The 113344-nt window shown below is 45.6% G+C and carries 116 protein-coding genes, 4 tRNA genes, 1 other RNA gene and 4 pseudogenes (2 of these 125 running past the window's edge); 57 read left to right on the forward strand and 68 right to left on the reverse strand.

The annotated features are described in order from the left end of the window. The 6 genes in view from napA to CGRAC_RS07055 are tightly spaced (at most 9 nt apart) and all read left to right on the forward strand, a layout consistent with a single transcriptional unit that may run on beyond the window. Nucleotides 1-2647, forward strand: the 3' portion of a protein-coding gene (gene napA, locus CGRAC_RS07030) for a nitrate reductase catalytic subunit NapA (RefSeq protein WP_005869227.1). Its footprint begins 137 nt before the window's first position; only the last 2647 of its 2784 coding nucleotides appear in the window; its start codon lies beyond the left edge, outside the window; its stop codon occupies nt 2645-2647. Nucleotides 2648-2650: 3 nt separating this feature from the next. Further along, nucleotides 2651-3409, forward strand: a complete 759-nt coding sequence (gene napG, locus CGRAC_RS07035; RefSeq protein WP_005869230.1) for a ferredoxin-type protein NapG — start codon at nt 2651-2653, stop codon at nt 3407-3409. Further along, nucleotides 3406-4215 carry a quinol dehydrogenase ferredoxin subunit NapH gene (gene napH / locus CGRAC_RS07040; protein ID WP_005869232.1) on the forward strand — a complete coding sequence of 270 codons (810 nt, stop codon included), beginning with the start codon at nt 3406-3408 and terminating at the stop codon, nt 4213-4215. The genes napG and napH overlap by 4 nt, the downstream gene beginning before the upstream one ends. Further along, on the forward strand, nt 4212-4745 hold the full coding sequence (locus tag CGRAC_RS07045) for a nitrate reductase cytochrome c-type subunit (protein WP_005869234.1): 534 nt from the start codon (nt 4212-4214) through the stop codon (nt 4743-4745). The genes napH and CGRAC_RS07045 overlap by 4 nt, the downstream gene beginning before the upstream one ends. 9 nt (nt 4746-4754) lie before the next feature. After that, nucleotides 4755-5942 (forward strand): WD40 repeat domain-containing protein, encoded by a 1188-nt coding sequence (locus CGRAC_RS07050; protein WP_005869235.1) that lies wholly within the window; start codon nt 4755-4757, stop codon nt 5940-5942. Beyond that, complete coding sequence (locus CGRAC_RS07055) at nt 5939-6274, forward strand: chaperone NapD (RefSeq protein ID WP_005869237.1); 336 nt, start codon at nt 5939-5941, stop codon at nt 6272-6274. Before CGRAC_RS07050 ends, CGRAC_RS07055 begins: the two co-directional genes overlap by 4 nt. Before the next feature lie 834 nt (nt 6275-7108). Here the strand turns inward: CGRAC_RS07055 and CGRAC_RS07065 are convergent. Then, nucleotides 7109-8512: an AI-2E family transporter gene (locus tag CGRAC_RS07065; RefSeq protein ID WP_005869243.1), complete on the reverse strand. Its 1404-nt coding sequence runs from the start codon at nt 8510-8512 to the stop codon at nt 7109-7111. A gap of 195 nt (nt 8513-8707) precedes the next feature. Between CGRAC_RS07065 and CGRAC_RS07070 the strand changes: the two genes are divergently transcribed. Beyond that, nucleotides 8708-9151, forward strand: coding sequence for a dihydrofolate reductase family protein (locus tag CGRAC_RS07070; RefSeq protein ID WP_005869245.1), 444 nt, complete (start codon nt 8708-8710; stop codon nt 9149-9151). Between the two features lie 313 nt (nt 9152-9464). Here the strand turns inward: CGRAC_RS07070 and ruvB are convergent, their stop codons facing one another. Together ruvB and CGRAC_RS07085 are read right to left on the reverse strand one after the other, a co-directional pair. After that, nucleotides 9465-10481: a Holliday junction branch migration DNA helicase RuvB gene (gene ruvB / locus CGRAC_RS07075; protein WP_005869246.1), complete on the reverse strand. Its 1017-nt coding sequence runs from the start codon at nt 10479-10481 to the stop codon at nt 9465-9467. A gap of 915 nt (nt 10482-11396) precedes the next feature. Next, a complete protein-coding gene (locus tag CGRAC_RS07085) occupies nt 11397-12074 on the reverse strand; it encodes a hypothetical protein (protein ID WP_005869253.1) in 678 nt (225 codons plus the stop codon). A 46-nt stretch (nt 12075-12120) separates the two neighbouring features. Here CGRAC_RS07085 and CGRAC_RS11945 point away from each other — a divergent pair, with 46 nt between their 5' ends. After that, complete coding sequence (locus CGRAC_RS11945; protein WP_005869256.1) at nt 12121-12285, forward strand: hypothetical protein; 165 nt, start codon at nt 12121-12123, stop codon at nt 12283-12285. A gap of 204 nt (nt 12286-12489) precedes the next feature. Here the strand turns inward: CGRAC_RS11945 and panB are convergent, their stop codons facing one another. Next, entirely contained in the window at nt 12490-13287 is a 798-nt protein-coding gene (gene panB, locus CGRAC_RS07090) for a 3-methyl-2-oxobutanoate hydroxymethyltransferase (protein WP_005869258.1), read from the reverse strand. A 98-nt stretch (nt 13288-13385) separates the two neighbouring features. Between panB and ssrA the strand changes: the two genes are divergently transcribed. The 7 genes and pseudogenes from ssrA to CGRAC_RS07120 all read left to right on the forward strand — a co-directional run bounded on the left by ssrA (nt 13386) and on the right by CGRAC_RS07120 (nt 16743). Then, nucleotides 13386-13747: a transfer-messenger RNA gene (ssrA, locus tag CGRAC_RS11340) on the forward strand. Nucleotides 13748-13976: 229 nt separating this feature from the next. Next, complete coding sequence (gene imm40, locus CGRAC_RS07095; protein WP_005869260.1) at nt 13977-14321, forward strand: Imm40 family immunity protein; 345 nt, start codon at nt 13977-13979, stop codon at nt 14319-14321. A gap of 196 nt (nt 14322-14517) precedes the next feature. After that, nucleotides 14518-14919 (forward strand): hypothetical protein, encoded by a 402-nt coding sequence (locus CGRAC_RS07100; protein ID WP_005869261.1) that lies wholly within the window; start codon nt 14518-14520, stop codon nt 14917-14919. Between the two features lie 28 nt (nt 14920-14947). Then, a pseudogene (locus CGRAC_RS07105) lies at nt 14948-15230 on the forward strand (DUF3969 family protein). A 491-nt stretch (nt 15231-15721) separates the two neighbouring features. Then, complete coding sequence (locus CGRAC_RS07110; protein ID WP_005869264.1) at nt 15722-16096, forward strand: hypothetical protein; 375 nt, start codon at nt 15722-15724, stop codon at nt 16094-16096. Continuing rightward, complete coding sequence (locus CGRAC_RS11950) at nt 16097-16471, forward strand: hypothetical protein (protein ID WP_143297841.1); 375 nt, start codon at nt 16097-16099, stop codon at nt 16469-16471. It begins immediately after the preceding gene. Then, nucleotides 16471-16743: a MerR family transcriptional regulator gene (locus CGRAC_RS07120; RefSeq protein ID WP_040303179.1), complete on the forward strand. Its 273-nt coding sequence runs from the start codon at nt 16471-16473 to the stop codon at nt 16741-16743. Before CGRAC_RS11950 ends, CGRAC_RS07120 begins: the two co-directional genes overlap by 1 nt. 208 nt (nt 16744-16951) lie before the next feature. Here CGRAC_RS07120 and CGRAC_RS07125 read toward each other — a convergent pair whose 3' ends face one another. Both CGRAC_RS07125 and CGRAC_RS07130 read right to left on the reverse strand, forming a co-directional pair. Further along, complete coding sequence (locus tag CGRAC_RS07125; protein WP_005869267.1) at nt 16952-17572, reverse strand: restriction endonuclease; 621 nt, start codon at nt 17570-17572, stop codon at nt 16952-16954. Continuing rightward, nucleotides 17572-17826, reverse strand: coding sequence for a helix-turn-helix domain-containing protein (locus CGRAC_RS07130; RefSeq protein WP_005869268.1), 255 nt, complete (start codon nt 17824-17826; stop codon nt 17572-17574). Before CGRAC_RS07130 ends, CGRAC_RS07125 begins: the two co-directional genes overlap by 1 nt. A gap of 162 nt (nt 17827-17988) precedes the next feature. Here CGRAC_RS07130 and CGRAC_RS07135 point away from each other — a divergent pair, with 162 nt between their 5' ends. From CGRAC_RS07135 to CGRAC_RS07175, 10 genes are all read left to right on the forward strand, one after another. Next, the gene (locus CGRAC_RS07135) at nt 17989-18516 is read left to right on the forward strand and encodes a hypothetical protein (protein WP_143297840.1); all 528 of its coding nucleotides are present in this window, start codon (nt 17989-17991) and stop codon (nt 18514-18516) included. Nucleotides 18517-18594: 78 nt separating this feature from the next. Then, nucleotides 18595-18834: a hypothetical protein gene (locus tag CGRAC_RS07140; RefSeq protein WP_005869272.1), complete on the forward strand. Its 240-nt coding sequence runs from the start codon at nt 18595-18597 to the stop codon at nt 18832-18834. A 49-nt stretch (nt 18835-18883) separates the two neighbouring features. Beyond that, nucleotides 18884-19012, forward strand: coding sequence for a hypothetical protein (locus tag CGRAC_RS12760; RefSeq protein WP_005869273.1), 129 nt, complete (start codon nt 18884-18886; stop codon nt 19010-19012). 395 nt (nt 19013-19407) lie between these two features. Further along, nucleotides 19408-20772, forward strand: coding sequence for a hypothetical protein (locus tag CGRAC_RS07145; protein ID WP_005869275.1), 1365 nt, complete (start codon nt 19408-19410; stop codon nt 20770-20772). A 9-nt stretch (nt 20773-20781) separates the two neighbouring features. Then, nucleotides 20782-21210 (forward strand): hypothetical protein, encoded by a 429-nt coding sequence (locus CGRAC_RS07150; RefSeq protein ID WP_005869276.1) that lies wholly within the window; start codon nt 20782-20784, stop codon nt 21208-21210. A 9-nt stretch (nt 21211-21219) separates the two neighbouring features. Continuing rightward, entirely contained in the window at nt 21220-22326 is a 1107-nt protein-coding gene (locus CGRAC_RS07155; protein WP_005869277.1) for a zonular occludens toxin domain-containing protein, read from the forward strand. After that, the gene (locus CGRAC_RS07160; RefSeq protein WP_005869279.1) at nt 22286-23455 is read left to right on the forward strand and encodes a type II secretion system protein GspD; all 1170 of its coding nucleotides are present in this window, start codon (nt 22286-22288) and stop codon (nt 23453-23455) included. Before CGRAC_RS07155 ends, CGRAC_RS07160 begins: the two co-directional genes overlap by 41 nt. Before the next feature lie 143 nt (nt 23456-23598). Continuing rightward, the gene (locus tag CGRAC_RS07165) at nt 23599-24474 is read left to right on the forward strand and encodes a nucleoside-diphosphate kinase (RefSeq protein WP_005869281.1); all 876 of its coding nucleotides are present in this window, start codon (nt 23599-23601) and stop codon (nt 24472-24474) included. 24 nt (nt 24475-24498) lie between these two features. Next, entirely contained in the window at nt 24499-24951 is a 453-nt protein-coding gene (locus CGRAC_RS07170) for a hypothetical protein (protein WP_005869283.1), read from the forward strand. 11 nt (nt 24952-24962) lie between these two features. Further along, nucleotides 24963-25838, forward strand: coding sequence for a tyrosine-type recombinase/integrase (locus CGRAC_RS07175; protein ID WP_005869284.1), 876 nt, complete (start codon nt 24963-24965; stop codon nt 25836-25838). A gap of 42 nt (nt 25839-25880) precedes the next feature. On the opposite strand, the gene CGRAC_RS07180 is transcribed toward CGRAC_RS07175, so the two are convergent. From CGRAC_RS07180 to CGRAC_RS07205, 7 genes and pseudogenes are all read right to left on the reverse strand, one after another. Further along, nucleotides 25881-25955, reverse strand: a tRNA-Met gene (locus CGRAC_RS07180). Between the two features lie 40 nt (nt 25956-25995). After that, a tRNA-Gln gene (locus CGRAC_RS07185) sits at nt 25996-26070 on the reverse strand. 275 nt (nt 26071-26345) lie between these two features. Beyond that, the gene (locus CGRAC_RS07190) at nt 26346-26792 is read right to left on the reverse strand and encodes a type II secretion system protein (RefSeq protein WP_040303182.1); all 447 of its coding nucleotides are present in this window, start codon (nt 26790-26792) and stop codon (nt 26346-26348) included. A gap of 273 nt (nt 26793-27065) precedes the next feature. Next, nucleotides 27066-27284: pseudogene (locus CGRAC_RS11955) on the reverse strand (carbon-nitrogen hydrolase); the annotation flags it as partial. Between the two features lie 371 nt (nt 27285-27655). After that, nucleotides 27656-28316, reverse strand: a pseudogene (locus CGRAC_RS11960) (nitrilase-related carbon-nitrogen hydrolase); the annotation flags it as partial. Nucleotides 28317-28336: 20 nt separating this feature from the next. Further along, nucleotides 28337-29329 carry an agmatine deiminase family protein gene (locus CGRAC_RS07200; protein WP_005869287.1) on the reverse strand — a complete coding sequence of 331 codons (993 nt, stop codon included), beginning with the start codon at nt 29327-29329 and terminating at the stop codon, nt 28337-28339. 53 nt (nt 29330-29382) lie between these two features. Next, nucleotides 29383-29459 (reverse strand) — tRNA-Arg (locus CGRAC_RS07205). Nucleotides 29460-29848: 389 nt separating this feature from the next. Between CGRAC_RS07205 and CGRAC_RS07210 the strand changes: the two genes are divergently transcribed. Together CGRAC_RS07210 and CGRAC_RS07215 are read left to right on the forward strand one after the other, a co-directional pair. Further along, nucleotides 29849-30472, forward strand: a complete 624-nt coding sequence (locus CGRAC_RS07210) for a hypothetical protein (RefSeq protein WP_005869290.1) — start codon at nt 29849-29851, stop codon at nt 30470-30472. Nucleotides 30473-30631: 159 nt separating this feature from the next. Further along, nucleotides 30632-30874: a hypothetical protein gene (locus CGRAC_RS07215; protein ID WP_040303185.1), complete on the forward strand. Its 243-nt coding sequence runs from the start codon at nt 30632-30634 to the stop codon at nt 30872-30874. A 606-nt stretch (nt 30875-31480) separates the two neighbouring features. Here CGRAC_RS07215 and CGRAC_RS11965 read toward each other — a convergent pair. From CGRAC_RS11965 to CGRAC_RS07370, 33 genes are all read right to left on the reverse strand, one after another. Beyond that, nucleotides 31481-31732: a hypothetical protein gene (locus CGRAC_RS11965; protein WP_143297839.1), complete on the reverse strand. Its 252-nt coding sequence runs from the start codon at nt 31730-31732 to the stop codon at nt 31481-31483. Nucleotides 31733-32121: 389 nt separating this feature from the next. Further along, on the reverse strand, nt 32122-33189 hold the full coding sequence (msrB, locus tag CGRAC_RS07220; protein ID WP_005873192.1) for a peptide-methionine (R)-S-oxide reductase MsrB: 1068 nt from the start codon (nt 33187-33189) through the stop codon (nt 32122-32124). A 1583-nt stretch (nt 33190-34772) separates the two neighbouring features. Further along, on the reverse strand, nt 34773-36311 hold the full coding sequence (gene purH / locus CGRAC_RS07225; RefSeq protein ID WP_005873198.1) for a bifunctional phosphoribosylaminoimidazolecarboxamide formyltransferase/IMP cyclohydrolase: 1539 nt from the start codon (nt 36309-36311) through the stop codon (nt 34773-34775). After that, nucleotides 36308-36772 (reverse strand): hypothetical protein, encoded by a 465-nt coding sequence (locus CGRAC_RS07230; protein ID WP_005873199.1) that lies wholly within the window; start codon nt 36770-36772, stop codon nt 36308-36310. The genes purH and CGRAC_RS07230 overlap by 4 nt, the downstream gene beginning before the upstream one ends. Further along, the gene (locus CGRAC_RS07235; protein WP_005873200.1) at nt 36769-37551 is read right to left on the reverse strand and encodes a cold-shock protein; all 783 of its coding nucleotides are present in this window, start codon (nt 37549-37551) and stop codon (nt 36769-36771) included. The genes CGRAC_RS07230 and CGRAC_RS07235 overlap by 4 nt, the downstream gene beginning before the upstream one ends. A 16-nt stretch (nt 37552-37567) precedes the next feature. Then, nucleotides 37568-38158 (reverse strand): hypothetical protein, encoded by a 591-nt coding sequence (locus CGRAC_RS07240; RefSeq protein ID WP_143297838.1) that lies wholly within the window; start codon nt 38156-38158, stop codon nt 37568-37570. A gap of 491 nt (nt 38159-38649) precedes the next feature. After that, nucleotides 38650-39681: an SDH family Clp fold serine proteinase gene (locus tag CGRAC_RS07245; RefSeq protein WP_005873202.1), complete on the reverse strand. Its 1032-nt coding sequence runs from the start codon at nt 39679-39681 to the stop codon at nt 38650-38652. Nucleotides 39682-39707: 26 nt separating this feature from the next. Further along, nucleotides 39708-40331 carry a hypothetical protein gene (locus tag CGRAC_RS07250; protein ID WP_005873203.1) on the reverse strand — a complete coding sequence of 208 codons (624 nt, stop codon included), beginning with the start codon at nt 40329-40331 and terminating at the stop codon, nt 39708-39710. Between the two features lie 14 nt (nt 40332-40345). After that, nucleotides 40346-40963 (reverse strand): hypothetical protein, encoded by a 618-nt coding sequence (locus tag CGRAC_RS07255; protein WP_005873204.1) that lies wholly within the window; start codon nt 40961-40963, stop codon nt 40346-40348. Between the two features lie 16 nt (nt 40964-40979). Further along, nucleotides 40980-41621 carry a hypothetical protein gene (locus CGRAC_RS07260; RefSeq protein ID WP_005873205.1) on the reverse strand — a complete coding sequence of 214 codons (642 nt, stop codon included), beginning with the start codon at nt 41619-41621 and terminating at the stop codon, nt 40980-40982. A 108-nt stretch (nt 41622-41729) separates the two neighbouring features. Beyond that, the gene (locus CGRAC_RS12530) at nt 41730-42710 is read right to left on the reverse strand and encodes a molecular chaperone DjiA (RefSeq protein ID WP_005873206.1); all 981 of its coding nucleotides are present in this window, start codon (nt 42708-42710) and stop codon (nt 41730-41732) included. Between the two features lie 3 nt (nt 42711-42713). Beyond that, nucleotides 42714-44909 (reverse strand): phosphoribosylformylglycinamidine synthase subunit PurL, encoded by a 2196-nt coding sequence (gene purL / locus CGRAC_RS07270; RefSeq protein ID WP_005873207.1) that lies wholly within the window; start codon nt 44907-44909, stop codon nt 42714-42716. Nucleotides 44910-44973: 64 nt separating this feature from the next. Next, entirely contained in the window at nt 44974-45729 is a 756-nt protein-coding gene (locus tag CGRAC_RS07275; protein WP_005873208.1) for a glycosyltransferase family 2 protein, read from the reverse strand. Continuing rightward, nucleotides 45726-46517, reverse strand: a complete 792-nt coding sequence (locus CGRAC_RS07280; protein ID WP_005873209.1) for a polysaccharide deacetylase family protein — start codon at nt 46515-46517, stop codon at nt 45726-45728. Before CGRAC_RS07280 ends, CGRAC_RS07275 begins: the two co-directional genes overlap by 4 nt. Beyond that, the gene (locus CGRAC_RS07285; RefSeq protein ID WP_005873210.1) at nt 46514-47758 is read right to left on the reverse strand and encodes an O-antigen ligase family protein; all 1245 of its coding nucleotides are present in this window, start codon (nt 47756-47758) and stop codon (nt 46514-46516) included. Before CGRAC_RS07285 ends, CGRAC_RS07280 begins: the two co-directional genes overlap by 4 nt. 315 nt (nt 47759-48073) lie before the next feature. Beyond that, complete coding sequence (locus CGRAC_RS07290) at nt 48074-48307, reverse strand: hypothetical protein (RefSeq protein ID WP_005873211.1); 234 nt, start codon at nt 48305-48307, stop codon at nt 48074-48076. Between the two features lie 118 nt (nt 48308-48425). Beyond that, on the reverse strand, nt 48426-49658 hold the full coding sequence (locus CGRAC_RS07295) for a glycosyltransferase (RefSeq protein ID WP_005873212.1): 1233 nt from the start codon (nt 49656-49658) through the stop codon (nt 48426-48428). Next, entirely contained in the window at nt 49655-50476 is an 822-nt protein-coding gene (locus tag CGRAC_RS07300) for a polysaccharide deacetylase family protein (RefSeq protein WP_005873213.1), read from the reverse strand. Before CGRAC_RS07300 ends, CGRAC_RS07295 begins: the two co-directional genes overlap by 4 nt. Then, nucleotides 50473-50655: a hypothetical protein gene (locus CGRAC_RS07305; protein ID WP_005873214.1), complete on the reverse strand. Its 183-nt coding sequence runs from the start codon at nt 50653-50655 to the stop codon at nt 50473-50475. Before CGRAC_RS07305 ends, CGRAC_RS07300 begins: the two co-directional genes overlap by 4 nt. Further along, nucleotides 50652-51728, reverse strand: a complete 1077-nt coding sequence (locus CGRAC_RS07310; protein ID WP_005873215.1) for a glycosyltransferase — start codon at nt 51726-51728, stop codon at nt 50652-50654. Before CGRAC_RS07310 ends, CGRAC_RS07305 begins: the two co-directional genes overlap by 4 nt. Beyond that, nucleotides 51725-53164, reverse strand: coding sequence for an ELM1/GtrOC1 family putative glycosyltransferase (locus tag CGRAC_RS07315; RefSeq protein WP_005873216.1), 1440 nt, complete (start codon nt 53162-53164; stop codon nt 51725-51727). The genes CGRAC_RS07310 and CGRAC_RS07315 overlap by 4 nt, the downstream gene beginning before the upstream one ends. Further along, entirely contained in the window at nt 53149-54030 is an 882-nt protein-coding gene (locus tag CGRAC_RS07320) for a lysophospholipid acyltransferase family protein (RefSeq protein WP_005873217.1), read from the reverse strand. Before CGRAC_RS07320 ends, CGRAC_RS07315 begins: the two co-directional genes overlap by 16 nt. Before the next feature lie 59 nt (nt 54031-54089). Next, complete coding sequence (mnmE, locus tag CGRAC_RS07325) at nt 54090-55838, reverse strand: tRNA uridine-5-carboxymethylaminomethyl(34) synthesis GTPase MnmE (protein WP_005873218.1); 1749 nt, start codon at nt 55836-55838, stop codon at nt 54090-54092. A gap of 2 nt (nt 55839-55840) precedes the next feature. Beyond that, nucleotides 55841-56596, reverse strand: coding sequence for a Jag N-terminal domain-containing protein (locus CGRAC_RS07330; protein ID WP_005873219.1), 756 nt, complete (start codon nt 56594-56596; stop codon nt 55841-55843). Further along, a complete protein-coding gene (gene yidC / locus CGRAC_RS07335) occupies nt 56593-58236 on the reverse strand; it encodes a membrane protein insertase YidC (protein ID WP_005873220.1) in 1644 nt (547 codons plus the stop codon). Before yidC ends, CGRAC_RS07330 begins: the two co-directional genes overlap by 4 nt. Then, a complete protein-coding gene (gene yidD, locus CGRAC_RS07340; RefSeq protein ID WP_005873221.1) occupies nt 58236-58574 on the reverse strand; it encodes a membrane protein insertion efficiency factor YidD in 339 nt (112 codons plus the stop codon). The genes yidC and yidD overlap by 1 nt, the downstream gene beginning before the upstream one ends. Then, the gene (gene rnpA / locus CGRAC_RS07345) at nt 58571-58906 is read right to left on the reverse strand and encodes a ribonuclease P protein component (RefSeq protein ID WP_040304477.1); all 336 of its coding nucleotides are present in this window, start codon (nt 58904-58906) and stop codon (nt 58571-58573) included. The genes yidD and rnpA overlap by 4 nt, the downstream gene beginning before the upstream one ends. Continuing rightward, a complete protein-coding gene (gene rpmH / locus CGRAC_RS11565; RefSeq protein WP_005873223.1) occupies nt 58894-59028 on the reverse strand; it encodes a 50S ribosomal protein L34 in 135 nt (44 codons plus the stop codon). The genes rnpA and rpmH overlap by 13 nt, the downstream gene beginning before the upstream one ends. A gap of 75 nt (nt 59029-59103) precedes the next feature. After that, a complete protein-coding gene (locus CGRAC_RS07350; protein ID WP_005873224.1) occupies nt 59104-59457 on the reverse strand; it encodes a hypothetical protein in 354 nt (117 codons plus the stop codon). 1 nt (nt 59458) lies between these two features. Then, nucleotides 59459-60817, reverse strand: coding sequence for an efflux transporter outer membrane subunit (locus CGRAC_RS07355; protein ID WP_005873225.1), 1359 nt, complete (start codon nt 60815-60817; stop codon nt 59459-59461). A gap of 13 nt (nt 60818-60830) precedes the next feature. After that, nucleotides 60831-62759 (reverse strand): MacB family efflux pump subunit, encoded by a 1929-nt coding sequence (locus CGRAC_RS07360; RefSeq protein ID WP_005873226.1) that lies wholly within the window; start codon nt 62757-62759, stop codon nt 60831-60833. 21 nt (nt 62760-62780) lie between these two features. Next, a complete protein-coding gene (locus CGRAC_RS07365) occupies nt 62781-63962 on the reverse strand; it encodes an efflux RND transporter periplasmic adaptor subunit (protein WP_005873227.1) in 1182 nt (393 codons plus the stop codon). Nucleotides 63963-64026: 64 nt separating this feature from the next. Further along, nucleotides 64027-64896: an EamA family transporter gene (locus CGRAC_RS07370; RefSeq protein ID WP_005873228.1), complete on the reverse strand. Its 870-nt coding sequence runs from the start codon at nt 64894-64896 to the stop codon at nt 64027-64029. A 151-nt stretch (nt 64897-65047) separates the two neighbouring features. Here CGRAC_RS07370 and glmU point away from each other — a divergent pair, with 151 nt between their 5' ends. The 19 genes from glmU to CGRAC_RS07475 all read left to right on the forward strand — a co-directional run bounded on the left by glmU (nt 65048) and on the right by CGRAC_RS07475 (nt 85207). Then, on the forward strand, nt 65048-66349 hold the full coding sequence (gene glmU / locus CGRAC_RS07375) for a bifunctional UDP-N-acetylglucosamine diphosphorylase/glucosamine-1-phosphate N-acetyltransferase GlmU (protein ID WP_005873230.1): 1302 nt from the start codon (nt 65048-65050) through the stop codon (nt 66347-66349). Next, nucleotides 66342-67523, forward strand: a complete 1182-nt coding sequence (gene coaBC / locus CGRAC_RS07380; RefSeq protein ID WP_005873231.1) for a bifunctional phosphopantothenoylcysteine decarboxylase/phosphopantothenate--cysteine ligase CoaBC — start codon at nt 66342-66344, stop codon at nt 67521-67523. The genes glmU and coaBC overlap by 8 nt, the downstream gene beginning before the upstream one ends. A 3-nt stretch (nt 67524-67526) precedes the next feature. Then, entirely contained in the window at nt 67527-68204 is a 678-nt protein-coding gene (uppS, locus tag CGRAC_RS07385) for a polyprenyl diphosphate synthase (protein WP_005873232.1), read from the forward strand. Between the two features lie 229 nt (nt 68205-68433). After that, nucleotides 68434-68859, forward strand: coding sequence for a hypothetical protein (locus CGRAC_RS07390; protein ID WP_005873233.1), 426 nt, complete (start codon nt 68434-68436; stop codon nt 68857-68859). Between the two features lie 65 nt (nt 68860-68924). Continuing rightward, complete coding sequence (locus CGRAC_RS07395) at nt 68925-69680, forward strand: prepilin peptidase (RefSeq protein WP_005873234.1); 756 nt, start codon at nt 68925-68927, stop codon at nt 69678-69680. Beyond that, entirely contained in the window at nt 69673-70704 is a 1032-nt protein-coding gene (locus CGRAC_RS07400; RefSeq protein ID WP_005873236.1) for an LptF/LptG family permease, read from the forward strand. Before CGRAC_RS07395 ends, CGRAC_RS07400 begins: the two co-directional genes overlap by 8 nt. A gap of 691 nt (nt 70705-71395) precedes the next feature. Beyond that, complete coding sequence (truA, locus tag CGRAC_RS12855) at nt 71396-72079, forward strand: tRNA pseudouridine(38-40) synthase TruA (RefSeq protein WP_050346372.1); 684 nt, start codon at nt 71396-71398, stop codon at nt 72077-72079. Nucleotides 72080-72312: 233 nt separating this feature from the next. Next, entirely contained in the window at nt 72313-73254 is a 942-nt protein-coding gene (locus tag CGRAC_RS07410; RefSeq protein WP_005873238.1) for a TAXI family TRAP transporter solute-binding subunit, read from the forward strand. An 8-nt stretch (nt 73255-73262) separates the two neighbouring features. Continuing rightward, nucleotides 73263-75344: a TRAP transporter permease gene (locus tag CGRAC_RS07415; protein WP_005873239.1), complete on the forward strand. Its 2082-nt coding sequence runs from the start codon at nt 73263-73265 to the stop codon at nt 75342-75344. A 672-nt stretch (nt 75345-76016) separates the two neighbouring features. After that, nucleotides 76017-78140, forward strand: a complete 2124-nt coding sequence (locus tag CGRAC_RS11570; RefSeq protein ID WP_005873241.1) for a TonB-dependent receptor domain-containing protein — start codon at nt 76017-76019, stop codon at nt 78138-78140. Next, nucleotides 78134-79036, forward strand: coding sequence for an alpha/beta hydrolase (locus CGRAC_RS07435; RefSeq protein WP_005873242.1), 903 nt, complete (start codon nt 78134-78136; stop codon nt 79034-79036). The genes CGRAC_RS11570 and CGRAC_RS07435 overlap by 7 nt, the downstream gene beginning before the upstream one ends. 169 nt (nt 79037-79205) lie before the next feature. Further along, nucleotides 79206-79454, forward strand: a complete 249-nt coding sequence (locus tag CGRAC_RS07440) for a hypothetical protein (RefSeq protein WP_005873243.1) — start codon at nt 79206-79208, stop codon at nt 79452-79454. A gap of 203 nt (nt 79455-79657) precedes the next feature. Beyond that, entirely contained in the window at nt 79658-80116 is a 459-nt protein-coding gene (locus CGRAC_RS07445) for a CidA/LrgA family protein (protein ID WP_081451750.1), read from the forward strand. Beyond that, nucleotides 80113-80805 carry an LrgB family protein gene (locus tag CGRAC_RS07450; protein ID WP_005873245.1) on the forward strand — a complete coding sequence of 231 codons (693 nt, stop codon included), beginning with the start codon at nt 80113-80115 and terminating at the stop codon, nt 80803-80805. The genes CGRAC_RS07445 and CGRAC_RS07450 overlap by 4 nt, the downstream gene beginning before the upstream one ends. A gap of 9 nt (nt 80806-80814) precedes the next feature. Continuing rightward, nucleotides 80815-81381: a cytidylate kinase-like family protein gene (locus CGRAC_RS07455; protein ID WP_005873246.1), complete on the forward strand. Its 567-nt coding sequence runs from the start codon at nt 80815-80817 to the stop codon at nt 81379-81381. Nucleotides 81382-81642: 261 nt separating this feature from the next. Beyond that, the gene (locus tag CGRAC_RS07460) at nt 81643-83034 is read left to right on the forward strand and encodes a hypothetical protein (RefSeq protein ID WP_005873247.1); all 1392 of its coding nucleotides are present in this window, start codon (nt 81643-81645) and stop codon (nt 83032-83034) included. Nucleotides 83035-83118: 84 nt separating this feature from the next. Beyond that, a complete protein-coding gene (locus CGRAC_RS07465) occupies nt 83119-84177 on the forward strand; it encodes a hypothetical protein (protein ID WP_005873248.1) in 1059 nt (352 codons plus the stop codon). Nucleotides 84178-84564: 387 nt separating this feature from the next. Continuing rightward, entirely contained in the window at nt 84565-84849 is a 285-nt protein-coding gene (locus CGRAC_RS07470; protein ID WP_005873250.1) for a hypothetical protein, read from the forward strand. Beyond that, nucleotides 84842-85207 carry a hypothetical protein gene (locus CGRAC_RS07475; protein WP_005873251.1) on the forward strand — a complete coding sequence of 122 codons (366 nt, stop codon included), beginning with the start codon at nt 84842-84844 and terminating at the stop codon, nt 85205-85207. Before CGRAC_RS07470 ends, CGRAC_RS07475 begins: the two co-directional genes overlap by 8 nt. Nucleotides 85208-85397: 190 nt before the next feature. Here CGRAC_RS07475 and folP read toward each other — a convergent pair whose 3' ends face one another. Genes folP through CGRAC_RS07500 form a run of 5 tightly spaced genes read right to left on the reverse strand, consistent with a single transcriptional unit; the run spans nt 85398 to nt 89362 of the window. Continuing rightward, on the reverse strand, nt 85398-86540 hold the full coding sequence (gene folP / locus CGRAC_RS07480) for a dihydropteroate synthase (RefSeq protein WP_005873252.1): 1143 nt from the start codon (nt 86538-86540) through the stop codon (nt 85398-85400). Continuing rightward, nucleotides 86537-87157, reverse strand: coding sequence for a DNA polymerase III subunit delta' (locus tag CGRAC_RS07485; RefSeq protein ID WP_005873253.1), 621 nt, complete (start codon nt 87155-87157; stop codon nt 86537-86539). Before CGRAC_RS07485 ends, folP begins: the two co-directional genes overlap by 4 nt. Beyond that, nucleotides 87154-87687, reverse strand: coding sequence for a HobA family DNA replication regulator (locus tag CGRAC_RS07490; RefSeq protein ID WP_005873254.1), 534 nt, complete (start codon nt 87685-87687; stop codon nt 87154-87156). Before CGRAC_RS07490 ends, CGRAC_RS07485 begins: the two co-directional genes overlap by 4 nt. Beyond that, nucleotides 87687-88892, reverse strand: a complete 1206-nt coding sequence (locus CGRAC_RS07495) for an aspartate kinase (RefSeq protein ID WP_005873255.1) — start codon at nt 88890-88892, stop codon at nt 87687-87689. Before CGRAC_RS07495 ends, CGRAC_RS07490 begins: the two co-directional genes overlap by 1 nt. Further along, nucleotides 88892-89362: an RNA pyrophosphohydrolase gene (locus CGRAC_RS07500; RefSeq protein WP_005873256.1), complete on the reverse strand. Its 471-nt coding sequence runs from the start codon at nt 89360-89362 to the stop codon at nt 88892-88894. The genes CGRAC_RS07495 and CGRAC_RS07500 overlap by 1 nt, the downstream gene beginning before the upstream one ends. 136 nt (nt 89363-89498) lie before the next feature. Between CGRAC_RS07500 and hemW the strand changes: the two genes are divergently transcribed. From hemW to CGRAC_RS07530, 6 genes and pseudogenes are all read left to right on the forward strand, one after another. Further along, the gene (gene hemW / locus CGRAC_RS07505) at nt 89499-90572 is read left to right on the forward strand and encodes a radical SAM family heme chaperone HemW (RefSeq protein WP_005873257.1); all 1074 of its coding nucleotides are present in this window, start codon (nt 89499-89501) and stop codon (nt 90570-90572) included. Nucleotides 90573-90629: 57 nt separating this feature from the next. After that, nucleotides 90630-91049: pseudogene (tatB, locus tag CGRAC_RS12940) on the forward strand (Sec-independent protein translocase protein TatB); the annotation flags it as partial. A 318-nt stretch (nt 91050-91367) separates the two neighbouring features. Further along, nucleotides 91368-92123 (forward strand): twin-arginine translocase subunit TatC, encoded by a 756-nt coding sequence (gene tatC, locus CGRAC_RS07515; RefSeq protein ID WP_005873259.1) that lies wholly within the window; start codon nt 91368-91370, stop codon nt 92121-92123. Nucleotide 92124: 1 nt separating this feature from the next. After that, the gene (queA, locus tag CGRAC_RS07520) at nt 92125-93144 is read left to right on the forward strand and encodes a tRNA preQ1(34) S-adenosylmethionine ribosyltransferase-isomerase QueA (protein WP_005873260.1); all 1020 of its coding nucleotides are present in this window, start codon (nt 92125-92127) and stop codon (nt 93142-93144) included. Continuing rightward, complete coding sequence (locus tag CGRAC_RS07525) at nt 93141-94178, forward strand: hypothetical protein (RefSeq protein WP_005873261.1); 1038 nt, start codon at nt 93141-93143, stop codon at nt 94176-94178. The genes queA and CGRAC_RS07525 overlap by 4 nt, the downstream gene beginning before the upstream one ends. A gap of 39 nt (nt 94179-94217) precedes the next feature. Then, entirely contained in the window at nt 94218-94670 is a 453-nt protein-coding gene (locus tag CGRAC_RS07530) for a hypothetical protein (RefSeq protein ID WP_005873262.1), read from the forward strand. A 329-nt stretch (nt 94671-94999) separates the two neighbouring features. Here CGRAC_RS07530 and CGRAC_RS07535 read toward each other — a convergent pair whose 3' ends face one another. From CGRAC_RS07535 to CGRAC_RS07570, 8 genes are all read right to left on the reverse strand, one after another. Beyond that, nucleotides 95000-95494 carry a hypothetical protein gene (locus tag CGRAC_RS07535; protein ID WP_005873264.1) on the reverse strand — a complete coding sequence of 165 codons (495 nt, stop codon included), beginning with the start codon at nt 95492-95494 and terminating at the stop codon, nt 95000-95002. A 98-nt stretch (nt 95495-95592) separates the two neighbouring features. Continuing rightward, a complete protein-coding gene (locus CGRAC_RS07540) occupies nt 95593-95889 on the reverse strand; it encodes a hypothetical protein (protein WP_040304482.1) in 297 nt (98 codons plus the stop codon). A 118-nt stretch (nt 95890-96007) separates the two neighbouring features. Beyond that, the gene (gene rpsR / locus CGRAC_RS07545; protein WP_005873265.1) at nt 96008-96268 is read right to left on the reverse strand and encodes a 30S ribosomal protein S18; all 261 of its coding nucleotides are present in this window, start codon (nt 96266-96268) and stop codon (nt 96008-96010) included. Nucleotides 96269-96281: 13 nt separating this feature from the next. Further along, complete coding sequence (locus CGRAC_RS07550; RefSeq protein ID WP_005873266.1) at nt 96282-96875, reverse strand: single-stranded DNA-binding protein; 594 nt, start codon at nt 96873-96875, stop codon at nt 96282-96284. 10 nt (nt 96876-96885) lie between these two features. Next, nucleotides 96886-97299 carry a 30S ribosomal protein S6 gene (gene rpsF, locus CGRAC_RS07555; RefSeq protein WP_005873267.1) on the reverse strand — a complete coding sequence of 138 codons (414 nt, stop codon included), beginning with the start codon at nt 97297-97299 and terminating at the stop codon, nt 96886-96888. An 84-nt stretch (nt 97300-97383) separates the two neighbouring features. Continuing rightward, a complete protein-coding gene (locus tag CGRAC_RS07560; RefSeq protein WP_005873268.1) occupies nt 97384-98388 on the reverse strand; it encodes a DNA polymerase III subunit delta in 1005 nt (334 codons plus the stop codon). Beyond that, nucleotides 98388-100310: an RNB domain-containing ribonuclease gene (locus tag CGRAC_RS07565; RefSeq protein ID WP_005873269.1), complete on the reverse strand. Its 1923-nt coding sequence runs from the start codon at nt 100308-100310 to the stop codon at nt 98388-98390. Before CGRAC_RS07565 ends, CGRAC_RS07560 begins: the two co-directional genes overlap by 1 nt. Then, nucleotides 100307-101569: a hypothetical protein gene (locus tag CGRAC_RS07570; protein ID WP_005873270.1), complete on the reverse strand. Its 1263-nt coding sequence runs from the start codon at nt 101567-101569 to the stop codon at nt 100307-100309. The genes CGRAC_RS07565 and CGRAC_RS07570 overlap by 4 nt, the downstream gene beginning before the upstream one ends. Before the next feature lie 467 nt (nt 101570-102036). Between CGRAC_RS07570 and CGRAC_RS07575 the strand changes: the two genes are divergently transcribed. The 5 genes from CGRAC_RS07575 to CGRAC_RS11975 all read left to right on the forward strand — a co-directional run bounded on the left by CGRAC_RS07575 (nt 102037) and on the right by CGRAC_RS11975 (nt 105746). Beyond that, nucleotides 102037-103161 (forward strand): hypothetical protein, encoded by a 1125-nt coding sequence (locus CGRAC_RS07575; RefSeq protein WP_005873272.1) that lies wholly within the window; start codon nt 102037-102039, stop codon nt 103159-103161. Nucleotides 103162-103443: 282 nt separating this feature from the next. Beyond that, a complete protein-coding gene (locus CGRAC_RS07580; RefSeq protein WP_005873273.1) occupies nt 103444-104403 on the forward strand; it encodes a hypothetical protein in 960 nt (319 codons plus the stop codon). Then, the gene (locus CGRAC_RS07585) at nt 104390-104665 is read left to right on the forward strand and encodes an FHA domain-containing protein (protein WP_005873274.1); all 276 of its coding nucleotides are present in this window, start codon (nt 104390-104392) and stop codon (nt 104663-104665) included. Before CGRAC_RS07580 ends, CGRAC_RS07585 begins: the two co-directional genes overlap by 14 nt. Before the next feature lie 251 nt (nt 104666-104916). Beyond that, on the forward strand, nt 104917-105582 hold the full coding sequence (locus CGRAC_RS12235) for a hypothetical protein (RefSeq protein ID WP_005873276.1): 666 nt from the start codon (nt 104917-104919) through the stop codon (nt 105580-105582). An 11-nt stretch (nt 105583-105593) separates the two neighbouring features. Further along, nucleotides 105594-105746: a hypothetical protein gene (locus tag CGRAC_RS11975; RefSeq protein WP_005873277.1), complete on the forward strand. Its 153-nt coding sequence runs from the start codon at nt 105594-105596 to the stop codon at nt 105744-105746. Here the strand turns inward: CGRAC_RS11975 and CGRAC_RS07595 are convergent. From CGRAC_RS07595 to hisA, 9 genes are all read right to left on the reverse strand, one after another. Beyond that, nucleotides 105739-106440 carry an IS1595-like element ISCagr1 family transposase gene (locus CGRAC_RS07595; RefSeq protein ID WP_005873278.1) on the reverse strand — a complete coding sequence of 234 codons (702 nt, stop codon included), beginning with the start codon at nt 106438-106440 and terminating at the stop codon, nt 105739-105741. The two genes, CGRAC_RS11975 and CGRAC_RS07595, sit on opposite strands and share 8 nt — an antisense overlap. Then, on the reverse strand, nt 106379-106822 hold the full coding sequence (locus CGRAC_RS07600; RefSeq protein WP_040304487.1) for a hypothetical protein: 444 nt from the start codon (nt 106820-106822) through the stop codon (nt 106379-106381). The genes CGRAC_RS07595 and CGRAC_RS07600 overlap by 62 nt, the downstream gene beginning before the upstream one ends. Nucleotides 106823-107071: 249 nt before the next feature. Beyond that, nucleotides 107072-107156, reverse strand: a tRNA-Leu gene (locus CGRAC_RS07605). Nucleotides 107157-107226: 70 nt separating this feature from the next. Further along, entirely contained in the window at nt 107227-107565 is a 339-nt protein-coding gene (gene atpE / locus CGRAC_RS07610; protein ID WP_005873279.1) for an ATP synthase F0 subunit C, read from the reverse strand. Nucleotides 107566-107722: 157 nt separating this feature from the next. Next, complete coding sequence (locus tag CGRAC_RS07615) at nt 107723-109237, reverse strand: 2-isopropylmalate synthase (protein WP_005873280.1); 1515 nt, start codon at nt 109235-109237, stop codon at nt 107723-107725. Nucleotides 109238-109321: 84 nt separating this feature from the next. Next, the gene (gene pssA, locus CGRAC_RS07620) at nt 109322-110071 is read right to left on the reverse strand and encodes a CDP-diacylglycerol--serine O-phosphatidyltransferase (protein WP_005873281.1); all 750 of its coding nucleotides are present in this window, start codon (nt 110069-110071) and stop codon (nt 109322-109324) included. 126 nt (nt 110072-110197) lie between these two features. Beyond that, nucleotides 110198-112147, reverse strand: a complete 1950-nt coding sequence (gene ftsH, locus CGRAC_RS07625; protein WP_005873282.1) for an ATP-dependent zinc metalloprotease FtsH — start codon at nt 112145-112147, stop codon at nt 110198-110200. Further along, complete coding sequence (locus tag CGRAC_RS07630; RefSeq protein WP_005873283.1) at nt 112144-113007, reverse strand: 50S ribosomal protein L11 methyltransferase; 864 nt, start codon at nt 113005-113007, stop codon at nt 112144-112146. Before CGRAC_RS07630 ends, ftsH begins: the two co-directional genes overlap by 4 nt. 78 nt (nt 113008-113085) lie before the next feature. Next, nucleotides 113086-113344, reverse strand: partial view of a 1-(5-phosphoribosyl)-5-[(5-phosphoribosylamino)methylideneamino]imidazole-4-carboxamide isomerase gene (gene hisA / locus CGRAC_RS07635; RefSeq protein WP_005873284.1) — the end only. It continues 449 nt past the right edge of the window; the window shows 259 of its 708 coding nt (coding positions 450-708); its start codon lies beyond the right edge, outside the window; the stop codon is at nt 113086-113088.

Below are 113344 nucleotides of genomic sequence, written 5' to 3' on the forward strand. Positions count from 1 at the left end.
CTGCGGCACCGGCTGTGGCATCATGGTAGCCACCAAAGACGGCAAGATCGTAGCGGTCAAAGGCGATCCGTTAGCGCCCGTAAATCGCGGTCTAAACTGTATCAAAGGCTATTTCAACGCCAAGATCATGTACGGCGCCGATCGCATCACCAAGCCTCTTTTACGCGTAAATTCCAAGGGCGAATTCGACAAAAAGGGAAAATTTATCGAGATAAGCTGGCAAAGAGCGTTCGACGAAATGGAGAAGCATTTCAGGCGCGCCTATGACGAAGGCGGTCCCGAGGGCTTTGCCGTACTTGGCAGCGGTCAATACACGATCCCAGAAGGCTACGCCGCAGCAAAGCTAGTAAAGGCGGGCTTTCGCTCTAATAATCTCGATCCTAATGCTCGCCAGTGCATGGCCAGCGCCGTCGTAGGCTTTATGCAAACCTTCGGTATTGACGAGCCTGCGGGCGTTTTCGACGATATCGAGCTAACCGACACCATCATCGCCTGGGGCGCAAATATGGCTGAGATGCACCCGATTCTTTGGTCTCGCGTCTCCGACCACAAGCTTCGCAACCCGGACCGCGTAAAAGTTATAAATCTCTCGACCTACTCTAGCCGCACCTCAAACATCGCCGATATCGAAATCATATTCCGTCCGAATACCGATTTGGCGATATGGAACTACATAGCAAGAGAGATCGTCTACAACCACCCGGATATGATAGATGAGAAATTTATTAAAGAGCACTGTGTGTTCGCTACAGGCCCTGTGGATATCGGCTACGGCTTGCGAGAAGATATAAATCATAAAAAATACCGCAAAACCGAGCTTGACACCGCGGCTAAGCAAAAATCCAAAATTTTAAGCAAATCCGAGGGCGTTACGTTAGCATATCTGGGTATGAAAGAGGGCGACGTACTCGAAAACAAACACTCTGACAAATCGGATGCTCACTGGCTCATAAGCTTCGAAGAATTTAAAAAAGCGCTAGAGCCTTACACGCTAGATTTCGTATCGCCTTTAGCTAAGGGGGACGAAAGTGAGGATTTAGAGGCATTTAAGACCAAGCTAAAGCAGCTGGCAGATTATTACATCGAAAAGAATCGCAAAGTAGTAAGCTTTTGGACGATGGGCTTTAATCAACACTCAAGAGGAACCTGGGTCAATGAGCAAAGCTACATGGTGCATTTCCTTCTTGGCAAGCAAGCCAAACCTGGCTGCGGAGCGTTTTCTCTTACCGGTCAGCCTAGCGCTTGCGGCACGGCTAGAGAGGTGGGCACGTTTTCTCACCGCCTACCTGCTGATATGGTCGTGGCAAATCCGGCTCACAGAAAGGTTTCCGAAAAAATTTGGAAGCTTCCCGAGGGCACGATAAATCCAAAACCGGGTGCGCACTACGTGCAGGCTCTACGCAATCTCGAAGATGACAAGATAAAATGGCTGTGGGTTCAGGTAAATAACCCGTGGCAGCAGATCGCCAACGCAAACCACTGGATCGCCGCGGCGCGCGAGATGGATAACTTCATCGTAGTAAGCGACCCATATCCGGGACTAAGCGCAAAGGTAGCCGATCTAATCCTGCCAACCGCGATGATCTACGAAAAATGGGGCGCATACGGCAATGCCGAGCGCAGAACTCAGTGGTGGAGACAGCAGGTCCTTCCTGTGGGCGACGCGATGAGCGATACGTGGCAGATGCTAGAGTTTTCCAAGCGCTTCAAACTCAAGGATTTCTGGGGCGAGGTTAAAGTAAATGATAAGCTTACGCTTCCAAACGTATTAGATAAAATTTCAGAATTCGGCTATACGCCAGAGACTACACTATTTGAAGTGCTCTTTGCAAACAAAGACGCTCAGGCTTTCGCTGCAAAGGATTCGATTATGGCAAGCTTCGATAACTCCGAAGTAAACGGCGACTCTCGTGGCGTAATTGGCAGCGACGGCAAAGAATTTAAAGGATATGGCTTTTTCATTCAAAAATATCTCTGGGAGGAATACCGAAAATTCGGCACCGGTCACGGACACGACCTAGCTGATTTCGATACATATCACCGAGTGCGTGGTCTTAGGTGGCCGGTCGTAGACGGCAAAGAAACGCTTTGGCGCTTTAACGCTCAATACGATCCTTATGCCAAAAAAGCGGCTCCTGATAGCGACTTCGCCTTCTATGGCAACGCCAAAGCGGCGCTTCCTAGCGGCGATCTGAAATCCGCTACTTCTGGCGAAGAAAAAACAAGCCTTGCCAATAAAGCTAAAATTTTCTTCCGTCCGTATATGGATCCTGTAGAAGTGCCAAGCGAGGAGTATCCTTTCTGGTTATGTACGGGTCGCGTGCTAGAGCACTGGCATACGGGCACTATGACTATGCGCGTGCCAGAGCTTTATCGCGCGGTGCCTGAGGCAAGATGCTATATGAACGAAGCCGACGGCGCCAAAATTGGCGTACAACAAAACGAGATAGTGTGGATCGAGTCGCGCCGCGGCAAGGTAAAAGCGCGCGTAGATTTTCACGGACGTAACATTCCGCCGAAAGGGCTTATTTTCGTGCCGTTTTTTGACGAGAAGGTTTATATCAACCGCGTCACGCTCGATCATACCTGCCCGCTTTCAAAAGAGACCGACTACAAAAAATGCGCGGTTAAAATTTACAAGGCGTAAATTATGGATAGGCGTGAGGTCTTAGGTATTCTTTCTTTAGCTGCGGGCATAGGCGTTCTGGGGCTAGGAGTCGCAAACTCCGGCGAGCATGCTAGACTCCGCCCGCCCGGAGCTATAAGCGAGAAAGAATTTCTTAGCAAATGCCTAAGGTGCGGACTTTGTGTCGAGGCATGCCCCTTTGATACGCTTAAGCTCGCGAGCTTTTGCGATCACGCTATTGCAAACGGCACGCCGTTTTTTATCCCGCGCGAAATTCCATGCTATATGTGCGACGACATACCTTGCGTCGCGGCCTGTCCTAGCGACGCACTAGATAAAAGCCTGGTAAGCGAAGACTCCAAGCTTAATGTGCGTCTATCCAAAATGGGCGTTGCGGTCATAGATACCGAGCATTGCATCGCTTATGCCGGTATTCAATGCGACGCGTGCGTGCGAAGCTGCCCCGTAATGGACAAGGCGCTCAGGATCGATTACCGTCACAACAACCGCACCGAAAAGCACGCCCTACTCGTGCCCGTCGTAGATAGCGACTACTGCACGGGTTGCGGCAAGTGCGAGCATGCCTGCGTCACAAAAAAGGCGGCTATCAGCGTCGTGGAACGCGAGCGCGTCATAGGAATTTCCAGCGATAACTACGTCAAAGGCTGGATCAAGGGCGACGACGCGAAGCTCAAGGACGCAGACACCAAAATCAAGCTCGATTCGCAAAAGAGCAAGGACTACTTAAACGAGGACGATCTAATGGAAGGGGCTAGGCAATGAAATATACTATTTTAAGGCGTTTAAGCCAAATTTCTATTCTAGTCCTTTTTATTTTAGGAAATAATTTCGACTTCAAAGCCGCGAGCGAAAACGGAATTTTATCCGGAATTTTAAAGGGCAATCTAAGCTCGTCGAAACTTTTGGGCACGATTAATCTAAGCGATCCGTTTGCGACGGCGCAGATGCTGCTAGCTAGCTTTTCTTTGGGCGCTACGGCGGTTATCGGAGCGGTTATCGTAGGCGCATTTTATGCGCTCATAGCGCCGCGAGCATATTGCTCATGGGTCTGCCCGATAAATTTACTGACCGATCTTGCCGCCTGGCTTCGTAAAAGACTTGCCATAACGACTAGGATCGTTAGCGTAAACCGCAAGGCTCGCTACGTTCTAGCGGCACTGGCGCTCATTTGCAGCGGAGCTTTCGGCTTTGCGGCGTTTGAGAGCGTAAGCTTTATCTCGCTTTTCGCGCGCGCTGTCATATCGCTGAGTGCGAGTGCGTTTGCAATCGCGCTGCTGATCGTAGTTTTTGAAATTTTCGCAGGCGATCGCACGATCTGTTCGCGGCTATGCCCGCTCGGCGGATTTTGGGCGGTGCTTAGCTATTTTAGCATCATTCGCGTTCGCCACGAGATTGATAAATGCACGATGTGCGGCAAATGCAAAATGGTCTGCCCCGAAGTTCAGGTGCTTAAGATGGTTGGGCGCGAAAACGGGCGCGTTAGCAGCGAGTGCATCAGCTGCGGGCGCTGCATCGACGTATGCGACGACGATGCGTTAAATTTTAGTATATTAGGAGTAAAAAAATGAAAAAAATGGTTTTAGGCTTGGCTCTTGCATGCTGTGCGGCGCTATTTGCCGCGGACAAGACGGCTTCTATAGACGCCGACAGCTTGGGCTTTATAAAAAGCGTGGACGAATCGGCGCAAAATAAAAATTCCCTGCCCGATTTCAAATATAGCGAGGACGCTCCGGGCGCCGCTTCGAAAATCGAGCGCAGCTTCGAAAACGCTCCGCCGCTCATACCGCACAGCCTAGAGGGGCTTGTACCGATCACAAAGGATAACAATATGTGCATAACCTGCCATATGCCCGATGTCGCTAAGGATGTAGGTTCTACGCCGATCCCAAAAAGCCACTTGGTGGACTTTCGCACAGGCGCGGATCTAAACGGCACGCTAGCCGAGCAGCGCTTCAACTGCACGCAATGCCATGTACCGCAAGCCCAAACCAATCCGCTAGTGAAAAATAATTTTAAGGCTGATTTTAGCAGGTTTAGCGACGCAAATTCCACTTCTAATCTCATAGATACGCTAAATCAAGGCGCCGAGGTTGAGTAGGAGCGCGCGATGAAATTTTTACCACCGCTGCTACTTTGCGCCTGCTTCATCTATGCCGGCAACGGCGTCGCGGCACCTAGCGGTGCTGTGGGCATAGATGCGCCTGCAAAGATCAAACACGCTAGATTCATACTAGAGCTTGACGCAAATGTCGCGGTGCTAAAAAATCTAGACGGCGAAATTTACGCAGGGCTTGACAACGGCAAGCTCTATAAAATCACCATTAACTCCGCGGAGAATTCCGCGCGAAATTCTGCAACCGGTCAAAATTTTGCAGATCAAAATTCCGATGCGGCGCAGAATTTCAATGCTAAAGCAAGCGTAAATTCCACGGGAAATTCCACCGCAAATTCCGCTGCCGTAAATTCTTTAGCAAATTCCGCGAAGCAAAATTCTGCCGAAAATTCTACGACATTAAATTCTGCCTCTAATTTCGCCTCGGGCGCAATATCCAAGACGCTAATTTTCGCCCTGCCCTCGTCCAAAAATTACCTAGACGAGCCGATGGGCGCTACCATATTCGACGTCGATAAACTAGGCGAAAAATACGCATTTTTATATAACGGCGACGCGTTTGAAAAGATGCTGGGCATATTTGCGGGCGGCAAGATCACGCATTATAAGCTACCGATGACGGGGATTAAAAATGTCTATTTCTACGACGAAAATACCGTGATTTTGCTAGGTCTTGGTAGCGAAATTTTATACTTCGACCTACCTAGCGGCAAGGTAAGCTTCGAGCAAAAGCTTACCATCGCATCTTTGGGCGGCAGCGCTTACGACCGCGCTAGCGGGACGCTGCTAATCTCGTGCGAGGGCGGCATCGTGTTTTATTTCGACGCGAAAGCGAAAAAACTTATGAGCCAAAAGTCCTTGCACAAGGACGGGATCTACTCCGTGGCGCTACTTGGCGATCGTATGATGAGCGGCTCGAACGATAAAGAAAGATCGTGCTACTACGAAAACGGCGATTTCGCTAAATTTTATAACGCCCGTTTTGCAGTTTTTGCCGTGGCGCTAAGCCCCGAGCTGGGCGCTTTTACCGTTGGTAACGGCGTGCGCGTAATCGATAAAGCAGGCGAGATCGTCCGCAGCATCGAGCTAGATAACGATATCATCAACTATCTGCTTTTCGAAGGAGATTATCTCGTGGGCTCGGGGTACAATAGATATATCTACTTTTGGGAGCTAAAATGAATATTTCAAGCGTCGTGATCTATCTGGACGCAAATACCGACGTAGCGGCGTTTCGCAAGCAGCTGCAAAGTATCGACGGCTGCGAGTTTGTAGCATGTGAGGACGGCAAGGCAGTAGCCACGATTAGCGCGGAGAGCTTCGAGGACGAGATCGCCGCATTTCGCGCGATAGAAGCCATAGAAGGCGTAAGCGAGGCGATGATGATCTACTCATACTCCGATCTGGACGCAGATATCGCCGCGGCAAACTCCGATAACGGCGAGCAGATAATGCGAGAGCTGGACAAAAAAGACCTGAGCCAGATCAAATACGGCGGCAAGGTACGGGTCTAAACCGCCGCCGCCATATTCGCGCTTTTTGTCTAAATTTTATATTTTCGGCGATCTCTGCGTCACTCGGTAAAATTTTTTGTATAAATTTTATCCGCACCCACGAAATTTGAAATTTTTTCTAACTCATCTTTACCGCTTCTAGCCTATTTTTGTATCTCTAGCCCGACGCCGCTTTTGCGCTCCTAGCCGACTTTTATGCTTTTGATCCACCACCTTGCGTTTAGCCATAAATTTAAATCTACAATTAGACTCTATGACGATACGGAATTTTAAAAGCGACGGACGGATTAAATTTATGAAATTTATGTGCAAGACGATGCTTTGCGCCGCATAAAAAAACATGCCGTACCAAAATCAGACGTCGCGACGCCCGTCTGCTTGAGGTGCCGCTATAAAATACGGCTACCTGAGCGCCGACCGCTGGCAGAAACTACTTCCGCGCGCGGCTTGAGATGCGCCGCAGTAAAACATCGAGCTAGCTCGGCCGCCGTCAAACACGCTAAATTTATCGCGCGTATTGCTCTTTAGTATCGCGGCCATTCATTCGGCACACAGGCTTGCGGCACAGATAAGAATTTTTTAAATTTCAAAACAAGAGCATAAATTTTAAAATTCCTAGGCGTAGAAATTCCGCGCCGAAGCTAAATTTTAAAATTTATACTGCGGGCACTCAAAGAGAATTAGCGGTACGCCGAAATTAAAATTTGCCTTTAAATTTAAAGCCTTTAAGCCCGCGCAAGAGCGCGAACGGACAAAAAGCCGCCAGGACATGTTAGGCATTGCGCTTTACGAGCGATATTTTCATAAATTTAAAAATGCCAAGCGGCGCAAGCCTTACTCGAATTCTATCTTTTTTAGATAATCGTATAAATTTAGCACCGCGATAAATAGCGTTAAAATCGCGGGCCCCAAAATCACGCCCCAGAACCCAAACGTGCTGATGCCCGAAAGCATCGAGAAGAAGATCAGCATCTCGTTGATGTTTGCGGGGTTTTCTACTAAGCGCGAGTTGATAAATTTTATCACGAGCGGCTTTACGAAGCTGTCCGCGAGCGTCGAAATTAGTATCACGCAATACGCCATTATCACGATCGCGCCCGAGGTGCTGCCCCCCGCTAGCACGTATAGCGCAGTGGGTACATAGATGAGCGCGCCGCCGACTGCGGGGATGAGCGAGCAGAAGGCAAAAAGCACCCCCATCAGTAGCGCGTCAAAGCCGAAGATCCCCGCGATGATCGAAAACAAAAAGCCCTGCAATACGGCGTTGAAGATGGTCGAATAAAACACGACGCTCATCGTATTTGCCGTCTCGGAAAAGATATAATCGATCTGCGCGGGCTCGACGGGTAGAATTTTTTTGAAAAAGCGCTTGAAGCTCTCGCCGTAGAGGTATGCAAAAAAGCAAAACACGATGATGAGCACCATATCGACGATAAATTTCGCGCTGGATTTCCCGACGACCGAGAGGTAGGAGATGATCTGCTTCGCCACGCCCGCGACGTCTAGGTTTGCCAAAAACGAGCGAAACTGCGTATTAAATTTTTCAAAAGGCCCGGGCAGCCTGATGTCTAGGCTCTGAACGTAGCTAAGCGCGTCGTTTAGGCGCGCCATATCGAAGCTCGCGGCGTTTTTGGCGATCTCGATCACTGCATAGATGAATGGTACGAAAAAAAGCGCGCAGAGTAAAAACAGGCTAAGCACCGAGGCTAGCGTGCGCCTGCCGCGGCACAGCTTGGTTACTTTAGCGTGCAGACCCGAGGTCGCTACCGCCATCAGCACGCCGATTACGATCACCATCAAAAATGGCGAGAACAGATAGATCACACAGCAAAACATCAGCAAGGTTGCGCCGATAAAAAATATCTTGTTCGTTTTCGCGCGCCCGCTAGCCTTGGCAAGACCTGCTTTCACACCCGCAGCAGCTCCTGAAGCGGCAGCGGCGCCTAGCGCGGAAGCATTAGCCGAGAAGGTTTCGTTGGCTTCGGCAGCGTCGCTAAATGCAGCCGCACCGGCAGATGAAGCTTTGTCGGTTTTGACCCGGTTTTTGCTTTTATTTTCGGCGCCGATTTTAGCTCTTTTTTCGGCGGCGGCTTCGATTTTGCCCTCCTCATTATTTACGGTCTGATTTTCGATGAAATTTCGAGCCTCACTTTTGGCGTTATTCTCGGCGTTGTTTTGAGCCACGTTTTCAGCCAGATTTTCGTTGCGGCTTGCGGCGTTGTCTTTTGGCGTCGGCAAATTTTATCCTTTTGAAATTTGATGAGCTATTTTATAAATTTTTTTATCAGATTTCGATTAAATTTTGAAATTTCATAAAATTTACGAGCGGCGTTCTCGTGCATTTTCAACATACAGCGCGCTATACGACATATACACGGATCGTACTTAATTTATGAAAATAGCGCATAGCTCGAACATACATCAAAAACAGATGTGTGCTCCTATGCCGCATTCGAGCCCTGCGCGCATCGCGGCAGGACCCCGTCTTGCGCCGAGCTTTTGGCACAGCTCGGACTATCTCGCGTGGTAATTGGTACGCGCGATACGAACGCGCAGGCTGCGGGCGGCGCGGAAATTTTACTCTGCGGGGGCATAGAGGTGAAATTTGACGTTTGCCATGCCGCGGCGGAGGAGCTTGCGGAGCCGTTTTATCTGGCGCGCGAGGGCGGATTTTGCTTCATTAAAATCAATGTCGCGCTAAATGGCGCGGTGCATGGGCGGATCGGCAGCGAGAAGCAGCGCGCGTTCGTGCACGAGCTGCGTGGCGTGTGCGACTACGTAGGCGTGGGCGGACAGACCGTGCGCGCCGACAGACCGAATTGGATGCTCCAGCCGAACTTTGGCGACAAGTCGTCGACCAATCACATAAAAGAGTAAAAAAAGCGAGCTTGTAGGCGACAAGTGGAGTGCGAGAGCGATTATGACGACGGCTGATGATCTAGAACGTAGGGCGACGAATGCGGACCATTTGCTTTTTTGAAATCAATTTTGCGCTTAAATGAGTCGGTAAATAAATCAAGATCGTAGGCAAACGACAGATTGACGAATAACCGACGCAGTAAGCGTACAGACGACTATACTTCGCTTTCAATGAGCAGAAGGCCTAGCTTATCAATGAGTACGCGAAGGCAGATCATTAAAGCTCACGCAGCAAAACTCTGCGCTTTATTAAAAATTTTAAACCCGCAGATCACTCCTCAAACAGATTTCTCTCCGCGGTCTTTAGCACGCGACCGAGCGCCTCGCGCGCCTTATCGGTTGCGATGCGGCCTTTGGCTGTTTTTTCGATGTAGCCGTTAGCGAGCAGATAGGGCTCGATGACATCCTCGATCGTGCCCTCATCCTCGCTAAGCGCCGCCGCGATCGTGCTAAGCCCCAAGGCACGGTGCTTGGCGTCAAATAAAATTTCCAAATATTTTATATCCATCTCGTCAAAGCCCTGCTCGTCCACGCCCAGCGCTTCAAGCCCTTCGCGCGCGCGATCGTGCGAGATAGCGCCCTCATCGCGCACCTCGGCAAAATCGCGTATGCGGCGCAGTAGCCGTAGCGCAATACGCGGAGTACCGCGGGAGCGACGCGCGATCTCGGCGCTGGCGTCGGCTGCGCTCTCCTTGCCGAGCTTAACCGAAGCGATCTGCACTATCCGCGCAAGCTCGGCGTGCGTGTAAAACTGCAAGCGAAACTGCATGCCGAAGCGATCCCGCAGCGGCGCCGAGATCATGCCCGCGCGCGTCGTGGCGCCGATGAGCGTGAAGTGCGGAATGTCGATCTTGATGGTCTGCGCGGCGGGGCCCGAGCCGATGATGATGTCGAGGCGGAAGTCCTCCATCGCCGAATACAGCACCTCCTCGATCGCGGGGCTTAGGCGGTGGATCTCGTCGATGAAAAGCACGTCGCCGCTTTGCAGGTTCGTTAAAATCGCCGCCAGATCGCCCGCCTTTTCGATCATCGGCGCGGCGGTGACCTTGATGGCGGCGCCCATTTGAGCGGCGATGATGTGCGCTAGCGTGGTTTTGCCAAGCCCCGGCGGCCCGTAGAAAAGCACGTGATCGAGCACGTCGGCGCGCTTTTTTGCCGCGGCGATCGCGATAGCTAGGTTTGATTTGATCTTCTCCTGACCCACGTAATCCTCGAAGCTCGACGGGCGCAGCGAGCTCTCCACGCTTTCATCAAGCTGCATTTTTTCGATCTCTACAATTCTATCCATAATTTCTCTTTAATAGTTTTTAAAATTTTAGCAAGTGTAGCGAAAAATGGCTAAATTTTGACAATTTTTAAGGGACGGATCTTTGCGGGCGGAATAAAATTTGCCGCGCGGAATTTTACGGTACGCGCTTAGGACTGGGGGTAAAAAGCAGAGTACCCGTCGCGAAATACTGCGAAATTTTAGCGCGACGTTTTAAGGCTATGCTCATGCCGCCGCGCCCGCTATGCCTTAGTGCGGAATTTTATTGTGGCGGCTCCTAAACAGCGCGCGGGTCGCTAACTGCGCTAAATTTTACGGGGCAGAATTTTAATGCACATAATTTAAAGTATAAAATTCCGCCTCGCAAAGTCCCGCTGCGCAGCGTGGAATTTTAGCGCGTAAAATGACCGCGGCATGAGGGGCGCACAGAGGCTGCGAGCGGAATTTTAACGCGCAGAATTAAGACCAGCCGCGAAATCCACGAGAGACGGGCCGAACTCGGCGAAATTGTAGCGCGCGGAATAAAAGGGCAAAATTTAGCCGCTAGAAAATATGCGCGGGATTTTGCGATGTGAAATTTCAAGCCCAAGGGTTCGCGACGTGAAATTTGGCGCCCGGAATTTTGCGGCGATTTTGCCTCGTAGGATTTCGATGTTCTATACAAGCCGCCTATAACGGCCGTGAAAAACCGCGAAATTTTGCCTCGCGGAATTTTAATGCAGACTTTGCTTTTGCGGCGGCGAGGCTCTAAATTTTGCGCTTTAAGCTTTGCGGTACGCAGCCGACTAGAATTCTTCTATCTAACGAAGTCGGTTAAAATTTCGCGCGAGGTTTTTTCTTTCGCGACTGCTTGGAATTCGGCGCAGATTGAAAATTTACCGCTAAGCTTAACGCGGGCTCGTGCGATTAAATTTAGCCTCGTCACCTCGCGACGCCTTATCGATCGCTCTCTTTGATCAAGACACTTTTATTATCGTCGTCACTCTTACAAAGCACTCTATAATCTGATATTTCAATTGCATCTAAAAACACTACGCCGTCGCTTTCAAATTTTTTCGAGCAGCCCTTGGCGTGCAGCTTGGCGAGCTTCGGGCTATCTGGGGCATAAAACTCATAGCTATCGGCAAAGTGTTCCATATAGCTATAGGTGATGCTCGCCCAAGGTACTCGGTTATCGCCGCTTCTATTTAGCACGATAGTTCTGGCGTTTATCGCCGCGAGCTTTGATTTTAGCTCCCCGAATGTCTTTTTGTCCCAGCCGATGAGCTTCAATCCCTCGCCGATACCCGGCGCATTATCCCTGAAAATGGAATTTGAATAAAATTTCGTCTCATTGCCGTCCAAATCGATCCAAATATACTCATCTCCGTAAGTGCTTTGTATCGTAACGCGCAAATTTTTAGGGAAGTTGCGACCTGCAAAAGCTAACAGGTCTAGGAATTTCTCGCGATTTTGCTCGTAATTTTGCATCGGCGGGACTTTATCTAGCTCTATTGCGTCGTTATCGACGAAAAAGAATTTAAAATACAAAACTATCGCCAAAATCGGCAGCACCTTTACGCAAAAGAACAAGCCCAGAGCCGCGGCTATGATAATTTTTAAAGCTTTAGCCAAATTTTCTCCTTAAATTTTATAGCCGTTTAGACCTGACGGCTGGTTTATGCCAGAATTCTACGGCTACGTGCGTAAAATTTTAGCACTCGTAGCGTATTTTGGAGCTACGGCTCGGATCATTCATGAAAAGCGCTCTCGCGTTGCAGTCGGCGACAGAAATAGCGCCCGCATGCAGAAGCGCGAAAACTCTCGCGCGACGACGCCCGTATAAAATACCGCGCAGAGTATCCGCCCAAAGCGCCTGCGATCTCTCGCACTAGGTAAAGCGCTCTCAATAGCTCTCGCCGAATAAATTTCAAGCGGTGCGAGCTGTTTACATAGCCTGCGGCGCGAAAACGAAGCGTTAATTTAAGGCAAGCGAGGCTTTATTGCCAAAATTTCGGCGCGTAAATTTTAAAATTTAGCTCAAATCCCGCTATTGCTTGTATTCAAACTCCTCGATCGGGAAGCCCCCCTCTTTGACTTCGCGCGCGTATTCGCGCACCGCGCCTTTTACCAGCTCGGCGCCGTCTAGATAGCGCTTAACGAATTTCGGCCGAAACTCCGTAAAAAATCCACACATATCGCTCCACACGAGCACCTGTCCGTCTATGCCCGCGCCAGCGCCGATGCCGATGACGGGCACGTCGGTGCCGAGCGCTACTTGATTTGCGACCGAGCGGATCGTCCCCTCGACCAGCAGCAGCACCGCACCCGCTTCTGTAAGCGTTCTGGCGTCGCTTAAGACCTCGCGCGCGCCCTCCTCTCCGCGCCCGCTTACCTTATAGCCGCCCATAAAGCGCGAAAACTGCGGCTTAAGCCCGATGTGGCTCATCACGGCGATACCGTTTCGATTAAGCAGCGCCACGGTATCCGCCATATGCGCGCCGCCTTCGATCTTAACGGCGTCACAGCCGGTACTCTCATAGACTTTGGCGCAGTTTTGCAGCGCGAGCTCTGGCGTCGCGCACGAGCAAAACGGCATATCCACGACCATATATGCTCGCTTTAGCCCCCGTCTTACGGCGCGCGCGTGATAAATCATCTGCTCTACGCTCGCGCCCAGGGTCTCGGAGTGCCCGCCGAAGCTCATATTTAGACTGTCGCCTACGAGCACCATATCGACCTCGTCGTCGAAAATTTTAGCAAAAAGCGCGTCATAGGCGGTGATCATCACGATCTTTTCACCCGATTTTTTCATCTCGTATAATTTAGAAAGCGTGATTTTTGACATTTTGACTCCTTTGCTCGGTTAAAATTTCGATGCAATTTTAACATAAGCCGAATTTGACATTTATAAAATTTTGAAGTAAAATGCGCGAGCATTCTTTCGGGGGTGACTTGGCTTCGACGGGAACGGATGGGTCAAGGCTGCATGTCGCTTTGGATACAGCGTATAAAATCCAAACTAAATTTAAACGCAAACAACGTTAAATTTGCTCCTGCTTACGCTAAAGTTGCGTAAGTCCAGTCGAGCCCTGCTCTGCGCCGATACTATCTAAGCGTGGTGGCGGGTAATCTGCGATAGCGTAGCTCTGCGGCGTGACGAGCCGTAGGGTGAAACTCTAGTCTTTGCGCCGGCGGGTCGTTTTGGAAAGTGAGCGAGCCTGCGCGAGAACTTCACTTTTGCTAAACATGTAGAGGCTTTGGTCGTTTGTTTTCGGACTGCGGTTCAATCCCGCACACCTCCACCAATTAAGTTATCTTTAAGTTCCAATCACTTCCTTTTACTTCTCTTCAATTCCCGTATATAGGTGCTTATCTTATATTTCGATTATTTCTCTTTCCTTTTCTTTTTGTTTGTAGTATAATTACTTCTGAAAAAATGGGGGTTTTATTAGGAGCTTTTTTGTATTGGGGGTTTTCGTAAAGAAAGACGAAATAGAAAAATGGTATTAATCTTATACTTAAAAGGAGCGAATTGTGTCATTTATAGATGAAGATTACGTAAATATCGTACCGCAAGATCTGCTAGAGCGCGGTATTCGCTTAAGAGAGGAGCTCGGTTTTTATGAAATCGCTTGGAAATTCGACGATGTAATGGAGGTGCTTAAAATCACAAAAAGTAAAGATATGGTTATCCTCGGAGGAGATGTATATCGCTTAAGCGGTAATAAGCCCATAATCACAGGCGATGGCTGGTACACGAACAAGGGAGATGACGATGCATTCGAAGTAGCGATCGAATATATCACTAAGTATCGCGCTAGAAACGGAGATGACTTTGCATATTGCCCAGTCATTAGCCCTGGGCAGGTGCCTAAATGAAAATTTTAATTCGATTGTGTATAGGAAATTTCATAAAGTATAGAGTATGCTTTAAGCGAGCGGATCGAATTTGAATTCGGCGTAAAAAAGAGGATCGGATAAGGCGTTAAATTTGGAAAGGAATAAGGAAAAAACGCTGTGAAATTTAAAATTTTAAAACCGAGGCTTTATGAAAAATATAAGGATATGGTTATAGATGCGTGAGGACGAAAGGGTAAATACAGCATTGATGGCTAAAATAGATATTTTATTAAATTTGATAAATTTTGCTAAAGATATGAGCGCGATAAAAAGCGACTTGGCAAAGATAGGCTTTAATAGCGAATCGGAGCTTGTAACGATAACTCAAAATACCATTGCAAATATCCTAAATAGAGTCATCGATAAAGAAATTTCATATGACCTCCTTGAGGAGTGGGCAAATTTAATCGAGTGTCGCGAGGATATAGGATATGAGGATGAAATTTTGCAGGAAATCATATTTGAGCTGGCAAACCCGTGCCTTTATGGGGAGATAGACGAGAGGAAGATTTGTATGATTTTAGATGAAATTAAATACGGGCGGAGCGATTCAAATGATATTAGAAAAAAATATTGACATGGTAAGCGAGAGGGCAATTTTATTGATGGCGCTAGGTTCATTGCAGGCATTGGAACATAAAGCGATCACCATAGATGAAAGCAAAGAATTTATTTTCACCCTATATCTCAACGCACTTGGGAAAAAACAAGGTCGATGAACGCATTGTAGATATAATAATCGAATGCTGCGAATTAGAGGATATTTTTGAACTAATTCCTACAAAATATATGCAAACCCTGCAAACATTACAGAATAGAATAATAGAAATTTTAAAGCAATACGATGAGGAAATTAGAGAAAGATGGGTAATTGTAGATGAAGAATAGGATCCATGACTTCCGTCTTTGCGAGCTGGTGGGCTGGCAGCTAAATAAAATTCTAAATGTTACGATAAGAAAGTCCGTACAAATTTAAGTCTTTCACAATTCCTACTTAATATTATTGATAAGATTTACGGTATGATAAATCAAAATTTTAGATGAATCGGTAAAATTTACAATTTAAAGAGTTTTATGTATCTTTCTCGATAATTATTAATTTTAAGCCATCAGCTTGAAAATAAATTAGTAGATAAAATACTCCGATTTAGAATATGAGATTTTCTTATTCACAATGAAAGCAAGAATAAAATTTTGAAGTCACGATGCTGTGATATAAATTTAAAGTATTGGTTGCAGAGGGTGGATTTGAACCACCGACCTTCGGGTTATGAGAAATATGTGCTCTTTTTTATATCTTTTTTTCTCAATTAAAAGTATCTATTTAATACTTTTATTTTCTATTTGATACATTTTTAAGTATAATTTAAGCAAATATATTGTATAATTCACTCATAAATCAAAAGGGCAAAGCCCAAAAGGAGAAAAAGATGAAAAAGCAAGTTTTAACAAAGGTTCAAGATTTTAACGGCAACGTTTTCTATGTTGAGAGAAAAAGAATTCAGATTGAGCGTGTCAGGGAGTATAGAGAGATTGAAAAATACGCTACCTTTGACGGCAACGGATACGATAGATACAATCGTCGCTTGGGTTATATTCTAGAAACTAGGGTTTATTTTAGTGATTTCGATATGGGTTGGAATAGCGCTACTATCGGCTGGGCAACCGCCACTGACAAAAACGGCAAGGAGGTGCGATTTGTTGTCGAGGATGACAATCTACAAAACTCTATCACAAAATTTGTGGAGGAATAGATGAAAAATATAGTAAGCGGTTGGCAGACGAGGATTTTCCCTCGTCATTGTAATAGTTCTGATGAGAAAGGGCGTTATTACGTTCGTTTTTGGCATTATGATATGGGGCGATATTGCTATGTTTATGATGGAGATTTTGTTTCTTGGCTTGATTCAGAATCAAAAAGGCGAATTCAACGTTGTGTTTCTACAAAAAATAGCGAGAAATACCATATTTGTCGTAATTTGCCTCGGGATACTTCTCCTTTGTCAAACTACGATATAGATCATTTTGTTATTCTTGAGAATGGCAAAACGTTGGCTGTTCCTGTTGTTGGTGATGGTGCTTTTGAAATTTCTGATGAAGAGTATCATCAAGAGTGTTGGATAGATTGATGACGCTCAAAGAAGTATCACAGCTTACGGGTATTCCGTATCAGACTTTGTTGGGTTGGGAAAGAGCTGGCGGTTATCGTCGGAATTTGGTTCGATTTTTGAAAAGTTGTGATCGTGCTACGCTTGAAAATCATTTCGTCGAAGCTTCGTCTGACATGGTAGTTCAAAATGGGGATGTCGTAGTTGTCGAAAAAAATGGCAGCTTTTCTATTGCTACCTATCCTGCTGATGGAAAAATTATTTCTATCTTGCAGAAATTTAATAAAAATTAAGTATGCTGGGGTTATAATTCGCTTAATGAAGTGAGCTTATCCCTTTGGGATTTGAAATTTGTGTTTTAATGAATTCAAAGCTTTGTTTCATTTTATCCCTTTGGGATTTGAAATCTATATTTTAATATTTTTAATTGCTTTGTTTTATCCTTTTAGGATTTGTAAATTTTTAATTTTTAGGTTTATTTTTTTGCTTTCTTAAATAGCTTTAATCAAACATAGGTATTGTTATATACTCTACTTCTGCTTGATTTTCTTTAACGTATAGTTCAACGGCTTTTTTAGTTTCTTCATTGGAAGTTATAAAAATTTTCCTTATTTTTCTATTTCTTAAGAATGCGGCGTTTTTATTTATGTATACGTGGCAGTCCCCTATAAAGGCTCTTATGTCTTTTTGTTCTATTGGATATTTCCAGTTTTTACATTGTATTAGTATCGTTTCTTTATCTTTGTGGCATATTACGTCGATTCCATCATCTTTTTTGCCGTTATTTAATCCATTCATATAAATTTTATAACCCTCGTTTCTAAAATATTTTGCTATATAAAGTTCATATTCTGTGCCTTTTTTACGTTTTGATATCATTTTTTGTTTTGTTATATTTTCAATTTTTATTTGTTTATAAATTTCATAAAGATCGGTTTGCTTATCTTGCTTTATTAAATTTTTATTTTCTTGTATGTATTTATTGCATTGTTCTTGCTTTTTTGTTCTTTTATAATTTGTAATTGTATAATTCCCTATTTTTGTGTTTTTTTCTGTGTTCAATGTTGAAAATAATATTAAAATAATAAAAGCACATATTGTCGCTAAAATTAAAAATATCATTATTTATCGATTTCCTTTTTTAAAATTCTTGCTTTTATGTCGGTAATATAATATTCTTGTTCTTTTTCGTTTAGTTTTTTGTATAAGTTTATAAGTTCTTTATATGTATTATTTACATATTCTATATTTTTTTGACTTTCTTGAATTTTTATGCCTAGTTCGAGAATTTCAAATAATTCTTTTCTATTTTTGCGCCAATTATATATAGTCTTTTCTGCTATTTTTAGTTTTTTCGCAATTTCTGCATTTGTCATATATGTAAATTTTACCTTTTTAATGAAACTTTAAGTTATAAAAATGTAATATTTACCTGCTATAAAAATGTAAATGTTACATATAACTTTTTTGAATTATACATAAAATTCTTTAATTTTATATGTGGCTTAATTCTCGCACTATGCCGCGACAGAGTAAAGATGTCTAGGGCTGAAGTTAGGTGGGAATTCCACCCGAGCAAGTGGCTAAACTACTCGGGGCGGTTTGTGAAAATAACTCTTCCTTCCGCCCTTCAAGGTTTAATCGAGTTAAGCTCAATCAAATATAAAGGAAGAGTTATGGATTACATTACACAAGACTTTAAGGTCTCTTACGAACTTACAAAGGCTATCGCAAAAAGTGGCGCTAAAGGCGAGATGAACGGACGAGCTTACTCGAGCTCCGTAAAGCTTACCGCACGCAACCAATACGAGGAAGAAAACTCTATAACGAATTGCGTTGATTTAAAAGAACAAGAGCTTATCGTTAGAATTTTATGCAAAGACGATCTAACTGCTGGGGTTCTTACCACAAAATTCAATCAGTTTTTCCGCAAAAACGGCATTCTAAAGTTTAATGCTGGGCTTCCGTCGTTTAATAATGGCGCCTATACCCTTACGACCGATGAAGACGATGCTTATTGGATAAATTTTTTAAACAATATAACTTCTTCTTCTCCTAAGAAATAACAAGCTTTACAAAGCCGACCCGTGTGGTCGGCTTGATAAAGTCTGCGCATGACTTAAATTTTTAAGAAAGGTGTTGCTATGAAAAAGTTGTCTTTTTTAAAAGAAAAACTTTGTTCTGCAAAGGCTAAGCTTTATTTGGCTAGTTGTGTCGGTTTCAGTGCGATGAACGCTTCTGCTGCTGGTATCGCTCTCGATCCTGCTACTGGTGCTGTTTCCGGTGATTTGGATAAAACTACGTTTTTCGGCGTTGCTGGTGCGGTTTTAGTCCTTTTGGGCGTTATGTTCGGCGTAAAAAAAGGTCTTGCCCTTTTACGCTAAGCTTTATCCCTCTGCCTTTCGGTAGAGGGATAAATTTAAAGGTTTTAGTATGTATGACTTTATCGATTTAACTAAGCTTACGATTTTTATCAATAGCTTTATGGCTGTCGTTATAGTCTTTTTTGCCGTTATTAAGCAGGTAACCGTTGCTTTGGATATTTTTAAGAATATGGACTAAATATGTATAAGCTTGATATATCTTTGGAGCAATATAATTTTTTAATGGGCTTGAGTGGCATTCTGTGTGCTTTTTTGCTTTGCTTATTTGTTTTTTTAGTTTTGAGTAAGCTTTAATTTACGTTTAAAGTTTTCTCAAATTTAAAGATTAACGCGCGCCTCTTTTTATTTAGCTCGCTAAATAAAAAGCAGTGGCGCAATGCGTTAATCCCACGCTTCCAAGGCGTGTGTCGCGAAGCGTAGAAAGGAAGGGTTATGCAAATAGGTGTTTTTACCGTAACTGGCGTTTTGTCGTTTGATTATTTTTTCTCAATCATAGTGTGGTTTTTGCTTATATGTTTACCTGTATGCGCCGGTCTTATACTTTTTTCTAGGAAGTTCTTATAAGGTGGGGTTATGTTTAATAAATTTAAATTTATCCCCCTAATTCTAATATCTTTGGCTGCTTTTTCCTTTGCCGAAATTTTTCCAACTGCTTCTTATGATTATCGTTTAAGAATTTCTGCAGCGGGTGATATGTGGCTTTATTATGGAACTTATATGAATGCTATTAGTAAACATTGTCGTTTAAAGCAGATTGAAAAACCTACTACTGAAGTTCCTTATTTCGATAAGACTTCGTTTAAAATAAATTCTTTTTATTCAGATGTTGCTCCACAAACTATTTCCCACGGCTCTAGTTATTTACATGATCCTTATATCCTTTATAAATATCTTGGCTATGATGATTTGCCTTGCCCTGGTGAACCTTCTAAAACTTGCACTTGGTTTAAATATGATTCTTATCAAGTAGCTCAAATTCCTAATGGTGTTCCTTTTGATTGTGTTAGTTGCAATGCTGCTAGAGGTGAATATTTCGACTCTACTACCGGTTTGTGCGTAAATAAATGCGAGGATATTACTAATCAAAATGATCGTCTAGATTGTATGTGTAAGCGTGCGGGAAAAATTGGTTATACGGGTGATTTATCTACTATGTTTATTGGTGGTGATGGTTCTACAATTTGTTCTTATCGTTGTAAAACTACTAAAGATGATCCGGAAGCTAGACCTAATGGTGACGGCACCGAATTTGGTGTTAGTTACGATATAAAGGACACTGATCCTAATGCTAATGGCGTCTGCTTTACCGATGATATTTATGCTCCCAATGCTACGCCTGGTCCGAACCCTAAGCCGGACGATCCGGGTAATAATAATGGCACAAAACCGGGCGGCGATACTCCTAAGCCAGATAATCCGAATCCCGATAAGCCTGATAAACCAAATCCCGATAAACCTGATCAGGGCGGTGGAGGACACCCGGGCGGCGGTAGCAACCCGGGCAATAATAATGGCACGAAGCCGGGTAATTCCGATAATAATAATGGCACGAAACCGGGCAAGGATGACAATCAGGGTAAATTTGACCCCAAAGATTTTGATGATGGCGGTTTAGATAAAGCTCGCGAGGGTTTATATGATAGTATTAAAAACCACTTAGAAAACGGCATATCAAAATTTGATGGCGTTAGAGATGGTATAGATCAGTTTATAAACAATGTTAAAGGCAAAGGCTTTTCAAAGGTTCAATCTGAAATTAAACGCTCTTGCTCCATTAAAAAGGAAATTCAGCTTCCTGATGGTAAAGCTAGGGAGCTGGTAGTTGATTATTGTGATGCCGTCGCTCCTGCTTCTGAAGTTTCATATTATGTTTTTTACGTTTTTTTCATCGTCGGTATTTTTCTGCTTTTATTAAAGTTATTTGTAGTCTTGATTTAAGGATAGGTTATGCCAGCTTTTATAGTGTCTGCTTTAGCTTGGGTTTTTAGAAAATTTTCTTTAGGCGAGCTTGCAGGTTTTGTTCTTAAAAAGGTTGTTTTTAGCAAGCTTGTTTTAATAGAAGCTGCAATGTTTATTTTGATGCTCATATATTTTGGTGCATTGCTTGCTATGGCTGTATTTTTGTTCGATCAATTAGGCGATATCTATGGGTTTATCAAAAATCTTACTAATCCTGGCACTTCTACTAATGAGGTTACTTCTGTCGCTTTGTCTGTGTTATCAACTCTCGGTGTTTTTAAGGCTTTTTGGGACGTCTTTAATCTTTATGCTCCGTTTCTCATATCGTTGTTTTTAATAATCGGTGCAAAAATGGGTATGAAGTTACTTGAAAAGCTTAGGAAAACTATAAATGAGCTTACTTATTATATTACTTGAGGCTTCTAAATGATAACTTACATCGTCGGCAATCCTGGTAGCGGTAAAACATATTACTCAGTTTTTAAAATTTATCAGCTTTTTATTTTTAAGCCAAAGGATACTTTCCTATCAAAGGTTATTAAGCCTGAGAAGCAGAAAGAATATTTATATTGCTATACCAATATTAACGGCTTTAAATTTGATCTAGATAATAAATTTATAAAATTCGACTATGAAAAGTTTTACTCTGATCTTGAAGTCCTATATCTGCTTTATATGGATAAGGTGGGCGATGATGTTCTAAACGAAAAAGCTAAAGAGTTAAATTTACACAATGTCTTAATAATCCTCGATGAGGCTCATAATTTCTTAAAAGCTAAAGAGGATAGCATTTTGGTTTGGTGGCTTACCTATCATCGCCATTTATACCAAGATATTATGCTTATTACGCAAGATTTATCGCTTATAAGTAACGAATATAAACGTATAGCTGAACATTTTGTTAAAGCCGTAGATAGCTCTAAGCGCCTATTCAAAAATAAATTTAGATATATGCTTTACGGCTCTTACAAAATGTATCAAAAAGACGTTATGCAAAAATTTCACGTTCCGTATTTGAAAGAGGTTTTTAATCTCTATCATTCGGGGCAAAACGCTTCTCAAAAATCTTTTGTCCGTAAATTTCTTTATGTATCGTTATTTTTGTTTATCACTCTATCTATATACTTTTATTTCTTTGTGAAAAGTTTCAATTCTGATGAATCCGCTGATTCCTCTGCTCCCGCCCCCGATACCCAATCCAATCAACCTATCGAAACCGCAAGCGGTAACAGCACTAAAGCTTTATTCAACGCCTCTAATCCAAATCCTAATGAACCTCCTATCGGCTACATTTACCAAATTTATTGTTTTTACGATCGTTGTTCCATTCAAAACGGCACTTACGATCACTTTGATCAGAGATACTTAAATTTCATCTTTTTGCGCTCCCCGCCTAAATTTAATGTGCGCTCGTTTAAAGGTAAAGGTATTACGTATTTCTTTGTTGGCTTTGATAAGCCCGTTTTCGATAACCTAAAGAAGGAAGAGTTAAATGAAAAAAGTTCTTTTTCTAGTGCTATTTATTCTAAGTAGCGCATTTAGCGAAGAGATTAAGCTAAATTTGCTTGATTTTGCCAACGTTGCCAGTCATAATTCTAAGATTGACATTCTAATCAGCGATGAGATAGATCCGAATAGCTTTTATTTTTATACGTCTAAGAATTCAGACGTAACGATAAAGCATTTTCGCAAAGCCATAGAAAGTAAAGGCTTAAAGCTCATTCTTACCGACGGCTTTTATTATGTTTTTAAGAAGAATAAGGACTATGGCGATGCTAATGGCAGCATTAGCGCCGAGCGCAGGCTAAGATATCTCACTCTTGCTAATAACTCCTATGACGACGCGGACAAGATAGTAAGCAAGATGACCGATCAAAACTCAAGCTATATCCGCTCTACAAACTCCGTCGTATTCAAAGCAAGCGACGACGAATATAGCGACATAATAGATTTTGTCCAAAGAAGCGACAAAAAGCTCGAACAGGTAAATTTCAAGCTTACCATACTTGAGACCAATACGAATGATTATAAAGATATAGGCTCGCATCTAAATTCTTTAGGCGACGTCGTTACCCGCTCCGATCTAAACTATTTCATAAATCTTATTACTATGCCTTATAGCGCCGAGACAAACGTAGTAACTACAAAAAAACGGGGCTTTTACGGAGTTCTTAGCCTGCTTCAACAAAATGGCGTAACGACTATCAAACAAAGCCCGTTTCTGGTCGCAAAGAGCGGCGCCGAGGTTTATTTTTCATCCGTCGAAAATGTTCCATACCTCACAAATACCAGCACCTACACGCAAAATGGCACCGCCACTCAAAACAGCTACGAATATAAAGACGTTGGCCTAAAGATTAAAATTCGCCCGGTTGTGCTTCAGAATTCAAACGTCGATTTCAGCCTTGATTTGGTGGTTGAGGATCTATTAGACACTCAAAACACCCTCACTCCACGCACGAGTAAAAAGGAGCTTAAGTCGAATTATAGTTTAAAGCGGGGCGAGCTTTTGGTTCTAAGCGGCATAAATAAAGACGTAGCCTATTCAAAACGTAACGGCGTGCCGCTACTGAAAGATATACCTATTTTAAAATACCTCTTTTCTATCGAGCAGAATTATAAAAGCACCAGTATTATAACCCTCACAATCGAGGTAAATTAATATGAGTATGAGAGCATACGAGGTGCATTATACGACTGGCAACGGCTGCAGAGAAAAGCAAGCGACGAGGCACGAGGAGCGCGCTTTTCTCTGCCCCCTTGTCAATTTAATAAAAATCTGTTACATTTAAACGAAGCTTAAAGATGTTTGGATTAAATGAGGCTGATTTTGCAGCTGTAAAACTCAAAATTGACAGACAACGAAAGTTTTTGCAGGATTATAAATTTACAAATTCTTTCGGCGAAGAAAAAAGCCTGCTTTCGGTTTCAAAGTCCGCAAATTTTTCAAGCACCTATTACGCCGAGGTAGCTAACCGCACCAATACTATACATATGCTTTCAGTAAAGCACGAATTGGCGCCCGTGTTTCTAACCATTACCTTAAACGGCTGCTTCCGTAAGGCGCTAGTGGGAAATTTTGCCACTTTTACTACTAAGGATATTAGATCGCTTCCGATAGAGCAGAAGCAAAAGCTAAATGAGGGCGTGCCTTTTTCTATCAGAGATTTAGCTAACGTTTTAAACTATAATTTTCACAAATTTACTATGCGGTTCAGGCGTATTTATAAAGGTGAAGTATTCCAGTATATTCGCACTTTTGAGCCACATAAGAAGGACGGCGTGCCGCACATTCATGCTTTGATATATGCCCCAAGGCATACTATTCCCTATCTGCTTAAAATTTACAAAGACGTATTCTATGCCCCGCAAAACCTAAGAAACGAGCGTTTAACTGCGTCTCAAATAACAAACGGCGAGATAAACGGGTTTCAAACCTCTATAAACAACGCCACGGGTTATGTGATGAAATATATCACTAAGACTTTTATAAATTTCAATGAAACTGACGATATTAACGAGGTTCAGGCGTGGTTTATAAAGCACAAAATTCGCAGGTTTCTATCCTCGCAAAACCCAATTCCGCTTTGGGTATATCGCAAGATAAATTTCATTAAAAGCCTGCGTGATCTCGGTAACCTCAATATTCTAAAAGACTTCGATAATACGCTTATAGAGTGAGATTATAAGAGCCAAAGTATCTTTATGTCTATCCCATATACTTCCGAGGAGCTAATCTACGAGGACGGACACCTGCTTTATTATGTCTGTGGTAGGCTCATGCATGAATACGTTAAAAATATCAATCCGGCTCAAAGCACTGGTAAAATCCAATCTCACGAGTTTAAATCTATTCAAAAGGCTTACAATAGCGATATTAAGCCAGTTTCTCACAATCCTTATAAAATATTTCGCACCGCTTGGAAAGATATGAGTGACGAGCGTTTAAAATTATACTGGCGCGATAACCAAAAAGAGATGACCGACGACATTCTAAGCGTCCAAGATTACGCTATGCTTGAGAATGAGATGATCGAGCGTGGCTTTTTGCAACGATATAAAAATCATATTAGATATTTTACGCAGCACGCTCTGGAAGATATTAGAGAGCTGGAATTTAAATATTCCAATAATGGTGTTATGCCGTATCCATTTTAAAAGGCTTTACGATGCTACTCAACGAGCTTTTTAATAATTACATAGAATTTTATGAGTTGATACTTCGTAAGCACACTTTAGAAAGCGATATATCGATGTATAAAAAGCATATAGCTTCAAGTTTGGGCGAAAAAGATGTAAGCGATATAAGCTTTTTAGATATTCAAAGGCTCTGTAACGGCTTAATTAAGGCTGATTATAAAATCAAGACCGTTAAAAATATCCTTGCAAAGCTTCACGTAATTTTTAAATTCGCTCAAAAGCTTGAGCTTATAGCTAAAAATCCCTGTGATTTTGTCGAGCTACCTAAATTTGACAATAAACGATACTTTGATTATCCGCTATCAGTTCAAAGGCAATTTATAAAAGCTATATGTGAAAATGAAGCTGATAGCGCCGATATATTCTTTTTTCTACTTCACGGCAGGCGTAAAAATGAGGTCTTGAGTTTATGTTGGAGTGATGTAAATTTAAAGACTAAAACTTACGTCATACCTTTTCAAATCAATAAAGCTAAGCGTGATATGGTCTATTCTATGAGCGACGAGCTTTATAAAAGGCTATTAAAGCGTTATATAGCCGCGAAACAGAATAATCAGCTAAATGGCTATGTCTTTGTCAATCCTGCTACTGGGTCAAAATTTGTTGATCTGCGTAGAAGCTGGAATTCTTTGCTAAAGAGGAATAATCTACCTAAAATCAGGCTTCACGATATAAGGCATCTTATCGGCACTTACTGCATAAATTATCTTAAGCTTCCGATCGAGCAAGTGAGTTTTACTCTCGGTCATACGAATATCATTACTACGCAAAAATACATCACTGCCAATATAAAACAATCGAAAAATACTATCGAAAATTTGATTATTTCTGCTTTGGAAAAATAAGAATATTTTAAGATTTTATCAAATGCTCTTGTAATGGGTGTTTGGTTGCAGAGGGTGGATTTGAACCACCGACCTTCGGGTTATGAGCCCGACGAGCTACCACTGCTCTACTCTGCGATAAAAAAACGCGAATAAATTTAAAATACATTCGCGAAAGTGGATGGGGTAGGAGGATTCGAACCTCCGAATGATTGGACCAAAACCAATTGCCTTGCCGCTTGGCTATACCCCAACTTTTTAAAATAAAATTATATTATACATAAATTATTCTCATAAGTCAAGTCCTATAATAAATAATATTAAAAATTTATTTTATGATATTACTCGCATCATAATTAACTATATATAAGTTGAACAGTTATCTAATATTTAATTTCAAGAATTATATTATTATAAAGAATAGAGAATTTTAAAATTAATAATTATAGAATCAAACAATAAAGAAATATGAATTAAAAAAGCCCTAGCCGAAGCTAGGGCTAAACAGTAAATCGCTAAAAGAATCTACTATTCGTATTGAACACCCTTACCACCAAATTTATAGGTATTTTTGGTTTTATTTCCAGCTTCGCTTTTAATAGCAGCTTCAACCTGTGATACACCAGGCATTCCCCATACTCTCTGACATAGAGCACCAGTCTTAGTTATAGTCATACTAGCTTCACCTTTAGCATTATCATATCCTGTTACCTCTAAGCAAGTCTCTTTCTTCACTTTGATAGGATTTGGGACATTAGTCATACTTGCAGTTGCCCCTTCACCCTCACCTGCAAAGCTTCCTTGGGAAGTATAATAGGAACCTAAATCAGTTATAAGCGTCTGAATATTTGTAGCCGCTTTAGAAACCTCAGCATCATCACGAGTAGCTGCAAGTCTTGGAATAGCAACAGCTGCCAAAATACCTAAAATAACGATAACGAAGATCAACTCGATCATAGTAAAACCTTTTTTCATGGTTTACTCCTTAAATAAAATTCATCCCGCATACCTATATGCGAAACTTGGTGTAATTATAGAGAAAAATTTAAAAATTGTCAATAGTTTTTGGTAAATTTTTTACAATTTATTTACAAAATCCGATTTCTCGGGCATTTCAAAATTGAAATTTTAAGCTGATTTGATCTATATAATAGATTTTGGCGGCGCCTCTGCACATTGATACCATAAAAATTATTTGCTTTCATTTTGTGCGCGTCCGATAAACCATATAATTTGAGATACAGGATGCTACAGCCCGTATCTCTTCGTAAGAATTCCATACTCCTCTACGCGTCTATCTCGCAAAAACGGCCACCAGCGGCGCACATTTTCGCATCTTTGCATATCGATGGTTACGACTTCGCATACCTCATCGGTGCTGTTTGCGCGAAACAGCTGCTCGCCCTGTGCACCAAAAACAAAGCTATTGCCCCAAAACCTAATCCCATCTTCGCTACCGAGCCCATCCACGCGCTGTTTGCTAGGCAATACCTCAAAAGTCTCGCCGTTAAATTTGACGTCTATCGAGATTTTTAGGCTCTTTTGCGCCGCTTCGCCGCACGTAAGCGATCCGCAATCCAAATTCGAAGCGCATAAAATTTCACCTTGCGCGCCGCGTCCGCTTGCAGCAAGCGACATTCCGCCCGCACCGCCCGTATCTACCGCATGCGCAACCCCGTCGCGTCCGCCTTGTATGCGTAAAATTTCATCTCGGACGGTCGAAATTTTATCGCGAGCCGCCCCACCGTCGCTTGCTCGCAAAAACCCTCCGCTTGCTGGCGAAATTTTATTTCTCCCAGATAAAATTTCATCCGGCGAGACTTCGCTAAGCGAGGCGCTTTCAAAGCCTACGCGATTTACGGCGATTACGGGCAGGGAGTTTGCCACCGCATGCCCGCGCTGTACCGCGACCCAGGCCTCCAGCTGGCGCGCCTTTTCGTCCTCACCATCGCCGTCGAACCACCCGATCGCAGTCGGATATATGAGCAGCTCGGCACCGCGTAGCGCCATCGCGCGCGCCGCCTCGGGATACCACTGATCCCAGCACACGAGCACGCCGAGCCGCCCCACGCTCGTATCTATGGGCTCAAAGCCCAGATCGCCCGGCGTGAAATAAAATTTTTCGTAAAACTGCGGATCGTCGGGGATATGCATCTTGCGGTACTTGCCGGCGATCGTGCCGTCGCGTTCGAAGACCACGGCAGTGTTGTGATACAGCCCCGCGGCGCGGCGCTCAAAAAGCGAGCTTACCAGCACGACGCCAAATCTCTTCGCCACCTCGCTCCACAGCCGTAAATCGCGATCGAAATCCTGCGCGTAATCGAAATTTTCCGTATTTTCGCGCTGGCAAAAATAATGCGTCTGATGAAGCTCTTGCAAAACGATTAATTGCGCGCCCTTCGCCGCTGCGCGCGCGATGAGCTCGATACTATGCGTTATCGTGCGCGCCTTAGTGCCTTCAAATTTATGCGAAATCAGCCCAACTTTTAAAATTTTCATATTTTTCCTTCGGTCTAAATTTAAAGCCTGAATTTATTCATGCACGAGCAGTGCAACGAGCCGTTTTGGCGGATGAAAACGCGCGCGTTCACCCCCACCACTTCGCGATCCGCGCACGCTGCTCGCAGACGCGACAGCGCCAGCTCGTCCGCCGCGCGGTTTGGATCGTGCGGATCTGCGGGGTCTGCGTAGGTGGGGACGATGAGCGCGCCGTTTAAAAAGACGGAATTTGCGTAAGTCGCGGGCAGTCTGCGCCCCTGATAAAAGATCGCGCGCGGGATCGGCAGCTCGATCACGTCGTATCCGAGCGATGAAATTTCATCCTTCATCGCGCCAAGCTCCGCGTAGTGCAGATCGCTCGGATCATCGCACGACGAAATAGCCACGACGTGCGGGCTTAGAAAGCGCGCGAGGGTATCTACGTGGCTGTCGGTGTCGTCGCCCTTTATAAAGCCGCGTCCCAGCCAGATTATGTTTTTTAGGCCGAAAATTTCGCGCAGCCGTGCGTCCAGCTCGGCCTTGCTTAGGGAGTTGCGATTTTCGTTCAGCAAACACGCGCTAGTAGTTAGCATCGTGCCCGCGCCGTCAAAATCGACGCTGCCGCCTTCTAAGATCAGATCTACGTCTCGTAGCGGGCGGGCGTTCGCGGCGTAAAGCTTGGAATTTAACGCGTCGTCCTTGGCGCTTGCAAACTTGCCGCCCCAGGCGTTGAAACGAAAATTTAGCCCCGTGATTTTACCGCCCTCCTCTACGTCGATCGCGCCGTAATCGCGGATCCACGTATCGTCGGTGTCGATTTTCGCGAAGCTCGCGTTTGCTAAGCCGCCGCAAATTTGCTCAAAATCCTCGCGGTTCGGCGCGATCGCGACGACCGGCTCAAACCTCGCTGCAGCGGCGATAAAGTCGCGATAAGCCGCCCGTATCTCGCCTAAATACGGCGCCCAATCGGTATCTGCGTGCGGCAAAGACACCAAAAGCGCCTCTTGCTCTTCCCATTCGGCGAATGCTCTCATTTTTGCTCCAAGATTAAAATTTCACGGATTATAGCGAAAAAAATATTTGTAGATGGTGCGCCCGGAGGAATTCGAATCCCCGACCTTTTGAACCGCAATCAAATGCTCTATCCAGCTGAGCTACGAGCGCACGAAATAAAAGAAAACGGGATTATAGCGTTTTTAGCTTAAATTTAGCCAAAAGGCGGTTTAAATTTCGACATGCGATAAATTTTAGCTTCGCATTTTTTCTCATTTTTGCGTTTGCCCGATCGCAACGCCTAGTTTTTCTTTTAAATTCCAACGTGCAAGAATTTTAATCTGCTTAAATTTATCGTGTATCGCGCCGAAATTTAACTTACTTAAGGATTCTGCTCGCATCTTAGAATTTAAAATTTAGCTTACTTAAAATTCCGCAAGTCAAATTTAAAATATCCTAAAAATTTTAGAACTTCGCAGCCCGAATCCTATGCAAAATAAATAAAATTTATCGCTTTTTAGGTATCATAAGCAAATAATGAAATAAATGAAGGAGAGAAAATGAAGCGAGTATTTTTGGCGTTTGCGCTGTGGCTCGGTCTTTGTGGGGCTGCTTTTGCGATGCAAGATACGGAGCCGAGCGAGGCGCAAGGGCAAAATTCTACGGGAGTTAAAATTTTAAGCGACGGATTTTATAAAATGTCCGCCGAAGAGTATGGCAAAGCGAAAGTTAGTTGCGACGCTTCGCATTATTACATAGGTTGCGATAAAATTTATTCTCCAAGAATTTCTCAATTTATAAAGGAGTGCGATTTTGGCAATGGAAAATACAGTACTTGTGAAAAATTATTAGAAACTTTAAATACGAAATGCTTTGAAAAAAATGGCAGAGAAAATTTTGAAGCTTGCGATTTGGCGGGCGAAATTCTAATTAAAACAAGCAGAATTCCGTTAGGTTTAGAACGGCTAGTAAGAGGCTGCGAAGTCGGTCAGATTATAAATTCTTGTTTTCTTTGCGCTCTAACATATCTGCATTATTCATTCGATATTGACGAAGTAATCAAATACGCAACGATGACGCGAGATTTGGCGCACGATAAAGAACATTTCAATAAAATCATCAAAAAATTGCAAGATTGCAAAGCTGACAAAGAATGTAATCCCGCAAAATTAGAATTTCAATAGGCAAACGGCAAGAGCAAATACGGCGGGCTAAATTTCTAAATTTAAAAGACAAAGGAAAGATCGCTATGGCGGATAGGCTGATCGACATCGGGCTCATTTTATTTTTCGGCGGCTTTTGCATGCTATATAAACGGCGTATTGGGCATCGGCAAAGACTATATGCAACGCAATAAAATAGACTTGGTGCGCTGGATCTTTAGTCTGAGGCACATTTTGCGCTCCAACACGCCGTTTAATTCGAACGAACAGGTAGAATTAAAATTTAAAGAGCCCAAAAGCAAGCATTTGATCTACAATTTTTTCGAGCTCATCATCCACTATGCGATAATTGCGCCGTTTTTAGCGATCTACGCGGGGATTTTTCTATTTTGCGCGGGGCTAGCCATTAAAATTTTATCCTAAATTTAAAATTTGCGACGCGGATGCAGAGCGGGCATTGCATAGACGCCGTTTTCATTGCGGAATTTCAAATTTTACGCCGCATCTCTTGCTAAGCATGCTACACTTATTATATTTTAAGAGATAAAATTTCAAAATTTTATCGCCGAATCCACGACTTGTGAAATTTATGCCGTATTTTCTGTTTCTTGGGGCGGGAAGGGAGCTTGAATTGCGAGGTCGCATTTCTCACGGGCGCCGCCTCCGCAGCACCGCATTGCTCTGCTCGCCCGCAAACCCCACCTAACCTCCGACGACGCTAGCAGGGCGGACTGCGTCCGCGCACTTTTATTTAGCGGCTTGCGCCGCATGAAATTCCGTATCGATAAATTTTTAAAATTCCACTACCACTAAATTTTTATCGTATTTGGAATTTTAAAATTCCATCCTTAGCCGCCAAGCCAATTTATCCGCCGATAAATCGTCAAACCGCCGACCGACCGTAAAACCGAAACGGCTTGTGGCGATGAAATTTAAGCAATGCGAGCCCAAATTTCATCCACGGCACGGCTTCTCCGTGGCGCGTTCATTTTGGCAGAGGTGCGACCGCAGCCGCACTCTATTAAAATTCTATTCGGAACCGCCCTCGCCTCGTTTAAATTCTATCGCACAAATTTTGCCGAGCGCTAAGGCGGAGGATGAACCACCCCCGCTTTGTTTAAATTCCGCTGCACCGACCGATCGCCGACCAGCCCCGGGATCGGTTACCAGCTCAGTTGCAGGACCTATCGGCAGCAAGCCAGCCGCAAAACCGAAGCAGCTCGCCAGGGCAAACGATCTAGCAAAACCGACGAGAACGGCCGCAGATAAACCTGTCGTCAAACCAAGGGATCGCCGAAGCAGACGAACCGCGGAAGCACCAGATCGGTCGTCGATTTGGTTTCAAAACCGCTTGGTACGCCAAATGAGCAGGCCGATTAACAATCCGAGCCGCAAATCCCCGACTGATTGCAATCCGAGCGGACTGATCCGCAAATAAGCAGACGGGCTAACGAGCTAGACGATCTAGCCGCAAATTGCCGACTAATTGCGAGCTGAGCTGCTAAACCGCTCGGTCACAGACCAGCCTCCAAGCCGTAAGCATAACCCAAAGCCGCCCGGCAAGCGGGCTAGCCTCAAAATCGCCCAAGCCGCAAGCCAGTCCCGAAACTGCTTGGTTGCAAGCTAAACTAGAAGCAGCCCAATAAGCAGGCTAATCTCGAAACCGCCGCTTACTCTACGTAAATTTTATAATCCCCGTAGCCTAGCGCGTCCATCTCCTCAAGCGGGATAAATTTCAAACTCGCGCCGTTGATGCAGTATCTCATACCGCCCTTCTCTCTCGGTCCGTCATCAAAGACGTGTCCTAAATGACTGCCTCCTACGCGGCTTGAGACCTCGACGCGCTGCATGCCGTGGCTGTCATCTTGCGCGTACGCGATCGCATCGGTCGTTATCGGCTTTGAAAAGCTCGGCCAGCCGCAGCCCGCGTCAAATTTATCTGTGGATGAAAACAGCGGCTTTTTCGACACGATGTCGATGTAGATACCCTTTTTATAATTCTTATCGTATTCGCTCGAAAACGGCCGCTCGGTCGCCTTTTCCTGCGTGACCTGATACTGAAGCTCGGTTAAATTTTTCTTCAGCTCCTCCTTGCTTTGCACTTTAAATTTCTCATCGTCCTCAAGCGGCTTTTTGGCTAGGCGCAGATCGATGTGGCAGTATCCGCCCGGGTTTTTGCCGAGATAGTCCTGATGATACTCCTCGGCGCGAACGAAATTCTTTAGCGGTGCTACTTCAACGGCGATCTTTTCTTTAAATTTCGCCTGCTGCGCCGCTATGAAAAAGCGCGCCAGCTCGCCGCTCGCCTCGTCGGCATAGTAGATGCCCGTGCGGTATTGGCGCCCGCGATCGTTACCTTGCTTGTCGATCGAGAACGGATCGATGATGCGGAAATAATGCGCCAAAATTTCAGGTTCGCTGATGACATTGGCGTCAAATTTAAGCATTAGCGTCTCGGCGTGGTCGCTGCTATGCAGCCCTTCGTAGCTTGCCTTATCGCTCTTGCCGTTGGCGTAGCCCACCTGCGTCGCGACTACGCCGTCAAGCTGCTTGAAATACGCCTCCATGCCCCAAAAGCAGCCGCCTGCCAGATAAATTTCTTTTACGTTTGCGTTCATGCCGCCCCCTTTAACTTTAAAATTTGCGTCCGCCGCGCTGCCGCCGTCTGCGGCATTTAGCGCGACTAAATAACCCGCCGCCAAAGCAAAGAGGCAGATTAAAACTTTAGAAATTTTCATATTTGATCCTTTCGTTTTAAATTTTGCGCAATTTTACAATCTCTAAATGAAGCGAGAGTGAAAGAGAGAAATTTTATCGCTTACGGCGGATCGGTACCCAAATTTTATCGTCGCGGGATCGGGGCTTTCGGCTCGCCGTCGCCGCAGAATTAGAATTTTACCGCTGCGGTGACGCGGGACCAAAAATTTTATCTTATCCTCGCGGCGCGCTGCAGCATCGGAATTTTGCCTCCTCGCAAGCGGTTAAAATTCTATGTTATAACGAGGGCTGAAATTTTACCGCCGCCGCCAAGATTAAAATTGTACCGCTTCAGCGGGGGGGGCGGATTTTGCTAACGCGGCAAGCGGTTGGATTTGATCGCCGCGGCAAGAATTAAAATTTTGCTACCGCTAAAGGGTTGGAATTTCATCGCCCTCACGCTACGATGAAATTTGTCCCTTTTACGAGCGAGACCCTTGCGCCGTCCATTCGCCTGCGCTACGGCTCGCGTGAAATTTATCCATTCATCGCGGCTTGCATAGGGATTTTAGAGATTTTGATACGTCCGGCTGCGGCGCGAAATTTTATTGTCGCGCCTCGCGGCTAGATTTTACTACCGTCGTGGGGATCAAAATTTTACCGCCGCGCAAACGTAATCTGAGCCTGATTTAGCGCCTTTGCGAGTTTTACGACGCGGCCGAATTCTACCGCGCGCCGTTTTGCGAGGGCACGGACTGCTCACAGGACGGAAGCTTTGCGCTGCGCCCGCTGCTTTGCTGTAGATAAAATTTTATCTACGCGCCGCTTAGGTTGAGGCACGGGGTGTCCATCCGCTTGTCGCGCGATTAAAATTTATCTATGCGGCGCGCCGACCGCGACGAGGCGCCGCCTTAAAAATTTATACTCCGCTCCGTATCTGCTGCGAAACGGTGCCGAAATTTCAACGCAAAATAGGCGCCATGAAATTTTCGCGCCGCGAGATAAAATTTACGCCGTTGTGCGGCGACGAGGCGCGAACCCATCCGCTGCGTGCGCGATTAAATTTAAAATTTACGCGCCGCGGCCGCTAGATAAAATTTCGCGACCATTCAAGAGCGGCGGATGATTAAATTTAGATTGCGCCGCACCGATACGTAGCGCCATATCGCGTAGCTAAACCCGCGCCGCGCAGTAATATAACTAAGCGCGAACAGTCGGATTCGCACTGCCTCAGCTACGTAGCGGAGCGCAGCCATTTACATCGTGCACGGCTTCGTAGCTGAGATAGTCGGACCTGCGCCGTGCAGTCGCTGTAGTGAAGCGCAAGCAGCCGGGTCTGCGCCGCGTTGGCGCGCAACAAAGCACCGTGCATTAGATCCGCACCGCGCCCGCTACAAAACGATATGCCGCACAGCTAAATCGTCGCCGCACAACCGTATGGCAAAGCGCAAGTAGTCCGATTGGCATCACGCTCGCCGCGTATCGGAGCGCAACCGGGGTCCGCGCCGCGGCCGATACACAGCGAGCAACGAGATCCGCTCCGGCGCGGTTTTCAAGATTTGCAACGGCATAAAAAGTTACGAAGCGAGCGCAATAAATCCGCTCCGCTGCAGGCGAGCAAAATTTAGTGCAAAAAGTGGCGCACTCCCGTAAAATACATCGCCATGCCGAACTCGTCGGCGCTTGCGATCACCTCATCGTCGCGGATGCTGCCGCCTGGCTGCACCACCGCCGCGACGCCCGCGGCATGGGCGATCTCGATGCTGTCTTTAAACGGAAAAAATGCCTCGCTGGCAAGCGCGCAGCCGCGCAGATCGACGCCCACGTCGCGAGCCTTCGCTACTGCCGCACGTGCGGCGTCCACGCGGCTCGTCATACCCATGCCGATCGCGACCATCGCGCGAGCTTTGACGTAAACTACGCAGTTACTCTTCGTAAGTGCGGCGATCTGCCACGCGATTTTTAGATCGTTAAGCTCGCTCTCGCTAGCCGCGCGCCCCGTGACGCAGCGGGCGTTTGCGACCTCGTCCGCGCCCACGTAGTCGCGCTGCTGATATACGAAGCCGCCGTCAATGAATTTAAAATCATACTTGTCGTTTTCGCGAATTAAAAACTCCCCGCCCTGCTCGAAAATTTTAATGCGCTTTTTCTTTTCAAATACCGCAAGCGCTGCGGGCTTGACGCGAGCGGCAAGGATAACTTCGACAAAAATTTCATTGATCTTATGCGCTAGCTCCTCGTCCAAAACGCCGTTTATCGCCACGACGCCGCCGTATGCCGAGACTGGGTCGCATTTTAGCGCCTCTACGTAGCTTTCAAGCAGGCTAGATTTCACGGCAAAGCCGCATGGATTGGCGTGCTTGCAGATCGCTACTGCAGGCGCCTTACCGAAGCTGCTAGCGAGCATCAGCGCACCGTGCATATCGGTCATATTGTTAAAGCTCGCCTCGCCCTTTAAGCTCTTAAAATGGTTGCTAAAAAAATCCTCGAACTCGTACAGCGCGCCCTTTTGGTGCGGATTTTCGCCGTAGCGAGTATCAAAAACCTTGCTGCCCGTGATAAATTTTTTCGCGCCGAAGCCGCCGTTAAAGCGCTCGTTCATATAGTTTGCGATCATCGCATCGTAGGCTGCGGTGTGCTCATAAGCTTTTATCATTAAATTTTGCCTAAATTTCAGCTTCTCGCTCTCGTCCGAGCTCGCTAAATTTTGCAAAACCGCGTCGTAATCAAGTGGGCTCGTGACGACATAGACGCTTGCGAAATTCTTAGCCGCGCTTCGAACCATCGCAGGGCCGCCGATATCGATATTTTCGATAATCTCTGAAAAATCGTCGGTGTGGGCTACTGTCGCTTTAAAAGGATATAAATTTACGCACACGAGATCGATGCCGCCGATGTCGTGCTGCGCGGCTTGGCTTACGTGATTTGCGTCGTTTCGCTTATACAAAATTCCGCCGTGGATCTTTGGATGCAGGGTCTTAACCCGCCCCTCAAACATCTCGGGCGAGTCCGTGTATTGGCTCACTTCCGCTGCTTTCACGCCATTTTGCAAAAGCAGTTTATGCGTGCCGCCCGTGCTTAAAATTTCAAATCCGAGCCTCTGCAACCCTTTGGCAAACTCTACGACGCCCTTCTTATCGCTTACGCTGATTAACGCTCTCATCTTTTCTCCTTACTTTGATTTTCTAAAATTCTTTTAGCCACTATTTTAACTTCTCTTTTTAAAAGATTATCGTGAATATTGGATATTACCCGCGACCCGACAAAGATAAATGCTATCGCAGATAGTATATATGTCCAAAGACCGCCGCCGCTTGTGATACAATGAAATATAAAGTAACAAACCATAAAAAATATGTATAAACTTAAATTTTTAAAGATAAACATAAAATTTCCGCTCATAAAATAGCTAATCAAGGTCGATACTATGATAAAATATATCGAAAAAAGTACGAATTTTATAAGGTCTGCATCTCCTAAAAACTGCAAATTTTCATACAAAAAGCTATTAAATTTTAAAAAATATGCTTTTAATCCAAGAGATAGTATAAATCCGCTAATATTTTCAAAAACGCTTATAATAAATTTAAAAGCTTCGGCAATAAATCCAAAAAACTCAGTCATGCTAAAGCCTTAAAATTGGGAAATATAAATCTAGTTACAAAAAAAGCTATAACGAGAGATATTATAAAAATAAGAGCACTTGGGGCTACTAACAAACTATTAAAAAGTAAAACAATTATAGCAAAAAGCGCAGCAGACCTAATCAGAGCGTATCCGCTTTTTTCATCGAGATATTTTTTGCTCTCCTCTATGAGCGTATCTAAAGGGATTTTATGAAGCAAATTCGGATCTTTTTTAGCCTCGCTAGATACCTTTTTGCCTACTCTTGCTAAATTTGCGCTAAACAGATGAGTATTTACATAATAAGTATTTGGTATAATGCAGTTAATATCACCATCTTCATCATAAATAATAGTATCGTTGGTGCGCTCTTCTTGGCCTTTATTATATTGGATATTTAACAAAGCGTTTGCACCGAAAGCCTCTGCGTATATTTTTAGTCTATTTTTAGTGGAATTTTTACATCCTATAATTCTGCCGTCCACACCAAAAATAGAAAATCTATAAGATGAACGCTCTAAAATTTTATACTCGCGAGGTATTTCATTTTCAAAAAAAATTTTTGAAGGAATCTCGAAACTAACTAGGCTTATCTGCTTTGCAATGCTTCCTTTAGGACCGACGCTCGGTTTAAATAATACAAAATCGCCTGACGCAATTTTTGCATTCAAAATATCATTTTTATGAAAGAAATACTCCACGCCATCATCATCAGTAATAAAACCGAAACCCTTATCGAGAAAAAATTTCTTCACGCTACCACTGATTACCTCTCCCATCTTTTCTCCTTTTAATTTATTCGCATAATTTTTTAAAAATCAGCTCGCGCATGTCGTTTGCGTTAAGCTGAAAATACAAAATCGCCTCACGGCGAGCCTTTTGATACTCGCGCCTTGCTTTTTCATCTGCTGCGCCGAGCTTTGCGCCGTTAAATTTCGCCATACGCGCCGAACTCAGCTCTTTTAGCCTCTCGCCGCCCGGAGAGATGCCGCCGCTATAATTAAACCACTCTTTGCTCTGAAAAATATTAAATAAAATTTGAAAATCTACGAAATTTCCCTTATTGTACTCTGCGCAGACCCCGTTTTTGTGGCTTGCGGTGTAGATCACGCCGTATCTGCGCTCAAAAAAATATAGTTTTATGAGCTTTGCGTTTTTGTCTAAATTTGCGCCGCTACCGCCCAAAATCGCAAGCCTCGCATCGCCGCGCGTTTCGTAAGGACCTAAAATCGCGCCGTTTTCGTAGAGATTTCCGCCGCAAAGAGCGTATTTCGTATCCCCAAGCTCGCTTGAAAGAACGTAGGTTTTATCGGTTGCGAGCGAGTTTTTGCCCGCGCAGCCGAGCAGCGACAGAGCCAAAAACAAAGATGAGATAAAAAATTTCATCGCAAAAAATCCTTTAAATTTTAAAATTTTGCCTAATTTATGAAGCGGAATCGGCAAAGCGAAATTTACTAAATTTACCGCATTTACCGCGCGCAAATTTTAATTTTGCTTCTCAAATGCCGCCGCGTTGCTCGCGCGGACGTAAATTTTAAAATTTTGCGCTGCTTGCAAAAGCTAAATTTAAAAGCCGAGCGCAAAACGTAAATTTAAACCGCAGCGCAAATTTAGCCGCAAGGACCTGCGCAAATCGGCTAAATTTAAAATTTCGCGGCGCAGCTTTTATCGCCAAGCTAGGCTGCACTTGCTTTTGCCGCTTTTTAAAATTTTAAATTTACCTGCACATCTTGTTTTCCAGCTCATCCATAAGCGCGGCTATATCGTCGCCTACGAGCTCCATTAACGCCGTTTGTCGCTGCTGCTCGTTTAAATTTTGCGCGCCGATTTAAATTTTATAAGCCGCAAATTTAAAGCGGCACGAAATCCAAACAGCACTAAATATAATAGATGCTGTTTTTGATATTTTTGCCGTCGATCTCGTTTTTGCGCCACGAGCTCTCGTCGTTTAGCACGATCCAGCGCTTCTCCTCCTCACGGTAAAACCAATCCTTGTCGATCTGATAGTAGATCTGGCATCCCAAAATTTCGATGATGTTGGCGATGTTGTTGTCGTGGTAATTGTTCTCGTCGAAGTCGGTGAAGGTGCGCTGCCCCATCTCGGCGTAGAGCTCGTTTAAAATTTGAAGCATCTCGCTTAGGCGCGTATCCATCTTCTCGACCTGAAGCCCAAGCTCGTTAGCCTCTCTGAATAAGATCGGATAGTCGTGCGACGGGTAGCCGCTGTTTAGCTTGTCGCTGATAAAGGCGATCTTTTGCTCATCTTCGAAGTGGTAGCGCAGAATTTCGCGGCAAATTTTAAGCGACAGGCTGCTTGCGCGATCGACGGCGCCGAAAACGAGCGGATGGATATACTTGTAAAGCTCTTTATACGGGTTCTCGTCGTTGGGGCGTTCGTTATTTTTCCAAAGCTTCACCACGCGACTTAGCTCGTCCATCGATACGTTGGCTTGATCGTTTGTGTTCGTAACCGGCGAAAGCTCGTGACGTAGCGAAGTATCGACCGACGTTAGGTATCCTAACGGCCCCATTAAAATTTTATTCGCCCCAAGCGCCATCATCGTAGCCGCCGAAGCGCAGTTTGCCGGCACTAGAGCGATCAGCTCGTCGCAATGGTTGCGCAGGATCGAGACGATCTTAAGCGAGGCGATGCCGCTGCCGCCGTCAGATTTGATGTAAAGGTAGAGCTTTTCGAAATGCTTGCCCTTTAGGTGGTCGTTGATACTGATCGCGTCGTTGCCGCAGACACTGCCCGCGCCCGAATTAAAATAGGTAAGCAGCGGTGCGCCCAGATATTTCTCGATATTGGTGATCACCTCTTGCGTTTGCTTCATCAAAATAGGCGGTTGCTTCGCCGCCTTTTTGGCGCCCTGCTTCTGCGGCTCTTCGTCTTTGGATAAAAATCCCATGGTTTTCCTTTCGTGTTGGTTTGGTTTTAAAATTTTAACTTACAAATATCGCGCAATCTGTCCCGGTGCCACTCGATGCTCTCTTTAACCGTATTGCCTAGAGCCGTATGTGGACTTTGCAAAAACGCTCTACTATTTTTTAGGCTTGAGCTCACGTATTCGTAGCGTGAGATCACGTTTGCGCTGGCGCTTTGCGACACCGAAGCCGAAAACGAGTATGAATAAAGCGGCGCGGAGGAAGCGTAGCCGCTAAAGTGCTCTTTCAGACTTACGAATTTGCCCTCCGCAAAGGTCTTGCAAACGCCGCCGCTCGCGGAATACTCGGCGATTCGCAGCTCTTTATTGGGCGTAAAAACGTAGATCGTAAATTTATTTAGAGCTCTTTGCGAAATTTGATCCTTAGCCGTGCCGACTCCTCTTTCGTCTGTAAATAGATAGAGATTGGAGCCCTCCTCTTCATATCTTCCTAAGATCGCGTCATCTTTTAAAAGCGCGCCGCCTGAAATTTTATACTCGGTGACGGTCTGCCCGTCGTAGCTCATCATCACGGAATTTTCCGGATGCAGCTCGGCTTGCGAATACTTTACCTTCATACAACCCGCAAGCAGCGCGACCGCCGCAAGCAGCGCCAAAATTTTAATTTTATCCATAACTCCCTCGAAGTTTATCTGCAAAAATCGTCTAGTTTTCTAGTCTTCATAGCTTTTGCATATCCGTGAAGATATACGCTCGTGACGCTAATTTTCACGGCACGATCCATTTTCTTATCTTGGATTAATTTGCTTATATCCGAAGTTTTATATACACCTAATTCCTTTGAAGCTCCATTTTGTATGATGCCCTCGTCGTCGCTTTTTGAAATTTTACCATCCGCGTAAAGCCAATCGCCATCTTTAAAAGTATTTGAAATAAAGTCAAAATTCACGTATCGGCCTGCGTTATAGACGCTGCAAATTCCATCCTTGTGCCAAACGCTAAATATCATTGCGCCCCCATCGTCAAAATGATAAAATTTCATCCGTTTGGCATTTAGAGCGGATCTGTAGTTATTACCGTAAGACCTGCCCGCCCCATCGACGGCAATCGTTCTTATGTTATTTCTATATATCGAATACACGCCTAAATTTCTGCCGTTTTCATATAGATTCTCGCCGGCAAATTTATAGATCACGGTTTTGTTGCCGTCGTAAAATTTAAACTCTTTATCGCTCTTAGCCGGACGCAATACCCCGCATCCTCCAAGTAGTGCCGCCAAAACGGCAAAAATTATAAAATTTTTCATTTATCACTCCTCAAATTTAATCCAACCTTTTAGACTTTTCTCTACAAAGCAGACCAAGAAGCGTAGCACCGCTAAGCACGACGGATGCTTGCACATGATCTGCTACTGTCGAATTTAGTTTTTCTAAAATTTTTTTATCCACATAAGATAGCTTTTCATTAGCGAAATCATACCTGGATGAAATTTTTCCCATTCCTTTTCTTGACATCAAAACATCATAACTATATGCCACGATCGGCTCGCCTCGTGAATACATAGTAATATACTCCTTTATATGTACATATTTTCCTGCGGACAATGCTTTACAAACGCCGTCATTATGGCTATAAGAGATCACTTTAATAAATTCGTTCGGAACGAATATTATCTCCGTAATTTTTTTAGAATTATGTTCTTTTATCGCACTGGGATCTATATAACCATTTCCCATTTCATCAGTATAAATGTGCATACCAAGTCCCGGTGCCGTAAGATATTTGCCTAACACTTTGCCATTTTTATAGAGTTTTCCGTTATGGGCTCGGTATTTAGTGGAAATATTTTTGTCAAAGCTTAACATTGCGATATCTTCCGAGTCGGCAATTCCGTTTTGATCTTTTTTGCCCGCGCATCCTCCAAGTAGTGCCGCCAAAACGGCAAAAACTATAAAATTTTTCATTTATCTCTCCTTAAATTCTAATCCTTCGCCGCACCTTGCCGCCGTCTCGCCATCCTATTTTAAAATTTCAAGGCGTTTTGCGCCCTCAAATTTTAAAATTTGCTCGCCCTACTTCTCGCCGAAACGCTCCTTTAAAATTTTATACGCCTCGTTGATCTCCTGAAGCTTCTTCGTGCCCTCCTGGATGATCTCCTCGTCCGCGCCCTTGCCCATCAGGATGTCGGGGTGGTATTTTTTCACGAGCTCGCGATATTTTTTCTTGATCTCGCTAAACGTAGCGTCCTTGGAGAGCCCCAAAATTTCATACGGATCTCTTTTGCTTTTGGCGGAGCCTTGCGAGCTGCCCGAATAGCCGTCGCTATATCCACTCGAATACCCGCCGTAACCGCTAGAACTTTGCGAGCCTCCGTAGCCCGAACCCGCCGTGCCGCCATATCCGTAGCCGGTGCCGCCGCCGTAACTACTGCTTCCGTAGCCGCCCGTGCTTCTGCCGCCGTATTTGTCCCAATACCCGCCGCTTCTTGTGCTATAGCCGTCGTATTCATCGTAAGCGGAGCTGCTTTGCGCGCCGCCGTTTTCGTAATATGTGCCATAAAAGCTGCGCTCAAAGGTCGCGAAAATCTGGCTTTGGATATGCTCTGCAATGCCCAACCCGTCGCAAATCTGCGAGATTGTGCGCCGCTCTGCCGCACTAAAACCGCGATCGACGTAGGCTAAATTTAAAAAGAAATAGATTAGCCCCGTTTTGCGGCTCGGGCTCGGGCGGTAGATTTGGTTATATTTTTCGGCGAGCTCGCGCACATTTGCGAAGTTTTCTTTCTCGAGCTTATAAACGAGCTTCAGCGCCTCGCGTTCGCGTTCGCCGGCGCCCATTTGGCGTACCAAATCGTCTAAAATTTCGCTTATCATCGCGGCTTCGGACTCGCTTACGTGCCCGTCGCTTTTGGCGACCTTGGCTAGAAGTGCTACTAAAATTTTAGCCTCTGCTAGCTGCATTTGAGCCTTGCCGCGATAGCCAGAGTTGCCGAAAGCCACACCGATCTGCGCGAAAATATACAGCGCGATTAAAAGAAATATGATGCTAAGCACGCGCTAATCTTCGCTCTTTACGATCTTGGCAAACTCGCCGAAGTAAATTTCTTTTAACGCCTTTAGATTTTTACGGACGGAATTTATACGAAATGCTTCGCCGCCGCTGACGCCTAGACGCATCAAGCTTAGCCCGTATTTTGCGGCCAGCTCTTTAAATTTTGCCTCGTTGCGCACGCCGAAAATCGCGCGCGAAAAGCTCTCGTCGAAAATATCTCTGCTATCGTCGCAGCTCATCTCAAACTCGCCACCGATGCCGCCCACGCACGCCATCTTTGCAAGCGTAATCGCCACGCCGCCGATTCCTACGGAGTTTGCAAATTCCAAAACCCCGCTCTTGCCCGCTTCTATCGCGAAGTCCCACAAAGCGCGCTCGGCCTTTAAATTTAACTCAGGTAGGCTGCCTGCGACGCGATTTTCCACCGCTTTCATATAAAGCGAGCCCGCAAATACGCCCTTCGTATCGCCTACCAGATAGACGCTCACGCCGCTAGCGCAAAAATCGCTAGGGATGATCTCGCCCTCGTTCGTGCCCACGCACACGATCGCGGGAGTGGGCTGGATGCTAACGCCGCCCGTTTCGTTATAAAGGCTTACGTTGCCGCTGATGACCGGGGTATTTAGCGTGGCGCAAGCCTGCTTGATCCCCTCGCAGCCCTGCGCGAACTGCCACATAACCTCGGGATTTTGCGGATTGCCGTAGTTTAGGCAATCGGTGATAGCTAGAGGCGTTGCGCCGCTCATCGCGACCTTTCGCCCTGCCGACGCTACCGCGAGCGCCGCGCCTATGCGAGGATGGACGTAATTCATCCGCGTGTTGCAGTCCGCAGCCATCGCGAGCTTTACGCCGTTTTGCTTAACGCGCATCACAGCAGCGCCCAGCATGCCGGGACGCTTGGCGGAGTTTAGCCCTACGTTGGCGTCGTATTGATCGTAGATGTAGGATTTATTTAGTACTTCTGGGTCCTCAAAAATTTTATCAAACGCCGCTTCCAGCTCGCGCTCGCTTGCGCCGCAACCACACAAATTTTGCCGCGCGATCTGCGCCATATATGCAGGCTCTTTTATCGGGCGATCCAGCACGGGTGCCGCCTCGCTAAGCGGCTCGATCGGGATAACGCCCGCTAGCTCGCCGTGCCAAAAAAGCTCCATCTTGCCACTATCCGTCACCTCGCCGATTACGGCGGCATCCAGATCCCATTTGGCAAAAATTTCTTTGATTTTCTCCTCGCAGCCCTTTTTGGCGCAGATCAGCATGCGCTCCTGGCTCTCGCTTAGCATCAGCTCGTACGGGCTCATCCCTGCCTCTCGCATCGGCACAAGGTCCAAATTTAACCTCATGCCGCTGCCGCTGCGTCCAGCCATCTCAAAGCTGCTTGAAGTAAGCCCCGCCGCGCCCATATCCTGGATACCCACGACATAATCGGTTTTAAAAAGCTCCAAGCACGCCTCCATCAGCAGCTTTTCGGCGAACGGATCGCCCACCTGCACGGTCGGGCGCAGGGATTTGTTTGCGTCATTAAAGCTATCGCTCGCCATCACGGCTCCTCCGAGCCCGTCACGGCCCGTCTTAGAGCCCACGTAGATCACGCTGTTGCCGACGCCTTCGGCCCTGCCATAGAAAATTTCATCCTTTTTAACGATACCTAGAGCAAAGGCATTAACTAAAATGTTGCCGTCAAAGCTCTTATCAAAGCTCGTCTCGCCGCCTATCGTAGGGATGCCCATGCAGTTGCCATAGTGAGCGATACCTGCGACTGCTCCTTTTAGCAGATAGCGCTGCTTCCTGGCACTTTCGCTTCTTCCTCGCACCTCGCCGAAACGAAGCGAGTTCATATTGGCCTCGACGCGCGCGCCCATCGTAAAGATATCGCGCAGTATCCCGCCCACGCCGGTCGCAGCCCCCTGAAAAGGCTCTATGAAGCTAGGGTGGTTGTGGCTTTCCATCTTAAAAACCGCAGCCATGCCGCCGCCGATGTCGATGACGCCTGCGTTTTCGCCCGGGCCTTGGATAACCCAAGGCGCCTTGGTCGGAAAGCCGCTTAAGTATTTTTTACTCGATTTATAGCTGCAGTGCTCGCTCCACATCGCGCTAAAAATCCCAAGCTCGAGCAGATTCGGCTCGCGACCTAAAATTTTTAAAATTTTTTCATATTCTTCGTCTGAAATTTTATGTGCCGCTACTACTTTTTTGTCCATTTTTTCGCCCTTTTCGCCGTTAAATTTAGGCCCGTATGATAGCTAAAATTTTCTATCATTTCGATTAATCTTCGCCCTTTTTAAGATACTTCTCGTAAAGTTTCGCCTCTTTTAAAAACGCGTAAAATGCGTTAATGTTTGCCGTGATAAATCCCTTGCGCCCGTCAAAAAGCGATCTGCGCAAAATGTATGATTTAAAAAACGCAAACGGATAGATCAGCAAAAGCTTCGCAAGGCTCGGCTTCTTGCCCTTCTCAAAATCCCCCTGCGCGCGTAGCGTGGAGTAGTTGTTGTTTTTCGTAACGAGCTCGGCGATCGGCTTTTCGCTAAAATGGTTGACGCAAAATTTACTCTTTTTTACTGCGCCTTTTACGATCGAAATTTGCGCGTGAACGCCCATATTTCTATACTCGCCGCACTCCTTGCGAAAGAAGCGGATGTGGGTGTTTTTATGCACGAGATCGGAGCACTTGCGTCCGAGCGAGTATTCGTGAAATTTAATATCCAGCGCAGAGTAATCGCTCTGGCTCATAAACTCCTCTATCTCGCCTTTTAGCTCAGGACTTACCTCCTCGTCGCCGTCGAGATTGAGCACCCATTCGTTGCTACATAGCGAAAATGCGTAGTTTTTCTGCACCCCCTCGCCCTGCCAATCGTGATGGTAAATTTTATCGGTAAATTTACGCGCGATTTGCAGCGTGGCATCGGTGCTGCCGCTATCGACGATTATGATCTCGGCAAAATCCGACACGCTACGCAGCATACGCTCGATGTGGCGCTCCTCATTCATCACTATCGCATAAACGGACGCTTTAATCATAGTTTGTTCCTTATCCTCGTAAATTTCAGCCAAAAATCAAAAAACCCCTCCGTGCCCAAAATACCGATACGCTTTACGGCGTATTTATCGTCGCCCGCCTCGTAAAGTCCGCGCTTGACGACCACCGCGCCTTTAAAATTTGATCTGGCGATATTTAAAATTTCGTCGTTAAATTTACCGTACGGGTAGGCAAACACCTCGCACGGCCGCCCGCAAATACGCGCTACGCGAGCCTTGGATTCGATGATCTCATCTGTGGCTAGCTGCGGATCGCTCGCGTAGGTAAGGTCTAAATTTACGTGGTGCATCGTATGCGCGCCGAACTCCACCAGCCCGCTTGCTTGCATTTTTAAAATTTGCTCCTCGTTTAGCATCCGCGCAAGGTGGGTCGTGTTAGCGCGCTCCCAGTCGTTTTGTACGGCATCCGGCACCAAAAATATGCTCGCTTTGAAATCGTATTTTTTCAAAATTTCAAAGGCATCGGTAAAGTTATTTTCAAACCCGTCGTCGAATGTGATGCAAACCGCCTTTTTAGGCAGCCGCTCTAGCGCGATAAGCTCGCTAAGCTTAAAGCTTTCAAAGCCATTTTTCGCAAGCCACGCGATCTGTCTTTCAAAATCCGCAGGCTTCAGCCGCCATTTGTCGAATTTATCGCCCTTATGCTCCTCTACGCTATGATACATCAGCACCCGCGCCTTATGCCAGCCCTGCGGGATCCGCCACCAGTTATACCGCAGCGAAACGCCCACCGCGGCGGCAAAGATCAGAAACATAAAAATATAGTTCATCTTGATTCTTTTACATCATCAACTTTTCTATCACTCGATGAATTTATATATTTATAATAGTTAGCGACAAGCATAAATATAGTTATAGAAAATATCATAAAAAACGACCAACGGCTCTTAGAAATTACAAAAGTGGAATTTAAAAAGGAAAATGCATAAAAAACACTAAATGCACCAATCAATATAAAAGTTCCTTTTCTATAAACATTATAAAGGATACTAAAAAATAGTGTAATGGCAAACCCAAATCCAACAATTCCTTGCTCTGCAAGTATATCCATCCAAGGGCTATGCGCATGTTCAACCATTTTATTTTGTTCCTTATCTATTTCGTAACTTTCAAATTCCGGTTTATAGTAATCGAATTGTCTATATTTAAAATTTTTAAAACCTACGCCCAATATAGGATTATCTTTAAATTCTTCTATAGCAGTTTTCCAAATAGCCACCCTAAGGTGCTTTTGATTCTCGAATGGATGTGCTAAAGAAATCAACCTATCCTGTAATTTATCGCTATTAAAGGCTATAGAAATCACACATACACATAAAACAGCTAACATAATAAAAGCTGTTTTTCTATAAGGGCTAGTCCAAACTATTATAGGGATAAACACGGAAAGTAATAATAAAGGACCCCTGGAGCCGCTTAGCGGAACAGCTATTAAAATTCCAAAAAGAGCCGAGCCGTATAGAATGTAATGAGATGAAGAGCGATCTTTCAAACTAAGCATAGCCCCAAACACTCCAACATAAAGAGGCAAGATAAAAGGGAAAATTCTGCTATTGCTAGAAAAAAATATATCGGTCGCCCTACCATCCAAAATCGGAACGCCAAAAATATTATAGCCTATAAGAAATTGTAGCAGTGCATTGAATGCAACGAATAAAACAATATAAGTTTGAAATTTAAAAAATCTTTCTAATTTATCCTTGGAATCAAGATATGTCTTAATCGCCAAATACAAAAGTACCCATAAGAATAAAACTCCTGCAGCACTAATAATGCCATCTTTATGTGTTGCCCAAATTACACTAGACAGCATATATATACACCAAATAGACATAAATATAAAAAATTTATCTTTAAACACGCAAAATAAGCGCTCCTTAAAAGTATGGAATAGAAATATAACTACTATTAGGGCGCTGAAGACATTATAAGACTTACCTACAAAAAAACTTAAAGACAATATATATAATAAATATCCCATAATCTTTTCATAGCTAAATTTTGATAACATTTATTTTCCTTTCTTATATTTCATCTTATTATATTATCAAAATCTTCTAAAAATTGAACTAGAAAATAGTGGTGTTTAACACTTATGATTTTACAATAAACATCAATACTCATCCAAATTTAATAATAGCGGCATAAAAATTTAGCAATCCCATACCGCCTTTACTTAAGCAATTAGCATCGAAAGTAAAAAGTTATAGAATACTGTTTTTGATTACGCCACCGCATCGTCAGACTGTGCACCCAAAAATGCGGCAAAAACAAAGCTACAAATCACCACACAAACTACTATATAACCAACCATATCTCTACCCTCCTACTTTTTTAACTCTCGTATTTCTTTATACTTTTTTTCAATTTTCCTATTAACCAGCACTAGAGCAAAACACAAAGCAATCATTCCTAATCCGCTTAAAATCAAAATAAATGCTTTTGCCGTTTCGTAGTTATTTAACAACCAACCGCCAAGCGAAATCATTAGCCCGACGATTATGCCCAACCAAAATCTAAGCGTCATCAATCTTTCTTTTGCTTCGTCTAATTTAGACATCTTTATCCTTTATTTCGGGATTATAACATTATTATCAAGCATTTACAAGACTAAATTTATGCCCGAAATACGCCAAACTGGTAAATATATCATCCATTAATCGCTACTTTGCCTAAATTTAGGCTTCGCATAACAGCTCCTCGTAGTAATTTTTAAGCGAGCTAATATAATTTTGCAGCGTCAAAGTTTGCTTGAACTTGGCGTGTTTTTGCGCAAAAGCCCGGGCGTATTTGCCGTAAGTGCGGTAAATTTCATCGATCTTGGCGCCCAGATCCGCCGCCTCGCATAAAAACTCCTCGCTTAAAATTTCCGAAATTCCGCCCGCGCGGGTAGATATCAGCACGGGCGAATAAAAAATACCTTCGATCAAAATCACGGGAAAGCCCTCCTTGCGCGAGCTGATGACATGCAGGTGCGACGCGGCAAGAGCTGCCGCAACGTCGTCGCAAAAGCCGCATAGCCGCACGTGGTCCCGTAAATTTAGCGAATCGATTAAATTTTGCAAATTTTGCCTCTCGCCGCCCTGACCGTAAATTTTAAGCTCGAAATCAAATTTCAGCTCGCTTGCGGCGCGGATCAAAAGATCAAAACCCTTAATCTTATCGAGCCTGCCGACCGCAACGATGCTAAATTTAAAATTTCCTGCCGCCGCGTTTGCGCCCTGTTGCGATACAAATACGCTACTAGTCTTATTTTGCGATGCGTCCGCATCCAAAGCCCTATCTTGCGACACACCCGCCCTGCCAGGCATATCTTGCGACGTGTACGCAGCGTCAGCCATATTTTGCGACGCACCCGCAGCGCCAGCCGAGTCGCTGCGCGCGTCCTTTGTTTCCTTGAGCGCTTCGTTTGCGGCACCCTCCAAGTCCTTGCAGCGCGCGTAAATTTCACGATTTGCAAACTCCTGTCGCGGCTCTATGCCGAAATATATCACCTTCGCGGCGTGATTTATCGTGGTTGCGACCTTGCGAGAGGCTGCGATGACGTTTCGCACGCGATCGAAAACCGGCGCCTTGCGATCGTTGTGTTTGGTCGCGACAAGCTTAAGGCTTAAAAATTTTTCGACCACGAAGCCGATCTGTGCGGCTTTGGCGCCGTGCGAATGTAAAATTTCAAATCCGCCCGAGCGTAAAAACCGATAAATTTCAGCGAACAAAAACGGATTATAGCGCTTGTCGCGGCTTTTGTACTCATAAATTTGCACGCGCGCATCCAGACGCTGTAAAAACTCGCATCTATCGGGCACGATTAGCGCCGCCTGCTCGCTTTTGCAAAGCTCATTTAGCGAGTCGATCACGATCTTTTCGACACCACCGTAAAATCTGGAGCAGCAAAGATAGGCGATTTTCATCTATTTCTGCCCTTCTTCATCTTCAAAATGAAGCTAAAAAGCCCCTGCCTGCCGCTAACCATGATGCGCGGAATTTCAAAATTTGAGTAGTGAGGGCGCAACACGTCGTTTTGCGTCGTAACGGCGCAGCTAAAGCCCGCCTCGCGCGCGCAGCGCACGCTAATCTCGTCGTAAAAGCCGAACGGATAGGCAAAAGCGCTGCAAGAAATATCAAATTTCGCCTCTATTTCGCGCTTTGATTCGCTCATCTGGCGCAGCTGCTCTGCCGCGTCCAAGCTAGGCAAGTTTGCGTGATCGAGCGTATGCGAGCCGATCTCGATGAGCCCGCTTTGCAAAAGCTCGCAGACCTCCTGATCGCTTAGCATCTGCTCGCGATTTAGCTCGTCGCTTGATTTTTTCAGATCCTTATCGGTCGCCCAATTCCCCTCAAAGCGCCGGTTCACGATGAAAATCGTCGCCTTAAAGCCGTATTTTTGCAAAAGAGGCAGGGCGCCCGTGAGATTATCGCGGTATCCGTCGTCGAAAGTAATACAAACCGCCTTTGCGGGCTTTTTATCCAAGCTTGCAAGCTCGCTTAGAGTGTAGCTCGTAAAACCGTTTCGCTTCAGCCACGCAAGCTGTTTTTCAAACGCGGTGGGGGTCACGCGCAGGCGGTTGAATTTAGAGGCGCGCTTTGGCAGATGCTCGCGGATCATATGATACATCAGCACGCGCGGATACTCGTAAGGCAGATCCTTCGCCCACCACGCAAAGCGTAGGCAGAACCACGCAAAAAGCGCCGCTGCCGCAAAAGCCAAAACCGCCGCCGCGTAGATCATCGCTCGATCTTCATGCGATAGGCCAAAAAGCTTAGTATCGTAGCCAGACTTAGCGCTGCAAAGGAGATCTGATAGACCGCGTTTTTGAAAAACAGCGACGCGCACCAAAGAAGCAGCAGTGTTAAAAATGTGATTCTCCAGCCGTTAGGCGCGCCGTTTTCGTAAAAAAAATTTTTCATATTAAACTCTCATAAACCTTTATCGTTTTTTCTACCATCTGCTCTAGGCTGAAGTTTTGCGAAACGTAGCCGTAGCCGTCAAATTTCAGCTCGCGCGCGGGAGCAAACAGCTCTGCCAGCGCCTGCGCGTCGCCCACGTCAAAAAAATAGCCGTTTTCGCCCTCTTTTATGATATCCAGCGCGCCGCCGTGGCGGGTCGCGATCACGGGGCAGTTCAGCGCGATCGCCTCAGCCATCGAACGCCCAAAGCTCTCAGGCTTGCTTGAGGCGCTTACCGTGACCGACGAGAGCGAGTAAATTTCGGCTACCTTGCTCTGCGAACCCGTAAAAATTACGCGCTCGCAGAGGCTAAGCTCAGCTACGAGCGATTTTAGCTCGGAAAAATACTCGTCGCGATCCGCTCTCACGCCGCCTACGATCAAAATTTTAAGCTTTTGTTCGCTCGCCAAAGCCGCAGCGCGAATCAGAGTTTTGTAATCCTTAATCTGCGTGATACGCCCAATGCTTGAGACGATGAAATCATCCTGCGCGAGGTGGAATTTTTCGCGAAATTCCGCAATGAAGCGCTCGTCTAAATTTTTGGGATTAAATTTTTCTAGATCGATACCGCGCGGAATGATCGTGATCTTGGCTGCGTCTACGCCGTAGCTTCGCACTACGTGATCGCGCGTATAGCCGCTTGGGCAGATGATCGCGTCCGCATCCGTCATGATTTTGCTGTAGAAATTTACGGAATTTATCCCATGCACGGTGCTTACGATCTTTGCACGCGGGCGGGCAAATTTAACCAGCCACGCCGGCACGCGAGAGCGAACATGCACGATGTCTGGAGCGATCCCGCTTAAAATTTTACGCAGCTTTAAAACGCGCGCCGCAACGCTTAGGATATTTTTGGAGCAAACGTCGAGCTGGACGTGCACGCCGCCATCTTTTTCTATCTTTGACGCCAATTTGCCGCCGTTACTGATAACGAAATTTTCGATGCCGCACCGCGCAAACTCTCTATTTAGCTCGACTACGCCGCGCTCGACGCCGCCTTCGTTCAGCTCGGGCAGGATTTGCACGACCCTCATATTTTTATCTCCCTCACAAACGCCTTAAGATCGTACTTTGCGGTCTTTTTTAGCGCTTCATCGTAGCGCCTAGCATGACCCGTAGAAACGAGAGCGCTTATAAAATCGTCAAATTTATTATGAGCATCTTTGCGCTTTAGGCTCAAAATGGCTACGCTCGCGCTCCCGTTAGATGCAGCCTCGCTTATCATCGAGACGCTGTCCTCGCTGATAAAAACCCACTCGCACTGCGCCAAAAAATCGCCGATCGGATTTACGGGCTCGCGGCTATAAATCACGCTGTAATCCCAGCTGAGCTTTTCTAGCGCGTTCTCGGTAGCCCGCGGCGTGCGCGGAGAGGTCGTTAGCGCAAACTCGCAGTCCGCAAACTGCGCCCTTACGCCCTCGATCTGCTTTAAAATTTCATCCCCCATCTCAAAGCAGGAATTCGGCCCGCCGATGATAAATCCTACCGCCTTGCGCTGCGGCTGGTACAGCCCCTGCGGGCGCGAAAAACTAAGCGAGACGGGCGAAATTTTTAGATTTGCGCGCGGCTTTGGGCGGTCATGCGCGCCTGCGATGATGACGCTAAAATCCTTGCGGTAGCCCTTCGGATACATTAATGCTATACTCGGCTTTGCGTATCTGCGCGCGTAAAATTTCAGCGCGTAATAGGTCGTAGAGCCCGCGCCTACGAACAGATCGAAATCTGCGAAATTTAAATTACGATCTGATGCAGCGTCTAAATTTGCGCTATATGATACGGCATCTGAATTGGTGCCATTCGGCGCGGCGTCTAAATTTGCGCTATCTGGCGCGACGGGACTATTTAAAGCGGAATTGTTTAAATTTGATCCGTTTTTGCAGTCTGCCGCCGCGCCGCTCTCGCCGAGATCGCACTTAAAAATTTTAAAATAAAGCCCTAAAAAATCAAGCGCGTAGGAGAAGAGTTTAAGAAGCTTGTTAGCGTAAGCGATCTTACAAATGCAAAACTCAAGCCCTCTTAGCTCGCAAAATGCGATGCTTTGGTTCTCGTGCCCCTTGCGGCCGTCGCTTAAGATGAGCGCTTTCCGATACGGATTTTTAGCGGCGGGCGGATTTACGCAGGAGCTTTCGCTGTTTAAATTTAAAGAGCCACTGCCTGCGTGCCACGCCCAGCTTGGAGCACTTGATCTTAAATTTTTACCTCTAAAATTTTCACGGCGCAAAATGTAAGAGGGGCTGCCGCAAACCGATATGAAATTTTTGAGATCCGAATTTTTGCCATCTCGCGCGGCGGCGATCGTCATAGAGCTTTCGCGATTTAAAATTTTACCTTCTCGCGCGGCACCGCCTAAATTTACGACGCTTTGCTCTTTTACAAAAAAGCGCGAGCCCTGCGGCGCGGATAAATTTCTTATGACGCCCTGTTTGCTCTCGCCTCTTGAAATTTGCCGCGCCATCAGTCCATCTTCCATCGTTTATGTATCCAAAACCACTGCTGCGGCGCGGTTCGCACGACCTCTTCGAAAATGTCGTTGCACTTTTGCGTGATAAACAGCTCGGCTTCGTCCTTATTTAGCCCTTCAGATAGCGGCGGGAAATCCTTGATCACGATCTCATAGCGATTATCCTCTCCGCGCCGCGCAAAGATCGGGATCAGCACGGGGCGAAATTTCAAATAAAGCGACGCGATGGTCTTTGTAGTGTAGCATTGCCGTCCAAAAAAGGTCGTAATCAGGCTGTTTTTAGGGCCTGGCTTTTGATCGGGCAGGATGCCTACGTTGCGCCCCTGCTTTAGCGCCTGCACGAGCCTGCGCATCGCATCGTCCTTGTAAATGAGGTCGTTGCCGTAGCGCTCGCGAAACGGCGCCACGAGCCGCTCTTCGATCAACTCATTATCGCTGCGACGCCCGACTACCGAGACGGGAAAGCCGTTAGCGCCGAAAAAATTAGCTAAAATTTCCCAATTTCCAAAATGCGCGGTAAAAAATAAAATCCCGTGCGGATTATCACCTTTTAGCTCTCGGACGCGCCCTAGCGCCTGCTCGCCGTTTGAAATCAGATCATCAAATTTTAGTCTGCCGTTGTAAAATAAAAGCGTGTCGGTAAGCGTCCTAGCGATACTGCGAAAATTCTCGATCGCAAGAGCGTGAAGCTCACTTTCGCTTTTTTGCGGATAGGCGGCGCGAAGGTTATCCTGCGCGACTTTAACGCGCCTACTAAGCTTCCACGATGCGAAAAGTGCGAGCTTATCGAAAAATGCGAATATGAAGCTTTTCGGCGCGAATTTTGCAAATTTTATCAGACCCAGCGCCAAAAAATATTGGATTTTTTCCTTCATAAAGACCTCGTTTTAAATGCGAGATTATATTGAATTTTGGCTAATTAGTAGCTAAAACGCTATTTACCGAGGCAAAAATTGCTAAACATTTCGTCTAGAATTTCGTCTCGCTCAAATGGACGCGAAATACGTGCAATCGCCTCAATCGCGCGATTTATCTCAAATGCAAAAAGCTCAAGTTCGCCGCAAGCCAGGCGCTCGCTCGCATTTTTAAGAGCCGCAAGCGCGCTCTCGCAAGATAGAATTTGCCGCTCATTGCTTAGCATAAGACCATCGAAATTTTGAGAATTTAAGTAGCTCTCAAGCGCGGTTAAAATTTGATCCACGCCCTCGTTTGCAGAAATTTCAAGTGGCGTAAAAATGGAATTTGCCTGGGTATTTTGCCCAGCGGAATTTATTGCAGAGCTACTAGGCGCGATGGAATTTGAAGAATTTTGTTTGAAATCATCTTGAGTAAAATTCTCCGCAGCACAGCTTACAGTAGCGCGCTCAGTATTTAGCGACGCTAGTCCCGCTTTTGCGGCGGAATTCTGCCCCACCAGATTTATGGAATTCGCAAGAGCTGTTTGGCTTGTAGGCGCGGAATTTATGGAAGTAAAATTTTGCGCGCTTAAGTCATGCTTTAAATTTTTAGCTTTTAAATTCTGCGCGCAGGAATTTAAAGAAGCGTCGCAGGTCTGACTTTGCTTTAAATTTTCGGCTGCGAAATTCTCTGATATGGGATTTTTGACTGCGAAATTTTTTGCAGAAAAAGCCTCTAAATCATCGCCAAGATCCTCCGCGCTAGGATGAAATTTACGCAGCAAGTCGCATTTATTTAAAACGTAGATGATTTTTTTGCCTTTTTGTTCGCGCAGTATTTTTAGGATCTGCGCGTCCTCGGCGTCCCATTCGCGACTTGCGTCAAACACTGCCAAAATCACGTCTGCCTCGCTTGCAGCGCGAAGCGAATATGAAATGCCGATACTTTCGAGCTTTGAGCCGCTGTGTCTGATACCTGCAGTATCGACTATACGGATTAGATGAGTGCCTATTTGCAAGCTTTCTTCAATGAGATCGCGCGTAGTGCCCGCTTCGTCGCTCACGATAGCGCGACTAAAGCTCAGCATAGAATTTAAAATGCTTGATTTACCGACATTAGGCTTACCCACAATCGCTACTTTAAAGCCCTCGATTAGCCCTCTTCGGCTGCGGCTGATGCGAGTGATTTTTTCTAGAGAAGCGATATTTTGGCTAAGCATTTCTTGCGAGTTTTGCAGCACGTCAGAAGGCAGATCATCCTCCGCGTAGTCGATGCAAACCTCGACAAAAGCTAGCGTCTTAACCAGAGCCGCGCGCAGATTTGCGACGAAGTCTGCCAGCTCGCCGCGCAGGTTTCTAGCTAAAATTTTAGCCGCACTTTGTGAGCGAGAATTTATAAGATCGCTTATGGCTTCGGCTTTACTAAGATCCATTTTGCCATTTAAAAACGCTCGCTTACTAAACTCGCCCGGATTTGCTATGCGCGCACCCAGAGCCAGCACGGCATCTAACGCCAAGGATGAAGCCGTAAAGCCGCCGTGGGTCTGCACTTCTACGACATCCTCGCCGGTAAAGCTATGCGGAGCTTTAAAATATATCAAAATCGCCTCGCCGAACGCTTCACCGCTCGCGTCAAAAAGATTCACAAGCGTGGCATAGCGAGGGCGCAAAGAACTGCGATGTGAAAGGCTTAGAGCGATAGATAGCGCTTCCTCGCCTGAAATTCTAACTATGCAAATTCCGCCGATGCCGTGAGCCGTAGCGATAGCGGCGATAGTCTCGCTCACGATTAGCTTTTTTCGTCTACGATAACGATTTTGCCGCTACGCGTGGATTTGATGCCCACGAAACGATCCGGATATGCTTGTTTTAGCTTGTCGGCTACGATTTTGATAAATGCGCCATCAAAAGCCTTCGTGACGATACGCTCATTTCCGGAGCGTTCCACGAGCGCATTTACATAAGAATCGATAAATCGTTCTTGATTTTGTAAAAATTCTGCGATTTCAAAAACCACAGCAAGATCATATCTGATGCTGATCCAGTTGTAAATCATATACGAAAGTGCCTTGTAGCGGTGCCCCTCTTTGCCTATCAAAAGCGCGCTATCCTCGCCTTGCAGCTTGATATAGACGGTATTTTCGTCGATTTTGCTAACATCGCTAACTTCGATATTAAACTCGCTTGATCTAAAAAGCGCAGATAGCTTCTCTTTGATATCGGATAGAATTTCATCCGTCACAACGCCCTTTTGCTTTTCTTTGCGATGTTTAGAATGCGTGGCGCGAGGACTTTGAGACTCTGATTTGTCGCCCTGCTTTTTCTCTGCTTTGCCGGCTTTATTTTGCGGGGCGCTAAATTCCGGATTTTCGCTAAATTTCTCCCCTTCCAAAACCGCTTCTATTACGGCATTTTTTTTAAAAAAGCCCAAAAATCCGCCGCTTGGATGCTGCAGCACGCGCACGTTAAGCTGCGTTACCGAGCATCCTAGCTCAGCTGCTGCTTTATTATATGCGTCTTTTAAATTTTCTGCTTCAATTATCATGATTTTTTCTCCGCTATTTGAGCTTGTTTATGCCTAGCAAAGGCTTTATTAATGACGTATTGCTGGATAATGGAGCAGAAATTATTTACCGTCCAGTATAGCGTAAGACCCGCAGGAAACATCACAAAAAATACCGTAAAAATGAGCGGCAAGAATTTCATCATCTTCTCTTGCATCGGATCAGTAAACGTAGTCGGCGTAATCTTTTGCTGCAAAAACATCAAAATTCCCATCGTAATCGGCAGGATATAGTATGGATCTTTAAGCGATAGATCGTGGATCCAAAGCGCCCACTCCGCGCCCTTTAGCTCGATCGCATTAAGTAGCACGCGGTAGATCGCGAAAAATACCGGTATCTGAAGCAGGATCGGCAAGCAGCCGCCCATAGGGTTGGCGCCGTTTTTCTTATACAGATCCATCATATGCATCTGTAGCTTTTGCTTATCGTCCTTGTATTTCTCCTGAAGTTCCTTCATCTTAGGCGCCAGATCTTTTAGCTTATTCATCGACAGCATTCCCTTGTAACTTAGCGGGAATAAGATTAGGCGAATGATGAGCGTAAGCACTACGATCGACCAGCCCCAGTTGCCGATATAGCCGTGCAACCAGTTTAGAAATTTAAACATCGGGCGGGCGATGAAGGTAAACCAGCCATATTCGATAATGTGCGTAAGAGCAGGATTTATCGAGCTTAGCGTCGCGTGATCTTTCGCACCAATATAGCCCGTAAGACTAAGATCGCCGTCCGAGCCTATGAAAACCTGCGAAATTTTATCTGCGTCAGTCACGGTCGCATTCAGGCTCTCTCCGTAAAATAGCGTCGTATAATAGCGATCGGAGCTTGCAGCAATATTTGCACCGCTTATTCGCTCGTTTTTATCCACGTCGCCATCTTTAAAAATTTCTACGCTTTCGCTTATAGCTTGTGAGCCCGTAAAAAATGAAGCGATTTTATCTGAAATTCCAGCTTCGCCCGGTTTTCCAACGATGACGCCGTGAACCGTATAGCTATCTACTTCTACGTTCGGGCGCGAGCCGGGGCTGATAAAATAACGCGCATTGCCGCCCAACTTCAGATCCAATTTATAACTACCATTTGGATAAAAGGTAAGAATTTTATTTATGCTAACGGCGCCTAAACTTTGACTTAACGTAACGCTAGCCTCTCCGTTTCGTACGTCCAGCTCATTAGATGAAGCACTGTAGGGAGTATCGAAAGCCATCGCATTCAACGCCGCGTCCTCAAACCGCATCTCAAGCGGTTTAGAATGTGATTTAGGATCGATCAAATTTATCGCATCGCCGTTTTCGTTACGGAATTTAGCATCATTTAGCGCATACGAGCTTATGCGACCGAGCCCGTCGATCGTAAAATTTGCTTCTTTTCCGACTACGCGTACTAACGGCGCGGAGATGGAATTTGCGGTATTTAAATTTGCTCCCTGCGCGCTCACGCCAGCGGCGGAAGTTTGCGGAGCGGACTTGGCGGTATTTTTTTGCGCGATTTGCGCTGCGGTTGCGTTTGCCTCCATAGCAGCGCGAATTTTTGATAAATAAAAATGATCGTAAGCTACGAAAAATATGAGCGCAGTTGCTATTGCGATAGCAAGGCGCTTTGATTGAGGAAGTTTATCTAGCACTATTTTTCTCCTAGTCGTATGACGTAATATCTATTTTTTTTATATGGTATGAACCAAAGCTTAAATTTATCCGCAGAGGCATTGCTGCTGCGGATTTTAGAAAATACGCAAAATTTGAAATTTCGCGCGATTATCGGATAATCTATGCCACCGCTAAAGAGCGGATTGCATCTTAAAATTCTAGCCGTTACAGCGCAGAACGCGCCAAAGACGCTGTTAAACTTAAACTCATAAAGCGCGTATTCCGAACAGCTCGGATAGTAGCGGCAACAGCGCGGTAGCAAAGGCGAAATAAATTTTCGATAAAACCCGATCGCAGCTATAAAAAATCTCTTCATTTTACTGCGCCGATCTTTTTAAACGCCCATTTTAAATTTCGCTCGATGTCTTCAAAGCTCATATCTATAATTCGCTTTTTTGCGATTAATATAAAAATTCCGCTAACAATGGCATCTTTTTGATTATAAAACGCGGCGCGCAAACGTCTTTTAGCGTAATTTCGCGTAACTGAATTGCCTATTTTTTTACTGGCGACTGCGCTAAATTTACGCTGCTCGCTAGCCAAAAAATACACAACAGCGCATTCGCAATGCCACTTTGCCGCACTTTTATAAACCTCCGAAAAAACGCTGCTATCGCTTATCGCAGCAAATTCGCCTACGCAGCCAATCTTCTTCTGCCTTTAGCACGTCTTGCACTTAAAACTCTGCGGCCGTTTTTTGTTTTCATGCGAACGCGAAAGCCGTGAGTACGCTTTTTAGGGGTATTGTGGGGTTGGTACGTTCTTTTCATAACTGTTCCTTTAAGAAAATGTAAAGCGGAGATTTTATAGAAACTTTACTTAAAAACCGATAAACAAAAGTAGCCCTAGCGCCGATAAGCGTCGCCTTGCAGCTTTTTACGGCGCAGTTTTAAGTCCTGTTCATTTCTATTGTTTCGCTCCTTGATATCTTGCATCGGCTGTTTTTTCATCGAAAAATCATCGTGGTCGCCTGCGCCTTTTGATTCACGTTGCAAATTATTTTGCAGGCTTTGCCTATCTAGTTCATTTTTTTGACGATTTAGCAGAATTTCACTATGGTTTTTCTCAAATTCTGATTGTTTATCGTTCGCAACGTAAGCGCTGGCGCTAAGGCTTACTGCACCATCTTGCGCTCTTAGTGCCGTGCAATCAGCAAATATCGCACCGCAAAGCAGCCAAAATATCAAAGCCTTTTTCATTTCATTTGCGTTTAAATTTGCCTGCCATCGCGCGATAGATCGCTGCCTCGTTTTGAAGCGTCAAATATCTTTGATTTAGCTCGTTTATCTTGGCGTTTACGGCGTCGGTGCGGGCTTCTAGCATATCCTTCAGCTCGCTTGAGCCCGCTTCGTATTTCGCGGCGTAAAGATCGGCAATGCGCGCCTTTTCATCGTAAGCAGCGCTTAAATTTTTAAGGCTAGCCAGATTGATCTGATAAATTCTATATAAATTTAGCACCTCATTCGTAGCGTTAGAGAGCGTCTGTTCGTAATTTACGACGTTTTTGCGAAAAGCGATCTCTGAAATTTTAAGGCGGTTTTCAACCCTCGCATAATCCAAAAACGGCAGACTTATGCTTACGTTGCCACTTAAAAAATTTAGCTTGAAACTATCGTTAGCGCTCACACCTTGCCCGTTAGTAAGCCCTGCGCCTAAATTTACGCTAGGAAAGAAATTTAACTTAGCGGTCTGTTCGTCGTAAAAGCTGGAATTTAACCTAGCGATCGCAGCTCTAATGTCGGGACGGTTAGCAAGCGCCGTGTAAGGCACATTTAGATCAACGCCTTGGAATTCTATGGAATTTATCGAATCGGTGTTATCATCAAACTGCAAGCTGGAGGAGATGAGATTTCTCATATATTTATGATTATCCTCGATATTTTTTTGAATGCTTAAGACTTTGTTTTCAAGCCCTAGAATAGAATTTTGAATCTGCCTGTAATCAAGCTGTTCGGACTTGCCGTAATCGTATTTTGCCTTGATTATCTTTTCGATCTCTCGGTAATCGCTTAAATTCTGTTTTGTCCATTTTAGCGAATCGTTTAAATAAAGCATCTCGAAGTAGCCGCTTACGACAGAATTTATAAGAGTCAGGCGAGTATTTTCAAGGTCAAACTCACTAGCTTTGGCGTTCCAGCCCTCGGCATTTACCGCCGAGCGGATCTTGCCGAAAAGATCAAGCTCATAGCTTACGTTAAAACCAGAGCTATAGGTTTTGTTCCAGTTCGAGCCGGTGCTTATGTCACGATTAGCGCCCGCACTCCACGAGCTACTTAGCGTAGGAAAAAGATCAGCCCTGCTTAGCCCTAAATTTGCATAAGCACTCTCAACATTTAAAGCCGCTGTTTTTAGATCGTAGTTATTCGCAAGGGCTTGATCTACAAGCTTATTTAAGTATGATTCGCCATATTTTTTATACCACAGCGTATCTATTTCATAGCTTGCATTTTCGTCCTTGAAATGCTCTACAGGCTTAAATTCGACCTCACTTTGATTTGAGGCACAACCGCCGATAAAAACAGCTAAAACGCCGCTTAAAATTACTTTGGAATTTATCATTTTCTCTCCTTGTTTATTCTTGTGCTAAAGCATCTATCGGATTTAATCTGCTGGCGTTTCTTGCCGGCAGATAGCCGAAAACTATACCGATCGCGGACGACGCCGCAAAGGCGATCACGAAAGGCGCGGTAGTAAATTTCATCGCAAAATCCGGGCTTATGGTATTAAACGCAAATCCAAGCGCCAAAGCGATTAAAATTCCTAAAGCTCCGCCGAGCGAGCAAAGCAAGATCGCCTCTATCAAAAACTGCTGCAAGATATTGGATTGCTTCGCGCCGATTGCCATTCTGATGCCGATTTCGCGCGTGCGCTCGGTAACGCTTACGAGCATGATATTCATCACGCCGATGCCGCCGACGACGAGCGAAATCACCGCGATCGATGAGATCAAAATCGTCATCGTGCCCACGGTACTTTCGATGGTTTGTTTGATCGTGTCTGCATTCATAGTGTGAAAATCTCGCGAGCCGTGCCTTTGGATAAGCAACTGAGTTAGGCTCTCCTCGGCTACGTGTGTATCGACGTCATCTTTTATTTTGATGGTGATCGAGCCGATCTTTCGGTCGCCGCTGATTTTATTCATCACGGTCGAATACGGCGCGTAAATTCTTAAATTTTCGCTGCTTCCGAAAGCGTTTTTATCCTTGCCCGAAACGCCTATGATTTTAAGCGGCCTACCTAGGAATAGAATCGTCTTACCGATAGGATCTGTGTTTTTGAAAAAGGTTTTTTTGGTATTGGGATCGATGATGACGACGGAAGCGGAATTTTTAATATCGTCGTCGCTAAAATTTCTGCCCTCCTCTATATCTATGCCGTTAACGGCCAAAGAATTTACGCCACCGCCGCGCAGTTGGGCTTTGGAACTTAAATTTGCATAGGTTATCGTACCGCTTGCGTAAGAATTAGGCGTGGCGTAATCGACGTAGGGCTGGCGCGCCAAAACCTTCGAATCGCTTATAGTAAGGGTGCTTACAAAGCCCGCACGCACGTCGCCGAAATTTTTGCCGGGATAGATATTTATCGTATTGGTGCCGATAGCGCGGATCTGAGATATGATTCTTTCTTGCGAGCCGTTACCTAGGGCAACGACGCAGATAACAGACGCGATGCCGATGATGATACCTAGCATCGTCAAAATCGATCTTAGTTTATGCGAAAATATCGCGCTAATCGACATTTTAAAGCTTTCTATGAGCTGATCTTTGCAAAATATAAAGGAATTTTTAGTTTTGATCTGCTCTTTTTTGCGCTCAAAAACCCGTTCCGCCTTTCTTTTATCGCTTAAAATTTTGCCGTCTTTGATCTCGATGATACGATCCGCAAATTCCGCAATATGCGCATCATGCGTAACGATAATGATGGTATGTCCCTCTTTATGCAGCGCCGTTAAAATTTGCATCACCGTCTCGCCGCTTTTGCTATCAAGCGCGCCGGTAGGCTCGTCTGCCAAAATCACTTCGCCGCCGTTTATCAGAGCGCGGGCGATGCTTACGCGCTGCTGCTGCCCGCCGCTAAGTTTGCTCGGTAAATTTTTAGTGCGATCGCCAAGCTCCAGCTTATTCAAAAGCTCCACAGCTCTTTTCGTCCGTTCGCTCGCCCCTACGCCCGCATACACCGCAGGTAGCGAGACGTTTGCGATCGCGTCCATCGTAGCGATGAGATTATATTTTTGAAAGACAAAGCCGAATTTTTTACTTCTAAGCGCCGCAAGCTCGTCTCCGATTAAATTCGCGGTCTCGCGACCTTCGATCTTATAGCTTCCGCTGCTTGGCGTATCGATGCAGCCGATTATATTCATCAGCGTGGATTTTCCGCTTCCGGATTGCCCGATTATCGATATAAACTCGCCCGCTTCGATATTTAAACTTACGTCCTTTAGCACGTGGATTTCGTTATCGCCGAGAATGAATTTTTTGTTTATATCTTTAAGCTCTAGCATCTTTGTACCATAAAATTTTAACTAAAACACCATCGGAGGCCCGTCCATATTTAACGGCGCGGCTTTTCCGTCGGCGATAAGCACCTCATCTTTTTCATCCAAACCGCTTAAAATTTCAGTATTCAAATCGTCGCTGACGCCCGTTTTTACGTATCGCTGCTCAGGCTCTTTGCCGTTAAGCACCGTGACGTAATCGCCTTTCGCGTCGCGCTTGATAACCGAAGTAGGCAGGTAGCTCGTATTGTTCGCTTCGCTTACGATTATGTTGTTTTCGGTCGTCATTCCGATCTTTAAAAAATCGTTTTCGTTATCCACGAGCATCTTTGCGTAAAAATAGATCGCGCTGTCGCTGCTACTGGAGGATGAAGAGCCACTGGAAGTTTTATCGTAAGTCCCGTCGCTAAGCGTGGTAAGACCGGGATCGATCTTGTAAATTTTAGCCTTTTTGATATTATCCAGATCCGATAGTATGGAGTATTCTACGTCCATTCCGACCTTTACTTTGGATATATCGCCCTCGGCTATTTGCATCTTGATCTCCATCTTGCTCAGATCGGCGATCTTTACGATCGTAGGCGTAGTTTGGTTGGAATTTACCGTTTTGCCCTCCTCTACCGGCATGGAAACGATCGTGCCGCTTATCGGAGCCGTGATCTTGGTATAGCCGAAATTTGTCTCCGCCGTGCTTAGCTGAAGTTTGGTCTGCTCGATCTGCGCCTCGATTTGTTTCTGCTCAGCTTCCTTTAAAGCGGCGCTATTTTTAGCGTTTTCCACAGCCTCTTTGGAAGCGGCGTTTCTTTTATACAGCTCAAGCTCGCGGTTATACTGCGTTTTAGCGTTTGCCGCGGCGATCTTTGCGGAAGCCAAATTTGCCTCGTGGATCAGAAGCTGCGCCTTTTGCTGCGCGATCTCGTTTTCTTGCGTAACGGAATCGATCTGTGCGATCATATCGCCCTTTTGAACCTTATCGCCCACTTTGACGTAGAGCTTTTTGATCTGACCGCTTACCTGCGCGCCCACATCGACCAAATCCCTAGCGTAAACCTCTCCCGCAGCCGTCACCGTGCCTCTAATATCGCCCTTTTCAAGCCTTGTGGTGAGGGCTTTCGGTGCCTCTTCTTGCTTAAAAAATTTACCGTATAAAAAATATATCGCAATAAAGATAAGTACGATAGAGACGATAAATTTCAAGGTTTTTTTCATTTTGCCAACTTCAAATCAAATAAGGGCTAATTCTAATGTAAAAATATAAAATTTTAGTTAAATACTAAATTCTTTGCTCGCGCACGGCGTAAAATTTCATGATCTTTTTATGTAAAATTAGCGAAACATAAATCAACGCCGAGCCCGCAAGTAGGCGCGCCAGATCGGCATCCTTTTGCCAAAATACCAAATTTACGACGATCGCCGCGGGAATGAGCGCGTTATTCATAATCGCAAGCACGCCGCTATCGACTTCGCATGCGCCTTTGTTCCACAAAAAATACCCTAAAGCGCTTGCGACAGTTCCTAGATACATGATCACCGCGCCTTGCGAGAAGCTAGGATTAAATTTAGAAAAATCCCCGAGCACGATCGCGGCAATCGCCGTAACTGCGGCGGCCCCCACAAAAAAGTAGCCGAAAAGCTCCTTCTGCTCGCTAAAGCCGTGGCGCTCCAGCATAAATTTATACGCGCTCTGTCCGAGCCCGAAGCATAAATTTGCGCCTTGCACGAGCAAAAAGCCCGTCAAAAACTCAGAATTTATCGCGCCAAATTTGATCACCAAGGCACCTAGCACCGCGACAGCGACGCTGAAAAGGTATAACGCGCGAAATCTAAGCTTAAGCGCGTCGTAAAGCAACGTCACGTAAAACGGAGTAAATATCGTAAAAAGCGCGACTTCATAGACCTTCAAATACGCAAAGCTGCGATAGTAGAAGATATACATCACGCCGATCTGCACGGCGCCCACGGCGCAAATTTTAAGCGCCAGAGCGGGATTTATGCCACGAAATTTCATAAACGGCAGGAAGCAGATTAGCGCCAATGATACGCGCGAAAACGCCAAATACGCGCTGTCTATGCCGCGCAAAAACTCGCCTATCAGCGAGAAGCTAAACGCCCAAATACAAGTAACCAAAATCAGTTTTTTCAAAACGTCCGCCTAAGCTTTAAAATTTAGGCGGACATTTTATAAAATTTTAGTTAAATTTGGGATTTAAATTTCGTCCGCGCGGCATAAATTTAGGTTTTTATTTATTTTAAATGTGTTAAAATTATCCGATTTTTGAAATTTAAGGGTAAAAATGAACGACGTTTCGGTTATAGTTCTTGCCGCAGGACTCGGCACTCGGATGAAGTCGCAAAAAGCTAAAGTTCTTTTCGAGCTTTGCGGCGAGCCGATGATAATCCACATCCTAAAGAAAGCTTACGAAATTTCAAACGATGTGAGCGTGATTTTACACTATCAATTCGACGAGGTTAAAAGCGCGGTTCTAGCGCACTTTCCAAACGCTAAAATCTACAAACAAGACCACGAGCATTTCCCCGGCACTGCGGGCGGACTAAAAGAGGTCGAAATCCGCGGAGGCAAAACGCTCATAATCTGCGGCGATATGCCTTTGGTAAAAAGCGCTGAGCTTCGCAAACTCTGCGAGGGAGACGCGGAAGTAAATCTAAGCGTTTTTAGCGCGCGCGATCCGTTCGGATACGGCCGCGTAATTACCCGCGGCGGCGAAATTTTAAAGATCGTCGAGCAAAAGGACGCAAGCGAGGAAGAAAAGGCGGTAAAAGACGCAAACGCCGGCTGCTACTGCTTCAAAAGCGAGGCATTGAAACAAATTCTCCCGCAGATCAAACCCGATAACGCGCAAAAAGAATACTACCTCACAGACGCGATCAAAATCGCCAAAGATATGGGCTTAAAATGCGCCGCCGTGTGGGTGGACGAGCAAAGCTTCATGGGCATAAACGATAAGTTCGCCCTCAGCATCGCCGAAAATTTAATGCAAAACGAGATCAAAGAAAATTTGATGAAGCAAGGCGTTTTGATGCGCCTACCGCAAAGCATCTACATCGACAGCAGGGCGAAATTTATCGGCGAATGCGAGCTGCAAGAAAACGTAAGTATCGTCGGTCCTTGCGTGATCGAAAGCTCGCTCATCAAAAGCGGCTGCGTCATCGAAGATAGCGTCGTAAAAAACTCCGACATCGGCCCGATGGCACATCTGCGCCCAAAATGCGAAGTTATAGGCACTCATATCGGAAATTTCGTCGAGCTTAAAAACGCGAAAGTAAACAAGATCAAGGCGGGGCATTTAAGTTATCTCGGAGATTGCGAGATCGATGAGGGCAGCAATATCGGCTGCGGCACGATTACGTGCAACTACGACGGCAAGAAAAAATACAAAACGATAATCGGCAAAAACGTCTTCATCGGCTCGGACACGCAGCTAGTAGCGCCCGTGCAGGTAGCCGACGACGTTATAATCGCCGCGGGCACGACGGTTACGAGCGACGTTCCGAGCGGAGCTCTAGCGATCAGCCGAAGCAAACAAATCAACAAAGATGGGTTTTTCCATAAATTTTTTAGGAGCGAAGATGAGTAAGAAAAAGGTTTTACTGGCGGTTTGCGGGAGTATCAGTTTTTACAAAGCGTTTGAAATTTTATCCGCTCTGAAAAAGTCGAATTTCGACGTCTATGTCGCGCTTAGCGACGGCGTGCAGGAGTTTGTCAGCTACAAAGCATTCGAGGCGCTGTGCGATCACCCCGTGCTTTGCAAAGCCAACGAAAACTGGCAGGCTGGCATCAACCACATCGCTTATTCCAAGGTGGATTTAGTTTTGATAGCGCCTGCGACAGCAAATACGATAAACAAGCTCGCTTGGGGCGTCTGCGACAACGTATTTTTAGAGGTGCTAAACGCGGCTTTTGCCCACGCTAAGGTGGTTATCGCGCCGGCTGCAAACCCCGCGTTACTTGAAAACAATATCACAAAAAACTGCATCGATATGCTAAAAGCGAGCGTCAATGCGTATTTCGTCGATCCGATAGAAAAAACCCTAGCTTGCGGCGATACCGGCAAGGGCGGGCTAGCGAGCACCGAGGCGATCATGCAGACGCTAAAGCGCGCGCTTTATAACGATAAATTTTGGGAGGATAAAACCGTCATCATCACCGGAGGCGCGACGATCGAAAAGATCGACAGCGTGCGCGGTATTACGAATTTTTCTAGCGGCAAAACCTCCAAAGCGATTGCCGACGCGCTGTTTTATCTGGGCGCGGACGTGACGCTGATCTCTAGCAACGAGTATGAAAATTTACCGTACAAGCTCGTTAAATTTGAAAGCACCATCGGGCTAAAATCGGCGCTTGACAGCACAAAATTCCCCGACGGCGCATATTTGATAATGGCCGCTGCGGTAAGCGATTACTCGCCGAAGGTTCGATACAAAGATAAGGTGAAAAAAGCGGAGATCGGCGAAATTTGGAATTTGCGCTTGGGCGAAAACGAGGATCTTTTAAGCTCCGTGCGCGGAAATATTAAAAAAGTGGGCTTTAAACTCGAAACCGACCGCGAAAACGCCGTCGGCGAGGCCAAACGCATGCTTAATGAAAAGCATCTCGACGCCGTCTGCTTAAACGTGCTGGACGACATCATCAAGCTCGGCGGCGACGTACTTAAGGTCACCTTCATCACCAAAGAGGCTCAGGTCGTAATCGACACCGCGCCGAAGGACGAAGTCGCCCTAAAAATCGCGGCTCAGCTGAAAAAAATCTGATCCGTGAATAGCCTAAATCATCTAGCCCTTGTGATGGACGGCAACGGGCGCTGGGCGAAAAAGCGCGGTCTGCTGCGCACCGGCGGGCACGAAGCGGGCGCGGAGGTCGTGGAGCAGATCTGCGAGTTTTGCATCGACGAAGGCATCGCAAACCTCACGCTCTACGCCTTTAGCACCGAAAATTGGAAGCGCCCGAAAAGCGAAGTGGAATTTTTGATGAAGTTGCTGCAAAAATTCCTAATTTCACGCCGCGAAAAATTTATCCAAAACGGGATAAAATTCCATCCGATCGGCGACATATCGGCTTTTAGCGGCGATCTGCGAAGCGAGATCGAATATCTTTCAAATTTAACTCAAAACGGACGAGCGCTAAATTTTAACTTAGCGATCAACTACGGCTCGCGCGACGAGATCGTGCGAGCGTGCGAGCGGCTGCTTGCAAGCGGCGAGCGACTAAGCGAAGCGGGCATCGGCGCGCATCTGGATACAGCGCACAGCGGCGACGTGGATCTGCTGGTGCGTACGGGTGGCGAGCAGCGGCTGTCGAATTTCTTGCTCTGGCAGGCAAGCTACGCCGAGCTTGCATTTACGCCGACGCTGTGGCCTGATTTCACGCGCGAGGAGCTTGCGCGCATAGTGAGTGATTTCCGCCGCAAACAGCGCCGCTTCGGCGGTCTTTAAAATTTGGCGGCGCGGTCGCTCTGACGGCTGCTTTAAATTTTAAAATTTTAGTTTGCAGAACCGCCTGCGACGCGATAAATTTTAAAATTTTTTAGAATTTCAAAATTTCACGTAGTTTAAATTTAAATATTCAGCGCGCGAGCCGTGTTTGCGACGCGGTAAAATTTAAACGTGAACGGCTTTAAAAATCTCAGCATCCGTTCGCATAAAAACCGATAGAGAAGGACTTATGAGCTATTACATACAATGCGATTGCGGCAAAAAGCTTACCAAAAAGCCCATGAAAACTCTGAAATGCCCAAGATGCGGCAGCGTGTATAAAAAATCAAATAAATTTATCTATACCGTAAACGCTTGCTTATTTTTATTGATCACATTAGTGTTTATTATCGTACCTAAAGACACAGAAATTTTAACATCTTTGGCTTCTGCGATATTTATGTATGTCGTGGCTTGGTTGTTTTTAGATACTTTAAACGTTGATATTTTAGATGTAGCGATATTGGCTTGTGGATTTTTGATATTTAATTACCTTTCACAAATATTAAACGAGCCGCTAATCGCCGGGCTCATAGCCATTTTATTTTGCGTAGGCGCGGCGGCGATTTTCGTAAAATTTTTCCCTTATGAGAGGCAAAAAATCAATGAAAACTAAGAAATTTCTCGCTACCATAGAGCGTTTGATTAAATTTTAAAAAGTTAAAGCTTCAAAGGAAAAAGATGGATTTAAATATCGTTTACGGCGTGATTTTTGCGGTATTCGGCACCTGCGTAGGCTCGTTTTGCAACGTCCTGATCTACCGCTTGCCGCGCGGACAGAGCGTAAATTTCCCCGCTTCGCACTGCCCCAAATGCTCTCACGCTCTGAAATTTTACCACAACATCCCGCTGCTTTCGTGGCTCTTTTTGGGCGGCAAATGTGCCTTTTGCAAAACCAAAATTTCGATCCGCTACCCGATAGTTGAGCTTTTAGGCGGCGCGCTTGCGCTTGCGGCGTATTTCGGCGAGCCCGATCTTGCAAAAGCCGCAGTGCTCGGGCTTTGCTTTATCTTGCTTATGGCGCTTTCGGCGATCGATTTTGAATATAAAGCCGTACCTGAGAGCCTTCTTTATGTAGTTACGGCGCTTTCGCTTGCTTATACGCTGATGTATGATTTTGATCTTAGCGGCGTGGGCGCGGCGGCAGGATACGCGGCGATATTTTTCGTGCTGCGCTTCATCGTCACCTTCGTGCTAAAGCGCGAAGCGATGGGAAGCGCGGATATTTTTATCGCGGGCGTTATGGGGGCGATTTTGGGCTGGAAGCTGGGCGGCATCTCGATCTACATCGGCGCGATTTTGACGCTGCCTGCGTATCTTATCGCGCATAGAAAGGGCTACGAGCTGCCTTTCGTGCCGTTTTTATCGATGGGGCTACTTCTTACTTTTATTTTTAGAGATCAAATTTTAAGGCTCTTGGACGTCATTTATGGATAGGGTGCAGCGCTATTTATTTAGCAACTTCGTCGGTTCCTTCGCGTCGCTTTTCAGCACGCTTTTTATCATAATGTCGATCGTCTTTTTCCTTCAGATCGCGCGCATTACGTCGTTTATCGAGATAAATTTTTCAGAACTAGTCAAGCTCTATCTTTTCATGCTGCCGCGCATCCTCATATTTACGGTGCCGATCGCGTTTTTTGTAGCGCTTAGCATCTCGCTTTTTAGGCTATCTAAAGAGAACGAAACCATCGTCATCTTCACCATCGGCTACGCCACGCGCAAGATCGTGCTGTTTTTTGGCATAAGCGCCGCGCTGTGCTCATTGGCGCTACTTTTTGTCTCGCTTTTTATGATGCCGATAGCTGAAAATTTAAAGGACAATTTCATCGATTACAAAAAGATTAGCGCGACGCTAAATATCAAATCCAACGAATTCGGGCAGAAATTCTCCGACTGGCTCGTTTTTATCGATTCGCAGGAAAACAACGGCACAAGCACCCTGTATAAGGATCTGGTGCTGTATAATCCAGGTGGCTCGCAGGATCACGAGCGGATGATCGTAGCGCGCAGCGGCGAGTTTAAAAACGAAAACGCGAGCTTTTCCGCGATGCTGCACGACGGCAAAATTTACACGATGGGCGGCGATCAGTGGCACGTAAGCGAGTTTGAAAGCCTAACTCTGCGCACGCAAAGCGACCGCAATATCCGCGGCGGAGGCGGCGTGATCGGATACTGGAGCGAGATGGGCGGCAGCGAAAAGCGCAGGAAAGAATTTAGCATCTACACCCTCGTCTCGCTCTTTCCGCTGGCGAGCTTTCTGTTTGCGCTAAGCCTCGGCATCGTAACCTATCGCTACGAAAAGGGCTTTGTTTACGCGGGGATCTTCGGCGTGCTTTTTAGCTACTTCGCGCTGATCATGCTGCTCTCCAAACATCCGAGCATCGCGCTTCCAGTGACATTTGGCGTTACGCTTATCGCATCGCTGCTTTACTACAGGATCAAAATTGCCCCGAGGTACTGAAAAAAGCTCCGAGCTCTGCGGCGGCAAAATTTTAAACAAAAGCTCGTCCGCTCGAAATTTAGCGGATAAAATTTCGGCGAGCAAGGCTAGCGCCTCTGAAATTTTGAGTGGCATAAATTTAGAACACGAAGCGCAAAACGGCGAGCAAGTCTTTGTTTCAAAAGATGAGCTTTCAAATTTTAAAAATTCCGCTCTCGCAAGCTCGGCAAGTGATACGGCTACCTATACTGCGCTCGATTGCGGTTTGAATCACGAAAGCGCCAAACAAAGCTCTAGCGCCGTTCGCACTAAAAAGACCGCGCGGGGGGCGGATTTAAATTCCACTTGCAAAAATTATACGGACGCAGCCGCTTCGGATATTTGCGCGGCAAACGCTGCGAGAGCTAATGTGGCAAGCGGCGACGCTTTAAAAATCTATATGTCGCCCGTCGCCAAATTTTACACTACCTGTCCCGCGTCCGCCCGCACCGAAAACTCCCGCAAAGCAAACGCCGCCCACAAAGCGGACGCCCCCGCAAACACGCCAGCAAACGCGTCCGAACTCAAAAATATTATCAAAAGCGCGTCCACAAACGACTTCGCAGCGAGCGAGCTTGCGCACATCAGCAAAATAAGTGCCACGCCAAATACCCCCGCAGATGCGTGCGCATATGCCACGAGCGCGAACTCCGAGCGCGTAAAGCTCAAGCTCATCTATTCCTACGACGGCTCGAAATTTAGCGGCTCGCAGTCTCAGCCTCACGGGCGCGGCGTCGAGGACGTGCTGCGCACGGCTTTGGGGCGAGTGGGGATCTTTGCGCCGCTCATCAGCAGCTCGCGCACCGATAAAGGGGTACATGCGCTGCGCCAGGTAAGCTGCGTCGAATGCACCGTGCATTGGGAGCTGCCGCGCCTAAAAGAGCTCATCAATCGCCACTGCGCGCCCTATATTTTTGTGCAACACATCAGCCCGGTGCCGCGCGATTTTCATCCGCGTTACGACGCCGTGGCGCGCTCCTATCGCTACGTTTTAAACCATGAACGCCCCAGCCCCTTTCTTAGCGATTTTTGCGTGTTTTATCCGCGCGTAGATCTTGCCGCGCTCAATGCTGCGCTTGCAAATTTCATCGGCGAGCACGATTTTAGAGAGTTTATGAAAAGCGGCAGCGACATAAAAAGCCCCGTGCGCAAACTCTACGTCGCGCGCGCCTACTCTTTTAGAAATTTAACCTTGATAAATTTTAAAGCCAATGGATTTTTGCGAGCACAGGTGCGGCTTATGGTCGCAAACGCCCTAAAATCCGTGCAAAGCGGGCGCAAGATCAGCTTCTCGCGAGCGCTTAGCAGAATCCCCTTTCCGCCGAACGGGCTGTATCTTAGCAGCGTGAGTTATTAAGGCTTTAAATTTATAGCGTTAAATTTTATCTCCAGACGTTTGGATTTCAGGCTTAGAATTTTATCGCGGTAAAATTCCGCATATCAGAGCAGATCGCCGAGCTACTTTAGATATTAATCACCTGCGCCGCAATGTGTAAAATCGTAAATTTGCGCGGAATTCGATCTATTTTTATTAGAATTTTATAGAAATTTAGCAATACTTTCAAACTTTTAACTCAAAAAGGAGCAAAGATGAAAAAATTTTCTGTTGCTTTGGCCGGTTTGGCCTTACTAGCTAGCGTTTCAGGCGCTAAGGAGTTCATCAATATCGGCACCGGCGGTATGACCGGCACCTATTATCCGGTAGGCGGCGCGATTTGCCGCTTGGTAAATATGGATAAAAATATGAAATGCTCCGTGCAATCGACGGGCGGCTCGACGTATAACGTCAATAACGTGCTTAAAAAAGAGCTAAATTTCGGCTTCGTTCAAAGCGATGTCGTCTATGATAAATACAACGGTACGGGCAAATTTCAAGGCGCGGCGGATAAAAATTTACGCTCCGTAATTTCGATCTATCCGGAGCTTTTGGCTTTCGTCGTCTCTAAAGAGAGCGGCATCAAAGCCTACGGCGACGCTGCGGGCAAAAAGATCAATATCGGAAACCCAGGCAGCGGCAACGAGCTAACCAGCACGATAGTTTTTGAAAACTACGACTTCGATCTCAAAAAGCTCGCCCAACACGGCGTTTTAACCGCGCAAGAATGCCCTATGGCGCTAAAAGATAAGAAAATCGATGGATACTTCTACGTCGTAGGACATCCAACCGCAAATATCACCGATGCGGCGACTTCGCTTCCTATCGACTTAGTCGGCATCGATGATGAGCATATCAAAAAAATTCTAGAAAAATATCCGTATTTTGCCAAAGGCGTGATCCCTGCAAAAATGTATGACGGCGTAGATCACGATACGCAGACTATCGGCGTAAAGGCTGTGCTCGTAACCGACGCTAGCCAAAGCGACGAGGCGGTTAGAGCGGTAGTTAAGGCAATACTTGATAATTTCGACGAGTATAAAAAGCTACATCCTGCGCTAAATTTAGTGAGCAAAGAATCTCTTTTAGAGGGACTTAGCGCGCCGCTTCATCCTGCGGCAGAGGCGGTGTATAAAGAAGCCGGGTTGTTGAAATAGGCTAGTTGATGGAGAAATCTACTCAAAACGACGAGCAGGTTTTAGAGGTAAAAAGTAGAGAATTTACCTCTAAAAAGCTCTTCTGGCTCGTGACGCTGGTCTGCTTCGCGTGGTCGGTCTTTCAGCTTTACATCGCGTATTTTACGCTAAATACGAATATTGCGCGCTCGATCCACTTAGCATTCGCCATTTTTATAATTTTTTCGCTTTTTCCGTTTCGCCCGCGCTCTAAGGCGCATTTTTATATCCCGTTTTACGATTATATTTTATTAATCGTCGGAGTCGCCGCAATCTTGTATCCTGCGATAGAATTTAACGGGCTAGCGCAGCGCCCGGGAAATTATCTAAGCAGAGATATCGTAGCAGCCTTTATCGGAATTTTCATACTCTTTGAAGCAGGTCGTCGTATGATGGGACCAGCGCTTGGCATTATCGCTTTTACCTTTCTTCTGTATTGTTACTTCGGCCCCTATATGCCAGATATCATTGCGCACCGCGGCGCAAGCTTTGAACTGCTTGCAGGGCATATGTTTTTAACGACAGAGGGCGTATTCGGCGTACCGGTAGGGGTCAGCACCAGCTTCATCTATCTGTTCGTGCTATTCGGCGCGCTTTTGGAGCGAGCCGGAGCGGGGCAGTATTTTATAAACGTAGCGTTTGCGATTTTAGGTCGCTTCTGCGGAGGACCCGCCAAGGCTAGCGTAATTGCCAGCGGACTAACCGGAATGGTAAGCGGCAGCTCGACCGCAAACGTCGTGACAGTGGGCACTTTTACGATCCCGCTAATGAAAAAGGCAGGGCTTACCGCCACTAAGGCGGGCGCTATCGAGGTCGCCGCCGGCGTAAACGGACAGCTCATGCCGCCTATTATGGGCGCTGCGGCGTTTATCATCGCAGAGTTTTTAGGTATGAGCTACACCAACGTAATGATCGCGGCGGTGATCCCCGCTTTCGTCTGCTATGCGGGGTTATTTTTTATCGTGCATCTTGAAAGCTGCAAGTTGGGGCTTCATGGCAGCCGCGATTACGCCAAGGTTTCAAAGCTAAAAATTATATTTAGCGGCATTCATTACATAATCCCGATTTTGGTGCTTCTTTTCACTCTATTAATTCTGAAAGAAAGCGCGATATCTGCGGCGTTTAACTCGATCTGCGTGCTATTTTTAATAATGATCGTACAAGAGCCCGCCAAGAAAACGATATTTGGCGAAAAGGTTGGCAAGTCCGATTTTATCGTCGGCTTTGTCGATATCTTTTGGGCTATGGTGGGTGCTGCCAAAAATATGGTCACGGTAGCCGTTGCCACCGCGCTAGCGGGCATCATCATCGGCTCGATCTCGCTTACCGGGCTGGGACAGGTTCTTTCAGAGCTCGTAGAAGCAGTCGCAGGAAACAGCATAGTGCTGATACTTCTGATGACTGCGATAATGAGCCTGATTTTGGGCATGGGGCTTCCTACGACGGCGAATTATATCGTCGTTTCAAGCTTAATCGCGCCAGTGATTTTGATACTAGCGGGCAAAAACGGTTTTTTGATCCCTGCGATCGCAGTGCATCTTTTCGTATTTTATTTCGGAATTTTAGCCGATGATACCCCGCCTGTGGGTATTGCCGCATATGCTGCGGCGGGTATCGCAAAGGCAAATCCGGTGACCGTGGGACTTCAGGGCTTCGTGTATGATCTACGTACCGCGGTGCTTCCGTTTGCGTTTTTCTTCAACAATAAGCTGCTTTTGATCCAAAGCATCGGCGATCCGATGGATTCAAAGAGCATCGTTTGGATCAGCGATCCATTGCAAATCGTGCTGATTTTTGCCACGGCGATCGTGGGCATGTTTGCCTTCAGCTCCTCGCTACAAGGCTGGTTTGTAACAAAATGCAATCCACTAGAGCGCCTACTATTGCTGCTAGTAACGCCGCTAATGCTGGTGCCTAATATCTGCACGAAATTCATAGAATTTATCCCTAGCGAATACGCAAGTTATGGCATCGGCGCTGCGATCTACGCGCTGATCTTTACAAAACAGTGGCTTTTAAGACCTAAAGACTCTGGCGATACGCACGCCGAAAATAGCGCGCCTGCGGCGTAAATCCAAATTTGATCTCGCTAAATTTTAAAATTTGCGGGGTCTTATTAAATTTATCTTCTTACTTTGCATTCTTGCGCCAGGATTTTAAATTTGGATTGACTCTTTACTTCTAAATTTAAAACCTCGACAGATTGTGCCATGCTGATAAATCTAGTTTAAATTTAAATCCGCCTATATAAACTACTCAAAATTTTAAATTGCGCCGAAGCAATTATGCCCCTTAGTAAGATAAATTTATTCATACGAAGCTACTGTGTTAAAAAATGTCGCATATTAATCCCATGCTAGTCTATAATTATCGCAAGCCGCAGGATGCACGAAATCAATAGAGCAAAGCCGTTTTCGCGTTGCCGCTTGTAATGCCTTCGATAGTTTAAAATATACACGTCCGCAAAAGCGAAAATGATTCTTATAGCAGATAAAATCAAAAACTGTACAAAATTTCTTCAAAACGATTTGATAATTAAAACCGGGCGTTATAAAATTTTACTTATTTACAGCAATTTCTTGATTATATGTTGTACTTTATTTAAAATAATTTTTATAAAAATATCGATGGAATGGGTAACTATTAGTGAAATTTAATTCTATAAAAATACTTTAATAATTAATATTAATTTTATCCGCTTTGAGTTATAATCCGCGATTAAATTTCAAAATAGAGGAACAAAAATGCAAAAAGATATGTATTTTAAAAAGGCGAAATTTATTGCATTATCGATATGCGCGAGCGTTTCGATTTTATGCGGCGTCGAAGGCTCACACCTAAGCAGTGACGCAAATAGCACGAATCTTGGCGAAATCGTAGTAAGCGCGAGCGGCTTTCGCCAAGATATTAGGCAGGCGCCCGCCACCATTTCCACCTTGGATAATAAAGAGATATCAAGCGGCAGCTTCACTTCGCTGCACGATATCGCGAATAAAATGCCGGGCGTCAGCGTTATTGCAGGTGACGACGGCCCGGCAAGCGGGATATCCATCAGAGGAATGGAAAGCTCTCAAACCCTTGTTCTTATCGACGGCAAACGCGTAAGTTCCGCGGCGGCGAACCCAAAAGGCGGAGCGGGCGATATGAACTCGAATTTTATCCCGCCCGCAGGAGCGATCGAGCGTATCGAAGTGATTAGGGGGCCGATGAGCTCGCTTTACGGAAGCGATGCGGTAGGCGGCGTGATAAATATCATTACGAAAAAGAATTTTTCTAAATTTAGCGGAAGCGCCACCATATCTACGACTATCCAAGATCACGAGGGTATCGGAGATGGTAAGATGGGCGAAGCCTACGTCAATATTCCCTTCGGGCAGTATGCGGCGCTTCAGCTGTGGGGATATAAAAAGCTGCGCGATGAGGACGGCTATAAGGGAGGCTATCAAAAGAGCGATAAATCGGATTCTAACGCCAAGCTTTGGCTAACGCCGGATGAAAATAATAAATTTTACGTTCAAACCGGAAGGCAAAATCACGATTATTCAAGGACTCTTGGTAAAACCGCCGTTTATCCCAACGCGCGCGGATTAAATCACTATAAATATAAAAGAGAAAATCACGGCGTCGGATATTTGGGCGAGTTTGAAAGCTTAAGTGCTGATATAAGTTATTTTTGGGATAAGACTCGCCGTACGAGCATTTTTGATAGCCTTTCGCCCGCAATCGTAAAAAATAGAAATTTTAATTCCAAATTTACGACTTATCTTGGTATAAATACGCTTACCTTCGGCTACGATTTTAGCAAACAGGATGTGCAAACCACTTTCATCGTTTCAAACGCGAATAGGCAAAATTTACGCTCTCCGCAGCGATTTTCTATGAGCGAGCATGCGGGATTTTTAGAGGATGAGATTGAAATTTTGGAAAATACGCTATTTTTAACGCTCGGCGGCAGACTCACGCACAACGAATACTTCGGCAACCACTTTTCTCCTAGGGCCTACGCGACGTTTAATATAGGTGATACCTGGACGATCAAAGGCGGCGTCGCAACCGGTTATAAAACTCCCGACGTCAATCAAATTTCGCCGGAAGTAGGCACGATTCAGGGCGGCTGGAGGATTATAGATTTCGGTAACAAGGATTTAAAGCCCGAGAAAAGCACGACCTACGAGATCGGGCTTTATTACGACAATGCAGACGATCTGCGCGGCAATATCACGCTATTTAAAAACGACTTCAAAGATAAAATTTTAGATACCGATGGCAGCAATATCAATAGGATTCCCGCTTACGGAGGCTGCGCCGGCGCGCCGAGCGTTAATTGTCCGGGTTGGGGAACGTATTTTAATATAGAAGGAGCCGAGGTTTACGGCGTTGAGCTGAGCGGCGATTACGATATTACTAAGAGGCTAAATTTCAAGGCGAACTACACCTATAGCCACTCCGAGATCGAAACCGGGGATCCTACGATCTATACGCCAAACGGCGCCGTTAAATTTAGCCAAACCAATCTTAGTAGGCTAGATGGCAAATCCCTGACCGCTACTCCGAAGCATGCCGCACATGCGACGCTTAACTATAGGCCGATCGCTCCGCTTTCTACCTTTATTGGCCTTAATTACGAAAGCGAGCTTACAAGCGTACAATTCGGTCCGGGCAATAGAGTCAGCAAAAACGACAAAAAGCTTTTTACTACGGATTTGGGCGCACAATACGATTTAAACGATAATCTGAGCCTAAATTTAACCGCCTACAATATCTTCGATAACGTCCGATACGACGAGGGTCTCGCCGACGACGGCAATTACTATTGGTATCCCGAGGAGGGCAGGAGGTTTTGGTTCAAGGTAAACGCTAAATGGTAAGCCTAAAGAGCTTTCTTGCGGTATTTAACGCGCTCTTTTTAGCGTGCTTATTCGCTTGCGATCTGGGGGCAAAACCGCCGCAAAAGATTGAGCGGATAAGCGAGGCTGCGCGCGAAATGTTTAACGTGAGCGATTTTATTCTAAAAAGCAAGAGCGGCGAAAAATATAAAATTTTTATAGCTCGCCAAAAAAATATCGCTCGTTACGATAGGGTAGTTTTTATGGTTGATGCGAACGCGCAAGTTGCTATGCTTTTAAACTCTTATGCGCAAATTTACGCAGGTTTAAATAGTGCGAAAGAAAATGCCGAAACCGGGCCTAAATTAAATAAAACCGTTCTTATAGTAGGCATCGGATACGACAGCCCGCTAGCGTATGATACTAAGCGTCGCACGAGAGATTTAACGCCCGCGGCGAGTGGCGAAGAGTATGCAAACGGCGGCGGCGCAGCAGAATTTTACGATTTCGTAAAAGATGAATTATTTCCGCTCGTGGAGAAAAAATACTCTACGGCAAAAAGCGATAAAATTTACTTCGGACATTCTTTTGGCGGGCTATTCGGGATTTATGCTTTGCTGCGCGACGATGGGATTTTCGACGAGTTTTTTATCGCCTCGCCTTCGTTGTGGTGGGGCGAATCACAGCTGATCAGAGATGCCCTAGACGAGGGAAAACTTAGATCAAATTTAAAAGCGAAATTCATAATGCTCGTTGCTGGCTCGCGTGAAATGCGTAAAGGAAAAACCGATAAAGCGGGAATTTTAAAAGCGGCCGATCTAGCTGAAATTTTAAAAACAAAGGGGCTTTCTTGCGAATTTAAGCTCTACGAAGGCGCTTCGCACGGCGAAGTAATCCCATTGGCTTTGCGAGATTTAGCGCTATTTACGCAAAGATAATCTTCTATTTAGCCGGTAAAACCTTGATCTAAACCCGGCTCGTTTATATTTGCAAGCGCAAGACCGTACGGCGCAGGCCCGTTGATCGCGCCTAAACGCGTCACCGGATTTAAGAAATTAAACTTTAAAGCCGTTTTGGCTAGTATCGCGCAAATTTAAAGGAGAGAAAATGCAAAGTTTCAAATGGCAAATTTCAAAGCGGCTCAAGCAGGCGATGCGAGAGCGAGATATCGATAATCTCACGCTCGTGCGGCGCACTGACGAGCTGTATTCGCGCTCGCACCCGGGCCACGACGAGGATATGCGCGCCGAAGTTTACACGGTTTTGGACGAATACGCACCCAATGTTGATATTGAAATCTTTGATTTAGTCTGCAAGATTCTAGACGTCAAGATCGAGCTAGGCAAGGATGCTTGATTGAGTAGTCGTCGCCGGATTTTATCCGTGCCGCAAAGCTAAATTTAGCGCTATGATAAATCTCAAAATTCTACCTAAAGCCTAGCTACAGAGCTTACTTAAGTAAATTTTGCCGCAAAATTTCGCCCAAAATCCGCAAGATTAATATCTATTTTAACTGCAAAGTGCTAAATTTAGCGCTAAATTTTAATCCGAGGTAAGCTTTGAACTACTTAATCCAATTCAGTGTGATTTTAGGGATATCTTTTGTTGCGGAGATTTTGGCGGCGCTCGTGCCTGTGCCGATCCCCGCTAGCATCTACGGACTAGTCATTATGCTTTTAGCCCTGATCTTTAAACTCATCAAAGTATCGCAGATCAGAGAAACCGTGTCATTTTTTATGCAGATCATGCCAGTGATTTTCATCCCGGCGGGCGCTGCGATCATCATCGCAGGCGACGCGCTACGCCAGCATCTTTTCGCAATCATCGCGATTACGGCAGTCTCTACGGTAGTAGTCATCGGTGCAAGCGGCGCGGTAACGCAGATCTTTTATAAAATCGCACTCGCCCGCGTTAAGCGCAGGCTCTACGCAGCCGCACATGAACAAGACGGCGTGAATACAAAGGGTGTGGATGCGAAGCTGGAGCGCGAAATTTTATCCGGAGACGACAAAAAATGAGAGAAATTTTAATGAACTCCGCTTTTTTCGGCGTGTTTTTGTGCCTGGGCTCATTTGAGCTGGGACTTTATCTAAAAAAGCGCTTTAAGCTAACTATTTTCAATCCGCTTCTAATCGGTATCGTGCTTACCGTCTGCGTGCTTTTACTCTTTAAAATTCCATACGAAAAATTTAACGCCAGCGCCTCGCACATTAGCTTTTTCTTAACGCCGATTACCGTCTGTCTAGCCGTGCCACTGTACGAGCAGCTGGCGCTTTTGCGAAGTAATTTTTTAGCTATTTTTGCAGGATTGATTTCGGGTATGATCGCAGGGCTAGGCAGCATCTACGCGATGTCGGTAATATTTGGGCTAAATCACACAATGTATGTCACGCTACTACCGAAATCCGTCACGGCGCCAATCGGTATGGGTATCAGCGAAAGCTTAGGCGGCATCGTGACACTAACGGTGGCCTGCATCATCGCTACGGGCATCATCGGCAGTGTATTTGGCGAGGCACTACTTAAAATTTTTGGCATAAAAAAGGCGATGGCAAAAGGTATCGCCCTAGGCTGCGCGAGCCACGCGATGGGAACGGCGCGCGCTCTTGAGATCGGTGACGTAGAGGGCGCAATGGCGTCTTTAGCGATGGCAGTTACGGGACTTCTTACCGTCATCGGTGCCGGTATTTTTGCACATTTCATCTAAGGAGAAAATATGATAATCTCGATCGCTAGACAAACTGGCGCAGGCGGGCGCGAAACTGCGCGCAAACTAGCCGAGCGCTTAGGCTATACCTATCTAGCCAAGGCGGATCTGCTCCGCAAAGCAGACGAGCTTGGCTGCTTCGAGCAGATGTATGAGTTCTACAACGAAATGCCCGTAAATACGCTACTTCAGGCAATCTCGCACAACGAGCTAGCCAATGAGCAAAAACGCGATCGCATCGTAGCAATCTACGAAAAGATCGTCTCGGGCGGCAACGTTATAGTGCTTGGGCGCTGCGCAGGGTTTTTCTTGCGCGGACATCCGGATCTGCTGACGGTATTTCTACGTGCGAGCGATGAGTTTAAACTTGCCAGATTAGAAAAAGAGGGCCATACCGACGCGCGCGAGTATATGGAAAATAGCGACGCAGGCAGGATGAGCTTTCATCAATACTACACCAACCAAGTCTGGGGTGCGTCCGCAAACTACAATATCTGCATCGACACATCGTATTGCGGCATCGATAATGCGGTAAATATCATCGAGTATCTGGTCAAACATCACATTGAAAAGTGATTTGCGCCTAAGCGCACAAAAGTGGAATTTGTCTTTTCAAAGATGAATTCCACTTGATCTTGCAAACCCACCCTACTTCTATTGTAATTTAAAATTTACATCTTTTTTGAGCTTGAATTATATTTGCAAATGACGCATTTAGGTGTATTATAAAACCTTTCGTTCAATGCGACATAAATTCTAAACCGCGCCTACTCACCGAAAATCAGCAAAATTTAGCTAAAATTTGACGAAATTTAAATCCAAATTTAAGGAGATAAGATGCAAAGCAAAGCCCATCTATGCCCAAAATGCGGCGAAAACACGATATATTTCGACGGCATTTGCCACTCGTGTCGCCAAAGGCAGAGGCGGGAGGAGATTTTAAACCTAAGCGCGGACGAAGTGGAGGCGATGATCCTAAAAATCGTAGACCGAATCGACGAGATCGAAAAATGGGATGAGATTTACAACGATTTTTGGGCGCTTTTTAGCCTGTTAGGTATCCACGATCCAAGGATTGCGCGAGCCGCCGCGGCGGCGGAGATATACTGTCCGCCGGAGCTTTACTTCGGCGCGCCTAAGGACGTGAGAGATGCGCTCGTCCGCAAGCTTGCCTCGATACAAGACAATGCTAAAAACACTCTAAATGACCTACTGTGCGCGCTTGCGTGGCAGGGCGACGAGCAGACGACGCAGCTTTTTTATGAGCTGTATCAAAACCCGAGGCCGTGGCGTCAAAAGCTCTACGCAGGCACTGAAATTTACGCGCAAATCGGCGGCTGTAGCTTTGATAGGATGGGCGAGCGCAAATCGCTAGTTTTTGATAAATGCCTCACAGCAGTACGCGCAAAAGATAGCGCGGAGAAAAACGGCGGCGGCGCTAGCGAGCGCGGAGATGAAAGCGCGGACGAAATTTTAAATTTCAAAGGCAGCGCGGGCGGCGCAAATTCCGAACAAAACGCGCAAAACGGCGCGGACGAAATTTCAAATTTACACGCGGGCGCGCAGAGTGCTCGCACAGGCATGGACGAAGACGCGATCTTGCAGAACGAGCGCGCGAATTTTAAATCAGACGCGCAAAAATACGCTAGTGACAGTTCAAATTTAAGCGAAAATGCAAAGGATGCTTGCGAAGACGCAAATCAAAACGCGGACGAGCCCGTACGTATCGGCAGACCTACGGGGCAAAAGTGCGAGTTTTGCGGCTGCGAGATGCTTGATATGCTGCGCCTAAAAGCATCCGAGCCGCAGCTTGCGTTTCTGAATTTAAAGCACGACGCGATCTTTCGTTGTTGCCCGACCTGTATCGGTTCGGTCATTTACTTTTGCAAGAGAGGTGCGGACGGCGAGCTAGAGCTTAGCTACGAGGGCGAATGGATGGAGAAAAGCTACTTTTCGCAGCAGGATATGGCGCGGCTAAGCGGTATGAAATTTAAGCTAAGCGACGAGGTTTCGCCCTTTTACGGCTGCTTTGACGAGCTTGACGTGACCGTGGGCGGCTATCCGCAGTGGGTGCAGGACGCCACGTATCTGAGCTGCCCTAGCTGCGGCGGGACGATGAAGCATCTAGCGCAGATCCCATTCGGCGAGCTGGTGCAGGGCGAGGGGGTTATATACGTGCAGATCTGCGAGAAATGCGAGATTTTGGGCGGCTGCTTTCAGTGCACTTGAGGGCGGGGCTTTTAAAATTTGCGCCCCGAGCCCGCGCAAAAAATTAAGCTATAATTGCGTTTAAATTTAATTAAAGGAGAGATTATGGGGTTATTCGGTTTGAGCAAAAAGGCTGAAAAGGCGCAAATTCCAAGCACTTTTGCAGGTAGAGTGGATAAATTTTGGGCGGAATTTAGCGGCGCGATAGATGAGATCAAGGCTAATCTGGCGGCGGAGGAGTTTGAAAAGGCGATGCGAAAGACCGACGAGAAGCTTCGTATCTGCCTTGCCGAGCCTTATTTTATGACGGGGCTTGCGGGCGATAAGCTTGATTTGGTGCTGACTCCCGAGGGTATGAGGCACCGATTATTTTGGCTAAGCTTCATCAAAAATGCTATGCCCAAGCAGCTCGAATCCAAAATGCGCTGTACGCTCGGAAAGCCGCGTGCGCCGCGAGGCATCGGCGGACTTGAGATGTACGGCACGCGCGTAAGTGCCGAGGAGTCGATGATCTACGCGCAGTTTAACGAAAGCGACGTGGATATTAAAATTTACAACGAAAACTTAGCGGCTCTGCTCGCGCAGGACGAGGGTAAGGCGGGCAATCTAAGCTTCATCCTGCTTGATAACATCATCGGCGAGACGGCAGTCATTAACACTTTGGGCATGCTTGAGGTGCTCGATAAGCCACAGGAAAACGGCGTGCCGCTAAGCGAATTTGCCGATCTAATCGATGAGAAATTCGGCGAAAAAGCCACGCGCGAACCGCTAAAGAATTTTTTCAGCTACGAGATGCAGCCGCGCGGCAGCGAGGTGCGCGAGGACGTGATCGTGGGCACCACCTGCCTGCGAAATCTCATAGGCGAGTACCTAGGCGGCAAGCGCGACATCTATAACGAAGCCTTCGAGCTCGGCATAAAATTTTGCTTTCTTAGCATAGGTAACGGCGGCGACATGCAGGCGGGCTTTGATCTGCGAAACAAAATCGAGGACGAGGAGCTGGAGAGCTGCGGCTCATTTCTAGAGATAATCGGCGGCGCAACCGGGCAGAGGCACGCATACATCGATCTCATCTGCTACGACGAGGAGAGGCTTAAAGAAAAGGTAAGCGAGCTTTGCAAAAAATACGGCGCAAATATCGAAATCCACGACTTTAAGCGGTAGCGGCCTCTGTTTTTGTGGCAGATAAATTTGAAATTTTGCGCCATCGCGGAAAATAAATTTTAAAATTCTACGTCGCCGCGTAAAATAAATTTAAAATTTGCCACGCCGCGCGCTTTTCGTTCGGTTTTACTATTTCGCCGACACGCGGTAAAATTGAGCGAGCCGTAAGCTTGCGGCGCAAATTTTATAGTAGCGATCGAGATTTAGTTTTGATGTAGATTTGCCGATTTTAGCGTTTTTAAAGCCTCAAAAACGTGATAAAAATTTAAAGAAACGACGCAAAAATCATCTTGAAATTTATAGACAATTCTGATTTGATGGTATCAAAATACGAGCGGCGCCGGTCTATAACCGCAGAAACTCCGCTCTCATTGGCTCTGACGAGCCGTGGGGTACAGCGAGAGCGATAAAAAGGCGTTTGAAAGAGAGCTTAGAGGGTACCGTTTTATCGGCGGCAAATTTTATAGATTGGAAAAAGCCGATGTAAATAAACTGCCGCGCCTGCTTCACTCCGTGATTTTCATCGGCAAAAATTTAGTCCATATTTTCGCCTCTCAGAGTAAAATTTACACAAGCCTAGAGCTTGACGAGACGAAGCTAAAAGGCAGTATTGGAACGACAGAACCTTGGGCTTTAGCGATGGATTTCGCGCCTATATCGTCTCGTGGCTAAACAAGGTCGGCGAGCAGGCTACACGCGAGGAATTTTACGGCTCGCCGCGCCGCAAAGCGAGCGCAAAACGACGCTAAAAAATATTGTTCGCGACGATAAAATTATAAGCAAAGATGAAATTTTGAGCGCACCCATCGTGCTTTTTAAGCTCACGCCAAACATCCACAAGGTAGCGATAAATTCACAGCTTAACGCGATGGGGTTTTATCTGGACGCCGATTTCGTCTGGCAAAGCTTAGCCGAGTTTTTATCCGCCAAAAAGGATGCCTCTGCTCCGGCGGGCACGATACCAAATGATATAAAAATTGCCAGCAAGGGCTTTGACGTAAAGCGCTCGTTTCGCCCAGAAATGAAATAACTCGGCTCGCGCAGCAAATAATCCGTGCAATCGTCGCTAGAATTTATCCCTCTTTACTTCTCTGCTTGACGGATCGCATAAATCAAGCGAATTTTATAAATTTTTATAAAATTTAAGTAAGCAAGCACGCAAAAGCTTAGGCGCGAAATAAAATGCGGATGAAATTCCGCAAAAGCTCTTTCGTAAAATTTTAAAATTTTACCGCAGCGGCGTCCATCGCGCGCATTAGCCGTAGCATTTGAACGTGTTCGAAAACATCGTGCGTGCGGATGATCGCGGCGCCGTTTAAAGCGGCGATCTGGTGCAGATACAGCGAGCCTGCGAGCCTGTCCGCGACCGCAGAGGGGCTGTAAAAATCGATAACGCTCTTTCTGCTCGCGCCCACAAGCAGCGGGCAGCCGAAGTGTAAGAAATGCTCCAAATTTTTAATCAGCACCAAATTTTGCTCGGCGGTCTTGCCAAAGCCAATGCCCACGTCAAGGATGATCTTTTTAAGCCCTGCGCTTTGCAGCTGCTGCAGATTTTGCGCAAAAAACTCATCGATCTCGCCCATCAGATCGTCGTATTTAGGCGCAAGCTGCATATTTTGCGGCTTTCCTTGCATGTGCATCAGCACGTAAGCGGCGTCGTAGCGAAGCGCAAGCGGTGCTAGAGCGAGGTTTGCGCTGATGTCGTTGATGATGCTAAAGCCCCGATCTAGCGCAAATTCCAAACAATACTCATCGAAGCTATCGAGGCTAAATTTAGCCTTTTCGTGCAGACGCAGGCGATAAATTTCGCTCAGCACGTCCTTTATGCGCGCAAACTCCTCATCTCTGCCGCAGTACTGGCTGCCCGGGCGCGAGCTCACGCCGCCGATATCGATAATAGCGGCGCCCTGCTCGATCATCTTTTCGATCTTGCAGATCGCCTCTTTTAAGCTTGCCGCACGGCTTGCGGGGTTAAAACTATCAGAGTTGATGTTTACTACGCCCATTATTTCGCAGCTTTGCGGCTTAGTAAATTTCTCGCTTAGAAATTTCGCGAGCTCTTTTAGCCCGAAATCCTGTAGCGCTTCTTTCTGCGCTAAAGCCTCAATCTGGCGGTCGTTTGCGATCAAAACCGCATCCGTATCGTCGCGCCCTAGGATCACTCCTTCGTTGCACGCAAGCTCGGCGCCGATACTAAGGGCATCCTGCTTTAAAATATTCGCCGCGGGCGCACGCAGGTCTTTTAGATAGAAAAAGTTTAGGCGCGATTTTTTCTGCATTATCGCCCGTCCCGCATTTCGTACGCCGATGCGCTCGCAAATCAGCGCGAAATCGGCCTCGTTTGAAATTTTATAAATTTTCATCTTTTCTCCTCGATCATCAACAGTAACGGAGTAAGCACAGCGTGGGCTTTGGCGTTGTGCTCGGCGAGGTAGCTTAAGCGGTCAATCCGCTGCAGCTCATCGCCGCTTAGACTGACGCCTGCTTCGAAGCACTCTAACGCGATCTCGCCGATGAGCGCTTTTAGCGCCGTTTTGTCCAGCTCGCCCTTGCGCTCCAGCGCGATCTGCGCGTCGATAAACTCCACCGCTTCCTTTAGGCTGAGCCTGGTTAAGCTTAGCCCGGTGCGGTATCTGGGCTTTCGCACGCAGAGGTTTTGCACGATCAGGCGCGAGCGGATAGTAGGCAGCAGGGCGTTGATGAAAGGGGTGATCAGGAAAAACACCGTATTTTTGGGCGGCTCCTCTAAAATTTTAAGCAGAGCGTTTTGCGCCTCCTCGCCGAATTTCGTAGCGGAGATGACGATAATCTTATCCTCGCGCTCGGCGACGTAGGCTTCGTCAATGATCTTTCGCGCCTCGTCGATCTTAAGCTCAGTGCTTTCAAAAAACCTTAAATTTTTGCGCGGAATTTCGGCTAAAATTTTATCTTTAAAGCCCTCATAATCGTTAGTTAAAACGATCTGATTTATGATTTTCAAAGCACCACTTCGTCAAAAAGCACGGCGTCAATGCTTTTGTCTAAAATTTTAAAAAGCTGAATCAGTTTGAGATCTAAGCTCGGATCGCTCTCGCTCATGTAAAAGCTATTTTGTAGCCTCTCATCGATGAGCCACAGATAGCTATCCTCGTGGCTTTTGGCGATTTTGGCTAACGGATGGTTGCCGTTGCCGATGTAGAAATATATAAAGCCGTTGGCAAACGCGAGGCTTAGCATATCGTTTAGCAGCAGCGCGTCCTCAAGGCTATTTACGCCGCCGCGATAAAGCGAACGCAGCGAAAAAAACGGCAGTAGCGGACGGGAGTTGGTAGAGGAGTTGATCTTTTTGATGATGTATTCGCTAAACCAGCTTCGCTCATCGTCGCAAATGACGATGAAAGCAAAGCCGTCGTGGAGGAATTTTAGCTTTGATGCTAAAAGCGGCGTCCAATCCTCCTTGCGATCCTCGAGCCACTCAAGTCCTGGCTCGGAGCGCATGGCCGTGACGCTCCAAGTGTGCAGATCCTGCATTATTTATCCAAATCGTAGGCTTTATGCAGCGCGCGCACGGCAAGCTCGCCGTATTTGGCCTCTACGATCATCGAAATTTTAATCTCGCTCGTGGAGATCATCTGGATATTTATCCCCTCGTCCGCAAGCGTCTTAAACGCCTTGCTGGCTATGCCGCTGTGGCTTTTCATACCAACGCCTACTAAAGAAACCTTTACGATATCGGCGTCCGATTCGATGATGGAATTCGGATTTGGATTTACCTCTTTCATTACCCTATAGGCCGTTTCCAGCTCGTTTTGCGGCACGGTAAAGCCCAAATTCGTCTCGCCGTTTCGTCCGATATTTTGCACGATCATATCGACGTTGATCTCCTTGCTCGCGAGCGCAGAGAAAATTTCAGCCGCGACGCCGGGGCGATCCTCTACGTTTCTAATCGTGATTCTTGCTTGATTTTTATCCAGTGCAATGCCGCTAATTACCGCATCTTCCATCTTTTCTTCTCCTGTTATGAGTGTTCCTTCATGATCGTTAAAACTGCTTCGCGTCACCAAATTTACGTTTAATTTCTTTGCAAGCTCGACGCTTCGATTTTGCAAAACCTTCGCCCCCAAGCTCGCAAGCTCAAGCATCTCGTCGTAGCTGATACGATCAAGCTTCTTGGCTTTTGGCTCGATGCGCGGATCGGTCGTATATACGCCGTCTACATCAGTGTAAATTTCGCACAGATCGGCATTCAGCGCTCCTGCGACGGCGACTGCGCTAAGATCGCTTCCGCCTCGCCCGAGCGTCGTTACTTCGCCTGCGGTGCTGATACCTTGAAAGCCCGCGACGACGACGATTTTGCCCTGCTTTAGCGCCTCTTGCATACTTTTTGGATCGATCGAGACGATGCGAGCTTTGGTGTGAAAATTATCCGTCACGATGCCCGCGCCTCGCCCGCTAAACGCGATCGCAGCATAGCCCTTGGCATTTAGCGCGATAGCTAAAAGTGCGCTCGTGACGCGCTCGCCCGAACTTAACAGCACATCCATCTCTCTGCCTATGGGAGTTTTAGTAAAAAATTCCGCCTGCTCGATGAGCTGATTGGTAACGCCGCTCATCGCAGATACGATTACCGCGACATCGTGCCCTTCGTTTTTAGTCTTTATCACGCGCTGCGCGACCGCCTCGATCCGCTCTAGCGTACCGACGCTCGTACCGCCGTATTTTTGAACGATCAGCATTAAATGTAACCCTCCTCCTTAAAATATTTTAAAACCGTCGCGTAAATCGGCTTTTTGAAGTGATTTACGTGCCTTAAAACCTCATTTGCGCCTACGAATTTAAATGCGTCGAACTCCGGAAGTTTAGTATTGATGTTTATATCGGCTAAGCTTCGCAATCGCACTAAAAAATATCTTTGAATTTGCCCGTCGTATGGGCGCATCTTTTGAGCTACTCCATCGGGGAAGTCGTAGCTAAGCCACTTCGGGCACTCAGCGATGATATCGACTTTGCTTGTTCCGATCTCCTCGCCTAGCTCTCTGCGGATCGCCATCTTCGGCGTCTCACCGTCGTCGATACCGCCTTGAGGAAACTGCCAAGCGCCTTTGATGTCGCTTCGTTGCGCGATTAAAATTTCGCAATTAAACGGATACGAGGGCGAAAGTACGATTGCAGCGACATTCGGTCTGTAATTTTTCTCTTTTTCCATCTCGTTTTCTCACAAAAAATTTCTAAAAATTCTACCTAAAAATATTAAAATTTGCGTTAAGAGACTTAAAATTTATATAAATTTTCAAATTAATTCGCTAAATTTTGCGACGTAAATTTAGCCCATAGGACCGCCCTTGCACATCTACATCCACGTGCCGTTTTGCACCTCAAAATGCCCGTATTGCGCCTTTGGCTCCTTCAGCGATAAGTTTAGCCTCGCAAAAAGCTATTTTCGCGCGTTAAAGCTTGAAGTGCGCGACTTTTTGGCGAAAAATCCGCACGCGCAAATCTCTACGCTTTTTATCGGCGGAGGCACGCCAAGCGCCGTAGATGCAGGGCTTTATGATGAAATTTTTGCGCTGCTTGCGCCGCATTTTACCGCCAAAGCCGAAATCAGCTCGGAAGCTAACCCGAACTCCGCTAGCCCCGCTTGGCTTAGGGCGATGTGCGAGCTCGGCGTAAATCGCATCAGCTTCGGCGCGCAAAGCTTCAACGATGCCAAGCTAAAGTTCCTCGGTCGCGCGCACAGTGCAGCGCAGATTTTTCTGGCGGTACAAAATGCCAAAGCAGCGGGCTTTGATAATATAAACTTAGACCTAATCTACGCGAGTAAATTTGACGATAAAAGGAATTTAAAATTTGAAATGGATGCGCTTGCGCGCTGCGAAGTGCCGCACCTAAGCGCCTATGCGCTAAGCCTTGAGGAGAACACGCCCTTTTTTGGGCGCGAAAGCTTTAAAAGGGAAAGCGTGGCTCTAGCTAAATTTCTCTTTGCTCTTGCGGCGGATAGCGGCTTTAGACAGTATGAAATTTCAAATTTTGCCGCGCGCGGACTGCGCTGTAAGCACAATCTCGCCTACTGGCGCGGCGAGGATTACGTGGGATTTGGGGCATTTGCGGTCGGAACTAGCGCTCAGATGCGCCTTAGCTCGCCTAAAAATTTGCAAGATTACATCGCAGATCCGCTGCAAAAACAGCGCGAAGCTCTAAGCGCGCAGGATAAAAAGCTTGAGCGCATATTTCTCGGGCTGCGCTGCGTTTTGGGATTTGAAGCGCAAATTTTAGACGCCGCGGAGCTAAGCAACGCGCAGCTGCTCGTACGCGAAAAAAAGCTGAAATTTGCCGAGGGTAAATTTTATAATCTCAACTTTTTGCTCGCCGACGAGATTGCGCTTTTTATCACTCAAGAAAGCCGCCACGGGCGCTAAATTTAAGATTAATGAAATTTTAGTTAAAATACGCCACTTTTTACGTTAGGAAATTTTATGTTTGGTATCAGTATGCCTGAAATTACGGTCATTTTAATCATCGCGATAATCGTGCTGGGGCCCGAAAAGCTTCCAAAAGTGCTGGTAGAGCTTGCGAAATACTTCAAAGTCATCAAAAAAACCATCAACGACGCAAAATCGAGCTTCGATCAGGAGCTTCGCATCGCCGAGCTCAAAGAGGACGCCAAAAAATATAAAGAGAGTATCACGCAAGCAAGCGAGGGCGTGCGCAAAAAGCTCACGTTTGAGGAGCTCGACGAGATAAAAGGCGGTATCGACTCGGTCAAAGAGACGCTAAATGCGGGGCTAAAAGACGCGGAAAGCTCGCTTAAAGAAACGCTTAGCTCGGACGCCGCCAAAGACGCGTTAAACTCCGCGAAAGTCTCGGCACAAAAACAGAGCGAGACGGCAAATTTAAAGTCAAATTCGAGCGGCGAAAATTCCGCGCAAAGCTCTGCCCGCGCCGCAAACTCTACGCAAGACTCCGCCGACGGCGCAATGAATTCCGGCGCTGAAAGCAAAAGCGCGAATTCTGGCACTGGAAACAAAGGCAAAAATTTTATGCCGAGCACGGACGGCGGCGCGGGAAATTCCGCACAAAATACCAATGCAAGCAGTGAAGCTAAAAGCGCCGCGCAAAATTTTAACGCAAATTTAAACGGCGATGCGCAAAATTCTATGCAAAATTCCGCACAAAATAGCGATACACAAAAATCATAATGAGAGAGAAATTTAATGTTTGAAGAGCTAAAACCCCATCTAGCCGAGCTTCGCAAGCGCCTGGTTATCTGCGTGCTTTCCGTCATCGTCCTTTTTATCGCGTGCTTCGGCTTTTGGGAAAATATTTTAGGTTTTATGACCCGTCCGCTGGTGCGCGTGCTTCCCAAAGGCAGCGAGATCATCTTTACCCAGCTTGGCGAGACCTTTTTTACTGCGATGAAGGTGTCGTTTTTTACCTCGTTACTTCTAGCGATGCCAATAATTTTCTGGCAGGTGTGGCTTTTCGTAGCACCTGGGCTTTACGACAACGAGAAAAAATACGTCATCCCCTTCGTTAGCGGCGCGAGCATTATGTTCTTTTTAGGCGCGGCGTTTTGCTATTTTTTCGTAATCCCTGTCGCGTTTAATTTCTTGGTAAATTTTGGCGCTAAGCAATTTACTGCGATGCCTACGATCGGCGAATATGTAGGCTTTTTCGCTAAGCTCGTCGTCGCATTCGGCATCAGCTTCGAGCTTCCGGTGGTGACCTTTTTTCTCGCCAAGATCGGGCTTGTGACAAACAAAAGCCTGAGCGATTTTTTCCGCTACGCAATCGTCATTATTTTCATCTTTGCAGCGGTCATGACGCCGCCGGACGTGCTTAGTCAGTTTATGCTCGCAACTCCGCTAATTGCGCTTTATCTGCTTTCGATCTTTATCGCCAAAATGATAAATCCGTATAAGCCTGAGGATGACGAAAGCGAAAATTCTACGGACGTAGCGCAGGCGTGAGATGGCGGATCTAAATTTAGTTGGCAGCTACGATTACGAGCTTCCTAGCGAGCTCATCGCAAGCGCGCCCGTGATGCCCAAACAAAGCGCGCGACTGCTGATCTACGACCGCGCCAAGCAGCAGATCACCCACGCGCACTTCGGCGATCTGGCGGACGCCCTGCCGCCCTGCGATATTATTTTTAACGACACGCGAGTAATTAAGGCGCGCCTCTTCGGTCATAAAAACAGCGGCGGCAAGATCGAGCTTCTGCTAAACTCGCCGCTTGAGGGCAATAAATTTAGCGCCTATATTCGCGGCAGCGTCAAAGTAGGCAGCGAATTAAAATTTCAAAGCGGTCTTGAAGCGCGCGTTTGCGAGCTTATGGAGGGCGGGCTTCGCATCGTGCAGTTTGAGTGCGGCGGTAAGGCTTTAAACACCCACGATGTTTTTGAAATTTGTGAACGTATCGGCCACGTGCCGCTGCCGCCGTATATCAAGCGCGCCGATACCAAGCAGGATGTGAGCTGGTATCAAAGCATCTTCGCGCGCGAGCAAGGCGCCGTCGCCGCACCCACCGCGAGCCTTCATTTTAACGATGCGATGCTAAACGACCTGCGCAAAAGACACGAAATTTATTTTATCACGCTACACGTAGGCGCGGGCACCTTCAAACCCGTGGAAGTAGCGGATCTGCGCGAGCACAAGATGCACGGCGAGCTCTATTCCATCCCGCCGCAGACCACGCAAATTTTAAAAAGCGAACGAAAAATTTTAGGCGTGGGTACGACCGTTACGAGAACGATCGAAAATTTTGCACGCAACGGACAGAGTAGCGGGATCTGCGAGCTGTTTTTACACCCGGGCAACCCGCCGATAAGACAGAATTTTTTGCTTACGAACTTTCACCTACCCAAATCCACGCTGATAATGCTTGTAGCGAGCTTCATCGGCCTTGAGCGCACGCTTGAGCTCTACCGCATCGCAGTGGAGAAAAGATACCGCTTCTACTCCTATGGCGATGGGATGCTTGTGCTATGAAAGCCGTGGTTTTAGGCGCGCTAGCAATATTGGCTGCGACGGCAGGCTTTGCGGCAAGAAAACTTTTTGCTAAAAAGCCCGCTGCAAGCGGTAAAATTTTCTCCGCTGTGCCTAAAGCCAAAGAAAGCGATTCCGTCGTGCTTAGACGCGAGGATATCGCGCAGATCGATATTTTAAAAATTTTAAAATTTCAAAGCGAAATTTTATTTGAGGAGTGCACAAAATACGACAGCACGCTCTATCTTAGCTTCCCACCGCAGCTACCGCGTATCTACGGCGGCGAGGTGCTAAATCTCACTAGCGCGGTCTTTGACGCGTGCGAGTTTTTCCTGCAAAATATCGCTGAGCCAATCCGCGTAAGCGTGGAATTTAGTAGCAAGGAACTTAGAGCGAATATGAGCTCTATCAAGCTCGACGTTCGCGTAGGCATCGATCGCGAGCTAAAGGATCCGCGCACCTATGCGCTTAAAAGTGCACTAGAAAGCGCTGCTAGCACGGATGATGAGTATCTTACTTCGGCGCAGACCCATTTGCGTGCACTCGGTTCGCATCCAAGTATTGGAGCCGACGGGCGCGGAACCTTTATCAAAATGGATGCCGTGCTTAGCTGCTTCGCGCAGCAGAGCTTTAGCGCCAAAAAATACGACTACAACGTCATCATCACGCATAAAAACCGCGCGATCTTCGAGGAGCTGCGAGATTTTTTGAATGGGCTTGGTTGCGACGTGATGCCGAATTCCAACTGGGAGAGCGCAAAGAGGCACCTAAACGACTTCATCTACGTAGCCGACGTCGTCATCCTTGACGCCGAGATCCTGCGCGCCAATATAAGCGAAATAAACTACCTCAACGCGCTGGAAAAAGACGGGGTATTTTTCATATTTTTACTTAAAAACAAACACTCGCTCAAGGTGTTAGAGGGGCTAAATTTTAAATTTTTCAAGCTCGAGATGCCATATTTCTACGACGAGTTTTACGCCACGCTTGATCTCATCGAAAAGATCAAAAACGATGAGAACTTCTTGGGGCTGTAGAGAACGGGTAACGACAAATTTAAAACCGAAGAGATTGAAGTGCTATATTTTGACTTAGATTGGATCAAGGGCAATATAAAAGATAGCGAATATGCCTCAAGAGAGCAGCGATACGAGGCGTATTTAGCAGGGCTGCATAAAAATATGCATGCGCTAGAAAGAATTTTTGCGGGCATAAGCTTCAACGATGCGCTATTGCTACCCAAAAAGCAAATTAATGAAAAGTTGCATTTGAAATTTTACATCGGAGATTTGCAAAATGGATATTATGAACTAAAATGCGTTATGAGCTCGGATCAAAGATGCGGCGCGGCAGCAGGCGAAATAATAACGAGCGAGATATTTTACGAAAATGGCAATTACCGCTTCTCTTTCATCCTCGCTTGCTTGAAGGAATACGCCGTTAATTTTTCCAGGATAGATAGCCTTAAATTTAACGCGATTTCGCAGAAAAAATACCACTTTGAGCATAAGAAATTTAAACTTTTATAAAAAACCGCGCGCCCAATCGGTCGCGCATAAAATTTTCCCGTAAAGATCACGCCCTTAAATTTATCCCGCTTGCAAGCCGCAAACAGCGTAAATTTCGTCGTGTCTTGCAGCTAAATTTATTAAATTTACATAGTCCGCGCACAAGCAAGTTTATTTCGTCCGCTTACCTCAAAAACGCTCAAGCCCCATTTTTAAAATTTACGCCCCAATCGGACTTAAGAGATTTTTAAAAAACGGCACAATATGTTTTGAAACGCGCCCGATAAGAGATATAAAAAACCAGCAAATTTTAAAATTTAGCCAGGCAAACTTTGCTTGCGATTTAAATTTTATCTTCTGCCCTCTTTTTTAGCCTTAACCGCTTCATAAAGCTCATCGATCGAGGTTGCGGATGAGCCCGAATATTTCTGCGCCGCTTGCATAGTCTTTTTGCCCCATTTACCGTCGATTGCCACACCGTAGCTACCGAACATCAGACTTCGCTGGATATAATAGACTTTATCTTGCTGCGTCATATTTTGTTGCTTCTGCACTTCGCGCTCAGCGTCTTTTGCCTGCTCACTTTTATAAACAGCATCAGCCGTAAAGTATGCTAGCACTAAAGCTCCAGTAATCGGAACGACAAGGGTAACGAATCTATTATTTACGTTAGAAGTCAAGCCTTCCAAAAATGCCTTTGCAACGCAAAACACTATAAAAGCAGGAATGGAAGCTATAACGGCATTAAAACCACCCAAAATGGCTATGACGCCAAAAACGATAACCGCAGCTGCAAGCCCATCAAAAGCACCGCTACCAGCAAGGAAGCCTAGGAAAAAATTCATAATCTATCTTTTAAAATTTAAGTAATGTAATTCTCCAAATTTAAATTTAATCGGAGAATTACAAAATTTATCCCCGCCAATAGACGGCGGAACATAGGCTACTTAACGTGCTTCATGATCCTATGAAATTGCGGACTATGATCTCGCGCCATAAAAATAGACCCAATGATACCTAACACGCCGATACCCAAGACGATATAAAATAGAGTACCGCTATCCTTGGTAAAAGCCCCTCCAAAGAACAGCCAAAGTATAGAAATAAGAAGCGTCTTTAACCAGGGTCTGCTATAAGAGATCTCCGCCTGGCACCCACCGCATACGATTGCTCCGTATTTGATGTCGTCTTTGCCACAAAATGGGCACATTAAATGATCCGGATGTTCATTCTCTGCCATAATTTCTCCTTTGAAAAAATATAGGTGGAATTATATATATATATATAAGAGCGGGCTTAAATTTTAAAATTTAGAGTTTAAAATAGGGGGAATTTTAGCGGCTTTGCACCGCTAAAATTTAAAGATTTTCGAATGGATTTACGACCACGCCTTTGCGATCGACGATGTAAGGTATAAGGGCTGCTTGGCGCGCGCGCTTGATAGCCTTTTCTACCATCTCTTGGTATTTTTTGCTGGTGCCGGTTAAGCGACGCGGCATGATCTTAAAGCGCTCGCTTAGGCAGTGCTTTAGCAGCGCCGTGTCCTTATAATCGATAAATTCGATCTTTGCCTCCGTAAATTTGCAATACTTCCTAGTATATTTTCTCTTATCTGCCATGATTTTTCCTTAATTAAAATGGGATCGTGTCGTTGCCATCATCGTATTTATCGGCATCGACGTCGACTTCCGGAATCGTGCTTTCGTAACTCTGCTCTTTTTGTTTAGGCGCGTTGTAATCGTTTTTTGCGCCTCTTGAATTTGAGTTTTGTCTGTTAGCATAGCTATTTCCGCCGCCGTAATTACCGTAGCTAGAATTTCCTCCGCCGTAGCCGCCGGAGCTTCCGCCATAATTGCCGCCCTCGTAATTGCCGCCTTGGTTATAGCCGCCGCTTCCACCTTGATTGCTTCCTAGCATCTCCATCGTATCTACGCTGATGGAGTGCTTGCTTCGGTTCTGTCCGTTTTGATCCTGCCACTGATCTAGCTTTAAGCGGCCTTCAATCAAAATTTTACTGCCTTTTCGCAAGTATTGATTTGCGATCTCGGCCGTACGACCGAAAAAATCTATGTCTATAAAGCACGTTTCTTCGCGTTTCTCGCCGTTTGAGCTATTGTATCTGCGCGTAACGGCGATGCCGGTTTTGCCTACGGCGGTGCCCGTTTGCAGATATCTAAGCTCGATATCTCGGGTCAAATTACCTACCAAAACTACTTTATTAAACATATTTTATCCTTTATTCGCCCTCTTTGGCTGCTTCTTCAGGCTCTTTTGGCTCTACCGGCGCTTTTGGCTCGCGCTCTTTTTTCGCAGGGCTTAGCTTGATGCCTTTGCTTAGTTTATCCCAAGCGGAAATTTCACGCTTAGTCTCATATTTGACGGTCAAAAATCTAATGATATCTTCGGTGATGCGCAGATTTCTAACAAGTTCAGAGATCAAGCTCGGCTCGGCCTTAAAATAGATTACGAAATAAACTCCGCGCTCATATTTGTCGATCTTATAGGCAAGCTTTCTAGCGCCCATTTCGATTACGGAAGCGATCTCTCCGCCGTTTTTGGTTATGATTTCTTTGACGAAATCGACTTTTGTTTTAACTTCATCGTCGGTAAGCGTGGGCTTAACGATGAATAAAACCTCGTAGTTTCTCATAAATTCTCCTTATGGATTTTAGCTCGCAAACAGCGTCTGCGGGCAAGGATTTTGCAAAAAATGCAAGGGGATATTACTAAAATTTCACTTAATATTTGCTTTTTGCCCGAGCGAACTTAGCAGCATGCGCTGCAACCTCAAAAACGACGCGAGCAAAAGCTCATCCTTCGCCGCGTTCTTTTCGCTTTTGAGTTCAAATTCCAAATCGTTTAAGTGAGCGAAAATTTTATAAAACGTCCTCGTAGAAAAGCTAGTGGCGTAGCGCTGCATCTGTGCGGCCACGGAAGGGGGCGGCTGATAGCCTAAAACCGCCTTAAAATCAAATCTGCCGTTTATTTTTACGTAAGCATGAAGCCGAAAAATTCTATAAATCAGGCGGTAGAAATAATTTATCAGCTCCATCTCGTTATATCCGCCGCCCAGAGCCATTTTGTAAAAATCTACGCGAAAATCGCAAAGGCTGAAAATTTTATCGAAAAGCTCGTCGTAGCTCACCTCGCTAAGGCCATAAACCATTAAATTTACGTTTTGCAGGTTAAGCTCGAGCCCCAAACTTGCAAATTTTTCTATCTCGCTCGCGCTTAGGCTCAGGCTTTCGTTGTGGATGGCGTAGATCCTGCTAAGCGCGGCGGTGTTTGCAAAAAGCCCGCACATCTCGCATTTTTGCGCAAGCAGCGCTATGGCCTCATTCACGCCCGAGGGTTTGAAAAATCTCACTTCGTTTCGTTCAAATTCCTTGACAAAATCCGCGCTTACAGAAATTTCGCTATCGTTTAGCTCATAGATTAGATGGTTATTCGCGTCCGACTTACACAGCGCGATGAGCCTTCGTAGCTCCTCCTTTTTGATGAGCGAGGCGGTTTTGATGTGAAGCGTGTTGCTGCCGCCGAAAAGCGAGGGCTCCAAGAAGCTTCGCGCCTGCTCAAAATCATACTCCAAAAAATACAAACTCAAAAAATTTTCCGCGGCGTAAATTTGCTTCAGGCGCTGCGCGTAAAGCTCGTTTGAAAAATCGTCTCCACCGCGCAAAAGCACGAAATTCGGCACCCTGCCGCTTGCGATAAGCCCGTCAAATTCTTTCCTATACATCAGATCTTCTTTACCACCCTGCCTAAAATCACTCCGCTAGCGATGTTTGCATCCGTAAGCTCTACCAGCACGGGCGTTAAAATGTCGCCGGCGAAATTTGAAACGAAAATTTTAGCCCCCTTTAGCTTGTCGTCTAGCTTTGCGGTGACGGAATTTCCATTTTCGTCGATGTAGCAGCGGAATTTTTTGCCCAAATTTTCCGCGGCCCAGCGCGCAAATTTTCGGTCCATAAAATCAAACGCGACCTTGTCCGCCTCGCGCTCTAGCTCGTTTAGCCGCGCGCACGTCGCGTCGATGTTTAAAAGCAGGTAATTATAAAATTTCTCATCCCCCCTCATCTGCGCCTTTAGCAATCGGTGCAAAATGAGATCGGAATAGCGCCTGATCGGGCTTGTGAAGTGCGTGTAGTTATCAAATCCGAGCCCGAAATGCCCGCGCGATTCGGATCCGTACTCGGCGCGCTTTTGAGCCTTGATGATGAGCTTATCGACCTCCTCGCGGATCCCCATGGCATCGGCTTGCGCTTGGATTTCGCCGATCATTTTAGCAAGGTTGCTCTGATACGGCGCGTCGATGCCGAACAGCGCCAGATCGTCAAGCAGCGCGTAAATTTTTTTAAGCTCCGCCGAGCCGTGATTTCTAAAAACGCCCCGCTCGATGCGCGCCGCAGCGGCTTTGTTGGCTAGCAGCATACAATCCTCGATAAGTTTGTGCGACGGAGTGTCGGTCTCAAAGCGAGTGGAGCTTATTAGGCCGCGCTCATCAAGCGTGATGCGAAGCTCCTTGGTGCGGAAATCAAATCCGCGTTTTAGCCTCGCGCGGCGCAGGCGCTCGCAAATTTCATTAAGCGGCAAGAGCCAGCTTAAAATTTCAGGCTCGCTCGCTTTGCGGGTGCGTAAAATTTCATCGACCTCGTCGTAATCGTAGCGGCGTTTTGATCTTATAATCGCTTCGAAAAGCTCCTGCTTTTGCGGGTTTAAATTTTCATCCAAAGCGATTTTAAAAACAAAGGCCAGTCTCGGAAGATTCGGCATCAGCGAGCAGATGTTTTCGCTAAGCTCGCGCGGCAGCATCGGCACGGATCTGTGCGGAAAATAGATCGAAAAGCCGCGAAATTTCGCCTCCTTATCGATCGGCGAGTATTCGCTTACGTATTCGCTCACGTCGGCAATCGCGACGTAAAGCGTGCGCTCTTTTACGTCAAAATAGATCGCGTCGTCGAAGTCCTTGGCGTCGATGGGATCGATGGTGCAAAAGGGCAGATGCTGCAAATCTACGCGCTGCGGATACAGCGCCTCGTCCACTTCGCTGCCGAAGCTCGCGGCTTGCTGCTTGCACGCTTCGTTAAATTCGTCGTTTTTATCGTAGATCGCTAAAGAAATTTTCTCATCGACGAAGGGATCGGCTAAGCTTCCGATCACCTCGGTAATCTCATTTGTTAGATTATCGATCTTTAAAAGGGTATTTGCGGGCAGCTGCTTTAGCGATTTTTGCGTGGCTTTGAGCGGATTTGCGAGACCGGTTTTGACGTTCACGCCTAAAATTTCGCGCCCGAAGCTTTTAGTATAAACCACGCTCGTTAAAAATGCGGGTTTAACGCACATCAGCACCTTTGCGTGCAGGCGGGGCTTTCTTGAGCTTAAAATTTTTGCTAGGATCAGATCGCCCAGATGCACGCCGCTTAGATATCTGTTTTCGATGATGAGATCTGCCTTGAAGCGATCGTCGAAGCTTTGCAGATAGCCCGTGCCGTCGCGCGCGATGTCGAGCCTGCCGAAAACATAGCCGTCATTTAGATAGAGCTTGCCCTTGTGCGCGCTGATAGCGCCGATATTTAGGAGGTTGCGCACGAGCTCCTTTTGCTCGCCGCTAAGATCCTTTTCAAATACGCCCGAGTTAAAGGCGCGCAGGAACTCTTTCATATCGAAATTTCGCCTTTAGCCTCTAAAAACGCCTCCTGCTCGAAGCCGAACTCGACTAGTAAATTTAAAGCGTTGTCGATGCTAAGCTCGTCGAAGTGATGGTAGATATTGACCGCGGTTTTGGCGATCTTTAGCATCGCATAGCGAGATTTGTTCTCAAAAGGCACGTCGTCGGGAGCGTTTGAATACAGCTCGTCCTGCGCGATCTGCTCTAACCCGAAATGCGCAAATAGCGCGTGCGAAACGCTTTCGCGGTTCGTGCCGCAAAATTTCATCTCCACATCGGTAAAATCCTGCGGAAAGATCGAGCCCTTGATGGCATGGTAAAATTCCTCCGCCTTGCCCGCTGCGCACACCTGCTCGTCGATAAAAACTCGCCCGAACTCCACTAAAATCACGCTTGAAAGGATACTTTGCTCGATCTGCGGGTAGGATTTGATCCACGAAAACATAAGCAGATTTCGCAGCAGCGAGACCTGCGTGAGCTTTTCGCGATCGATGCGATACGCCTGCAGGCTCGGCTTTAGCATCTCGTCGAATATGGCAAATAGAAAAAACGCTCGCATCTGCTCGCGCCCGTAAAGCTCAAACGCTCGCTGTAAATTTCCAAACGGCTGCTGCAAATTTAGCGTCTTTAATGCCGCGGCGCCCTGCTCTTGTCCCTGCTCCTGCGCTCTTTCCCATTCTTGCTCCTGTTTTTGCTGCTGCGTTTGTATCTGCTCTCGTCCAGGCGCTCGTTCGGCTTGCGCGGAAATGCTTGAACCTAGCGCGCAATCGGCTTTCGCAGCGGCGTGCTGATTTTGCTGCTGCGTATCGCTTGCTGCTTGCGAGAGGTTAAATTTAAAATTCTCGTCGCTGCAGTTTGCGCCGTTTGCGTCATTTGAATGATTAAATTTAAGACTATCGCTCCGCCCCGCCAAGTCTGCGCCCTTTTGCTCGCTCGAGGTGCACTCGTTTTGCAGCCAATCGTTTGCGGCATCTTGTAAGTGGCATCCTATGGACTTCACAGGCTCCGTGCTTTGGAGATAGCACCGCCCGTTCGCGGCAGTAAAATTTTGCCTTGCAAGTCCTTCGGCGCTAAATTTAGACAAACCGCAAAAGGCTAAATCTAAAATTTTATCCGCAAGGGGGGCGTTTTTTGAAATTTGCAAAGCGAGCCTGACGTTCGAAACGTCCGCATCAAACGATGCTAAAATTTTTAAAATTTCATCGCTAAAGCCCGCGAGCGCGCCTATTTTTTGGGTTATAAATTTATTCATTTTCAAAAGCCGTTCAATTATAAATTTCGCACAATCATATCAAATTTTAACTCAAATTGCAAAGCAAAACGCCGCCGTTGCGTCTAAATTCCGCTTCAGCTCGCGAGGCTTTTAAGCGCTTTTTTTGCGTTTGAAAATCGCAGATCAACCCGCCCGTTTGTCGCGGCGATAAAAACAAAATTTCAAGCGCCATTTTATAAAATCTTAATCCCCTTTCGTATAGAATGCATCGAAATTCCGTTTATAAAGAGCTTGATTAAAACAGAAGTTTGAAGAGCCAAAAAGACTTAAAAACCGAAAATAACTTTAAGATACTCAAGCTAGTTTTTAAAATTCCATATAAATTCATCTACTTGAATTTATATGGAATTTAATGACGAGCTAAGATATAGAGCAATAAAATATTGCTACTAAAGAAGCTTTTTGGGCTTTACAAATTTGCATATGTATTTTTATAAGGGTTAGATATGCGCAGTATAGTATTTCTTTTCATAATACCCGCTTTTTTTACCATAAGCTTTTTTGTTGCCTTAATCGCCCCTAAAGGCAAACGCAAACGTTTTTGGCTTTTTGTTTGGTTTGTCGTATTTTTCGGTGACGGATTTATAGTTTCTGCCATATTTCACTGCTACGGATATCTATACGGCAAAATAAACGTCTATGAAAAGCCCGCTATAAGAGCATATTATGCCGGAGAAAAGAAATTTGATCTAGGATTTCCCAAAGCAAATCAATTCTCATCGCAAGATTATACTAAAGACATTGCTTTTACGATGTTGATAAATGGCGATTTGGACTATATAGATTATAGAGTTCAAGCGAAAGATAGTGCCAATAATGGTAAATTTTTTAGAATTTACGTAGATAACAATACTTCAAATAAATGCTTTATGTCGATAGATGAAGAACTAAAGGACTACTTGTCCGATAAAAAAATACCTTACTCTGAATTTAAACAACTTTACGACGAGTACCACTCAAAACCTGGCGAGTATAAAGAGATATATTATGATGCTTGGTTTGATAACGAAGAGAGAAAAAAGAGTTACCCGCAGCAACAAAGAATAGTAGTGGACAAAATAATAAAAATAGTGCAAGAACGATATAGAAGCCCAAACCCTATTAATATGAACGGCAAGGTATTTACATGGGACGACTATCAAATAAAACGGGTTATAGATAGGCTACAAGACGTAGATAAAAAAATGGAATACTACAAGCAAATTTATAAAGACAAATGCATAGCGCGCAAAGAAATCTCCAAAGATGAGATAGCGCCTACCGAGCTTATAGTGGAAGATCCATATCATCTCCTAGAACCAAAGCCTAATATAAAAACTATATTCGATAATATGCTGGGCATGGGATTTAACTACGGTGGAATCATAAAAGATATAAATACGGGCAAGATACTAGCCGACAATATATACATCTATGAGTCTTATCACACTTGGATATTGCAAGCTCTAGTGAGTGCTTTGGGTCCGCAATCTGGCGGTGAGTTTTGGATGTGTAACAAAAATGAAACTAATTCAATAGAAAAGTGTAATCAAAAGATGATAGAGGAATTCTTCAGAAAGGATAGAAAATGAGAAAATTTGAGGCACTAAAAATATATGCAGAGCTAGCATGGGCGGGGTATAGGGGATTGAACAATTAACAAGCTACGGTAAAAAAAGACTGCCATGGATTTTGGGTTTAACCGAGGGCTAATTCAGATCAAACAGATCCAAATATCAAATTTGCAAATTTAAATTTACTAATTGTGTGAATTTGTAAAGTAAGTTCAAATTTATAAATTCATAAAATTCAGTATCAGCGATACTTACCGAGTTTAAATTCGCAAGTTAAACTTTAAATTTGAAAGGAAAAATATGAAAAAATTATTTAAAATTTTATTTATAATATTTATTTTATTTACTTTGTGTCTTATTATTTCATTTGCTTATCAACTTTATAAAGACGACAAAAGGCATATTGCCGAATTAGAAGCTATGTTTGACAAATACGATAAAGTAAAATATTTGGAAAACAAGATAGATTTTAAAACAGCAACCGAGCATGAAAAAATTAATTTTTATATAAAAGATTTTCTAAAAAAAATTCACTATTTAGACAATTATCCAGCAAAAGATATAAAAAAGATGAAAAATATCCATAGAGATATAAATGACTTTGCTGAAACAAGATTTTATTTTTGCAATGGAGACAAATACCCTGATGACAAATGCGAATTTTTCAAGCTTGATAAAAGATTAAATTTAGAATATTTACTAAATTTAGGTTCTAAAATTTGTAATGCCGACACGCCTATGCAAAACGCACAAGAGATAATTGATAATGATGAAATTTTAAAAATAGAACCTTTTTATCCGTTCAATGAAAAATACATTATTGATGAAAATGGTAAATTTTTGGAAAATTTCGTTTATATTGGCGAAAATAAGCATATACTTTTTTCAGATTTTGTATTTATAAATAAAAAAGTCTTAAAATATCACGATACAAAAAACGACATAGTCATTGCATCAAATATTATGTTTTCTTGGCTTTTAGCAAATGCCATTGTCAATAACGAAATATCAGAATTTTGCGTTACCCATAATCTACTGACAACGAACAAAAAAAGATTTTTTGAAAAAACATATGGGAGAGAATATTATTTTAAATATATTCCTGCCAATAGACCTACACTCCAAAATATCGTTTTTAATGATTTTTCATATAATGGCGATTACTATTATAATGCGATTTTAGAGCAATACCAAACTTTAAAAAATAACAATTTCAATAAAAATCTAAATTTACAAGGAGACGGCAATGCCGAAAATTGATTTAAACGGTGATGGAGTAAAAACAATATCGAGAAAAAATAACAAAATATACTTCGACCTGGATAATAACAAATTCGCAGAAAATATCTCTTGGATAGATAAAAATGACGGAATTTTAATCAATAAAACCTTAATCACAAATAGCATAACAAACGGAAGCGAACTATTTGGAAATCATACTTTACTAAATGATAACTCGCTAACACCAAATAGATTTGAAGCGTTAAAAGAATTTGCAAATTTAAATTTACTAATTGTATGAATTTGTAAAGTAAGTTTAAATTTGTAAATTTAATAAATTCAGTATCAAACGATACTGACGAGATTTGAATTTTGCATTAAAATGTCGTTGCGAAACGGAGAAGCCGTTTATTAAGGCGAATTTGCAAATTCAAAACGCCTCATTGCTGGATTGTTTCGACCACTTCGTGGTCTCGCAATGACAAGGTTGTGGGCATTGTGGGAATTTAAATAAATTCTTGCAATAAGAGAAATTTTTTAAAAAGGATTAAAATGAGAGATTATGATAAAGCTCCACTCATCATTAAAAATAACTTTATAATGATAATGTATGGTTTTACATTTTTGCTTGTATGTAACACTATAATGATTTATATTGTATTTTTTACTGGTGTTGTCGATTGGAATAGTGGCGAGTTTTTTGAAATTTTAAAAAATGAAATGAGAAATCCAAGATTTAGCTTTATGGTTGTAGCATTTCCAATAGCCAATATTTGGGCTTTTATTGATTTCATTAGAAAATTTAGAAAACCCGAAAAAGTATATTTATATAATGATAAAGTTTATTGGGATAAACGAGATACAACAGTAGAAAAACAAAATATTGTTTTGGTTAGAAAAAGTATTTATCCTATGATTGGTAAGATACCAGATAACTCGGTTCAAAAAATTTTTGCACCATTTGGTTTTGTTATTGCGGGATTTTTTTTGATTTTATCAAATTTACTTGCTTGTTTAGCAAAATTAGTTGCTTTATTAATTAACAAAGATTATAAATTTATACTATTTTGCACCATAGTTTTTTATGACAATCAAAAAAATGCCGTAAATGTCTATTTAATGACAAAGCAAGATTATGAACAAGTAAATGAGTATTTATTGCAAAATTTTAATTTACAAATCGAAAATTTAGATAAAAACTACAAATTCTATAAATAGGAGAAAAAATCATGCCAGAAGATAACAATACTTCTAACAATTCAAGTCAAGGCGTTGCTTGGTATATCAAGCCCACTTCGGATACAATCGATTTCATAAAAGGAATTCCTGTAAATGTTTTAGCCGACCCTGATAATGTCAAGGTTTTTGATAGGCTCAATTAAACTTAAGCGGATTTTCTCTTATCAATTTCAACAGTTTCTGATATAAGTTTTCCTGTATAGTTTTAGTATTATATCTAAATTCACATTCTTTAAGATGAAGCAAGAAGTTCTCTTTCTTAATACCTTTAAATTTAGATAATCTATGTTTAGCATAGCCCCAGAAGTTTTCTATACCGTTTATATGATTTTTACCATTAGCAAATTCATTCTTTGAATGTTTTACTCTATAGTGAGCTTTAGCTCCGTAATCTACCAATCCGTCATAAGCTTTCCAGCAATCTGAATAGATAGTAGAGCTATCAAGCTCGCTAAATTGCGATAGTATCGGTATCAGTTCATTTGCAGAGCAGTTTTTAACTATCTGGGTATAAACTTTGCCGTCTCTTTTAAGCATTCCAAATACCGGCTGCTTTCCGCTTGCTCCTCTGCCTCTTTTACCTCTTACTCTTTTAGCTCCGAAGTAACTTTCGTCAATCTCTATTTCACCGCTAAATTTGCTTATATTTTCACATTCTTGAGAGATCAAAACTCTAATGCTTTTTAGAATCTTATTAATGGAAATTCTAGAAATCCCGGTTAAATTTGCTATTTTAGTAGCCTCTATATCCTCTGCAAAATACTTTAAAATTTCTCTAAATTTCTTCTGCGAAATTCGGGAACGATAGATATACTTGTTTTTCATGCTTCTCATCATATCTTGCTACTCCCTTGCGTGAGCTTAAGTTAAAGAGAGCCAATTTAAAAACGCTTGCTAACGTATTCTTTGGAGCTGTCACACCATTAGTATGGCTATTTGATATTAATTTCTTTAACAGTATTCTGGCCCCTTCGAATGTTATTTCGTCGGCATTGCCTAGAGCCTTAATTAGCTTGCCGCCTTGCGTATAATGATAGTGCCTGTGTGTTTTAACCGTTCCGTCTCTAGATAGCGAGCTATAAAATTTAACGGCTATGAAATCGTCTAAAACTTCGACCATAGTGCGCTTATATTGCGGCAAGATAAAATTCCTGACTACTTTATCAGGATCTGATTTAAAAATTGGATTATCCTTAATTTTGGTAAAAACTTCTGTCATCTTTCTTCCTTTATATAGTAATTTTAGGCAGATTATAGAATTTCCTCAAAGGATTAACAAGGCGGGGGCGTAGAAAAAGCTACTATACAATTTTTTAATATACAGTAGTTTTTCTTAAAATATATGTGTGAATCGATGATTTTAAGTATTAAGAATTTTTTAAGAGTAATTTCAAAATTCCCAAAAATAGGGTTTAAAAAATTATTTAAAAATTCAAAAAAACTAAAAAATATGGAAAATTTTGATAGATGGTGCGACCGACGAGATTTGAACTCGTACACCTTGCGGCACTACCCCCTCAAGATAGCGTGTCTACCAATTCCACCACGGTCGCATAAATTTTTAAAGCTTGATCTTAAGCCTTGAATTATATAAGTTTAAAGCCCGATTTCTCGGGCTTAGGATTATTTTGCGGCAGCCGCAAGACCTTCTGTTACGAAAGGGTTTGCAAAAAGCAAGATGAAAGCAATAACTAGCGCGTAGATAACCTGCGCTTCGATCATCGCAAGCGAAATATACATCGTAGTCGATAGTTTGCTAGCTACGCTCGGATTTCTAGCGATGCCGTTAAGCGTCGCACTAGCGGCATTTCCCATACCTAATGCGCCACCCAAAGCAGCTAGACCCAAAACGACCGCAACGGTAATTGCAGAAAAAGAAACAATCTGAGTGTAAGCGCTTAGCTGCTCGCTAGCGAAAGCCGCGCCGCAAAGCGCAAATAACAATACAAGAACTTTTTTCATAAAAGTCTCCATAAATAAATTTTAAAACGAGTTTCGGCTCAATACCCCCTACTCCAACGTTTTAAGTGTGAAATATTATTAAAATTTTGCTTTTGATTTGTTTAATCTGGCGGAATTTGCGTTAAATTTAACAAATCCCACCGTGCACGCCGACATCTTAGTGTTTAGCGTCCAGATATGTATTTAGCGCTGCAACGTAGGCCTTTGCAGATGCTAGCATCGTATCTACGTCAAGTCCTCTGCCGATGATGGCACCCTCACCCGCAAATTCCACCTTGACGGTTACTTTCGCCAGCGCGTCTTTACCCTGTGAGACCGCCTTTACTTGATAATCCTTCAGGCTACCGCTAATGCCGCTGATACGGTCTATCGCCTTAAATATCGCATCCACGCCGCCGTTTCCAAGCGCGCTATCGCTTAAAATTTCATCCTTATATCTTAGCGTAAGCGCGGTGCTAGCGTGTCCTTTGTTGCAGCTATTGGAGCTTAAAACCAGCACTTCGTAGGTCTTTTCGGCTCCCACGAACTCGTCGTTTACGAGCTCTCTAATATCCTCGTCGAAAACGTCCTTTTTGCTATCTGCGAGCGCTTTAAATTTATTAAACGCGATCTCAATCTGCTCGTTGCTAAGCTCATAGCCTAAAGATACCAGCTTGTCTTTAAAGGCGTGACGTCCGCTGTGTTTGCCCAGTACGAGCGAGTTTTTATCAAGCCCGATATCCTCGGCGTGCATGATCTCGTAGGTTTCTTTGTGTTTTAGCACGCCGTCTTGGTGGATGCCGCTTTCATGCGCGAAGGCGTTTTTGCCCACGATCGCTTTATTAGGCTGCGGCTCGATACCGGTAATGCTCGCGACTAGGCGGCTGGATGGATAAATTTCTTTCAAATTTATATCAGTATAAAGCGGTGCAAATTTATCTTTGCGCGTCTTTATCGCCATTACGATCTCCTCCAGCGCCGCGTTGCCCGCGCGCTCGCCGATACCGTTTATCGTGCACTCGACCTGTCTGGCTCCTGCCAAGATAGCGGCTAAGGAATTTACGGTAGCCATTCCCAAGTCGTTGTGATTGTGCACCGAAACTACGGCGCGCTCGCCGATAAGCTTAACGATCTCGCCTATGCGCGCAGTGATCTCATCCGGATAGAGATAGCCTACCGTATCGGGGATATTTATGGTGGAGGCTCCGGCGTTTATCGCGGCGTCGCAGATCTCTTTTAAAAAACCCATATCGCTTCTGCACGCATCCTCACAGCTAAACTCCACGTCATCGCATAGGCTTTTGGCGTATTGTACAGACTCTACGGCGCGCTTTATGACCTCTTGCGGCTGCATTTTGAGTTTAAATTCCATATGGATGGGGCTTGTGGCGATGAAGGTGTGGATGCGCCCGAGCTTCGCGCCCTTTATCGCTTCGCCCGCAGCCTTGATGTCTTTTTCTAAAGCGCGCGCAAGCGAACAGACGCGAGCCTTACTAACAGCGCTCGCGATCTTTTCTATCGCGTCAAAGTCCCCCGGGCTCGCCGCCGCAAAACCCGCCTCGATAACATCTACGCCCAGCTTTTCAAGCTGCAACGCAAGATGGATCTTCTCGTCCGTATTCATCGACGCTCCGGGGCTTTGCTCGCCGTCACGAAGCGTCGTATCGAAGATTATGATTTTATTTTTGTCCATTGCCTGTCCTTTCAAATTGTTAAAATTTGGCGAAATTATAGCCGCGCAAGCTTAAAACAATCGCGGCGATAAACATATTTGAGATTATTTCGCCGTTTCCTCGGGTTTGTCTTTTTTATGAAATTTAGCCGCGCTTAAATTTAAAGCTCCGCGAACCAAACCGTAAACGATATAAACCAAAGTGAGCACCGCCGGAAATTCCAGCCTGAAAAGATATAAAAGTGAGAAAAATACGACTATTAGAAGCACTAAAATTTTAATCGCGTTGGGGCGCTTTAGGCTGATCTTTTTGAAGCTCGGAAAGCGTATGTTGCTTACCATCAAAAACGATAGCGCCGCCATTGCGATGATCAAAAATACGCCAAAACCCTTAGAAAGGTCATATTTTAGATAAATTCCGATCCAAAATGCCATCGTAATCGCCGCCGTTGGTATCGGCAGCCCGATAAAAACGCTAGGCTCGTAGGTGCCCGTAGTGACGTTGAATCGCGCCAGTCTAATCGCGCCGAAAACCACGTAAAGTGCTGCTACGAGCGAGCCGACCTTGCCGTAATCGTGCCCGACCGCGCAGTAAAATAGCAGCGCCGGCGCTACGCCGAAAGCCACAATATCCGCAAGGCTATCGAACTCCACGCCGAATTTCGACGTCGCATGTGTTAGCCTCGCTACGCGGCCGTCGAGTCCGTCGCAGATCAAGGATAATATGATATAAAAGATCGCGGCGCTGAAATTGCCTTTGATCGTAGAAATTATGCTGATAACCGCCAAAAATATGCTTGCCGCCGTGAAAAAATTCGGCAATATGTAGATTAATTTTCCCTTTTCCTCTTCCATCTCTTACTCTTTAAATTTTATTTTTGCACCGCTTTTCATTCGGTACCGCGGATTGCGCGTAAAGCATTTTAGCGCGACCTTCTTAAAATTTAGCGCTAAGTTCTTGCCCTGCGCGAGGCTTTAAATTTAAGCCTCGCTCTTTGCGCTTTCGATATCATCGTTAGCGCCTAAATTTCGCACCAGACGGGTAGGCATGCCGTTATCTTTTTCAAATTTAGAGATGATCTCTACGATCTGCTCTCCAGAGACCGTCTCCTTCTCATACAGCGCCTTCACCATCTCCTCGATCGCCGGAGCATAGGTCCTTAGCGTCTCTTTTACCGCCGCGTAGCGCTCATCCAGCGTCTTGCGGACATATTCGTCGATCTTAACCGCCGTTACCTCGCTGTAATCCTTGATGCTTTGTCCGCCGTTTAGGAAGGAATACTGCTGTTTTTCGAGCACCGCAAGCCCGAGCGCCTCGGTCATTCCGACCTGAGTAGCCATAAATTTAAGCATATCGGTAGCGCGCTGCAAATCGTTGCCCGCTCCGTCGGTGATCTCGCCTAAAAACACATCCTCCGCCGCGCGCCCCGCCAAAAATGTATCGATCTCGGCAAAAATTTCATGGCGCTGGTGCAGATATCTATTTTCAAACGGAGAATTTAGCGTATAGCCCGCGGCGCTCAATCCGCGCGGTACGATAGTTACTTTAGATACCGGCATCGCGCCTTTGGTAAGCTCGGCGATGAGCGCATGACCACTTTCGTGGTAGGCGACGATCCGCTTTTCGATCGGACTTACGCGGCGCGATTTTTTAGCCAGTCCGATACCGACACGCTCGATCGCTTCGAGCAGGTCTTTTTGCTCGACCTCCGCCTTTGCCTCGCGACCCGCTAAAAGCGCGGCTTCGTTTATGATATTTGCAAGATCGGCTCCCGCAAAACCCACGGTAAGGCGCGCGATCTCTTCGATATCGATATCGCGAGCAAATTTAACGTCGCGCATATGCACCTTTAAAATCGCCATTCTGCCGTCAAAATCAGGTCTATCGACCAAAACCTGCCTATCGAATCTGCCTGGACGCAGAAGCGCCGCATCCAGCGTCTCCGGGCGGTTGGTAGCTGCAAGGACGATTACCGGGCTTGATTCCGAGCCGAAGCCGTCCATCTCGGCAAGCAGCTGATTTAGCGTCTGTTCGCGCTCGTCGTTACCGCCGCCGATACCGCCTGCGGTTCTGCTTTTGCCGATCGCGTCGATCTCGTCGATGAAAACGATCGCCGGAGCCTGCTTTTTAGCGTTATCAAATAGATCGCGCACCCTGCTAGCGCCCACGCCTACAAACATCTCGATGAAGCTGGAGCCCGATACCGAAAAAAACGGTACGTCCGCTTCGCCCGCAACCGCCTTGGCTAGCAGCGTCTTACCCGTGCCTGGAGGCCCCACCAAAAGAACGCCTTTTGGAATTTTAGCCCCGAGGCTGATATATCGCTCCGGATTTTTTAAGAAATCTACGATCTCTTTAACCTCCTCTTTCGCCTCTTCGACGCCAGCGACATCGCTAAATTTAACCTTCGGCTTTTCGGCGCTTACTAGGTTTTTAGAGCTTCCAATGCCGAGCACGCCGCCGCCCATATTGCGCTGCATGCGGTTGGCTAAAAACATCCAAATTCCAAAGAAAATCACGAGCGGCAAGACCCAGCTAAAGAGCAGATCGGTCAAAAAGTTACTCTCATTATACGCGCCGTATGGAATTTTGCGCGATTCTAAAATTTGAACTAGCTCGGGATCATCCACGCGCTTGGCGGTGTAGATTACGTTGCCTACTTGCGCTTTAATCGTGGAACTTCCAATGGAAACCATACTTACTTGGGAGTTTTTGATTTGCGATTTTAGCTCGGAGTAAGTTACGTTTCTACTCTCGCCTGAAACGGAGCCTAGCACTCCGCCGCTATCAAATCCGCCGCTTGGGGATATCGCTTTAAACACGACTATCAAAATAAGCGCAAAAATTATAAAAACGCCGATCGGATTTTTATTAAAAAAATTGTTTCCGCCGCCGTTTTGAGGGGGTTGATTATTTGGGTTGTTATTCATATTTTCCTTTCATAAACGAAGCTAAGCCATTCGTTTTGCTTTTTCATCTGCACGAAATCTAGATCCGAAAAGGCCCGCTCGATCCTATCTTTATATTTTTCTAAAATTCCAGACAGCACGAGCTTGCCGCCCGGTTTTAGCGCTTTTTTTAGATCCACGCTTAGGATCAAAATCACATCGGCGATTATATTTGCGACGACGAGATCAAACTGCGGCTGCGCGGCTGCGCTTGAGCCTCGCTCGTTTAGGCTTGAAACGCTGCCGAGCCAAATTTGATCGATCTGTACGCCGTTTTTCTCGGCGTTTTGCTGCGTGGCTGCCACCGCCTGCTCGTCGGTATCGCAGGCGCTTACCTTTGCGCCCAGTTTTTTCATCGCGATACTTAAAATTCCGCTGCCGCAGCCCACGTCAAGCGCGCTCATGCCATCGCGAGCGAGCTCGCTAAGTAGCGCCAGGCACATATTGGTGCTTTCGTGATGACCTGAACCAAACGCCAGCGCAGGATCGATCAGCAGATCGATTAGCGCGCAATCTTGCGATCTTTCGCACCAGCTCGGACGGACGTAAAATTTGCCGACCGCCACGGGCGCGACGCCTTTTTTATACTGCTCGATCCAATCGACATTAGGCTTTTTTGAAATTTCGATCTGCAGATCGGCGTCTAAATTGAGAGATCGCGCGAGCGCCTTTTTAAACTCTTCAAACGCAAATTTTAAATTTTGCGGATCCTCTTCGTCGCGGATTATGAAACGCTCGCCGCGTTCTTCGACGCAGGTAACGCCGAGTTCAAACGCAAAGTTTTTAAAAAGCTCGCTTGCATTCGCGCTTTTTACGATCATCTCATAAAAAAAATCTTTCATCGCCTCACATCGCCTTTAAATTTTAAAATTTGCATATTACTAAAATTTAGTTCAAACTTTGCTTACGCTGGGGCGTTTTTATAGAGCCTCAAACGCCTTTTTAAGATCGAGCGTGCCCTCGTAATATGCCTTGCCGACGATGACGCCCGCGATGAGCTCCGCGTTTTTAAGCGCAATTATGTCGTTTATATCTTTCACGCCGCCGCTTGCGATAGTATCGATACCGCTAGCTTTCGCGATAGAGCGGCTAAATTCTACGTTTACGCCGCTTAGCATCCCGTCGCGCGATATGTCGGTGCAGATGATCGCGCAAACGCCCGCATCCGCGTAGTCTCGA

It is taken from the genome of Campylobacter gracilis (assembly GCF_001190745.1).
Taxonomy (GTDB): Bacteria; Campylobacterota; Campylobacteria; order Campylobacterales; family Campylobacteraceae; genus Campylobacter_B; species Campylobacter_B gracilis.

What these genes read in the sequence shown, in the direction of transcription:
- napG (WP_005869230.1), top strand. Translation starts at nt 2,651, where the DNA reads ATGGATAGGCGTGAGGTCTTAGGTATTCTTTCTTTAGCTGCGGGCATA.
- napH (WP_005869232.1), top strand. Translation starts at nt 3,406, where the DNA reads ATGAAATATACTATTTTAAGGCGTTTAAGCCAAATTTCTATTCTAGTC.
- CGRAC_RS07045 (WP_005869234.1), top strand. Translation starts at nt 4,212, where the DNA reads ATGAAAAAAATGGTTTTAGGCTTGGCTCTTGCATGCTGTGCGGCGCTA.
- CGRAC_RS07050 (WP_005869235.1), top strand. Translation starts at nt 4,755, where the DNA reads ATGAAATTTTTACCACCGCTGCTACTTTGCGCCTGCTTCATCTATGCC.
- CGRAC_RS07055 (WP_005869237.1), top strand. Translation starts at nt 5,939, where the DNA reads ATGAATATTTCAAGCGTCGTGATCTATCTGGACGCAAATACCGACGTA.
- ruvB (WP_005869246.1), bottom strand. Translation starts at nt 10,481, where the DNA reads ATGGATAGAATTGTAGAGATCGAAAAAATGCAGCTTGATGAAAGCGTG.
- CGRAC_RS11945 (WP_005869256.1), top strand. Translation starts at nt 12,121, where the DNA reads ATGCCAGAATTCTACGGCTACGTGCGTAAAATTTTAGCACTCGTAGCG.
- panB (WP_005869258.1), bottom strand. Translation starts at nt 13,287, where the DNA reads ATGTCAAAAATCACGCTTTCTAAATTATACGAGATGAAAAAATCGGGT.
- CGRAC_RS07100 (WP_005869261.1), top strand. Translation starts at nt 14,518, where the DNA reads ATGCGTGAGGACGAAAGGGTAAATACAGCATTGATGGCTAAAATAGAT.
- CGRAC_RS11950 (WP_143297841.1), top strand. Translation starts at nt 16,097, where the DNA reads ATGAAAAATATAGTAAGCGGTTGGCAGACGAGGATTTTCCCTCGTCAT.
- CGRAC_RS07120 (WP_040303179.1), top strand. Translation starts at nt 16,471, where the DNA reads ATGACGCTCAAAGAAGTATCACAGCTTACGGGTATTCCGTATCAGACT.
- CGRAC_RS07125 (WP_005869267.1), bottom strand. Translation starts at nt 17,572, where the DNA reads ATGATATTTTTAATTTTAGCGACAATATGTGCTTTTATTATTTTAATA.
- CGRAC_RS07130 (WP_005869268.1), bottom strand. Translation starts at nt 17,826, where the DNA reads ATGACAAATGCAGAAATTGCGAAAAAACTAAAAATAGCAGAAAAGACT.
- CGRAC_RS07135 (WP_143297840.1), top strand. Translation starts at nt 17,989, where the DNA reads ATGTCTAGGGCTGAAGTTAGGTGGGAATTCCACCCGAGCAAGTGGCTA.
- CGRAC_RS07140 (WP_005869272.1), top strand. Translation starts at nt 18,595, where the DNA reads ATGAAAAAGTTGTCTTTTTTAAAAGAAAAACTTTGTTCTGCAAAGGCT.
- CGRAC_RS12760 (WP_005869273.1), top strand. Translation starts at nt 18,884, where the DNA reads ATGTATGACTTTATCGATTTAACTAAGCTTACGATTTTTATCAATAGC.
- CGRAC_RS07145 (WP_005869275.1), top strand. Translation starts at nt 19,408, where the DNA reads ATGTTTAATAAATTTAAATTTATCCCCCTAATTCTAATATCTTTGGCT.
- CGRAC_RS07150 (WP_005869276.1), top strand. Translation starts at nt 20,782, where the DNA reads ATGCCAGCTTTTATAGTGTCTGCTTTAGCTTGGGTTTTTAGAAAATTT.
- CGRAC_RS07155 (WP_005869277.1), top strand. Translation starts at nt 21,220, where the DNA reads ATGATAACTTACATCGTCGGCAATCCTGGTAGCGGTAAAACATATTAC.
- CGRAC_RS07160 (WP_005869279.1), top strand. Translation starts at nt 22,286, where the DNA reads ATGAAAAAAGTTCTTTTTCTAGTGCTATTTATTCTAAGTAGCGCATTT.
- CGRAC_RS07165 (WP_005869281.1), top strand. Translation starts at nt 23,599, where the DNA reads ATGTTTGGATTAAATGAGGCTGATTTTGCAGCTGTAAAACTCAAAATT.
- CGRAC_RS07170 (WP_005869283.1), top strand. Translation starts at nt 24,499, where the DNA reads ATGTCTATCCCATATACTTCCGAGGAGCTAATCTACGAGGACGGACAC.
- CGRAC_RS07175 (WP_005869284.1), top strand. Translation starts at nt 24,963, where the DNA reads ATGCTACTCAACGAGCTTTTTAATAATTACATAGAATTTTATGAGTTG.
- CGRAC_RS07190 (WP_040303182.1), bottom strand. Translation starts at nt 26,792, where the DNA reads ATGAAAAAAGGTTTTACTATGATCGAGTTGATCTTCGTTATCGTTATT.
- CGRAC_RS07200 (WP_005869287.1), bottom strand. Translation starts at nt 29,329, where the DNA reads ATGAGAGCATTCGCCGAATGGGAAGAGCAAGAGGCGCTTTTGGTGTCT.
- CGRAC_RS07210 (WP_005869290.1), top strand. Translation starts at nt 29,849, where the DNA reads ATGAAGCGAGTATTTTTGGCGTTTGCGCTGTGGCTCGGTCTTTGTGGG.
- CGRAC_RS07215 (WP_040303185.1), top strand. Translation starts at nt 30,632, where the DNA reads ATGCAACGCAATAAAATAGACTTGGTGCGCTGGATCTTTAGTCTGAGG.
- msrB (WP_005873192.1), bottom strand. Translation starts at nt 33,189, where the DNA reads ATGAAAATTTCTAAAGTTTTAATCTGCCTCTTTGCTTTGGCGGCGGGT.
- purH (WP_005873198.1), bottom strand. Translation starts at nt 36,311, where the DNA reads ATGAGAGCGTTAATCAGCGTAAGCGATAAGAAGGGCGTCGTAGAGTTT.
- CGRAC_RS07230 (WP_005873199.1), bottom strand. Translation starts at nt 36,772, where the DNA reads ATGACTGAGTTTTTTGGATTTATTGCCGAAGCTTTTAAATTTATTATA.
- CGRAC_RS07235 (WP_005873200.1), bottom strand. Translation starts at nt 37,551, where the DNA reads ATGGGAGAGGTAATCAGTGGTAGCGTGAAGAAATTTTTTCTCGATAAG.
- CGRAC_RS07240 (WP_143297838.1), bottom strand. Translation starts at nt 38,158, where the DNA reads ATGAAATTTTTTATCTCATCTTTGTTTTTGGCTCTGTCGCTGCTCGGC.
- CGRAC_RS07245 (WP_005873202.1), bottom strand. Translation starts at nt 39,681, where the DNA reads ATGGGATTTTTATCCAAAGACGAAGAGCCGCAGAAGCAGGGCGCCAAA.
- CGRAC_RS07250 (WP_005873203.1), bottom strand. Translation starts at nt 40,331, where the DNA reads ATGGATAAAATTAAAATTTTGGCGCTGCTTGCGGCGGTCGCGCTGCTT.
- CGRAC_RS07255 (WP_005873204.1), bottom strand. Translation starts at nt 40,963, where the DNA reads ATGAAAAATTTTATAATTTTTGCCGTTTTGGCGGCACTACTTGGAGGA.
- CGRAC_RS07260 (WP_005873205.1), bottom strand. Translation starts at nt 41,621, where the DNA reads ATGAAAAATTTTATAGTTTTTGCCGTTTTGGCGGCACTACTTGGAGGA.
- purL (WP_005873207.1), bottom strand. Translation starts at nt 44,909, where the DNA reads ATGGACAAAAAAGTAGTAGCGGCACATAAAATTTCAGACGAAGAATAT.
- CGRAC_RS07275 (WP_005873208.1), bottom strand. Translation starts at nt 45,729, where the DNA reads ATGATTAAAGCGTCCGTTTATGCGATAGTGATGAATGAGGAGCGCCAC.
- CGRAC_RS07280 (WP_005873209.1), bottom strand. Translation starts at nt 46,517, where the DNA reads ATGAACTATATTTTTATGTTTCTGATCTTTGCCGCCGCGGTGGGCGTT.
- CGRAC_RS07285 (WP_005873210.1), bottom strand. Translation starts at nt 47,758, where the DNA reads ATGTTATCAAAATTTAGCTATGAAAAGATTATGGGATATTTATTATAT.
- CGRAC_RS07290 (WP_005873211.1), bottom strand. Translation starts at nt 48,307, where the DNA reads ATGTCTAAATTAGACGAAGCAAAAGAAAGATTGATGACGCTTAGATTT.
- CGRAC_RS07295 (WP_005873212.1), bottom strand. Translation starts at nt 49,658, where the DNA reads ATGAAAATCGCCTATCTTTGCTGCTCCAGATTTTACGGTGGTGTCGAA.
- CGRAC_RS07300 (WP_005873213.1), bottom strand. Translation starts at nt 50,476, where the DNA reads ATGATCTACGCGGCGGCGGTTTTGGCTTTTGCGGCAGCGGCGCTTTTT.
- CGRAC_RS07305 (WP_005873214.1), bottom strand. Translation starts at nt 50,655, where the DNA reads ATGAAAAATTTTTTTTACGAAAACGGCGCGCCTAACGGCTGGAGAATC.
- CGRAC_RS07310 (WP_005873215.1), bottom strand. Translation starts at nt 51,728, where the DNA reads ATGAGGGTCGTGCAAATCCTGCCCGAGCTGAACGAAGGCGGCGTCGAG.
- CGRAC_RS07315 (WP_005873216.1), bottom strand. Translation starts at nt 53,164, where the DNA reads ATGGAAGATGGACTGATGGCGCGGCAAATTTCAAGAGGCGAGAGCAAA.
- CGRAC_RS07320 (WP_005873217.1), bottom strand. Translation starts at nt 54,030, where the DNA reads ATGAAGGAAAAAATCCAATATTTTTTGGCGCTGGGTCTGATAAAATTT.
- CGRAC_RS07330 (WP_005873219.1), bottom strand. Translation starts at nt 56,596, where the DNA reads ATGATAATTGAAGCAGAAAATTTAAAAGACGCATATAATAAAGCAGCA.
- yidD (WP_005873221.1), bottom strand. Translation starts at nt 58,574, where the DNA reads ATGAAGAGATTTTTTATAGCTGCGATCGGGTTTTATCGAAAATTTATT.
- rpmH (WP_005873223.1), bottom strand. Translation starts at nt 59,028, where the DNA reads ATGAAAAGAACGTACCAACCCCACAATACCCCTAAAAAGCGTACTCAC.
- CGRAC_RS07350 (WP_005873224.1), bottom strand. Translation starts at nt 59,457, where the DNA reads ATGAAAAAGGCTTTGATATTTTGGCTGCTTTGCGGTGCGATATTTGCT.
- CGRAC_RS07355 (WP_005873225.1), bottom strand. Translation starts at nt 60,817, where the DNA reads ATGATAAATTCCAAAGTAATTTTAAGCGGCGTTTTAGCTGTTTTTATC.
- CGRAC_RS07360 (WP_005873226.1), bottom strand. Translation starts at nt 62,759, where the DNA reads ATGCTAGAGCTTAAAGATATAAACAAAAAATTCATTCTCGGCGATAAC.
- CGRAC_RS07365 (WP_005873227.1), bottom strand. Translation starts at nt 63,962, where the DNA reads ATGAAAAAAACCTTGAAATTTATCGTCTCTATCGTACTTATCTTTATT.
- glmU (WP_005873230.1), top strand. Translation starts at nt 65,048, where the DNA reads ATGAACGACGTTTCGGTTATAGTTCTTGCCGCAGGACTCGGCACTCGG.
- coaBC (WP_005873231.1), top strand. Translation starts at nt 66,342, where the DNA reads ATGAGTAAGAAAAAGGTTTTACTGGCGGTTTGCGGGAGTATCAGTTTT.
- CGRAC_RS07390 (WP_005873233.1), top strand. Translation starts at nt 68,434, where the DNA reads ATGAGCTATTACATACAATGCGATTGCGGCAAAAAGCTTACCAAAAAG.
- CGRAC_RS07395 (WP_005873234.1), top strand. Translation starts at nt 68,925, where the DNA reads ATGGATTTAAATATCGTTTACGGCGTGATTTTTGCGGTATTCGGCACC.
- CGRAC_RS07400 (WP_005873236.1), top strand. Translation starts at nt 69,673, where the DNA reads ATGGATAGGGTGCAGCGCTATTTATTTAGCAACTTCGTCGGTTCCTTC.
- CGRAC_RS07410 (WP_005873238.1), top strand. Translation starts at nt 72,313, where the DNA reads ATGAAAAAATTTTCTGTTGCTTTGGCCGGTTTGGCCTTACTAGCTAGC.
- CGRAC_RS07415 (WP_005873239.1), top strand. Translation starts at nt 73,263, where the DNA reads ATGGAGAAATCTACTCAAAACGACGAGCAGGTTTTAGAGGTAAAAAGT.
- CGRAC_RS11570 (WP_005873241.1), top strand. Translation starts at nt 76,017, where the DNA reads ATGCAAAAAGATATGTATTTTAAAAAGGCGAAATTTATTGCATTATCG.
- CGRAC_RS07435 (WP_005873242.1), top strand. Translation starts at nt 78,134, where the DNA reads ATGGTAAGCCTAAAGAGCTTTCTTGCGGTATTTAACGCGCTCTTTTTA.
- CGRAC_RS07440 (WP_005873243.1), top strand. Translation starts at nt 79,206, where the DNA reads ATGCAAAGTTTCAAATGGCAAATTTCAAAGCGGCTCAAGCAGGCGATG.
- CGRAC_RS07450 (WP_005873245.1), top strand. Translation starts at nt 80,113, where the DNA reads ATGAGAGAAATTTTAATGAACTCCGCTTTTTTCGGCGTGTTTTTGTGC.
- CGRAC_RS07455 (WP_005873246.1), top strand. Translation starts at nt 80,815, where the DNA reads ATGATAATCTCGATCGCTAGACAAACTGGCGCAGGCGGGCGCGAAACT.
- CGRAC_RS07460 (WP_005873247.1), top strand. Translation starts at nt 81,643, where the DNA reads ATGCAAAGCAAAGCCCATCTATGCCCAAAATGCGGCGAAAACACGATA.
- CGRAC_RS07465 (WP_005873248.1), top strand. Translation starts at nt 83,119, where the DNA reads ATGGGGTTATTCGGTTTGAGCAAAAAGGCTGAAAAGGCGCAAATTCCA.
- folP (WP_005873252.1), bottom strand. Translation starts at nt 86,540, where the DNA reads ATGAAAATTTATAAAATTTCAAACGAGGCCGATTTCGCGCTGATTTGC.
- CGRAC_RS07490 (WP_005873254.1), bottom strand. Translation starts at nt 87,687, where the DNA reads ATGCAGGATCTGCACACTTGGAGCGTCACGGCCATGCGCTCCGAGCCA.
- CGRAC_RS07495 (WP_005873255.1), bottom strand. Translation starts at nt 88,892, where the DNA reads ATGCTGATCGTTCAAAAATACGGCGGTACGAGCGTCGGTACGCTAGAG.
- CGRAC_RS07500 (WP_005873256.1), bottom strand. Translation starts at nt 89,362, where the DNA reads ATGGAAAAAGAGAAAAATTACAGACCGAATGTCGCTGCAATCGTACTT.
- tatC (WP_005873259.1), top strand. Translation starts at nt 91,368, where the DNA reads ATGTTTGAAGAGCTAAAACCCCATCTAGCCGAGCTTCGCAAGCGCCTG.
- queA (WP_005873260.1), top strand. Translation starts at nt 92,125, where the DNA reads ATGGCGGATCTAAATTTAGTTGGCAGCTACGATTACGAGCTTCCTAGC.
- CGRAC_RS07525 (WP_005873261.1), top strand. Translation starts at nt 93,141, where the DNA reads ATGAAAGCCGTGGTTTTAGGCGCGCTAGCAATATTGGCTGCGACGGCA.
- CGRAC_RS07535 (WP_005873264.1), bottom strand. Translation starts at nt 95,494, where the DNA reads ATGAATTTTTTCCTAGGCTTCCTTGCTGGTAGCGGTGCTTTTGATGGG.
- CGRAC_RS07540 (WP_040304482.1), bottom strand. Translation starts at nt 95,889, where the DNA reads ATGGCAGAGAATGAACATCCGGATCATTTAATGTGCCCATTTTGTGGC.
- rpsR (WP_005873265.1), bottom strand. Translation starts at nt 96,268, where the DNA reads ATGGCAGATAAGAGAAAATATACTAGGAAGTATTGCAAATTTACGGAG.
- CGRAC_RS07550 (WP_005873266.1), bottom strand. Translation starts at nt 96,875, where the DNA reads ATGTTTAATAAAGTAGTTTTGGTAGGTAATTTGACCCGAGATATCGAG.
- rpsF (WP_005873267.1), bottom strand. Translation starts at nt 97,299, where the DNA reads ATGAGAAACTACGAGGTTTTATTCATCGTTAAGCCCACGCTTACCGAC.
- CGRAC_RS07560 (WP_005873268.1), bottom strand. Translation starts at nt 98,388, where the DNA reads ATGTATAGGAAAGAATTTGACGGGCTTATCGCAAGCGGCAGGGTGCCG.
- CGRAC_RS07565 (WP_005873269.1), bottom strand. Translation starts at nt 100,310, where the DNA reads ATGAAAGAGTTCCTGCGCGCCTTTAACTCGGGCGTATTTGAAAAGGAT.
- CGRAC_RS07570 (WP_005873270.1), bottom strand. Translation starts at nt 101,569, where the DNA reads ATGAATAAATTTATAACCCAAAAAATAGGCGCGCTCGCGGGCTTTAGC.
- CGRAC_RS07575 (WP_005873272.1), top strand. Translation starts at nt 102,037, where the DNA reads ATGCGCAGTATAGTATTTCTTTTCATAATACCCGCTTTTTTTACCATA.
- CGRAC_RS07580 (WP_005873273.1), top strand. Translation starts at nt 103,444, where the DNA reads ATGAAAAAATTATTTAAAATTTTATTTATAATATTTATTTTATTTACT.
- CGRAC_RS07585 (WP_005873274.1), top strand. Translation starts at nt 104,390, where the DNA reads ATGCCGAAAATTGATTTAAACGGTGATGGAGTAAAAACAATATCGAGA.
- CGRAC_RS12235 (WP_005873276.1), top strand. Translation starts at nt 104,917, where the DNA reads ATGAGAGATTATGATAAAGCTCCACTCATCATTAAAAATAACTTTATA.
- CGRAC_RS11975 (WP_005873277.1), top strand. Translation starts at nt 105,594, where the DNA reads ATGCCAGAAGATAACAATACTTCTAACAATTCAAGTCAAGGCGTTGCT.
- CGRAC_RS07595 (WP_005873278.1), bottom strand. Translation starts at nt 106,440, where the DNA reads ATGATGAGAAGCATGAAAAACAAGTATATCTATCGTTCCCGAATTTCG.
- CGRAC_RS07600 (WP_040304487.1), bottom strand. Translation starts at nt 106,822, where the DNA reads ATGACAGAAGTTTTTACCAAAATTAAGGATAATCCAATTTTTAAATCA.
- atpE (WP_005873279.1), bottom strand. Translation starts at nt 107,565, where the DNA reads ATGAAAAAAGTTCTTGTATTGTTATTTGCGCTTTGCGGCGCGGCTTTC.
- CGRAC_RS07615 (WP_005873280.1), bottom strand. Translation starts at nt 109,237, where the DNA reads ATGGACAAAAATAAAATCATAATCTTCGATACGACGCTTCGTGACGGC.
- pssA (WP_005873281.1), bottom strand. Translation starts at nt 110,071, where the DNA reads ATGGAAGAGGAAAAGGGAAAATTAATCTACATATTGCCGAATTTTTTC.
- ftsH (WP_005873282.1), bottom strand. Translation starts at nt 112,147, where the DNA reads ATGAATAACAACCCAAATAATCAACCCCCTCAAAACGGCGGCGGAAAC.
- CGRAC_RS07630 (WP_005873283.1), bottom strand. Translation starts at nt 113,007, where the DNA reads ATGAAAGATTTTTTTTATGAGATGATCGTAAAAAGCGCGAATGCAAGC.